Annotated in this window: 97 protein-coding genes and 1 riboswitch (1 of these 98 cut by a window edge); of the genes, 42 read left to right on the forward strand and 55 right to left on the reverse strand. The window is 69.4% G+C overall.

What is annotated here, in order from left to right; all coding sequences use genetic code 11:
* From EV655_RS11785 to EV655_RS11795, 3 genes are all read right to left on the reverse strand, one after another.
* Window positions 1-974 (reverse strand): HAMP domain-containing protein (locus EV655_RS11785; protein ID WP_132545069.1); only part of this gene is annotated, 974 nt, incomplete at its 3' end.
* A gap of 24 nt (window positions 975-998) precedes the next feature.
* A complete protein-coding gene (locus tag EV655_RS11790; RefSeq protein ID WP_132545071.1) occupies window positions 999-1,577 on the reverse strand; it encodes a hypothetical protein in 579 nt (192 codons plus the stop codon).
* Window positions 1,578-2,382: 805 nt separating this feature from the next.
* Window positions 2,383-2,943, reverse strand: coding sequence for a DUF2585 domain-containing protein (locus EV655_RS11795; RefSeq protein WP_132545073.1), 561 nt, complete (start codon window positions 2,941-2,943; stop codon window positions 2,383-2,385).
* Window positions 2,944-3,041: 98 nt separating this feature from the next.
* On the opposite strand from EV655_RS11795, the gene EV655_RS11800 reads away from it, so the two are divergent.
* The gene (locus tag EV655_RS11800) at window positions 3,042-3,992 is read left to right on the forward strand and encodes an MBL fold metallo-hydrolase (RefSeq protein WP_132545075.1); all 951 of its coding nucleotides are present in this window, start codon (window positions 3,042-3,044) and stop codon (window positions 3,990-3,992) included.
* Between the two features lie 87 nt (window positions 3,993-4,079).
* Here the strand turns inward: EV655_RS11800 and EV655_RS11805 are convergent, their stop codons facing one another.
* Genes EV655_RS11805 through pdhA form a run of 3 tightly spaced genes read right to left on the reverse strand, consistent with a single transcriptional unit; the run spans window position 4,080 to window position 7,797 of the window.
* Window positions 4,080-5,399 (reverse strand): pyruvate dehydrogenase complex dihydrolipoamide acetyltransferase, encoded by a 1,320-nt coding sequence (locus tag EV655_RS11805; RefSeq protein ID WP_132545077.1) that lies wholly within the window; start codon window positions 5,397-5,399, stop codon window positions 4,080-4,082.
* 11 nt (window positions 5,400-5,410) lie between these two features.
* Window positions 5,411-6,763, reverse strand: coding sequence for a pyruvate dehydrogenase complex E1 component subunit beta (locus tag EV655_RS11810; RefSeq protein WP_132545079.1), 1,353 nt, complete (start codon window positions 6,761-6,763; stop codon window positions 5,411-5,413).
* A gap of 11 nt (window positions 6,764-6,774) precedes the next feature.
* On the reverse strand, window positions 6,775-7,797 hold the full coding sequence (pdhA, locus tag EV655_RS11815; protein ID WP_132545081.1) for a pyruvate dehydrogenase (acetyl-transferring) E1 component subunit alpha: 1,023 nt from the start codon (window positions 7,795-7,797) through the stop codon (window positions 6,775-6,777).
* A 217-nt stretch (window positions 7,798-8,014) separates the two neighbouring features.
* Here pdhA and EV655_RS11820 point away from each other — a divergent pair, with 217 nt between their 5' ends.
* From EV655_RS11820 to EV655_RS11830, 3 genes are read left to right on the forward strand one after another with little or no spacing between them, the layout of a single operon-like run.
* Window positions 8,015-8,827: a TIGR00282 family metallophosphoesterase gene (locus EV655_RS11820; protein WP_132545083.1), complete on the forward strand. Its 813-nt coding sequence runs from the start codon at window positions 8,015-8,017 to the stop codon at window positions 8,825-8,827.
* On the forward strand, window positions 8,824-9,753 hold the full coding sequence (locus EV655_RS11825) for a DMT family transporter (RefSeq protein WP_132545085.1): 930 nt from the start codon (window positions 8,824-8,826) through the stop codon (window positions 9,751-9,753). The genes EV655_RS11820 and EV655_RS11825 overlap by 4 nt, the downstream gene beginning before the upstream one ends.
* A 19-nt stretch (window positions 9,754-9,772) precedes the next feature.
* The gene (locus tag EV655_RS11830; protein WP_132545087.1) at window positions 9,773-11,551 is read left to right on the forward strand and encodes an SLC13 family permease; all 1,779 of its coding nucleotides are present in this window, start codon (window positions 9,773-9,775) and stop codon (window positions 11,549-11,551) included.
* Window positions 11,552-11,602: 51 nt separating this feature from the next.
* On the opposite strand, the gene tyrS is transcribed toward EV655_RS11830, so the two are convergent.
* The gene (gene tyrS, locus EV655_RS11835) at window positions 11,603-12,853 is read right to left on the reverse strand and encodes a tyrosine--tRNA ligase (RefSeq protein WP_132545089.1); all 1,251 of its coding nucleotides are present in this window, start codon (window positions 12,851-12,853) and stop codon (window positions 11,603-11,605) included.
* Between the two features lie 66 nt (window positions 12,854-12,919).
* Between tyrS and EV655_RS11840 the strand changes: the two genes are divergently transcribed.
* A complete protein-coding gene (locus EV655_RS11840) occupies window positions 12,920-14,026 on the forward strand; it encodes an anhydro-N-acetylmuramic acid kinase (protein ID WP_132545091.1) in 1,107 nt (368 codons plus the stop codon).
* A 3-nt stretch (window positions 14,027-14,029) separates the two neighbouring features.
* Here the strand turns inward: EV655_RS11840 and EV655_RS11845 are convergent, their stop codons facing one another.
* Window positions 14,030-14,464, reverse strand: a complete 435-nt coding sequence (locus tag EV655_RS11845) for a cupin domain-containing protein (RefSeq protein ID WP_132545093.1) — start codon at window positions 14,462-14,464, stop codon at window positions 14,030-14,032.
* Between the two features lie 235 nt (window positions 14,465-14,699).
* Between EV655_RS11845 and EV655_RS11850 the strand changes: the two genes are divergently transcribed.
* Window positions 14,700-14,960: a hypothetical protein gene (locus tag EV655_RS11850; RefSeq protein WP_132545095.1), complete on the forward strand. Its 261-nt coding sequence runs from the start codon at window positions 14,700-14,702 to the stop codon at window positions 14,958-14,960.
* Between the two features lie 51 nt (window positions 14,961-15,011).
* Here the strand turns inward: EV655_RS11850 and eno are convergent, their stop codons facing one another.
* The 3 genes from eno to EV655_RS11865 form a co-directional block, all read right to left on the reverse strand.
* Window positions 15,012-16,286: a phosphopyruvate hydratase gene (eno, locus tag EV655_RS11855; RefSeq protein WP_132545097.1), complete on the reverse strand. Its 1,275-nt coding sequence runs from the start codon at window positions 16,284-16,286 to the stop codon at window positions 15,012-15,014.
* A 45-nt stretch (window positions 16,287-16,331) separates the two neighbouring features.
* On the reverse strand, window positions 16,332-17,207 hold the full coding sequence (locus EV655_RS11860; protein WP_132545098.1) for a DMT family transporter: 876 nt from the start codon (window positions 17,205-17,207) through the stop codon (window positions 16,332-16,334).
* Window positions 17,208-17,272: 65 nt separating this feature from the next.
* Window positions 17,273-17,686, reverse strand: a complete 414-nt coding sequence (locus EV655_RS11865) for a Fur family transcriptional regulator (RefSeq protein WP_132545100.1) — start codon at window positions 17,684-17,686, stop codon at window positions 17,273-17,275.
* 156 nt (window positions 17,687-17,842) lie between these two features.
* Between EV655_RS11865 and EV655_RS11870 the strand changes: the two genes are divergently transcribed.
* Complete coding sequence (locus EV655_RS11870; protein ID WP_132545102.1) at window positions 17,843-18,751, forward strand: DMT family transporter; 909 nt, start codon at window positions 17,843-17,845, stop codon at window positions 18,749-18,751.
* Here the strand turns inward: EV655_RS11870 and EV655_RS11875 are convergent.
* From EV655_RS11875 to mazG, 4 genes are all read right to left on the reverse strand, one after another.
* Complete coding sequence (locus tag EV655_RS11875; protein ID WP_132545104.1) at window positions 18,730-20,169, reverse strand: protein adenylyltransferase SelO; 1,440 nt, start codon at window positions 20,167-20,169, stop codon at window positions 18,730-18,732. The two genes, EV655_RS11870 and EV655_RS11875, sit on opposite strands and share 22 nt — an antisense overlap.
* A gap of 74 nt (window positions 20,170-20,243) precedes the next feature.
* Window positions 20,244-21,182 (reverse strand): nucleoside hydrolase, encoded by a 939-nt coding sequence (locus tag EV655_RS11880; RefSeq protein WP_132545106.1) that lies wholly within the window; start codon window positions 21,180-21,182, stop codon window positions 20,244-20,246.
* Between the two features lie 122 nt (window positions 21,183-21,304).
* Window positions 21,305-22,312 carry a Fe(3+) ABC transporter substrate-binding protein gene (locus EV655_RS11885; protein ID WP_132545108.1) on the reverse strand — a complete coding sequence of 336 codons (1,008 nt, stop codon included), beginning with the start codon at window positions 22,310-22,312 and terminating at the stop codon, window positions 21,305-21,307.
* Window positions 22,313-22,389: 77 nt separating this feature from the next.
* Entirely contained in the window at window positions 22,390-23,232 is an 843-nt protein-coding gene (gene mazG, locus EV655_RS11890) for a nucleoside triphosphate pyrophosphohydrolase (RefSeq protein WP_132545110.1), read from the reverse strand.
* 114 nt (window positions 23,233-23,346) lie between these two features.
* Here mazG and speB point away from each other — a divergent pair, with 114 nt between their 5' ends.
* The 5 genes from speB (at window position 23,347) to EV655_RS11915 (ending at window position 27,551) form a co-directional block, all read left to right on the forward strand.
* Window positions 23,347-24,327 carry an agmatinase gene (gene speB / locus EV655_RS11895; protein ID WP_132545112.1) on the forward strand — a complete coding sequence of 327 codons (981 nt, stop codon included), beginning with the start codon at window positions 23,347-23,349 and terminating at the stop codon, window positions 24,325-24,327.
* On the forward strand, window positions 24,324-24,794 hold the full coding sequence (locus EV655_RS11900; protein WP_132545114.1) for a DUF1499 domain-containing protein: 471 nt from the start codon (window positions 24,324-24,326) through the stop codon (window positions 24,792-24,794). The genes speB and EV655_RS11900 overlap by 4 nt, the downstream gene beginning before the upstream one ends.
* A gap of 30 nt (window positions 24,795-24,824) precedes the next feature.
* Window positions 24,825-25,877 carry a peptide chain release factor 1 gene (gene prfA / locus EV655_RS11905; RefSeq protein ID WP_132545116.1) on the forward strand — a complete coding sequence of 351 codons (1,053 nt, stop codon included), beginning with the start codon at window positions 24,825-24,827 and terminating at the stop codon, window positions 25,875-25,877.
* Window positions 25,874-26,710, forward strand: a complete 837-nt coding sequence (gene prmC, locus EV655_RS11910; RefSeq protein ID WP_132545118.1) for a peptide chain release factor N(5)-glutamine methyltransferase — start codon at window positions 25,874-25,876, stop codon at window positions 26,708-26,710. The genes prfA and prmC overlap by 4 nt, the downstream gene beginning before the upstream one ends.
* 259 nt (window positions 26,711-26,969) lie before the next feature.
* Window positions 26,970-27,551, forward strand: a complete 582-nt coding sequence (locus tag EV655_RS11915; RefSeq protein ID WP_132545120.1) for a DUF4167 domain-containing protein — start codon at window positions 26,970-26,972, stop codon at window positions 27,549-27,551.
* 67 nt (window positions 27,552-27,618) lie between these two features.
* Here EV655_RS11915 and rsmA read toward each other — a convergent pair whose 3' ends face one another.
* From rsmA to lptF, 6 genes are read right to left on the reverse strand one after another with little or no spacing between them, the layout of a single operon-like run.
* Window positions 27,619-28,458 (reverse strand): 16S rRNA (adenine(1518)-N(6)/adenine(1519)-N(6))-dimethyltransferase RsmA, encoded by an 840-nt coding sequence (rsmA, locus tag EV655_RS11920; protein WP_132545122.1) that lies wholly within the window; start codon window positions 28,456-28,458, stop codon window positions 27,619-27,621.
* Window positions 28,455-29,429 carry a 4-hydroxythreonine-4-phosphate dehydrogenase PdxA gene (gene pdxA / locus EV655_RS11925; protein ID WP_132545124.1) on the reverse strand — a complete coding sequence of 325 codons (975 nt, stop codon included), beginning with the start codon at window positions 29,427-29,429 and terminating at the stop codon, window positions 28,455-28,457. The genes rsmA and pdxA overlap by 4 nt, the downstream gene beginning before the upstream one ends.
* On the reverse strand, window positions 29,426-30,646 hold the full coding sequence (locus EV655_RS11930) for a peptidylprolyl isomerase (protein ID WP_132545126.1): 1,221 nt from the start codon (window positions 30,644-30,646) through the stop codon (window positions 29,426-29,428). The genes pdxA and EV655_RS11930 overlap by 4 nt, the downstream gene beginning before the upstream one ends.
* A gap of 26 nt (window positions 30,647-30,672) precedes the next feature.
* Entirely contained in the window at window positions 30,673-32,862 is a 2,190-nt protein-coding gene (locus EV655_RS11935; RefSeq protein WP_132545128.1) for an LPS-assembly protein LptD, read from the reverse strand.
* The gene (gene lptG, locus EV655_RS11940; RefSeq protein WP_132545130.1) at window positions 32,862-33,962 is read right to left on the reverse strand and encodes an LPS export ABC transporter permease LptG; all 1,101 of its coding nucleotides are present in this window, start codon (window positions 33,960-33,962) and stop codon (window positions 32,862-32,864) included. Before lptG ends, EV655_RS11935 begins: the two co-directional genes overlap by 1 nt.
* Window positions 33,959-35,098, reverse strand: coding sequence for an LPS export ABC transporter permease LptF (lptF, locus tag EV655_RS11945; protein WP_132545132.1), 1,140 nt, complete (start codon window positions 35,096-35,098; stop codon window positions 33,959-33,961). Before lptF ends, lptG begins: the two co-directional genes overlap by 4 nt.
* A gap of 135 nt (window positions 35,099-35,233) precedes the next feature.
* Between lptF and EV655_RS11950 the strand changes: the two genes are divergently transcribed.
* The gene (locus EV655_RS11950; RefSeq protein WP_132545134.1) at window positions 35,234-36,703 is read left to right on the forward strand and encodes a leucyl aminopeptidase; all 1,470 of its coding nucleotides are present in this window, start codon (window positions 35,234-35,236) and stop codon (window positions 36,701-36,703) included.
* A gap of 35 nt (window positions 36,704-36,738) precedes the next feature.
* Here EV655_RS11950 and rpe read toward each other — a convergent pair whose 3' ends face one another.
* The 8 genes from rpe to EV655_RS11990 all read right to left on the reverse strand — a co-directional run bounded on the left by rpe (window position 36,739) and on the right by EV655_RS11990 (window position 46,181).
* On the reverse strand, window positions 36,739-37,434 hold the full coding sequence (gene rpe, locus EV655_RS11955) for a ribulose-phosphate 3-epimerase (protein ID WP_132545136.1): 696 nt from the start codon (window positions 37,432-37,434) through the stop codon (window positions 36,739-36,741).
* Between the two features lie 61 nt (window positions 37,435-37,495).
* A complete protein-coding gene (locus EV655_RS11960) occupies window positions 37,496-38,884 on the reverse strand; it encodes a ribulose-bisphosphate carboxylase (protein ID WP_132545138.1) in 1,389 nt (462 codons plus the stop codon).
* A gap of 90 nt (window positions 38,885-38,974) precedes the next feature.
* Window positions 38,975-40,039 (reverse strand): class II fructose-bisphosphate aldolase, encoded by a 1,065-nt coding sequence (fba, locus tag EV655_RS11965; protein WP_132545140.1) that lies wholly within the window; start codon window positions 40,037-40,039, stop codon window positions 38,975-38,977.
* A 16-nt stretch (window positions 40,040-40,055) separates the two neighbouring features.
* The gene (locus EV655_RS11970) at window positions 40,056-41,264 is read right to left on the reverse strand and encodes a phosphoglycerate kinase (protein ID WP_132545142.1); all 1,209 of its coding nucleotides are present in this window, start codon (window positions 41,262-41,264) and stop codon (window positions 40,056-40,058) included.
* The gene (gene gap, locus EV655_RS11975) at window positions 41,264-42,265 is read right to left on the reverse strand and encodes a type I glyceraldehyde-3-phosphate dehydrogenase (protein ID WP_132545144.1); all 1,002 of its coding nucleotides are present in this window, start codon (window positions 42,263-42,265) and stop codon (window positions 41,264-41,266) included. The genes EV655_RS11970 and gap overlap by 1 nt, the downstream gene beginning before the upstream one ends.
* A 13-nt stretch (window positions 42,266-42,278) precedes the next feature.
* Complete coding sequence (gene tkt, locus EV655_RS11980) at window positions 42,279-44,270, reverse strand: transketolase (RefSeq protein ID WP_132545146.1); 1,992 nt, start codon at window positions 44,268-44,270, stop codon at window positions 42,279-42,281.
* Window positions 44,271-44,283: 13 nt separating this feature from the next.
* Window positions 44,284-45,156 (reverse strand): phosphoribulokinase, encoded by an 873-nt coding sequence (locus tag EV655_RS11985; protein WP_132545148.1) that lies wholly within the window; start codon window positions 45,154-45,156, stop codon window positions 44,284-44,286.
* 17 nt (window positions 45,157-45,173) lie between these two features.
* On the reverse strand, window positions 45,174-46,181 hold the full coding sequence (locus tag EV655_RS11990) for a class 1 fructose-bisphosphatase (protein WP_132545150.1): 1,008 nt from the start codon (window positions 46,179-46,181) through the stop codon (window positions 45,174-45,176).
* A 104-nt stretch (window positions 46,182-46,285) separates the two neighbouring features.
* Between EV655_RS11990 and EV655_RS11995 the strand changes: the two genes are divergently transcribed.
* The 9 genes from EV655_RS11995 (at window position 46,286) to EV655_RS12035 (ending at window position 54,652) form a co-directional block, all read left to right on the forward strand.
* Entirely contained in the window at window positions 46,286-47,206 is a 921-nt protein-coding gene (locus tag EV655_RS11995; RefSeq protein WP_132545152.1) for a LysR family transcriptional regulator, read from the forward strand.
* 90 nt (window positions 47,207-47,296) lie between these two features.
* Complete coding sequence (locus EV655_RS12000; RefSeq protein WP_132545154.1) at window positions 47,297-49,753, forward strand: heavy metal translocating P-type ATPase; 2,457 nt, start codon at window positions 47,297-47,299, stop codon at window positions 49,751-49,753.
* Window positions 49,750-50,142 (forward strand): Cu(I)-responsive transcriptional regulator, encoded by a 393-nt coding sequence (gene cueR / locus EV655_RS12005; protein WP_132545156.1) that lies wholly within the window; start codon window positions 49,750-49,752, stop codon window positions 50,140-50,142. The genes EV655_RS12000 and cueR overlap by 4 nt, the downstream gene beginning before the upstream one ends.
* Before the next feature lie 41 nt (window positions 50,143-50,183).
* A riboswitch (cobalamin riboswitch) is annotated at window positions 50,184-50,390 on the forward strand.
* Between the two features lie 173 nt (window positions 50,391-50,563).
* A complete protein-coding gene (locus tag EV655_RS12010; protein WP_132545158.1) occupies window positions 50,564-51,556 on the forward strand; it encodes a FecCD family ABC transporter permease in 993 nt (330 codons plus the stop codon).
* A complete protein-coding gene (locus EV655_RS12015; protein WP_132545160.1) occupies window positions 51,553-52,311 on the forward strand; it encodes an ABC transporter ATP-binding protein in 759 nt (252 codons plus the stop codon). Before EV655_RS12010 ends, EV655_RS12015 begins: the two co-directional genes overlap by 4 nt.
* A gap of 25 nt (window positions 52,312-52,336) precedes the next feature.
* Window positions 52,337-52,957 carry a MotA/TolQ/ExbB proton channel family protein gene (locus EV655_RS12020; RefSeq protein WP_243645066.1) on the forward strand — a complete coding sequence of 207 codons (621 nt, stop codon included), beginning with the start codon at window positions 52,337-52,339 and terminating at the stop codon, window positions 52,955-52,957.
* Window positions 52,957-53,337: an ExbD/TolR family protein gene (locus EV655_RS12025; RefSeq protein WP_132545164.1), complete on the forward strand. Its 381-nt coding sequence runs from the start codon at window positions 52,957-52,959 to the stop codon at window positions 53,335-53,337. Before EV655_RS12020 ends, EV655_RS12025 begins: the two co-directional genes overlap by 1 nt.
* 5 nt (window positions 53,338-53,342) lie before the next feature.
* Window positions 53,343-53,723 carry an ExbD/TolR family protein gene (locus tag EV655_RS12030; protein WP_132545166.1) on the forward strand — a complete coding sequence of 127 codons (381 nt, stop codon included), beginning with the start codon at window positions 53,343-53,345 and terminating at the stop codon, window positions 53,721-53,723.
* Window positions 53,720-54,652 carry an energy transducer TonB family protein gene (locus EV655_RS12035; protein ID WP_132545168.1) on the forward strand — a complete coding sequence of 311 codons (933 nt, stop codon included), beginning with the start codon at window positions 53,720-53,722 and terminating at the stop codon, window positions 54,650-54,652. Before EV655_RS12030 ends, EV655_RS12035 begins: the two co-directional genes overlap by 4 nt.
* Window positions 54,653-54,713: 61 nt before the next feature.
* On the opposite strand, the gene EV655_RS12040 is transcribed toward EV655_RS12035, so the two are convergent.
* From EV655_RS12040 to EV655_RS12065, 6 genes are all read right to left on the reverse strand, one after another.
* Window positions 54,714-54,935 (reverse strand): formate dehydrogenase subunit delta, encoded by a 222-nt coding sequence (locus EV655_RS12040; RefSeq protein ID WP_132545170.1) that lies wholly within the window; start codon window positions 54,933-54,935, stop codon window positions 54,714-54,716.
* Window positions 54,925-55,746, reverse strand: a complete 822-nt coding sequence (gene fdhD / locus EV655_RS12045) for a formate dehydrogenase accessory sulfurtransferase FdhD (protein WP_132545172.1) — start codon at window positions 55,744-55,746, stop codon at window positions 54,925-54,927. Before fdhD ends, EV655_RS12040 begins: the two co-directional genes overlap by 11 nt.
* Window positions 55,743-58,613 (reverse strand): formate dehydrogenase subunit alpha, encoded by a 2,871-nt coding sequence (gene fdhF, locus EV655_RS12050; RefSeq protein WP_132545174.1) that lies wholly within the window; start codon window positions 58,611-58,613, stop codon window positions 55,743-55,745. Before fdhF ends, fdhD begins: the two co-directional genes overlap by 4 nt.
* On the reverse strand, window positions 58,610-60,118 hold the full coding sequence (locus EV655_RS12055; protein ID WP_132545397.1) for an NADH-ubiquinone oxidoreductase-F iron-sulfur binding region domain-containing protein: 1,509 nt from the start codon (window positions 60,116-60,118) through the stop codon (window positions 58,610-58,612). The genes fdhF and EV655_RS12055 overlap by 4 nt, the downstream gene beginning before the upstream one ends.
* Before the next feature lie 2 nt (window positions 60,119-60,120).
* Window positions 60,121-60,597: a formate dehydrogenase subunit gamma gene (locus EV655_RS12060; RefSeq protein ID WP_132545176.1), complete on the reverse strand. Its 477-nt coding sequence runs from the start codon at window positions 60,595-60,597 to the stop codon at window positions 60,121-60,123.
* An 86-nt stretch (window positions 60,598-60,683) separates the two neighbouring features.
* Window positions 60,684-61,568 carry a LysR family transcriptional regulator gene (locus tag EV655_RS12065; protein ID WP_132545178.1) on the reverse strand — a complete coding sequence of 295 codons (885 nt, stop codon included), beginning with the start codon at window positions 61,566-61,568 and terminating at the stop codon, window positions 60,684-60,686.
* A gap of 287 nt (window positions 61,569-61,855) precedes the next feature.
* Between EV655_RS12065 and EV655_RS12070 the strand changes: the two genes are divergently transcribed.
* Together EV655_RS12070 and EV655_RS12075 are read left to right on the forward strand one after the other, a co-directional pair.
* A complete protein-coding gene (locus tag EV655_RS12070; RefSeq protein ID WP_243645067.1) occupies window positions 61,856-63,604 on the forward strand; it encodes a type I secretion system permease/ATPase in 1,749 nt (582 codons plus the stop codon).
* A complete protein-coding gene (locus EV655_RS12075; protein ID WP_132545182.1) occupies window positions 63,601-64,944 on the forward strand; it encodes an HlyD family type I secretion periplasmic adaptor subunit in 1,344 nt (447 codons plus the stop codon). The genes EV655_RS12070 and EV655_RS12075 overlap by 4 nt, the downstream gene beginning before the upstream one ends.
* A gap of 69 nt (window positions 64,945-65,013) precedes the next feature.
* Here the strand turns inward: EV655_RS12075 and EV655_RS12080 are convergent, their stop codons facing one another.
* From EV655_RS12080 to EV655_RS12090, 3 genes are all read right to left on the reverse strand, one after another.
* Window positions 65,014-66,057 (reverse strand): cytochrome-c peroxidase, encoded by a 1,044-nt coding sequence (locus EV655_RS12080; RefSeq protein ID WP_132545184.1) that lies wholly within the window; start codon window positions 66,055-66,057, stop codon window positions 65,014-65,016.
* A 208-nt stretch (window positions 66,058-66,265) separates the two neighbouring features.
* Window positions 66,266-66,856: a hypothetical protein gene (locus EV655_RS12085; RefSeq protein ID WP_132545186.1), complete on the reverse strand. Its 591-nt coding sequence runs from the start codon at window positions 66,854-66,856 to the stop codon at window positions 66,266-66,268.
* A 37-nt stretch (window positions 66,857-66,893) separates the two neighbouring features.
* Window positions 66,894-67,523: a hypothetical protein gene (locus EV655_RS12090; RefSeq protein WP_132545188.1), complete on the reverse strand. Its 630-nt coding sequence runs from the start codon at window positions 67,521-67,523 to the stop codon at window positions 66,894-66,896.
* Between the two features lie 230 nt (window positions 67,524-67,753).
* Here EV655_RS12090 and EV655_RS12095 point away from each other — a divergent pair, with 230 nt between their 5' ends.
* Window positions 67,754-69,214: a caspase family protein gene (locus tag EV655_RS12095; protein WP_132545190.1), complete on the forward strand. Its 1,461-nt coding sequence runs from the start codon at window positions 67,754-67,756 to the stop codon at window positions 69,212-69,214.
* Between the two features lie 175 nt (window positions 69,215-69,389).
* On the opposite strand, the gene EV655_RS12100 is transcribed toward EV655_RS12095, so the two are convergent.
* Window positions 69,390-70,055, reverse strand: a complete 666-nt coding sequence (locus tag EV655_RS12100) for an OmpA family protein (protein WP_243645068.1) — start codon at window positions 70,053-70,055, stop codon at window positions 69,390-69,392.
* Window positions 70,056-70,208: 153 nt separating this feature from the next.
* On the opposite strand from EV655_RS12100, the gene EV655_RS12105 reads away from it, so the two are divergent.
* The 4 genes from EV655_RS12105 to EV655_RS12120 all read left to right on the forward strand — a co-directional run bounded on the left by EV655_RS12105 (window position 70,209) and on the right by EV655_RS12120 (window position 76,705).
* Window positions 70,209-70,964, forward strand: a complete 756-nt coding sequence (locus EV655_RS12105) for a PP2C family protein-serine/threonine phosphatase (RefSeq protein ID WP_132545194.1) — start codon at window positions 70,209-70,211, stop codon at window positions 70,962-70,964.
* A gap of 4 nt (window positions 70,965-70,968) precedes the next feature.
* On the forward strand, window positions 70,969-71,844 hold the full coding sequence (locus tag EV655_RS12110) for a M15 family metallopeptidase (RefSeq protein ID WP_132545196.1): 876 nt from the start codon (window positions 70,969-70,971) through the stop codon (window positions 71,842-71,844).
* A complete protein-coding gene (locus EV655_RS12115) occupies window positions 71,844-74,330 on the forward strand; it encodes an ImcF-related family protein (protein ID WP_132545198.1) in 2,487 nt (828 codons plus the stop codon). The genes EV655_RS12110 and EV655_RS12115 overlap by 1 nt, the downstream gene beginning before the upstream one ends.
* 83 nt (window positions 74,331-74,413) lie before the next feature.
* A complete protein-coding gene (locus EV655_RS12120) occupies window positions 74,414-76,705 on the forward strand; it encodes a type VI secretion system Vgr family protein (RefSeq protein ID WP_132545200.1) in 2,292 nt (763 codons plus the stop codon).
* Here EV655_RS12120 and tagF read toward each other — a convergent pair.
* The 14 genes from tagF to EV655_RS12190 all read right to left on the reverse strand — a co-directional run bounded on the left by tagF (window position 76,692) and on the right by EV655_RS12190 (window position 94,755).
* Window positions 76,692-77,189, reverse strand: coding sequence for a type VI secretion system-associated protein TagF (tagF, locus tag EV655_RS12125; RefSeq protein ID WP_132545202.1), 498 nt, complete (start codon window positions 77,187-77,189; stop codon window positions 76,692-76,694). The two genes, EV655_RS12120 and tagF, sit on opposite strands and share 14 nt — an antisense overlap.
* 20 nt (window positions 77,190-77,209) lie before the next feature.
* The gene (tssM, locus tag EV655_RS12130) at window positions 77,210-80,737 is read right to left on the reverse strand and encodes a type VI secretion system membrane subunit TssM (protein WP_132545204.1); all 3,528 of its coding nucleotides are present in this window, start codon (window positions 80,735-80,737) and stop codon (window positions 77,210-77,212) included.
* A gap of 3 nt (window positions 80,738-80,740) precedes the next feature.
* Complete coding sequence (icmH, locus tag EV655_RS12135; protein ID WP_132545206.1) at window positions 80,741-82,099, reverse strand: type IVB secretion system protein IcmH/DotU; 1,359 nt, start codon at window positions 82,097-82,099, stop codon at window positions 80,741-80,743.
* A 4-nt stretch (window positions 82,100-82,103) separates the two neighbouring features.
* On the reverse strand, window positions 82,104-83,438 hold the full coding sequence (gene tssK, locus EV655_RS12140; protein ID WP_132545208.1) for a type VI secretion system baseplate subunit TssK: 1,335 nt from the start codon (window positions 83,436-83,438) through the stop codon (window positions 82,104-82,106).
* A gap of 15 nt (window positions 83,439-83,453) precedes the next feature.
* The gene (gene tssJ, locus EV655_RS12145) at window positions 83,454-83,909 is read right to left on the reverse strand and encodes a type VI secretion system lipoprotein TssJ (protein WP_132545210.1); all 456 of its coding nucleotides are present in this window, start codon (window positions 83,907-83,909) and stop codon (window positions 83,454-83,456) included.
* A gap of 4 nt (window positions 83,910-83,913) precedes the next feature.
* Window positions 83,914-85,215: a type VI secretion system-associated FHA domain protein TagH gene (tagH, locus tag EV655_RS12150; RefSeq protein WP_132545212.1), complete on the reverse strand. Its 1,302-nt coding sequence runs from the start codon at window positions 85,213-85,215 to the stop codon at window positions 83,914-83,916.
* Window positions 85,212-86,258: a type VI secretion system baseplate subunit TssG gene (tssG, locus tag EV655_RS12155; protein ID WP_132545214.1), complete on the reverse strand. Its 1,047-nt coding sequence runs from the start codon at window positions 86,256-86,258 to the stop codon at window positions 85,212-85,214. Before tssG ends, tagH begins: the two co-directional genes overlap by 4 nt.
* Window positions 86,222-88,093, reverse strand: a complete 1,872-nt coding sequence (gene tssF, locus EV655_RS12160) for a type VI secretion system baseplate subunit TssF (RefSeq protein ID WP_132545216.1) — start codon at window positions 88,091-88,093, stop codon at window positions 86,222-86,224. Before tssF ends, tssG begins: the two co-directional genes overlap by 37 nt.
* On the reverse strand, window positions 88,093-88,767 hold the full coding sequence (tssE, locus tag EV655_RS12165) for a type VI secretion system baseplate subunit TssE (RefSeq protein WP_243645069.1): 675 nt from the start codon (window positions 88,765-88,767) through the stop codon (window positions 88,093-88,095). Before tssE ends, tssF begins: the two co-directional genes overlap by 1 nt.
* Window positions 88,768-88,824: 57 nt before the next feature.
* Window positions 88,825-89,307, reverse strand: coding sequence for an Hcp family type VI secretion system effector (locus EV655_RS12170; RefSeq protein WP_132545220.1), 483 nt, complete (start codon window positions 89,305-89,307; stop codon window positions 88,825-88,827).
* Window positions 89,308-89,332: 25 nt separating this feature from the next.
* The gene (gene tssC, locus EV655_RS12175) at window positions 89,333-90,844 is read right to left on the reverse strand and encodes a type VI secretion system contractile sheath large subunit (RefSeq protein WP_132545222.1); all 1,512 of its coding nucleotides are present in this window, start codon (window positions 90,842-90,844) and stop codon (window positions 89,333-89,335) included.
* A gap of 3 nt (window positions 90,845-90,847) precedes the next feature.
* Complete coding sequence (tssB, locus tag EV655_RS12180; protein ID WP_132545224.1) at window positions 90,848-91,384, reverse strand: type VI secretion system contractile sheath small subunit; 537 nt, start codon at window positions 91,382-91,384, stop codon at window positions 90,848-90,850.
* A gap of 30 nt (window positions 91,385-91,414) precedes the next feature.
* Entirely contained in the window at window positions 91,415-92,587 is a 1,173-nt protein-coding gene (locus EV655_RS12185) for a type VI secretion system protein TssA (protein ID WP_132545226.1), read from the reverse strand.
* Between the two features lie 74 nt (window positions 92,588-92,661).
* The gene (locus EV655_RS12190) at window positions 92,662-94,755 is read right to left on the reverse strand and encodes a serine/threonine protein kinase (protein WP_132545228.1); all 2,094 of its coding nucleotides are present in this window, start codon (window positions 94,753-94,755) and stop codon (window positions 92,662-92,664) included.
* A gap of 144 nt (window positions 94,756-94,899) precedes the next feature.
* Between EV655_RS12190 and tssH the strand changes: the two genes are divergently transcribed.
* The 5 genes from tssH to EV655_RS12215 are packed head-to-tail and all read left to right on the forward strand — an operon-like array spanning window position 94,900 to window position 101,794.
* Window positions 94,900-97,653 carry a type VI secretion system ATPase TssH gene (gene tssH, locus EV655_RS12195; RefSeq protein WP_132545230.1) on the forward strand — a complete coding sequence of 918 codons (2,754 nt, stop codon included), beginning with the start codon at window positions 94,900-94,902 and terminating at the stop codon, window positions 97,651-97,653.
* A 9-nt stretch (window positions 97,654-97,662) separates the two neighbouring features.
* Complete coding sequence (locus EV655_RS12200; RefSeq protein WP_132545232.1) at window positions 97,663-98,769, forward strand: DUF2169 family type VI secretion system accessory protein; 1,107 nt, start codon at window positions 97,663-97,665, stop codon at window positions 98,767-98,769.
* Complete coding sequence (locus EV655_RS12205) at window positions 98,766-99,803, forward strand: beta-ketoacyl synthase N-terminal-like domain-containing protein (RefSeq protein ID WP_132545234.1); 1,038 nt, start codon at window positions 98,766-98,768, stop codon at window positions 99,801-99,803. Before EV655_RS12200 ends, EV655_RS12205 begins: the two co-directional genes overlap by 4 nt.
* On the forward strand, window positions 99,803-100,858 hold the full coding sequence (locus EV655_RS12210; RefSeq protein WP_207901957.1) for a DUF4150 domain-containing protein: 1,056 nt from the start codon (window positions 99,803-99,805) through the stop codon (window positions 100,856-100,858). The genes EV655_RS12205 and EV655_RS12210 overlap by 1 nt, the downstream gene beginning before the upstream one ends.
* 12 nt (window positions 100,859-100,870) lie before the next feature.
* Entirely contained in the window at window positions 100,871-101,794 is a 924-nt protein-coding gene (locus tag EV655_RS12215; RefSeq protein WP_132545238.1) for a beta propeller repeat protein, read from the forward strand.
* On the opposite strand, the gene EV655_RS12220 is transcribed toward EV655_RS12215, so the two are convergent.
* Both EV655_RS12220 and EV655_RS12225 read right to left on the reverse strand, forming a co-directional pair.
* Window positions 101,791-102,141, reverse strand: a complete 351-nt coding sequence (locus tag EV655_RS12220; protein WP_132545240.1) for a hypothetical protein — start codon at window positions 102,139-102,141, stop codon at window positions 101,791-101,793. The two genes, EV655_RS12215 and EV655_RS12220, sit on opposite strands and share 4 nt — an antisense overlap.
* Window positions 102,141-102,563, reverse strand: a complete 423-nt coding sequence (locus EV655_RS12225) for a DUF6484 domain-containing protein (RefSeq protein ID WP_132545242.1) — start codon at window positions 102,561-102,563, stop codon at window positions 102,141-102,143. The genes EV655_RS12220 and EV655_RS12225 overlap by 1 nt, the downstream gene beginning before the upstream one ends.
* A 133-nt stretch (window positions 102,564-102,696) precedes the next feature.
* Between EV655_RS12225 and EV655_RS12230 the strand changes: the two genes are divergently transcribed.
* The 8 genes from EV655_RS12230 to cybH all read left to right on the forward strand — a co-directional run.
* Window positions 102,697-104,028, forward strand: a complete 1,332-nt coding sequence (locus tag EV655_RS12230; protein ID WP_132545244.1) for a sensor histidine kinase — start codon at window positions 102,697-102,699, stop codon at window positions 104,026-104,028.
* On the forward strand, window positions 104,025-105,017 hold the full coding sequence (locus EV655_RS12235; protein ID WP_132545246.1) for an NADH-quinone oxidoreductase subunit B family protein: 993 nt from the start codon (window positions 104,025-104,027) through the stop codon (window positions 105,015-105,017). The genes EV655_RS12230 and EV655_RS12235 overlap by 4 nt, the downstream gene beginning before the upstream one ends.
* The gene (locus tag EV655_RS12240) at window positions 105,014-106,441 is read left to right on the forward strand and encodes a nickel-dependent hydrogenase large subunit (RefSeq protein WP_132545248.1); all 1,428 of its coding nucleotides are present in this window, start codon (window positions 105,014-105,016) and stop codon (window positions 106,439-106,441) included. Before EV655_RS12235 ends, EV655_RS12240 begins: the two co-directional genes overlap by 4 nt.
* Complete coding sequence (gene hypF, locus EV655_RS12245; protein ID WP_132545250.1) at window positions 106,441-108,666, forward strand: carbamoyltransferase HypF; 2,226 nt, start codon at window positions 106,441-106,443, stop codon at window positions 108,664-108,666. Before EV655_RS12240 ends, hypF begins: the two co-directional genes overlap by 1 nt.
* 219 nt (window positions 108,667-108,885) lie before the next feature.
* Window positions 108,886-109,971 carry a hydrogenase small subunit gene (locus EV655_RS12250; protein WP_132545252.1) on the forward strand — a complete coding sequence of 362 codons (1,086 nt, stop codon included), beginning with the start codon at window positions 108,886-108,888 and terminating at the stop codon, window positions 109,969-109,971.
* A gap of 3 nt (window positions 109,972-109,974) precedes the next feature.
* Window positions 109,975-111,765, forward strand: a complete 1,791-nt coding sequence (locus EV655_RS12255) for a nickel-dependent hydrogenase large subunit (RefSeq protein ID WP_132545254.1) — start codon at window positions 109,975-109,977, stop codon at window positions 111,763-111,765.
* Window positions 111,766-111,779: 14 nt separating this feature from the next.
* On the forward strand, window positions 111,780-112,361 hold the full coding sequence (locus tag EV655_RS12260; protein ID WP_132545256.1) for a HupE/UreJ family protein: 582 nt from the start codon (window positions 111,780-111,782) through the stop codon (window positions 112,359-112,361).
* Window positions 112,362-112,371: 10 nt separating this feature from the next.
* Window positions 112,372-113,092 carry the 5' portion of a Ni/Fe-hydrogenase, b-type cytochrome subunit gene (cybH, locus tag EV655_RS12265; protein WP_132545258.1) on the forward strand. It continues 65 nt past the right edge of the window, so only the first 721 of its 786 coding nucleotides appear in the window; its start codon is at window positions 112,372-112,374; the stop codon falls past the right edge of the window.

The raw sequence follows: 113,092 nt of genomic DNA on the forward strand, positions 1-113,092 counted from the left end.
GCGTGGATCTCGGTCGCGTTCTCCGCAATCGACGCCAGCATCTCGTTCAGCGTCGATACCGTCGCGTTGAAATCATGCCGCAACTGCTCGTAATCGCTTGCGAATGTCTCGTCGAGGCTGTGCGTGAGATCGCCTGCGGCGAGCGACATCAACCCGCGGCCCAGCCGTTCGACAGCATGCGCCTGTTCCGCGCGGGCCTGTTCGCGTCCGGCCTCGGCCGCCGCCGCGTCCTGCAGCCGCAGGCGCAGCGAATCGAGGCTGCGGGCGATCAGCCCGATCTCGTCGCGATTGCCGGTCATCGGGATCTCGGCGTCATAGGCGCCGTCCGCGACCTGCGCCATCGCGGTGCTGACGCGTTGCAGCGGTATGCCGATCATGCGCCGCAACAGCAGGGTCGCGATCCCGATCAGGACAAGGAAGAACACCCCGGCAATCGCCATGTCGACGGCCGAGTTCACGATGATTTCGGTCATCAACCCGTCCGACGTCCAGACAGCGCCAAGTGCCCCGACCGTCGTGCCATTGCCATAGAGAACCGGCGCGGCGAGGATCAGGTTCTTCCGGTCGATCGCGATCTCGCCGGTCTCCAGCGCGCGCCGGGCCAGATCGGCCATTGTCGCGGCATGTTCTGCGGACGCGCTGCCGGATTTCACGATCCGTTCGCCCGCGACGTTCCAGACGCCCGCCTGGACGAAATGCTCCCCCGCGCGTTCGGTGTAGAGGCCAAGCTGTTCCTCGACCGCGTCGAGCTTGGCGAACTTGAGGTGACCGGCAAGGTTCCCGGCATAGGACACCGAAACCTCGGACATGAGGTCGGCGAGATGGTCGTGAACGATCTCGTAGGCGCTGCGCGTGGAAGCGGTCAGCACCATCGCAGCAACCAGAATGGCCGTTGCCGCGACGAGGCCTGCGCCCTTGATGAAGACCGAGCCGCTGACGCGGCCCAGCCCTGTCGTTCCCGTAGAACCTTGCATCGGTCGTCTCCTGTTCCGGACGGCTTACATGAAGGCTTCGCCGTCGACGCCCACCGTCATCGCGCCGATCGGTGCGCCGCTGGCGGGGTCGGTGATCGTGAACGAGATCTGTGCCTGGTAGCGCTGGCTTGACTCGTCGAACTCGATCTCGCCGAAATGCACCGCATCCGGACCCACGACGAAGGTCATCGAGTGTTTCTCCTCGTCGCCCTGCCAGTAATCCGAGGTGACGTCGGAGGCAGCCACGTTGAGGCCCTTGGCATCCATGAGGATGATTTCCGTGATCTGGCCTCCGGTGGCCGCCATCTGCTCGCGCAGGTAGTCGGCGACGGGGCCGGTGATCACCGGCTCGATGAGCGGGGCGCTGCCGCTGCCGACCTGGGCGCGCCATGCGGTATCGAGCTCGTCGATCTTGGCTTGGTCGTAGCCGCCGTTCTGCGCGTTCCCGGCGAGGACCGCGTCGATGATGACGGGGGAGGTCGCCCAGCTGCGAACCGAGCTTTCGAGATAGGCGGCCATCTGGGTGTCGTAATCGCCGGCATTGGCGCCGGAGGCCGCGACGACGGCGAGAAGGGCTGTGAGTTTCGTAACCGAACGGACCATGGTGTACCTTTCCTTGATCGGGTCAGCGCCGCGGACCACGGGCGCAGATATCCTGAGGAGTAGGGCGAATCTCCTACCGTGGGCTTAACGGGATCGTCCCCGGCATGGCGTGACCGCGGCGCCGGGGACGGGTCAGGCGGGGAGGGGACTGCTGTCGGGGCGGGATGGCAGGGGCAGGACAGGGCGGGCGGTGCGCGTTGGAACTTCGACTCAGTACATTGGAATTAAAAAGATATCAGGGCTCGTCAGGCGTCGTCGTCAGGTGGGCTGCCAGTCCGGCAACAGCGCCGCATCGAACACGTCAGCGTCCGCCCGGGACGGCATTAACCAGTTTGGAATTCTCGTAGGGGCCGCGGCCTCGACGGCCCCCCGGTTCGCGGGATCGGGCGCGCCGCCTGATCGGGACGGACAGCCGTGCGCGTCCGGGCGCGGACGGATGGTGCCCCGCACGGCACATCGGATCGGAGGCGCCATGGCGCGACGGGCACACTGGCTGGCATCGGCGAACGATCCCGGAACCGATTTTCTGCTGGAGAACCTGCCCTATGAAGTCGTGTCGCTGGGCGCGGCGCCACCGGGCTGGACCGCGGTGATGGCACGGGGACCGGCGGTGTGGTCGGCGCTGCGCGCACCGCCGACCGAGCTTCTGGCCGAGGGCGGCGATCCGGCGCTGCTGCGGGTGGGCGACCTGATCGGATCCGGCACTGTCTCGGGGCCTGGCCGAGGGCTGCCGGGTCGGCTTTGGCGATTGCGCGGGCCGCGTGCTGCCGGCGCGTGCCGATCCGTTCGGGGCGGGGCGATGATCTCAGCCGCCGGCCTGCCAGACACGGACCGCTTCGAGCGGCCAGAGCAGCATCAGAACGTTCAGCGCGAGCCCGTCGCGGATCACGATCGCGGTCAGGATCTCGAAGCCCAGAACCAGCGCGACGCTTGCCCAGACAGGGATCACGCGCGCAAGGTAAAAGCCCGCGACCATGGCCAGCATGTCGCAAAAGGAATTCAGCACGCTGTCGCCGTAATAGTCGAGGCTGATCGTGACGGCGCGGTAGCGTTCAATGACCGTGTCGGAATTCTCGACGATCTCCCACGCGACCTCGATCAGCGTGGCAAGCGCAAGGCGCCAGCCAGGGCCGAGCCGCGGCAGGGCCAGCCCGAGCCCGGCGTAGAACAGGATGCCGTGGATCAGATGCGACGGCGTGTACCAGTCGGCGATGTGCTGGGAATTCTCGGCGCTCATCGTCTCGCCGTGCCAGAGCTTGACATGGCCGCAGGGGCAGATCGGTTCGCGCCCGGCCAGCAGCAGCCAGACGACGCCTCCGAAAAGGATGCCCGCGGTGATCCAGTATGGCAGACTGCGTTGCGTCATGGGGCAAGCGAAGCACGCGGGCGGCGTGCCGTCCAGCGGTTTGCCGGAGCCATCAGGCCGCCTGCATGGCGGCGCGAAAGACAGGGGGGATGAACGGCATGACCAGGGTATTCGCAAGCCAGGGGGATCTGGCCGAAAAGACGGTCAGTTTCACCGAGATCGGGCGGGGGATCTGGGCCTTCACCGCCGAGGGCGATCCGAATTCCGGTGTCATCATCGGCGACGATGCGGTGATGGTGATCGAGGCGCAGGCGACGCCGCGCCTGGCCGGCAAGGTCATCGCCGAGATCCGCAAGGTGACCGACAAGCCGATCACCCACCTGGTGCTGACCCATTACCACGCGGTGCGCGTGCTGGGGGCCTCGGCCTATGGCGCGCGCGAGGTCATCATGTCCGAGGCGGCGCGCGCCATGGTGGCCGAGCGCGGGCAGGAGGACTGGGCGAGCGAGTTCGCCCGCTTTCCAAGGCTCTTCGCTGGGCACGAGGCTATCCCGGGTCTGACCTGGCCCACCACCACGTTCTCCGACCGCCTGAGCGTCTGGCTGGGCCGCCGGCGGGTCGACATCCTGCATCTGGGCCGGGCGCATACGGCGGGCGATGCGGTGGTGTGGGTGCCCGATTCCGAGGTGATGTTCACCGGCGACATCGTGGAAGACCGCTCTGCCTGCTATTGCGGCGACGGGCATTTCCGCGACTGGGGGCGGACGCTGGATGCGATCGCCGCGTTCCGGCCCGTGGCCATCGGGCCGGGCCGCGGTGCGGCGCTGGCGGGCGAGGCGATGGTGAGCCGCGCCATCGAGTCCACGCGCGACTTCCTCGACAGCACCTTTCGCCCGGCGGCCCGGGTCGCGGCCCGTGGCGGCACTCTGAAAGAGGCGTGGGACGCGGTGCGCGCGGAATGTGATCCGAAATTCGCGGACTATGCGATCTACGAGCATTGCCTGCCCTTCAATGTCGCCCGTGCCCATGACGAGGCGCGCGGGATCGACACGCCCCGGATCTGGACGGCCGAGCGCGACCGCGAGATGTGGGCCGCGTTGCAGGGCTAGACTCGGGGGGACGCGCGCCGTGCGGAACGGTCCCGCGCGTGCGGGGTTTGCGCCGGCCCTCGCAGGACAGCTTGCGTCTGGACTGGCTCAGGCGAGCATGGCCATCGGGTTCTCGAGATTGTCCTTGATCGCCTGCAGAAGCTCGGCCCCGAGCGCGCCGTCGATCACGCGGTGGTCGACGCTGAGGGTCACCGACATCACCGTGGCAGCCTCGATCCCGCCCGCATCGGTGACGACGGGTTTGCGGACCCCCGCGCCGACAGCGAGGATCGCGCCGTGGGGCGGGTTGATGACCGCGTCGAAATTGTCGATGCCGAACATGCCGAGATTCGAGATCGCGAAGCTGCCGCCCTGGTAGTCCTGGGGCGCAAGCTTGCGGTCACGGGCGCGCGCGGCGAGGTCCTTCATCTCGGCCGACAAGGCCGAGAGCGTCTTGGTCTCGGCGTCCCTGAGCACCGGGGTGAACAGCCCGCCCTCGATGGCGACGGCGACGGCCACGTCCGAGGGTTTCAATTGCAGGATGCGGTCGCCCGCCCAGACCGCATTGGCGGCGGGCACCTGCTGAAGGGCCAGCGCACAGGCCTTGATGATGAAATCGTTGACGCTGAGCTTGACGCCGCGCGGTTCCAATTGCCGGTTGAGCTGCGACCGGAAGGCAAGCAGGTCGTCGATCCGGATGTCGCGGCGCAGGTAGAAATGCGGAATGGTCTGCTTGGCTTGCACCAGCCGCGCGGCGATGGTCTTGCGCATCCCGTCCAGCGCGATCTCTTCATGCGGGCGGTCGGCATAGAGCCGGGCCACGGCCTGTGCGTCGGGACCGGCGACCATGGGCGCGGGGGCGGGAGCGGCGGTCTCGGTGGCCGGAGCGGCGGCGGGTTTCGCGGCGGTTCCGGGCTCTGCGGTTTCGACATCCGCCCGGACGATCCGCCCGCGGGGGCCCGAGCCCGTGAGCCCTGCAAGGTCGATCCCCCTTTCGGCGGCGATCCGGCGCGCGAGCGGCGAGGCGAAGACGCGATCGCCCTTGTCGGTCGTCGGCGCGGGCGGGGCGGCGGCCGGTGCGGGGCCCCCGCCGGGGGCCGCCTTGCCGGCCGCGTCGGCCCCCTGGGCCTCCGGTGCCCTTGCCGTGGCGGGCGCGGGGGCCGCTGCCGCTGCATAGGCGCTCTCGCCTTCGGCGAGCAGGATCGCGATGGGGGTGTTCACCTTGACATTGTCGGTGCGGGCGGGGACGAGGATCCGGCCGATGGTGCCGTCATCCGCCGCCTCGAACTCCATCGTCGCCTTGTCGGTCTCGATCTCGGCGATCAGGTCGCCTGCGGCAACGGTGTCGCCCTCTTTCACCAGCCACTTGGCAAGCGTGCCTTCCTCCATCGTGGGGGACAGCGCGGGCATCAGGATTTCCGTGGGCATGCCTGACCTCCTCAGCGATAGGTGACGGCGCGGACAGCCTCGATGACCTCTTTGGTGGTCACCAGCGCGAGCTTTTCCAGGTTCGCCGCGTAGGGCATCGGCACGTCCTTGCCGGTGCAGTTGATCACCGGTGCATCGAGCCAGTCGAAGGCCTGTTGCATCAGCACCGCCGAGATGTGGTTGCCGATCGAGCAGACCGGGAAGCCCTCTTCGACGGTGACGCAGCGGTTGGTCTTCTTCACGCTCTCGATCACGGTGGCGGTGTCCAGCGGGCGCAGGGTGCGCAGGTCGATCACCTCGGCCTCGATCCCCTCCTTGTGCAGCGCCTCGGCGGCCTCGAGCGCATAGGTCATGCCGATGCCGAAGCTGACGATGGTCACGTCCGAACCCTCGCGCCAGATGCGGGCCTTGCCGAAGGGAACGGTGAAATCCTCCATCACCGGCACGTCGAAGGACCGGCCGTAGAGGATCTCGTTTTCCAGGAAGATCACAGGGTTGGGGTCGCGGATCGCGGTTTTCAGCAATCCCTTGGCATCGGCCGCGGAATAGGGCTGGACCACCTTGAGCCCCGGAATATGGGCGTACCACGCGGCATAGTCCTGGCTGTGCTGGGCGGCCACCCGCGCCGCCGCGCCGTTCGGCCCGCGGAACACGATCGGGCAGCCCATCTGGCCGCCGGACATGTAAAGCGTCTTGGCGGCCGAATTGACGATCTGGTCCATCGCCTGCATCGCGAAGTTGAAGGTCATGAACTCGACGACGGGGCGCAGCCCGCCGAAGGCCGCGCCCACCCCGAGCCCGGCAAAGCCGTGCTCGGTGATCGGCGTGTCGATCACCCGTTTCGCGCCGAACTCGTCCAGCAGCCCCTGGCTGATCTTGTAGGCGCCCTGGTACTCGGCCACCTCCTCGCCCATCAGGAACACGGTATCGTCGCGCCGCATCTCCTCGGCCATGGCATCGCGCAGGGCCTCGCGGACGGTGGTCGACTTCATCGCCGTGCCCTCGGGGATCTCGGGGGCGTGCCTGACCAGGTGCCCGGTCACATGCGGCTGCGCCGTGGCGGGGGCCTTGGGGGCCGGAGCGCCGGGGGCGGCGTGGACCGGGGCGGGGGTCACTTCCTCGCCCTCGGCCACCAGCACGGCGATGGGGGTGTTCACCTTGACCCCGTCGGTGCCCGCGGCCACGAGGATGCGGTCGAGGATGCCGTCATCCGCCGCCTCGAATTCCATCGTTGCCTTGTCGGTCTCGATCTCGGCCAGGATGTCACCGGCGGCGACCTTGTCGCCCTCCTTGACCAGCCACTTGGCCAGCGTGCCCTCTTCCATCGTGGGCGAGAGGGCGGGCATCAGGATTTCGGTTGCCATGTCTGTCCCCCTCAGGCGTTCTGCGGCGCCAGTTCGGCGTAGATGTCGGTGTAAAGCTCGTCCACCGCGGGTTCGGGGCTTTCCTTGGCGAACTCGGCGGCCTCGTTCACGATGTCCTTGATTTCCTTGTCGACGGCCTTCAGCTCGTCCTCGGTCGCGTGCTTGCCCTGCAGGATCAGCTCGCGCACATGCTCGATGGCGTCGCGTTCCTCGCGGATCTTCTGCACCTCCTCGCGCGAGCGGTATTTCGCGGGGTCCGACATCGAGTGGCCGCGGTAGCGGTAGGTCATCACTTCCAGGATGTAGGGGCCCTTGCCCGCACGGCAGTGGGCGACGGCCTTTTCACCAGCCGCCTTGACCGCCAGCACGTCCATCCCGTCGACCTCCTCGCCCGCGATGCCATAGGCCGCGCCGCGTTCCCAGAGGTTCGGCGATTTGGTGGACCGCTTGACCGCGGTGCCCATCGCGTACTGGTTGTTCTCGATCACGAAGATCACCGGCAGTTCCCAGAGCTGGGCCATGTTGTAGGTCTCGTAGACCTGGCCCTGGTTTGCCGCGCCATCGCCGAAATAGGCAAACGTCACGCGGCCGTTGCCGAGATACTTGTCGGCGAAGGCCAGCCCCGCCCCGATCGGAACCTGGGCGCCGACGATCCCGTGGCCGCCGTAGAAATGGCGCTCCTTCGAGAACATGTGCATCGAGCCGCCCTTGCCCTTGGAATAGCCACCCTCGCGCCCGGTCAGTTCGGCCATCACGCCCTTGGGGTCCATCCCGCAGGCCAGCATGTGGCCGTGGTCGCGATAGGAGGTGACGCGCTTGTCGCCCTCCTCGGCGGCGGCCTCAAGCCCGACCACCACCGCCTCCTGGCCGATGTAGAGATGACAGAACCCGCCGATCAGGCCCATGCCGTAAAGCTGGCCGGCCTTTTCCTCGAATCGCCGGATCAGCAGCATCTCGCGGTAAAAGCCGAGAAGTTCGTCCTTGGAAGTGTTTGATGTCGAGGCGGTTTTCGCGGATGTTCTTCGCGTGGCCATCGGGCGGCGCCTCCCCTGCGCTGCAAGTAGTTTAACGTTAAACAAAATGGTAGCAGACTGGCCGCGCCAAGGCGAGGGATTTCCCACCCCCCACCCCCGCGCCGTGCCGCAAAACGCGCTGGCCCGGGACGCCATCCCGTGATCCGGGCGGGACGTGTGCGCCCCGCCACCCGTGACGTCTTGCCCTTGGACCCGCCGCGGCCTAGGGCTGGATCCCATGAAACTCTTGTTCCTCGGAGACGTCATGGGCCGGGCCGGCCGTGACGCGGTGATCGCACGGCTGCCCGCGCTGCGGGCCGAGTGGCGGCTCGATTTCGTCGTTGTCAACGGCGAGAATGCAAGCTCGGGCGCCGGGTTGACCCCGGCCCATGCGCGGGTGCTGCTGGACGCGGGCGCGGATTGCCTGACGCTGGGCGACCATGCCTTCGACCAGAAGGACATGTTGACCTTCATCGAGCAGGAGCCGCGCATCCTGCGCCCGCTGAACTATGCCAAGGGGGCACCGGGCAAGGGTGCGCGCCTGTTCGAAGCCGCGGGCGGGCGCAAGGTCCTGGTGGCGCAGGTGCTGGGCCAGGTCTTCATGAAGCGGCCCTTCGACGATCCGTTCTCGGCGATCGAGCCGGTATTGAAGACGCACCCTCTGGGCGGTCTGGCGCAAGCCGCGATCGTCGACATGCACTGCGAGGCGACGTCGGAAAAGATGGCGATGGGCCATTTCTGCGACACCCGCGCCAGCCTTGTCGTCGGTACCCATACCCATGTGCCGACGGCGGACGCGCAGATCCTGCCGGGGGGCACCGGCTACCTGTCGGATGCGGGCATGTGCGGCGATTACGATTCGGTCATCGGCATGGACAAGGCCGAGCCGATGCGCCGCTTCATCACCGGCATGGCCAAGGCGCGCTTCAGTCCGGCGCTGGGCGAGGCAACGGTTTCCGGCGTCTATGTCGAGACCGACGACCGCACGGGCCGCGCCACGCGCATCGCCATGGTCCGCCAGGGCGGGCGGCTGGAGCAGTCGGGGCCATGATACCCCGGCCGCGCTGGCTGCCGGCCGCGACGCTCCTTCTGGTGGGGGCGGGCTGGGGGCTGACGACGCCGCTGGTCAAGCTCGCGGTCGAGGGGGGCTACCGGCCCTTCGGCATCATCTTCTGGCAGCTTGTCATCGGCGCCGCGATCCTGTGGCCGGTGCAGGCGGTGCGGCGCCAGCGCCTGCCGCTGGGCCGCCCGCATCTGCGGGTCTACGCGGCGCTTGCGGCGCTGGGCACGCTGTTTCCCAACGCGGCCACCTACCGGGCGGTCGAGCAGTTGCCCGCGGGTCTCGTGACGATCCTCCTGTCCTCGGTGCCGATGTTCGCCTTCGCCATCGCGCTGGCGCTGGGTGACGAGCGGCTTGGGCCCGGGCGGCTTGCCGGGCTTGTCCTGGGCCTGGCCGGTGTCGCGATGATCGTCGGTCCCGAGGCGGCGCTGCCCGACCGGGCGATGCTGGGCTTCGTGCTGCTGGCCCTGGTCGCGCCCCTGGTCTACGGGGTCGAGGGCAATTACATGGCGCGCGCCGTCGTGCCGGGGCTGGACCCGCTGGCGGTCGTGCTGGGTGCCTCGCTTGTCGGGCTGCCGGTTGCAGCGGGGCTTGCCCTTGTGACGGGGCAATGGATCACGCCGGCGCCGCCCTGGGGCATGGCTGATCTTGCGGTCTTCGCCTCTTCGGCGGTCGATACCACGATCTACGGGGCCTATGTCTGGCTGGTGGCCCGCGCGGGCGCGGTCTTTGCCGCGCAGGCGGCCTATCTGGTCACCGGGTTCGGCGTGCTGTGGTCGGTGGCGCTGCTGGGCGAGAGCTATTCCGGCTGGGTCTGGGCGGCCATGGGCGTGATGCTGGCGGGCCTCGCCCTGGTGCAGCCGCGCGCTGACTCCGCGCTTGTTCCGGCGGCGCCTGCCGCTAAACATGTGCGGTGACGCCGCAAAAGGGCTCTGGATGATCGCGCTTCCCCTTTCCGAAACCGGCATGGCGATCCTGTCGCTTGCCGTCGTGGCCGCGATGTTCGTTCTGTTCGTGCGCGAAAGCTATCCCGCCGAGGTGATCGCCATTGCGGGCGCCACGGTGATGCTGGTCACCGGCATCCTGCCCTACGAGGCCGCGCTTGCGGTGCTGTCGAACCCCGCGCCCTGGACCATCGCGGCGATGTTCCTGGTGATGGGGGCGCTGGTCAGGACCGGTGCGCTCGACTGGGTAACGCAGGCGGCCGAGCGCAACGTCCAGCGCAAGCCGAGGGCCGCGATCGCGGCGCTGATGGCCTTCGTGGTGGGCGCGTCCGCCTTCGTGTCGAACACGCCCGTCGTGGTGGTGATGATCCCGGTCTTCGTGCAGCTGGCCCGCAGCCTGGGGGTCTCGGCCTCCAAGCTGCTGATTCCGCTGTCCTACGGTGCGATCCTGGGGGGCACGCTGACACTGATCGGCACCTCGACCAACCTGCTGGTGGACGGTGTGGCCCGTGGCCTGGGGCTGGCGCCCTTCACCATCTTCGAGATCACGCCGCTCGCGGTCATCCTCGTCGGTTGGGGCATGCTCTATCTCTGGCTCTTCGGTCGCCGCCTCCTGCCCAACCGCGACAGCATGGCGGACCTTCTGTCCGACAAGTCGCGGATGAAGTTCTTTACCGAGGCGGTGATCCCGCCCGAAAGCAACCTCGTCGGCCGCGAGGTGCTGGGGGTGCAACTGTTCAAGCGCGAGGGCGTCCGGCTGATCGACGTGATCCGCGGCAACGAGTCGCTTCGCCGCAACCTGCAGGGCGTAAGCTTGCAGGTCGGCGACCGGGTGGTGCTGCGCACCCAGGTGACGGAACTGCTGTCGCTGCAGCGCAACAAGTCGCTCAGGCGTGTCGACCAGCTTTCGGCAGTCGAGACACAGACGGTCGAGGTGCTGATCTCGCCCGGCTGCAAGATGGTGGGCCAGCGGCTGGGCGATCTGCGGCTGAGGCGGAAATACGGGGTCTACGTGCTGGCGGCGCACCGGCGGAACCAGAATATCGGCCGCCAGCTGGACGATCTGGTGGTCAAGGTCGGCGACACGCTGCTGCTGGAGGGGGCGCCGGGCGACATCAAGCGGCTGGCCGACGAACAGGGGCTGGTCGACATCTCGCACCCCGCGGGGCGGGCCTATCGGCGGGCGCATGCGCCGATTGCCATCGTGGCGCTGTTCGGGATCGTGGGGCTTGCCGCCTTCGGCGTCGCACCGATCCTGATGCTGTCGATCCTTGCGGTCGCGGTGGTGCTGCTGACCCGCTGCATCGACGCCGAAGAGGCATTCTCCTTCGTCGACGGAAGGCTTCTGGCGCTGATCTTCTCGATGCTGGCGGTGGGGGCGGCGCTGGAAAGCTCGGGCGCGGTCCGGCTGATCGTCGAGGGCGCGGCGCCCTGGATGGCCGGTCTTCCGCCCTTCCTGATCGTCTGGGCGATCTACCTGCTGACCTCGGTCCTGACGGAACTGGTGTCGAACAACGCGGTGGCGGTGGTGGTGACGCCCATCGCGATCGGGCTGGGGCAGGCGCTGGGGGTCGATCCGCGGCCGCTGGTGGTGGCGGTGATGATCGCCGCCTCGGCCAGTTTTGCCACGCCGATCGGCTATCAGACCAACATGATGGTCTACGGCCCCGGCGGATATCGGTTCACCGATTTCCTGCGGGTGGGGATTCCGCTGAACCTGAGCGTCGGGCTGCTGGCCTCGGCGCTGATCCCGGTGTTCTGGCCGCTCTAGGGACCGGGGCGGGGGCCCGTGGGCCGCCGCCGATATCCCTGGCGCAGTCGCTCAACCCGCAAGCCGCACCAGAGCGTGGCGCTTCTTGCCGGCCGACAGCTTGAGGCCCGGCGCGATCTCGTCGGCGGTCATCAGGCGCACCTCGGACACGATCTCGTCGTTGATCCGGGCGCCGCCCTCGGCCACCAGGCGCTTGGCCTCCTTGCCCGATGCGGCGAGCCCCGCCGCCACGAAGATGGCGGTATTGGCGATCCCCTCGCCGATATCGCCCCGGCTGAGGGTCACGGTGGGCAGATCCTCGCCAACGCCGCCCTTTTCGAACACCTCGCGCGCGGTGGCCTCTGCCGCTGCCGCCGCCTCGGCGCCGTGGCAAAGGGCAGTCACCTCATTCGCCAGCACGATCTTGGCCTCGTTGATCTCGGCCCCTTCCAGCGCGCCCAGGCGGTTACATTCTTCGACCGGCAATTCGCTGAAAAGCTTGAGGAACCGCCCCACATCCGCATCCGCGCTGTTGCGCCAGAACTGCCAGAACTCGTAAGGCGAACGCATTTCGGCGTTCAGCCACACCGCGCCGCCCGCCGTCTTGCCCATCTTCGTGCCGTCTGCGGTGGTCAGCAGCGGCGAGGTCAGCCCGAACACCTCGTTGTCGAGAATACGCCGCGTCAGGTCGATGCCGTTGACAATGTTGCCCCATTGGTCCGAGCCCCCCATCTGCAACCGGCAGCCATAGCGGCGGTTCAGTTCCAGGAAGTCATAGGCCTGCAGGATCATGTAGTTGAATTCGAGAAACGACAGCGACTGTTCCCGGTCCAGCCGGGATTTCACGCTTTCGAAGGACAGCATCCGGTTGACCGAGAAATGCCGCCCGATATCGCGCAGGAACTCCAGATAGTTCAGGTCATCCAGCCATTCCGCGTTGTTCAGCATCAGCGCATCGGTCGGACCCTCGCCATAGTCGAGGTACTTGCCGAAGACCTGCTTTACCCCCGCGATGTTGGCGTCGATCTGCGCCGGCGTCAGCAGCGGGCGTTCGTCCGACCGGAACGAGGGATCGCCCACCTTGGTCGTCCCGCCGCCCATCAGCGTGATCGGCCGGTGGCCGGCCTTCTGAAGCCAGCGCAGCATCATGATGTTCAGCAGATGCCCCACATGCAGCGAGGCCGCCGTCGCGTCATAGCCGATATAGGCGGACACCACCCCCCGGCTCAGCGCCTCGTCGAGGCCCTGGTAATCGGTGCAGTCGGCCATGTAGCCGCGCTCGATCATCACGCGCAGGAAATCCGATTTCGGGTGGTAGGTCATCGCCTCTTGTCCCTGGGGGTGGTTTTGGCCAGTGATATATCGGGCAGGCCGCAGAAGGGAAAGGCCATGTTGAAACCGGGGCCGGTCCGGGCGCTGGGCACGATGTCTGGCACGTCGCTTGACGGGGTGGATGCCGCCGTTCTGGTGACCGATGGCGAAACGATCCACCGCTTCGGCGAGACCGCCTATCGCCCCTATACGGACGAGGAACGCGCGGTGCTGGCCGCCGCGTTGGGCCGCTGGCCCGGAGAGCCCGGGGTCGAGGCGGCGGCCGAGGTGGTCGAGGCCGCCCATGCCGAGGTGATGGCCCGGTTCCGCGATGTCGGGATTGCCGGCTTCCACGGCCAGACTCTGGCCCATGATCCGGGCGGGCGGGGTACGCATCAGGCGGGATCCGGCCGGGTGCTGACCGAGGTGCTGGGTTTGCCCGTCGTGTGGGATTTCCGGTCGGCCGACATCCGGCTGGGCGGGCAGGGGGCGCCGCTGGCCCCGTTCTTCCACTTTGCCTGTGCGAAATGGATCGGGGCACGGGCGCCACTGGCCTTTGTCAATCTGGGCGGGGTGGGGAACCTGACCTGGATTGATCCTGCGCGCGACCGCCCCGAGGCGCCCGGCGCGCTGCTGGCCTTCGACACCGGCCCCGCGAACGCGCCCATCGACGATCTGATGCGGGCGCGGCTTGGACAGGACTGCGACCGCGACGGGGCGCTGGCGGCCGGGGGACAGGTGGACGAGGGTGTGATCGCCGCCTTCCTCGCCCATCCGCATTTCCGGCGGATGCCGCCCAAGTCGCTTGACCGGAACGATTTTGGAACGCTCGGCGCGCAGGTCGCGGGGCTGTCCGACGCCGATGCGGCCGCCACGCTGACCGCGGCCGCGGCAGCCGCGGTTGCGGCCGGGCTGGATCATTGCCCGACGCCGCCCGGGCGGCTGCTGGTCACCGGCGGCGGGCGGCGGAATCCCGTGTTGATGGAAATGCTGGCCGCGCGCACCGGGTTGCCCGTGGACCCGGTCGAGGCCGTCGGGCTTGATGGCGACATGCTTGAGGCGCAGGCCTTCGGTTACCTGGCGGTGCGTGTTGCCCGTGGCCTGCCGACCTCCTGCCCCTCGACCACGGGGGTCGGGGCGGCGGTGGGCGGCGGGATTGTCAGCCGGCCACCGCGGGCCGGCTGAACCTCAGCCCGTCGCGCGGGGGATGTCGAACCCCTCGGGTGCCATCTCGAAGCCTTGGAAGGTGAACCCCGGGCTGACCGTGCAGCCGACCAGCGTCCAGGCCCCCAGCGGGCAGGCGGCCTGCCAGTGATGGGCAGGCACCACGATCTGCGGACGCTCGCCCCGGGCGAGGTCGGGCCCGAGACGATGGGCCATGGCCGGACCGGCGGCGGTTTCGGCGAGGCAGAGTTCCAGCGGTGCACCCGCGTGGAAATGCCAGATCTCGGCGGCATCGACCCGGTGCCAGTGGCTTTGCTGCCCCTCGGCCAGCAGATAGTAGATGGCGGTGCCCGCAGGCCGCGCACCGTCCTCGGCCGCCGCGCGCCAGGTTTCGCGATACCAGCCGCCTTCGGGATGGGGGGTCAGTCCCAGTGTCGCGATGATCTCGTCTGCGGTCATCGGTCCAGTCCAGCTATCGCGGCGCTAACTGGAAACATATCAGATCCGCCGAAAAAAAGCGCAAGTCGCCACGTTTCGGTCATCAAAAGTGACATTTGGGAGACGTAAAATGCTGCAACGCAGAGTAATCGGCCGACTCTGTTGCTGCGTCGCAGCATTTCGGGCAAGCCGCGTCTGGACAGGCGGGTGGCCCGGAATCCGTGCGGGGGCAGGGCGGCGCAAAGGGACAGCAGAGATGGACACCGAAAAAGAGCAGTCTACGGGGACGGGCGAAGCGGCAGAGATCGCACCACCCCTCAGCGCCGAGGATATCGCCTCGCGCATCCTCGGCTTCACGCGGTTCTGCATGGGGCAGGCAAGCGAGCGGCTGGAACAGGCCGCGCTCAGCCGCGGCTGGATCGACGAAGAAGGCCGTCCCACCGCGGATGGGCGCGCGCTGATCACCGCGCTCACCAGCGGGGAATGTGCCTACGGCGTCTACCGGCTGCCGGTCTGAAGGGAAGGGCGCGCCCGTCCCGGGGAAGGGCGGGCGCGTCCGGATCAACGGTCACTTCAGGATCGACCGGCCCGCATAGACCGCCGTCTCACCCAGCATTTCCTCGATCCGGATCAACTGGTTGTATTTCGCCAGCCGGTCCGAGCGCGACAGCGAGCCGGTCTTGATCTGGCCGCAGTTCGTCGCCACGGCAAGATCGGCGATGGTGGCGTCCTCGGTCTCGCCCGAGCGGTGCGACATCACGTTGGTATAGCGCGCCCGGTGCGCCATATCGACCGCCGCCAGCGTCTCGGTCAGCGTGCCGATCTGGTTGACCTTGACCAGCATCGAGTTCGCAACGCCCGCCGCGATCCCCTCGGCCAGCCGCTTCGGGTTGGTCACGAACAGGTCGTCGCCCACCAGCTGCACCTTGGCCCCCAGTGCCTCGGTCAGCAGTTTCCAGCCCTCCCAGTCGTCTTCGGCGCAGCCATCCTCGATCGAGATGATCGGGTAGTCGGCGCAGAGCTTGGCCAGGTAATCCACGTTCTCGGCGGCCGTCAGCGACAGGCCCTCGCCCGCCATCTCGTACTTTCCGCCCTTGAAATACTCGGTCGAGGCGCAGTCGAGCGCGAGGTAGATGTCCTGCCCCGGCGCATAGCCCGCCTTCTCGATGCTCTTCAGGATGAAATCCAGCGCCTCGCGGGTGGACGACAGGTTCGGCGCAAAGCCGCCCTCGTCGCCGATCCCGGTATTGTGGCCGGCCGCCGACAGCTCCTTCTTGAGCGTGTGGAATACCTCGGACCCCATGCGCACCGCGTCGCGGATATTGCCGGCGCTCACCGGCATGATCATGAATTCCTGGATGTCGATCGGGTTGTCGGCGTGCTCGCCGCCGTTGATGATGTTCATCATCGGCACCGGCAGCGTGCGCGCCGAGGTGCCGCCCACATAGCGGAACAGCGGCTGGGTGGTGAAATCGGCCGCGGCCTTGGCCACCGCCAGCGACACGCCGAGGATCGCGTTGGCGCCCAGGCGCCCCTTGTTCTCGGTCCCGTCGAGTTCAATCATTGCGGCGTCGATGGCGACCTGTTCGGTCGCATCCATGCCCACCAGTTCCTCGGCGATCTCGCCATTGACGGCGGCCACCGCCTCCAGCACGCCCTTGCCGAGGTAGCGCGCCTTGTCGCCGTCGCGCCGTTCCACCGCCTCATGCGCGCCGGTCGAGGCGCCCGAGGGCACCGCGGCCCGGCCCATCGTGCCGTCCTCGAGGATCACGTCCACCTCGACGGTGGGATTGCCCCGGCTGTCGAGGATCTCGCGGCCGATGATGTCGATGATCGTGCTCATGGACGGGCGTCCTTCCCTTGCTGCAGATGCAAACCTGCGCGCGTTCTAGCGCCGGGCGCGGGACTTGGAAAGGGCGCGTTCCCGCCACAGCGTGTAAAGTCCCGAGGCGATGATGATCGCGGCGCCCCACAGCGTCGCCGCGTCGGGCCGCTCGCCGAACGCCAGCACCCCGATCCCCAGCGCAAAGACAAGCCGGGTGTAGCGGAACGGGGTCACCACCGCGACCTCGCCCACCCGCATCGCCTCGACGATGGCGTAGTAGCCGCCGATCCCCATCACCAGCGCGCCCGCCATCAGCCCGGCCAGCGGCCCGTCCAGCGCCACCGGCCCCCGCTCCAGCGCCATCAGCAGGATCCCCAGCGGTACCAGCATCGCGAACCCGTAGGCGGACAATTGCAGCGAACTGACTGTGCGGGGCGTCGCACGCGTGGCCAGGTCGCGCAGCGCCAGCCCGAACACGCCCAGCACCGCGAACAGCGAGGCGGGCTGGAAGCCCTCCATCCCCGGCCGGATGATCAGCAGCACCCCGCCAAGGCCCACCAGGATCGCGCTCCACCGCCGCCAGCCGACCTGTGCGCCGAGGAACAGCGCCGCGCCCAGCGTCACCACCAGCGGCGTCGCCTGCAGGATCGCCGAGGCCGTGGACAGCGGCGTCAGCGCGATGGCGTAGACGAAGCCCAGCGTGCCCAGCACCTCGCCCAGGTTGCGCAGCAGGACCGGCCGGGTCAGCAGCGCCCGCGACCACAGCCGCTGCCCGCGGGCCAACGCCATGGCGCCGAAGACCAGCGCGCCGCCCGCGCCCAGCATCGCGAGGATCTGGCCGACCGGCAGCGTCGCCGCGGCGCTTTTCACGAACATGTCTTCCAGCGCGAAGGCGGCCATCGCGGCCACCATCAGCGCGATGCCGCGCAGGTTGTCCATCGGGGGAATCCGGTCGGGGGTGTCTGCCTCGCCTTACCCCGCCCGCGCGGCGCAGGGAAGGGGGCTCACCCCTTCTTGACCGGTACGCCGTAAAGCTCCAGCCGGTGGCCCTTCAGCCGATAGCCCAGCTTTGCCGCGATCCGCTCCTGCAGGGCCTCGATCTCGGGGTCGCAGAATTCGATCACCGCGCCGGAATTCATGTCGATCAGGTGGTCGTGGTGATCGCGCTCGGCATCCTCGTAGCGGGCGCGCCCGTCGCCGAACTCGTGCTTTTCCAGAAGCCCCGCCTCCTCGAACAGCTTGACCGTGCGGTAGACCGTCGCGATCGAGATCTTCGGGTCGACCGCGCTGGCGCGTGCATAGAGCGCCTCGACGTCGGGGTGGTCGTCGCTGTCGTCCAGCACCCGCGCGATCACCCGGCGCTGGTCGGTCATGCGCAGGCCCTTGGCCTCGCAGCGGGACAGGATCGTATCGGACATGGCGCCCCCTGGTTCGCGGCTTCGGTTTACCCCGTGGCCCGGCCGGATTCCAGCCCCGCCGCGTGTCCGGTCCGCGTCCGAGCGCGCCCCGATCGCGCGGCTTGACACGTCCCGCGCGGCGGCAAAGGGTGGCGCCGCCCGAACCGAGAAAGCCCAATGGAGCGCAAGGACCATATCGACGCCTTCGGCGTGGCGGCGCTGATCGCCTTTTCGGGGCTGCTGGGCTTCAACCAGGTGGTCATCAAGGTCGTGAACGAGGGGTTGCAGCCGGTGTTCTGGGCCGGATTGCGCTCGGCGGGGGCGGTGCTGGTGCTTGGCCTCTGGATGACGGCCCGCGGCCGCCCGCCCCGGATCGCGCCCGGCACGGTCTGGGCCGGTCTGCTGATCGGGGCCGTGTTCTCGGTCGAGTTCGTCTTCCTGTTCCTCGCCCTCGACCTGACGACGGTCACCCGCACCTCGGTCATCTTCTACTCGATGCCGGTCTGGCTGGCGCTGGCGGGGCATGTCCTGCTGCCGGGTGAACGGATCACGCGGCGCAAGGCGCTGGGCCTTGCACTGGCCTTTGCGGGCGTCGCCTGGGCGATCGTCGACCGCGGCGGGCCGGGCGGTCAGGCCAGCCTGGCGGGCGATCTCTGCGCGCTGGGCGCGGCGTTCGGCTGGGCGGGGATCGCACTCTGCGCCCGGGCGACGCCCCTGAACCGCGTGGCGCCCGAGATGCAGCTGTTCTGGCAGGTGACGGTGTCGGCCCCGATCCTGTTGGCGCTGTCGCCGCTGTTCGGGCCGCCGGTGCGCGAGCTTGCACCGGTTCACCTCTGGGGGCTCGGCTTCCAGATCGTGGTGATCGTCAGCTTCGGTTTTGTCTCGTGGCTCTGGCTGCTGTCGCGCTATCCGGCCTCCGGAGTGGCCAGCTTCAGCTTCCTGACCCCGGTCTTCGGGGTGGCGCTGGGCTGGGCCCTGCTGGGCGAGCATGTCGGCCCATCCGTCCTGGGCGCGCTGGTGCTGGTCGCCGCGGGGATCGTGCTGATCAACCGCCCCGCCCGCGCTCAGGTGCCGCAGAACGTCTGACGCACCTCTTCGCCGGGGGCGGGCGGGGCGCTGAAGGCGGCATGGTCCGCCGCCAGGTCGAAGGGCTGCGCGGTGATCTTCACAAGGGTTTCGAACGGTCCGAAATCGCCCTCGACCGCGGCGGCGATCGCCTGCTCGACCCGGTGATTGCGCGGGATCACGGCCGGGTTCGCCGCGCGCATCCGCTCGGCCTGGACCGAGCCCGGCACAGGTTCGCGCGCCCGCCGGTCGCGCCACGCCTCGGCCCAGGCCTCGAACCCCGCCCGGTCGCGCAGCCCGGCGCCGGGTGCGTCCTCTGCCAGCCAGCGGAAGGTGTTGGTGAAATCCGCCCGTTCGGCCGCCATCAGGTCCAGCAGACGGTGGATCAGCCCGGCATCACCGTCCTCTGCGGTGGCAAGCCCGATCTTGGGCCGGAACACCGCCAGCCAGGCCTCGCGAAACAGCCCGGGGAACTCCCCGATCGCCTCGGTCGCCCGCGCAATGGCGGTGTCCTCGTCGGCGTCGATCAGCGGCAGCAGGGTCGAGGCGAACTGCGCCAGGTTCCAGGCCGCGATATCGGCCTGGCGGGCATAGGCATAGCGTCCGTAGACGTCGATGGAACTGAACACGGTATCGGGGTGATAGCCATCCATGAAGGCACAGGGGCCATAGTCGATGGTCTCGCCCGAGATCGCGGTGTTGTCGGTGTTCATCACGCCGTGGATGAACCCCACCCCCATCCACTGCGCCACCAGCCGGGCCTGCGCAGCGATGACCCCGCGCAACAGGTCGAGCGGCCCCTCGGCCTCGGGGTAATGGCGCGCGATGGCATGCTCGGCCAGCAGCCGCAGCGCCTCGGTGTCGCGGCGGGCGGCGAAGAACTGGAAGGTGCCGACGCGGATATGGCTGGCGGCCACGCGGGTCAGGACTGCGCCGGGCAGGATCGCCTCGCGGATCACCTCCTCGCCCGTGGTCACCGCCGCCAGGGCCCGCGTGGTGGGCACGCCCAGCGCATGCATCGCCTCGGACACGACATATTCGCGCAGCACCGGCCCCAGCCAGGCCCGCCCGTCGCCCATCCGCGAGAACGCCGTGCGCCCCGCACCCTTGAGTTGCAGATCGAACCGCCGCCCGTCGGGGGCCACCACCTCGCCCAGCAGGATCGCCCGCCCGTCGCCCAGTTGCGGCACGAAGCCCCCGAACTGGTGCCCCGCATAGGCCTGCGCCAGCGGCTCGGCGCCCTCGGGCACCGCGTTTCCGGAGAGCATCCCAACAGCGGCCTCGGAGCTTAACGCGGCGGGGTCGAGCCCTAGGTCGCGGGCGAGGGTTTCGTTCAGCTTGACCAGCCGCGGGGCGCGCACCGGCACGGGGGCCTGGCGGCTGTAGAACCGGTCGGGCAGGCGGGCGTAGGAATTGTCGAAGGGCAGCGTCAGGTCCATGGCGTGGATGTAGGGCGGCAAAAGGAGTTTTCACAAAGCTGCTGGCAGAATCCTCATCAAGGATCCTGCGCGCGTCACAGCCGCGCCAGCCGCTCGGTCAGCAGCGCGAAGAAGCCCTCGGCGTCCAGATCGCCCATGAACATCGCGTTGGGCGCCTTGCCGGTCACGCCCCACCAGTCCGCGACGGTCATGCCTGCGGTGAACCGCCCCTCGGTCTCGATCTCGACATTGATGTGCCGCCCCGAGAACAGGTCCGGGCGCAGCAGCCAGGCGGTGACGCAGGGGTCGTGCAGCGGCGCGCCCGCGCTGCCATACTTGGCCTTGTCGAAGCGCTCGAAGAAATCGGTCATCTCGGCGACCGCCTGGCCCACCCGCGTACCGAGCCCCCGGAACGCCGCGTTCCGCGCTTGCGTCACCAGCGCCTTGTGCGTGACGTCGAGCGGCATCACCGTCAGCGGTACGCCCGATCCGAACACGATTTCAGCGGCTTCGGGGTCGACATGGATGTTGAACTCGGCGGCCGGGGTGATGTTGCCGACCTCGAAATAGGCCCCGCCCATCAGCACGATCCCCGCGATCCGCGGCACGATCTCGGGCGCCGTCCGCATCGCGGTCGCGATGTTCGTCAAGGGCCCCAGAGGGCAGAGCGTGACGCTTTCCGCCGGTTCGCGGCGCAGCGTCTCGACGATGAACTCGACCGCGTGGGTGTCCTGCAGGGGCATCACGGGGTCGGGCAGGGCGGGCCCGTCGAGGCCGGTCTTGCCATGGACATGCTCGGCGGTGACCAGCGTGCGTTTCAGCGGCCGGTCGCAGCCCGCAAAGACCGGCACGTCCGTCCGACCCGCCAGTTCGCAGACGATGCGCGCGTTCTTCTGGGTCAGCGCCAGCGGCACGTTGCCCGCGACCGCGGTGATGCCCAGCACGTCCAGCTCGTCGGGGCTGGCCAGCGCCAGCAGGATCGCAACCGCGTCGTCCTGGCCGGGATCGGTGTCGATGATGATCTTGCGGGGCATGGGTGTCTCCGGGCGGCAATCGGCGCGGAGACTGGCGCGGGCGCGCAGGGATGTAAAGCGCCCGCGCCGCTGCCGCGGTCCCGACCCGGACGGGGAACCGCGGCGGACGGCCTGGCGGAGGATCAGCCGTCGAAATCGACCTCTTCCATCAGGCGCAGCGCGGTGGCGCGATGCCCGGCAAGGTCCATCAGGTTCACGTTGTCCGGGGTCAGGTCGCCCCAGCTTGCGACCAGGTCCGACGCCTTGGCCCCCGGCGCGACCGGGTATTCGTTGTTCACCTCGGCATAGATTTCCTGCGCCCCGGGCGAGGCGAGGAATTCCATGAACTTCAGCGCCTCGTCGCGGTTCGGGGCGGCCCTGGTCATCGCCACGCCGGACACGTTGACATGGGTGCCGCCGCCCTCGAATTTCGGGAACAGCACGTTGACGGACTCGGCCCAGGCCTTCTGTTCCGCATCGGCCAGCATCTGGCCCATGTAATAGGTGTTGCCGAGGCTGATGTCACACTCGCCCGCCCAGATCGCCTTGACCTGCGCGCGGTCGTTGCCCTGCGGCTTGCGCGCGAGGTTGGCCTTGACCCCCTCGATCCAGGTCTTCGCAGCCGCTTCGCCGTGGTGCTCGATCACCGCCGAAACCAGCGCGAGGTTGTAGGCATGCGTGCCCGAGCGGGTGCAGATGCGGCCCTTCCATTTCGGATCGGCAAGGTCCTCGTAGGTCGTGACCTCGGCGGGATCGACGCGGTCCTTCGCGGCATAGACGATCCGCGCGCGCGTGGTCACGCCGAACCACTGGTTGCCGGGATCGCGCAGGGCGGCGGGGATGTTCTCCTGCAGCACCGCGCTGTCGACGGGCTGGGTCACGCCGGCCTCGACCGCCTCGGCCAGGCGCGAGATGTCGACGGTCAGGATGATGTCGGCGGGGCTGCGGTCGCCCTCGGCCTGCAGCCGCTCGACAAGCCCCTTGTCGAGGAAGGCGACATTGGTCTTGATGCCGGTTTCCGCGGTGAAGGCGTCCAGCAGCGGCTGGATCAGTTCGGGCTGGCGATAGGAATAGATGTTCACGTCGGCCTGGGCGGCCGGGGCCAGCGTGGCGACGGCGGCGGTCGCGAGCAATGCGGTGCGCAAGGTCATGGGGTTTTCCTGTCCGTGGGTTGCGTGTCCGGGGGAAGGAAAGCTGACAAAATCACTCGGGTCAATACACGATTCTTTCAGTCGGATATTTTGGCGGCCCGGCGCTCGGCCGCCTTCGCCGCCTCCCAGAGCGCGTCCATCTCGGCGAGGTCCGAGTCCTCGGGCCGCTTGCCGCGTGCCTCAAGAGCAGCCTCCACCGCCCTGAAACGGCGCGTGAACTTGGCGTTGGTCGCGCGCAGCGCCTCTTCGGGGTCGATGTCCAGGTGTCGGGCGAGGTTGGCGATGGCGAACAGCATGTCGCCGAATTCCTCGACCACTTCGGCGCGCGTCATCGTCGCCCGCGCTTCGGCCAGTTCCTGCGCCTCCTCGACGATCTTGTCGACCACCTGGCCGATCTCGGGCCAGTCGAATCCCACCCGCGCGGCGCGCTTCTGCAGTTTGACCGCCCGGGTCAGCGCGGGCAGGGCCAGCGCCACGTCGTCCAGCACCCCGTGCGCGGCCTTCCGCGCCCGCTCGGCCGCCTTGATCGCCTCCCAGTCGCGGGTCTGCTGTTCGGCCGACTTCTCGCGGCTTTCCTCGCCGAAGACATGCGGATGGCGCGCCACCATCTTGTCGGCGATCGCATTGGCCACGGACTCGAAGTCGAACAGCCCCGCCTCAGCCCCCATCTGGGTGTGATAGACCGTCTGCAACAGCAGATCGCCCAATTCGCCCTCCAGCTCGCCCCAGGCCTCGCGCGCGATGGCGTCGGCGACCTCGTAGGCCTCTTCGATCGTGTAGGGCGCGATGCTGGCGAAATCCTGCTCGATATCCCAGGGGCAGCCGGTTTGGGGGTCGCGCAACCGGCGCATGATCTCGATCAGCCGGGGCATGCCGCCGTGCGGGTCGTGAACCAGGGCGTCGGACTCGTCGGGGGTCATGGAAATTCTCCTGCTGGGCGCGCGCAGGGAGTTGGGCAAATGCGCGCCCGGATGTAAAGGCAGGGCTGGCAAGCGGCGCACGCAGCGGTATCGTGGCGCCCGAACGGAGGCGACATGGCACTTGAAGACGCGAAGGACCAGGTGGACACCGCGATCACGCGGCAGGGGCACCGGGGGCTGTCCTATGAAAACGCCTTTGGCGGCGTGACCTCGTTTCTCAGGCGCACGCTGACCAAGGATCTGACGGGCGTCGATCTGGCGGTGACCGGCATCCCCTTCGACCAGGCGGTGACCAACCGGCCCGGCACGCGGCTGGGGCCGCGCGCGATCCGCGAGGCCAGCGCGCTTCAGGCCTGCGACGCGCCCTATGGCTGGGGCTTCAACCCGCTGGAGGCGTTCGATATCGTCGATTACGGCGATCTGGCCTTCGATTATGCGACCGTGGCCGAGTTCCCGGCGGTGCTTCAGGCCCATGTCGCGGGCATTCTCGACGCGGGCGCCGCCTGCATCGCGCTGGGGGGCGATCATTCGATCTCGCTTCCGATCCTGCGCGCGCATGCCGCCCGCCACGGGCCGCTGGCGCTGGTCCAGTTCGACGCCCATTCCGATACCTGGGACGATGGCGGGCCGCAGCGGATCGACCATGGCACGATGTTCCGCAAGGCGGTGCGCGAGGGGCTGATCGACCCCGCGCGGTCGGTGCAGGTGGGCATCCGCACCGACAATCCCGACCCGATGGGCATCACGGTTCTGGATGCGCCCTTTGTCCATGAACATGGCCCCGCCGCGACCGTGGCCCGCATCCGTCAGGTGGTGGGCGACGCGCGCGCCTATGTCAGTTTCGACATCGACGCGCTGGACCCGGCCTTCGCGCCGGGCACCGGCACGCCGGTCTGGGGCGGGCTGACCAGCGCGCAGGCCGCGGCGATGCTGCGCGGGCTCGCGGGCCTGAACATGGTTGGCGGCGATGTTGTCGAGGTCTCGCCGCCCTTCGATCCGGCGGGCATCACCGCGGTTGCGGGGGCCCATGTCGCGGTCGAACTGATCTGTCTCTGGGGCTGGAAAAAACGTGAAGATAACGGAGCAGGCCAATGAAAATCCTCATGTATCTCGTCGTCATCCTGCTGCTCGCCTCGGCAGCGGGGGCGGTCTATTTCCGCAAGGTCGCGGACGATCCGGGCGTCTGGCATGTCGACCCGCTGACCGCCGAAAAGCCCGCCACGCCGAACGCGATCCTCGTCCGGCCCGAGGGCGGCGACCGGACCGCGCCGGCCTATGACGTGACGCCCGAGGCGCTGGCGCGCGCAATCGACGACCTTGCGCTCGCCGAGCCGCGCACCCGGCGCATCGCGGGCAGCCCGGACGAGTTGTGGATGACCTATGTCCAGCGCTCCGCGCTCTGGGGCTTTCCGGACTACATCTCGATCAAGGCCTTGCCGAAGGACGATGGCGCGACCTGGGCGGCGTTTTCGCGATCGCGCTTCGGCCAGTCCGATCTGGGCGTGAACGCCGCGCGCCTTGCCCGCTGGCAGGAGGCGCTGCGCGCCAGCCTCGGGCCTTGACCGCGCCCCGGCTTCGGGCGACAGAGCGCCATGGTTCCCATCGAAAAGCTTGACCAGATCACCCGCCGCTTCGAGTTCCTCGAAGCCAAGCTCGCCGACGGCGCGGGCGGTGATTTCGCGCAGGTCGGCCGTGAATACGCAGAACTTAAACCGGTGGTGGACCAGATCGCCGCCTACATGCACCTGCTCGACGACATCGCCGAGGCCGAGGCGATGCTGGCCGACCCCGAGATGCGCGCGCTGGCCGAAGAGGAACTGCCCGCGCTGAAGGCCCGCCTGCCCGAGGCGGAACAGGCCCTGCGCGTCGCACTTTTGCCGCGCGATGCCGCCGACGCCCGCCCCGCCATCGTCGAGATCCGCCCGGGCACCGGCGGCGAAGAGGCGGCGCTGTTCGCCGGTGACCTTCTGCGGATGTACCAGCGCTATGCCGAGGCCCGCGGCTGGAAATTCACCATTCTCGAAGAATCCCAGACGGAACTCGGCGGGATCAAGGAAGTGGTCGCCAATGTGCAGGGCGAGGGGGTCTTTGCCCGGCTGAAATACGAATCGGGCGTGCATCGCGTCCAGCGCGTGCCCGAAACGGAATCGGGCGGGCGCATCCACACTTCGGCCGCCACCGTCGCGGTGCTGCCCGAGGCCGAAGAGGTCGATATCGACATTCCCGCCACCGATATCCGCATCGACACCATGCGCGCGAGCGGGGCAGGCGGCCAGCACGTCAACACCACCGATTCGGCGGTTCGGATCACCCATATCCCCACCGGCATCGTGGTGACGAGTTCCGAGAAGTCCCAGCATCAGAACCGCGCCATCGCCATGGCGGTCCTGCGTGCGCGGCTTTACGACATGGAACGCCAGAAGGCCGCCGATGACCGTGCCGCCGCGCGCAAGTCGCAGGTCGGCTCGGGCGACCGGTCGGAACGGATCCGCACCTACAACTTTCCGCAGGGGCGGATGACGGATCACCGGATCAACCTGACGCTCTACAAACTCGATCAGGTCATGCAGGGCGATCTGGACGAGGTGATCGACGCGCTGATCGCCGACGACCAGGCCACCATGCTGGCCGAGATGGAGGCATGACCGGATCGCAGGCGCTGGCCGCGGCCGTCCGGCGCCTGGCCGATGCGGGCATACCCGACGCCCCGCGCGACGCGCGCCGCCTGCTGGCCCATGCGCTGGGGATCGACCCCGGACGCCTGACGCTGATCCTGCCCGATCCTTTGCCGCCCGAGGCGGCGCAACGCTTCGACGCCGCGCTCGCCCGGCGCGCGGCGCGCGCACCGGTCTCGCATATCACCGGCACGCGCGCGTTCTTTGGCCGCAGCTTTCGCGTGACCCCCGATGTGCTGGATCCGCGCCCCGAGACCGAGACGCTGATCGAGGCGGCGCTGGCAGCGCCGTTCGCGCGCGTGCTCGACCTGGGCACCGGGTCGGGCTGCATCCTGCTGACTCTGCTGGCCGAACGTCCCGGTGCCACGGGCATCGGCGCAGACATTTCCGAACCGGCGCTGGCGGTCGCGCGCAACAATGCGCGGGCGCTGGGCATCCCCACGGCGGATTTCGTCTGCTCCGACTGGTTCGGCGATCTGGCCGGCCGGTTCGATCTGATCCTGTCGAATCCGCCTTATATTGCCGTGGACGAGATGCCCGGCCTGGCCCCGGAACTCGCCCACGAACCGCGCCGGGCGCTGACCGACGAGGCAGACGGGCTGTCGGCCTATCGCGCCATCGCGCGCGGGGCGCCGGGGTACCTGCGGCCGGGCGGGCGGCTGATCGTCGAGATCGGGCCGACGCAGTCAGAGGCGGTCTGCGGCATCCTGGGGGCGTCCGGGCTTGAAATCATGGCTGTGCATGCCGATCTGGATGACAGGCCCCGCGCTGTCGAGGCTCGCGCCGCGGCGCCGGGAAACTAGCGGAAATGCGTGGCGCGCCGCGCGCAGCACTCGCCAAAACGCCGCAATTGGTGTATTTTCCCCTTGTCAGCGCGCAAGCGGCGTGCTTACTCAGGGCCGCGCAGGCCCGGTTACGGGCAGCGGGTTACTACCGATCGGCGTTCCCGCGCAGAACAAGCCAGACAAAGGTCGGCAGACAGGATTCGGCAACGGCTGTGCCGCCAAGGCGGTGCGGCGCCGTTCCGAAGACGCCAATACAAGGCTGGATACCAGTAATCGCATGAGACCATCCAAGTCACGTTCGCGCTCCAAGTCGAACCGTCAGCGCTCTGTCGTCAATATCGTCAACCGGGTGTTCGACAGTTCGGGTCCCGAGGGCAAGGTTCGCGGCACGCCGCAGCAGATCATCGACAAGTACAACCAGCTGGCCCGGGACGCCCATCTCGGCAACGACCGCGTTGCGGCCGAGAACTTCCAGCAGCATGCCGAGCATTACACCCGTCTTCTGGGCGAGGCCCAGCGCGAGATGGATGCCCGGCGCGATCAGCAGGAGGCGATGCAGGGCCGCGACCGTCCCCGCCAGGACGATCGTCCCGAGGGCGGCGACCAGCAGCCCCGGCGCGAATCCTTCGCTGATGAGGGCGGGGCGCAGCGCGGCAATGGCGGCGCCGAGGTCATCGACCTGGACGGCGACGACGGCGAAAGCACGCTTGTCGAGACACCGGAGGAGACCCCCCTCGGCACCGTCGCCGAAAGACCGGCCGAGACCCCCGCCGAAAAGCCGCGCCGGCCGCGCAAGCCGCGCGTGCCCAAGGCCCGCGAGGGCGGCGAGGGCGAGGCGCGGGCCCCCGCGGCCGAGTGACGATCCCTGCGGGCTGCCCTCAGGGGCGTCCGCGAGAGGCCTCCGCTCTCGGTTTGCGCCACCTTCGCTAGCTGGCCAGCACGCGGGCCAGTGCGCAGAACGCCTCGATCGACAGTTGTTCGGCCCGGTCGGTGGGCGCGATGCCAGCCATGCGCAGCCGGTCCTCGATGTCGGGGGCAAGCCCCTTCAGGCTGGCCCTCAGCATCTTGCGCCGCTGGTTGAAGGCCGCGGCGACCACCCGTTCCAGGACACCCGGATCGGCCGGAAAGCGGGGCGCGGGCAGGGCGGTCAGTTGCACCACCGCCGAGGCCACCTTGGGCGGCGGCGTGAACGCCTCGGGTGGCAGGCGCATGACGATCCGCGCCTCGCAGCGCCATTGCGCAAGGATTGCCAGCCGCCCATAGGCCTTGCCGCCCGGCTGCGCGGTGATCCGCTCGGCCACCTCGCGCTGGAACATCAGCGTCAGGCTCTGCCAGAAGGGCGGCCAGTCGGGCGGCGTCAGCCAGCGCACCAGCAATTCGGTGCCCACGTTGTAGGGCAGGTTCGCCACCACCTTGATCGGCGGCGTCAGCCGCGCCAGCGGATCGATCTCCAGCGCGTCGGCGTTCACCACCTCCAGCCGCCCGGGCCAGGCCGCGGCGATCTCGGCCAGCGGGGCCATGCAGCGCGCATCCTTCTCGACCGCCAGCACATGGCGCGCGCCCTCGGCCAGCAGACCGCGGGTCAGCCCGCCGGGCCCCGGCCCGATCTCCAGCACATCCGCGCCCGTCAGGTCCCCGGCCGACCGGGCGATCTTGGCGGTCAGGTTCAGGTCCAGCAGGAAATTCTGTCCCAGCGCCTTCTTCGCCGACAGCCCATGCGCCGCGATCACCGCGCGCAGCGGTGGCAACCCGTCGATCGTGCTCATACCCGCCGCGCCCGCGCCATGCGCCAGGCCAGCTGCAGGGCCGCGATCAGGCTGGACGGGTCGGCGCGGCCCTGGCCCGCGATATCGAACGCGGTGCCGTGATCGGGCGAGGTGCGGATGAACGGCAGGCCAAGGGTGACATTCACCCCGCCCGCGAAATCCAGCGTCTTGATCGGGATCAGCGCCTGGTCGTGATACATGCAGATGGCGGTGTCATAGCCCTTGCGCGCGGCCTCGTGGAACATCGTGTCCGCCGGCAGGGGCCCCGACAGGCGAAGCCCCTCGGCCCGCAGGCGGTCCAGCACCGGCGCGATCAGGTCGATCTCCTCGCGGCCCATGGTTCCGCCTTCGCCCGCATGGGGGTTCACCCCGGCGACTGCCAGGCGCGGCGCCTCGATCCCGAAATCGCGGATCAGCGCGGCATGGGTGATGCGGATCGTGTCTTCCAGCAAGCGCGCATCCAGCGCCGCAGGCACCCGGGCCAGCGGAATGTGGATCGTTACCGGCACGACGCGCAAGCTGTCGCAGGCCAGCATCATCACCACCCTGTCCACCCCCGCGAGATGGGCCAGGTATTCGGTATGGCCGGGATGGGGAAAGCCGGCGCCCTCCTTCAGCGCCTGCTTGCTGATCGGCGCGGTGCAGATCGCGGCGGCGCGGCCCTGCTGCACCAGGCTCACGCCGCGCGCAATCGCCTCGATCACCGCGGCAGCGTTGCGCGCCGCAGGGCGGCCCGGCACCGCCGGGTCGGGAAAGGGCAGCCGCAGCACCGGCAGCGCGGTCGCCGAGACATGCAGCGCATCCTCGGGGATGTGGATCTCGGCCCAGCGCGTGCCCTCGGGCAGGTGCCCGGGATCGCCGATCCAGAAGAACGGCAGCCGCGCCCCCAGTTCCGCCCACGCCTTGGCGGCGATCTCGGGGCCGATGCCCGCGGGCTCGCCGCAGCTCAGCGCGATCGGCAGGTCGGTCATGGTTCGCGGATGATCGCGTCGGCGCGAAGCTCGGCCAGATAGCTTTCGGCATAGCCGCCAAGCCGCTGGTTGACCAGTTGGCGGCGCACCGTCTCGCGGTCCACGGTGCCCTCGCCCAGATCGGGGGTGCGCCCGCACAGCATCAGCACGACCGCCATGTCGGGCGTCGACAACCCATAGGAAACCTCGCCCTCGTCGAGCCGGGCCAGTTCCAGCGCCACGTCCTTCGGCACCTGGGATACCGGAAGCACCTCGCGCGTCAGCCGGTCTTCGGGCAGGCCCTTGGCCACGCCATACAGATCGTCGCAGGTGTCTGCCCGGGCGCGCAGGCGCATCGCCTCGGCCAGCGAACCACCGGGGATGCGCAGGCGGGCGTATTCGACCGACACCGCCCGGGGCGAGACCGGCCCGCCCTCGCGGATCGCGCGCAGTTGGAACAGCGCCACGGCGTTCGGCAACTCCACCGGGTCCGAGACCTGGCCCGGGCCAAGCGACAGAACCCGGCTGGCCAGCGCCTGCGGCAGGTTCGACAGCGGCACCCAGCCCATCCGCCCGCCCTCGGCGCGGGTTTTCGACACGGAGTACTGCCGCGCGGCGGCGGCGAAATCGCCCTCGTCGCGGATCGAGGCGCGGATCTGCTGGGCCTGGCGCAGGGCCTCGGTGCGCAGTTGCGGACTGTCCGCGCGCAGCACGATCTCGGCCAGCAGCACCTGTGCCGCTGCCGCGGCCACCTGCGGCGACGTGACCGCCAGCGCGCGGTCGATCTCGGCCTCGGTGATCTGGGCGCGGGGTCCGAAGCGCGCGCGCACCACCTCGCGCCAGACCAGCCCCGCCTCGACGAAATCTCGGAAGGTCTCGGCCGCGACACCTGCCTGGCTGATCGCAGTCACGAACTGATCCGCCGTCAGGTTGGCGCGGGCGGCAAATTCCTCCATCCCCGCCTTGATCTGTTCGGCCTCCAGCGTGATCCCCAGCCTGCTGGCCTCGGCCACCCGCAGCCGGTCGTCGACCAGTCCCTCCAGCGCGATCTTCTCGATCTCGGGCGGGTTGCCCAGGAGCCGCAGAAAGCGGATGCGCTGTTCGACCTCGTAATTGGTGATCGTCTTGTCGTTCACGATCATCCGGGGCGCGAAGGGGCCGCCCTGCTGTGCGGCGGCCATCCCGGCCCCGATCAGCGCCAGCGCGGCCGCGGCCGCAAGGCCCATCCGTCGGATCATCCCGTTCCTCCGTCTTCTTCCTGCTCTCAGAACCGGGCGCAACGCCGCGCCAGGCCCGCCCCGTCGCCCCGCGCGCCAAAGCCCGCCAGAGACACCGTGAGGCCGAAATCCGTACTCGGCTCCACACTAGTCGACGAGGTGAACCGACGCGAGAGGGAAAGATCGACCGTGACGCATTCGTTGCGGTATTCCAGACCGATACCGGCGCGCGTGGCGTCTTCGGCGACGAAGTCGTAGCGCCAGTCGGCCTTGCCGGTCCAGTTGTCGCGGAACCGGTAGGCCGCGTCCATCACCCATTCCGACCGGTCGTCAGGGCGGTTCTCGGACGGGTTCGCCTGGGCCCAGAGCAGGTTCGAGCCAAGCTCCACCCGGTCGGAATACCAGTCGATCCGCAGATCGTTGCGGGTAAAGTCGAACCCGTCATCGAACAGCGCCCGGTTCGACAGGCTCAGGTTGCCCGGCAGGTCCAGTTCCAGCGCGGCCAGCCAGTCCGAGCTTTGCCCGTCCAGCCCTGATCCCGCGGCGAACTGGCCAAGGTTCTCTTCGCGCCAGATGCGCCCCACCGTCAGCCCCAGCGACCAGCCGGCCGGGTCATGCCGTGTCCAGCCCACGCCCAGGTTGAAGCGCAGGCCCGCCTCGCGCGCATCTTCGCCGGCAAAGCGGGTCAGCGAGAACAGGTTCGCTTCGTCGAACTCGACCAGAACGCTGTCCTCGTTGGGGATTGCGCCGTTGTCTTCGCGGCTCCAGGCGAGTTGGGCCACCGGCTCCAGCACGTGGGTCGCGCCGTCCGCGCCCGCCTTGACCAGGGGCCAGCGCAGTTCGACCGCCGCCGCGGGCGTCGTGCGGGTGCGGCTGCCCGCGAAGGCGGCATCGTCGGCGATGTGGAACCGGTCGATGTCCAGCGCCCCCTCGACGCCCAGCAGCATGCCGTTGTCCAGCACCCAGTCGCGCCGCCAGTCGATCCCGGCCGAGATACGCCCGAGGTCGAGCCCATCGCCGTAAATGTCGAAATCCGTCCCGTCCAGCGGATCGTCCGAGCGGCGGTAAAGGCCATCCGCCGACAGCGTCACCCCGGCGATCCCGCCGATGCCCGGCGGTTCCATCCGGCGACGATAGGTGACATCCCCCACGATCGACGGGATCGTGCGGTTGCTTTCGGACGCGCGCAGCGTCTCGAGATAGGCGAGGTCGGCGGTGATCAGTTCGTCCCGCCGGGCGCGCGTCAGCGACAGCCCGCTTTTCAGCCGGTCCTTGTCGGAATAGTCGTAGTCCAGCAGGTAGGCGGGGTCCGACACGGCTTCGATGCCGAAATCCAGCCGGAAATCACGCGGCAGATCGTAACCGCCGTCCGCGAACAGGTAGTAGCGCGTCTCGTCCTCGATCAGGTCATCGCGCGAGATCGCGCCCGTCGCCGCGATGTCGCCCTTGCGGAAGGCGCCGCGATAGCGCAGTTCCAGCGTCCGTGTCCGGCTGGTCGAGACATAGGGCGTGATCAGCAGGTCCTGGTGGTCGCCGAGCGTCAGGAAATAGGGGATCTTGATGCCGGTCCCCAGCTGGTTGGTGACCCGGAACTTGGGCGTCAGGAACCCGCTCGCCCGGTTCAGCGCGGGGTCGGGCACCCTCAGGCGCGGCAGGTAGAACACCGGCACGCCCATCACCTCGAGACGGGCATTGTCGAAATAGATCTGCAACTCCTGCTGATCGTGGATGATCCGACTTGCCCGGATCTGCCACAGCGGTACCTCGCTTTCGGAACAGACCCGGCAGGCCGAGGCCACGGTCTGCCCCATCCGGGTATAGCGGCCCGCGACGCGCTGGATGTCGGCGGCGGCGATCTGCAACTGTCGGTTCAGCACAAGCCGGGCCGAGCGCAGGATGCCCTCGGTCAGGTCGGGGGACAACTCGGCGCTGTCGGCCACCATCACCGTGTCCGGCCCGGTGGTCAGGGTAATCGGCCCCTCGATGCTCAGCCGGTCGCCTTGCCGGTCATAGACGACGCGGGCGGCCCTCAGCCGCGCCTCGCCGTACAGCACCTCGACATTGCCTTCGGCAACCAGTTCGTTCAACGCGCCGACGCTGACCCGGTCGGCGATCAGGGTCGCGGCCGGGGGCTTGTCCGCTGCCGTGCCCTGCGCCAGGCCCGGGCCGGACGCCAGCGCGCCCGCGGCGATCAACGCCGCGGCCAGGGCCGCAAGGGGGGCGGGGGCACGCCGCATCAGCCATCCTCCAGGTGCAGCAGAAGTCCCAGCGAAAACAGGATGCCCGCCATCGGCGGGCTCCACGCGGCCAGCGCCACCGGGATCTGCCCGTTCTCGCCCAGGACTTGCGCGAAATTTCGCAGGAAGAATAGCCCAAGCCCCAGCCCGAGCGCCAGCATCACCATCTGCCCGGTCCGACCGAAACGGGTATGCCGCATGGTGAAGCTGGCGCTCAGAAGGACCATTGCCGCCAGCACCAGCGGCATCGCCAGTTCCATCTGGAACCAGACCCGGTGGGACCGCGCCGAAAAACCCGCCTGTTCCAGCGAGGCTATGAAGGCCGGCAGGTCCCAGATCGCGATGGCCGAGGGCTGGGCAAAGCTGTCGCGGATGCGGTCCGCAGTCATGTCCGAGGGCAGAACCAGCCGCTCGGCCTCGGTGGCGGCGGCCTCGGGGTTGGGCGTGTCGCCGCCAAAGTTCCACCGCTTGGCCGTCCGCACCTCCCAGCCGCCGGGCGTCAGCGCGGCCTCGGCCGCCTCGATCCGCCAGGCGGGGCTGCCGTCCGGGCCAAAGGCCAGAAAGGTGACATCGTGGAACCGCGTGCCCCCGGCATTGGCCCGCGCCGCGCGGATCACCATCTGGCCCTCGGGGCCGCCCTCGCGCAGCCAAAGCCCCTCGGAACTGACCGAAAGCACGCTGGTCTCGCCGGTCTTGTAGCGGTCGGTGACCATCCGGTATTTCTTGGACGTGGCCGCCACGATCGGGTTCATCAGCGCGACTGCGATCCCCCCCAGCACCAGCGCCGTCAGCACCGGCGCGACAAGCGCCCGCATCGCCGACCGCCCTGACGCGCGCGTGACCACCAGTTCCGATGTGCGCGCAAGCCCGAGAAACAGCGCCACCGTCGCCAGCACCACGATCAGCGGCAGGATCTGGTAAAGCTCTCCGGGAACCTTCAGCGCCGACAGGTGCAGCGCCTCGCCCAGACCGATCGTGCCGATGTCGAAGCGGCGGATCTGGTCAACCATGTCCAGCAGCACCAGCATCACCCCGAACATCCCGAAGATCGCCAGAACCGTCAGCGTGAACTTGCGCGCGAAGTAGAGATGCAGCGTCATGCCATGCCCTCCGACGCGGCCCCGCCGCCGGTCCACCGGACGCGCCGGCGGCGTGCCGCGATCCAGATCAGCGCCGCGCCGATCGCCGCGCCCGCGAGCGGGGGCAGGTAGGTGACCGGCCAGAACGCGGCATCGCGCTGTGCGATGTCCGAGGCGGCGTTGTCCAGCAGGTTCACCACGATCAGCAACAGGATCGCCATCAGGATCTGGCGCCCCACCCCGAACCGGCTGAACCCGCCGACCAGCAGCGCGCCATAACCGATCAGCGCGCCCGCGACCGCCAGCAGCGGCTTGGCCGAGCGTGCGTGCCCCTCATACAGGAAGGCCGCGCGCGGCTCGCCGGTGGCGGCGATCAACGCCTCGGTCGGATGCAGCAGATCGGGCGTCGACAGCACTTCGAGCCGCGGCGGCCGGATCCGCGCGGGGTCGATGACCATGCCGATATCATAGGCGAAATCCTGAAACCGCGCGGCGGCCAGGCGCCGGTCCCCGGCGCGGAAGGATTGCGCCATTCCCTCGAACATCACCAGTTTCGGCCCGGTCTCGCCATCGACCAGCAGCGCGCGCCGTGCGGTGTAGGTGACCCGCCTTTCCGGGTCGCGCGCGTCCGACAGGTAGATGTCGTTCAACTCTCCCTGCGCCGTGATCTCGCGGATGTAGAAGGTGATGCCGCGGGCCGGGTGCAGGAACTGCCCCTCGACCAGGAACCGCGCGGCGATGTCGCGCGAGATCTCGTCGCTCCGCTCGTCCAGCATGGCGCGGCTGGCGGGCACAAGCACATGGGTCAGCACCGCCATCGGCAGCGCCATGATCAGCCCGAAGGCCAGCACCGGCCGCGCCAGCCGCCACGGGCTGCAGCCCAGCGCCTGCATCACCACCAGTTCGCTTTCCGAGGTCATCCGGTTGATGACGTAGACCGTCGCCGCAAAGGCTGCGATCGGCAGCACCAGGCGGATCACGTTGGGCAGCGACAGCGTGGCGAATTCCAGGAATACCAGCGCCGACTGGCCGTCGCCGATCAACTGGTCGAACAGCGACACGCCGCGGTTGACCCAGTAGACCGACACCAGCACGAGCGCGAAGAAGCCGAACAGGATCGTCAGCTGCCCAAGCAGGTATCGGTCGAATCTCGGCACATGTCCCCCCAGGACATCATCGGTCGCGTGGGGACGTTAGACCAATCGCCCGGGGGCGAAAACTGCTATCTGGCCAAGCGCGGGACGGGCCACTAGGTAGGGGGCGAAGGACAGCACAAGGAAGGACGCCGCACCATGACCACGCCCGTCGCGATCACATTCGACGAAACCGATCTCGAGGCCATCGCCGGTGCGTCCGGGCGGATCGCGGTCTTCGTCGGCGCCGATGGCAAGCTTGACCCGGCGGGGCGGCGGGTCAACCGGCTGACGAAGGGCGCGCTGGAACGGTTCACGGCGAGCGACGCCTTCGGCAAGCTGAAACCGGCCGAGGCCGCGACGCTGGCCTGGCCCGCGGGGCTGGCCGCCGAGGCGGTGGACGTGGTGCGCCTGGAAAAGCGCCCCACGCTGGACGAGGCGCGGCGCGCAGGGGCGGCGCTGGCCAAGCGGCAGGGCGCGGCCGATGTCCTGGTGCTGGCCGGATCGCACCAGCACGCGGCCGATATCGCCTTCGGCTTTGCGCTGCGCGCCTATGATTTCTCCGACCACAAGACCGGCGACAAGACCCTGCCCGGCAAGGTCAAGGTGATGGTCGCCAAGCCCGAGGCCGTCGCCGCCGAGGCCGGGCCGATGGCCGCCCGTGCCGAGGGCGTGTTCTTCACCCGCGACCTGGTGAACGAGCCCGCCAACGTGCTGACCACCGACGATTTCGCCGCCCGCCTGGCCGCGATGCATGAGCTTGGCCTCGATGTCGAGATCCTCGAGGAGGACGATCTGAAGAAACTCGGCATGCGCGCGCTGCTGGCTGTCGGGCAGGGGTCCGAAAGCCCGTCCAAGGTCGTCGTGATGCGCTGGAACGGCGGGGCGAAGGACGCCGCACCGCTCGCGCTGATCGGCAAGGGCGTGGTGTTCGACACCGGCGGCATCTCGATCAAGCCCGCGCAGGGCATGGAAGAGATGACCATGGACATGGGCGGCGCGGGCGTCGTGGCGGGTGTGATGCGCACGCTGGCCCTGCGCAAGGTCAAGGCCAACGTGGTGGGGCTGGTGGGCCTTGTCGAGAACATGCCGGACGGCCGCGCCCAGCGCCCCGGCGACATCGTGCGGTCGATGAAGGGCGACACGATCGAGGTCATCAATACCGATGCCGAGGGGCGCATGGTGCTGGCCGACGTGCTCTGGTACGCGCAGGACCGGTTCCAGCCCGCCGCCATGGTCGATCTGGCGACGCTGACCGGCGCGATCATCGTCGGGCTGGGCCATCACAATGCGGGCGTGTTCTCGAATGACGACGCCTTCTGCGCCGATTTCCTCAAGGCCGCCGCGACCGAGGGCGAGGGTGCCTGGCGCATGCCGCTGGGCGAGGCCTATGACAAGCTCATCAAGTCGCAGATCGCCGACATCAAGAACAGCGGGGGGCGGTCTGCGGGCTCGATCACCGCGGCGCAGTTCCTGCACCGCTTCGTCAAGCCCGAAACCCCCTGGATCCACCTCGACATCGCCGGTGTCGCCCGCACGCCCGAGGAAACGCCCCTTGCCCCCAAGGGGCCGACTGGCTGGGGCGTTCTGGCGCTCGACCGGCTGGTGGCCGACCGCTTCGAAGGCTAGGTCAGGCACGGGGGCGCTGGCGCCCCCGCTGTCGCTCAGGCGGCTTTTCGAGCCGCCTCGGCCGCCGCGCGGATCGCGCGGATATTCTCGCCATAGACACCCGGGTTCTGGACCGAGCCGCCCTTGAACACCGCCGAGCCCGCCACCAGGCAATCGGCGCCCGCTGCGACCACCAGTGGCGCGGTCTCGGGGGTGATGCCGCCGTCGATCTGGATATGGATCGGGCGGTCGCCGATCATCGCGCGGATCTTGCGGGTCTTGTCCACACCGGAATGGATGAATTTCTGCCCGCCAAAGCCGGGGTTCACCGTCATTACCAGCACCATGTCGCACAGGTCCAGCACATCGGCCACGGCCTCTGCGGGCGTGCCGGGGTTCAGCACGACGCCCGCCTTGACGCCCTGCGCGCGGATCGCCTGCAACGTGCGGTGGATATGCGGCCCGGCCTCGATGTGGGCGGAAATCAGGTCGGCGCCCGCCTCGGCATAGGCCTCGATATAGGGGTCCACGGGCGCGATCATCAGGTGCACGTCCATGAAGGTTTTCACATGCGGGCGGAACGCCTTGACCGCGGGCGGGCCGAAGGTGAGGTTCGGCACGAAATGTCCGTCCATCACGTCGACATGCACCCAGTCGGCGCCCTGCGCCTCGATGGCCTGGATCTCGGCCCCGAAATTCGCGAAATCGGCGGACAGGATAGAGGGGGCGATCTTGATGGAACGGTCGAACATCTTGCGTTTCCTCCCGAAGGGGTGATGGGGCGCGGCGCCTGGGGCGGCGCCGCGCGGAATTCTACTCGGCGGCCAGAACTTCGCCCAGCGCCTCGCGCCAGCCCGGATAGAACTGGTCGGCATCTTTCTGGAAACTTGCGAAGGCGCGGGCCAGTTCGCGGTGCTCCTTGGCGTAGGTCACCAGATCCACGCCGGATTTCCACGCATCATGGGCCTGGCGCAGCGACTTTGCGCCCGCGGTGCCGCCGTCGGCATGGCCGAAGGCGCCGCCGCCCGAGGTCTGGATGATGTTGGAATGGCCGAGGTTGTCGAAGAAGCCCGGCAGCCGCAGCGCGTTCATCCCGCCCGAGATGATCGGGGTGGTCGGTTTCATCCCGTACCAGTCCTGATGATAGAACGGACCCGGCGCGCTTTCCTCGGTCAGCATGTAGGCCATGATCTTGTCGCTGGCCTCGCCTTCCATCTTGCCATAGCCCATCGTGCCGGTGTGGATGCCGGACGCCCCTTGCAGGCGGGACATCTTGGACAGCACGAAGGCGGTGTAGCCGCGCATCGACTGCGGCGAGGTGACGGCGCCGTGGCCCGCGCGGTGATAGTGCAGGAACTGCTGCGGGAACTGGCGGCGCGCGGTGGTGATGGCCGCGGGGCCGGTCACGTAGCCGTCGACCAGGAAGGCGACATGGTCGGCATTCTCGCCGAAGGTTTCCAGGATGAATTCGCCGCGGGCGACCATTTCATAATGGTCGTCGGCGGTGATGTTGGCCGAGAACAGCTTGGCCTCGCCGGTTTCGTCCTGGGCGCGCTTCATCGCATCCGAGACCAGCCGCATGGTTTCCTTCAGCGGCGCGAAGACCTGATTGCCCTGGGGTTCGTCATTCTTGATGAAGTCGCCGCCCAGCCAGAATTCGTAGCAGGCGTCCGCAAAGGGCTGCGGGCGCAGGCCGAGCTTCGGCTTGATGATGGTGCCGACCACCATGCCGCCATCGGTGACGCTGCGGCCCAGCACGCGCCACATGTCGGCGATGTTCATCGAGGGGCCGTCGAACAGGCGCAGGTAGGCGGGGGGCACGTAGAAGTCGTGCATCTTGGCGTATTCGACGTCGCCCATGCCCTGGTTGTTGCCGATCGTCAGCGTCAGGAACGAGCACAGCATCGCGCGGCCGTCGATGATGTTGCGATCGAACAGTGCCACCGGGTAGGCGATCTTCATGATCTCGTTGGCCGGGTCGATCTCGTAGACCAGCGCATCGACGCCGCGGGTGAAGTCGTCGGTGGTGGACACCTCGACGTTGGTCCCGGTCGAGCTTTCGGCGGCGAAGTGGGCGGCGGTCTCCAGATAGCCGTAGCCCGCCTTGGGCCGCATGATGTAGGCGCAGAGCACGTGCTTGCCGCCCGCGATGAGATCCGTCTCATCGAGGTCGAGGCGCGCGTAGCGGTTCGACTGGTCCATGTAATATCCTCCCTGAGGGTTCGGGTTCCGTTCGGCGCGCGTTTCCATGGCAGGCGGCCCGGCCGTTTCCGGGGCCGGGCGCCCGGGGTGTCAGTTCGTCTTGGGGTCCAGGCTGCCCGAGGCATAGCGCTTGGCCATGTCGTCCATCGGGATGACCTTGATCTTGCTGGCGTTCCCGGCGGTGCCGAAGGCTTCGAGGCGCAGCTTGCAGAGGTCGCGCATGGCGTCCATCGCGGGTTTCAGGAACTTGCGCGGGTCGAATTCCTTGGGGTTCTCGGTCGCGATCTTGCGGAACTGGCCGGTCATCGCCATCCGGCAGTCGGTGTCGATGTTGACCTTGCGCACGCCCATCTTGATGCCGCGCACGATTTCCTCGACCGGCACGCCGAAGGTCTGGGGCATCGCGCCGCCATAGGAATTGATGATGTCCTGCAATTCCTGCGGCACCGACGACGAGCCGTGCATCACCAGGTGGGTGTCGGGCAGCTTCTTGTGGATCGCCTCGATCACGCTCATCGCGAGGATCTCGCCATCGGGCTTGCGGCTGAACTTGTAGGCGCCGTGCGACGTGCCGCAGGCGATGGCCAGCGCGTCGACCTTGGTCTTCTTGACGAAATCGACCGCCTGGTCGGGATCGGTCAGAAGCTGGCTGTGATCCAGCTTGCCTTCGGCGCCATGGCCGTCCTCGGCCTCGGATTCACCGGTCTCAAGGCTGCCCAGAACGCCCAGTTCGCCCTCGACCGAGGCGCCGACCCAGTGCGCCATGGTCGAGACGCGGGCGGTGATGTCGACGTTGTACTCGTAGCTGGCGGGGGTCTTGGCATCGGCTTCCAGCGAGCCGTCCATCATCACGGAGGTGAAGCCGTGCTTGACCGCGGACATGCAGGTGGCCTCGTTGTTGCCGTGGTCCTGATGCATGCAGAGCGGGATGTCGGGATAGATCATCGACAGCGCCTCGATCATCTTGGCCAGCATGATGTCGTTGGCATAGTTGCGCGCCCCGCGCGACGCCTGGATGATGACGGGCGCGTCAACGGCCTTGGCAGCCTCCATGATCGCGATGCCCTGTTCCATGTTGTTGATGTTGAAGGCCGGCACGCCATAGCCGTGCTCGGCCGCGTGATCCAGCAATTGCCGCAGGGTAATCAGCGCCATCTCAAAAAATCCTCCGTCAGGCTGCGTGTGCTTTGCGTTCCAGGGCGTCGAGGCCGGGCATCCGCCGGCCTTCCAGCCATTCGAGAAAGGCCCCACCGGCGGTGGAGACATGGGTGAAGTCATGGGCGAACCCGGTGCGGTTCAGCGCCACCAGCGTGTCGCCCCCGCCCGCGACCGACACCGCCAGCCCCGATCGCGTCAGTTCCGCCACGGTCTGGGCCAGCGCCCTTGTGCCCGCATCGAACGGCCGGGTCTCGTAGGTGCCCACGGGGCCGTTCCACAGGATCGTGCGCGCGTCGCGCAGGATCTCCTGATAGCGGGCGATGGTGTTCGGTCCGATATCCAGGATGCGCCGGTTCGCCCGAACGCCACCCAGCGGCACCGGGTAGGAATTGATCCCCGCCCGCTGGAACCCAGCGACGATGAAATCCTCGGGCGTGACGATCCGGCAGCCCGCGACCTCGGCCAGTGCCGCGATCTCGAGGATGTCCTCGGCGTATTCGGGTTCGATGAAGGACCGGCCGATGGAATAGCCGCGCGCGAACAGGAACGCGTTGGCGATGCCGCCGCCCAGCAGGATCGTGTTGATCCTGGGAACCAGCCGCTTCAGCACATTCAGCCGCGGCGCCACCGAGCCGCCGCCGATGAGCGCCACCGAAGGGTATTGCGGCTCGTCCAGCGCGCCCTCGAGCGCGGCCAGCTCCTCAAGCAGCAGGGGCCCCGCTGCCACCCGGTCGGCCGTCAGCACCGCCGCCGTGGTCGACGCATGCGCCCGGTGACAGCAGGAAAACGCGTCGTTCACGTAGATGTCGCCAAGCCGGGCAAGCTGGGCGCCGAGGCGGGGGTCGTTCAGTTCCTCGCCCCGCTCGAAGCGCAGGTTCTCGCACAGCATCACCTGCCCGGGTTCCAGCCGTTCGCTGGCGCGTTCCACGATGGGCCCGACGCAGGTGTCGTTGAACATCACCGGCCGGCCCAGCGCCTCGGCCAGTGCGGGCACCAGCCGTTCGGTCGTCAGCGCCGGTGTCAACTCGCCATTCGGCCGGCCCAGATGGCTCAGCACGACGATCCGCGCGCCTTGATCGAGCAGCGGTTTCATGCCCCGGGCAAAGCGGGCGATGCGTGTTGCATCGCCCACCCCGTCCCGGGTCAGCGGCACGTTCAGATCGGCCCGCACCGCCAGGCGCTTGCCCGCAACATCCAGCGATGTCAGGGGCGTCAGCGCCATCAGATCAGCGCCCCCATCGCCACGGCGGTGTCCGCCATGCGGTTGGAGAAGCCCCACTCGTTGTCATACCAGGTCAGGATGCGCACCATCGTGCCGTCCATCACCTTGGTCTGGTCCATGTGGAAGACCGAGGAATGGGGGTCGTGGTTGAAGTCCATGCTGACCAGCGACTCGGTGGTAAAGCCGAGGATGCCCTTCATCGGGCCCTCCGCGGCGGCCTTGATCGCGGCGTTCACCTCGTCGACCGTGGTCGCGCGCGCGGCCTCGAACACCAGGTCCACGACCGAGACGTTGGGCGTGGGTACCCGGATCGCGACGCCGTCCAGCTTGCCCTTCAACTCGGGCAGCACCAGGCCCACGGCCTTGGCCGCGCCCGTCGACGTCGGGATCATGGACAGGGCCGCCGCGCGGGCGCGGTAGAGGTCCTTGTGCATGGTGTCCAGCGTCGGCTGGTCGCCGGTATAGGAGTGGATCGTGGTCATGAAGCCGCGGGTGATGCCGATGGTGTCGTTCAGCACCTTGGCCACCGGGCTCAGGCAGTTCGTGGTGCAGGACGCGTTCGACACGACCGTGTCGGCGGCGGTCAGCGTGTCATTGTTCACGCCATAGACGATGGTCTTGTCCGCGCCATCCCCGGGCGCCGAGATCAGCACGCGCTTGGAGCCGTTTTCCAGGTGCAGCGCAGCCTTGTCGCGGGCGGTGAAGATGCCGGTGCACTCCATCGCGATGTCGACATCGCCCCAGGGCAGGTCCTTGGGGTCGCGGATGGCGGTCACCTTGATCGGGCCGCGGCCCACGTCGATGGTGTCGCCGTTCACCGTGACGGTGCCGGGAAAGCGGCCATGCACGCTGTCATAGCGCATCAGGTGCGCGTTGGTCTCGACCGGGCCGAGGTCGTTGATCGCGACCACCTCGATATCGGTGCGGCCCGATTCCACGATGGCGCGCAGCACGTTGCGGCCGATCCGGCCAAAGCCGTTGATTGCTACTTTCACAGTCATGAATGAACCCTTCCTACTTCATCAGTTTCTTGGCGGCCGCGGCCACGGCCTCGGGCGTGATGCCGAAATGGGCATAAAGCGCCTCTGCCGGTGCCGAGGCGCCGAAGCTCGACATCCCCACGAAGGCGGACTTGTCGCCCAGAAGCGGCGCCCAGCCCTGTTCGACGGCGGCCTCGACACCCACGCGGGGCGCGCTGCCCAGCACGGCGGCCTTGTAGCCCGCGTCCTGGGCGGCGAAAAGCTCGAAACAGGGGGCCGAGACGACGGCGGCCTTGATCCCCTCTTCGGCCAGAAGGTCGGCGGCCTTCATCGCGATCTCGACCTCGGAGCCGGTGGCGATCAGGGTGACGTCGCGCGCGCCCTCGGCCTCGCGCAGGACATAGGCGCCTTTGGCCACCCGGTTCTCGCTGACATGCTCGGTCCGCAGGCAGGGCAGGTTCTGCCGCGACAGCGCCATCAGCGTGGGCGTGCCGGCCGAGGTGACCGCGATCTCCCAGCACTCGGCCGTTTCCACCACGTCGGCGGGCCGCATCACGTTGACATTCGGCATGGCGCGGAAGCTGGCCAGGTGTTCCACCGGCTGGTGCGTCGGGCCATCTTCGCCCAGGCCGATCGAGTCATGCGTCATCACATAAGTCACGGGCAGGCCCATCAGGGCCGACAGCCGGATCGCGGGCCGGGCGTAGTCGGCGAACACCAGGAAGGTGCCGCCATAGGGGACAAAGCCCTTGTGCAGCGCGATCCCGTTCATCACCGCCGACATGCCGAATTCGCGGATGCCGTAATGGATGTAGCTGCCGCCGTAATTGTCCTTGCTGACCGGCGCCATTTCCTTGGTGAGCGTCAGGTTCGACCCGGTCAGGTCGGCCGAGCCGCCTGCGGTGTTGGGCAGCGTGGCGTTGACCACTTCCAGCGCCATTTCGCTGGCCTTGCGGGTTGCGACCTTGGGCTTGTCGGCCGACAGCTTCGCCTTGTAGGCGTCGATGGCACGGGCCAGCGCATCGGCATCGGGCGCCGCGATCGAGCGTTCGAAGGCGCCCGCCTTGTCCGACACGGACAGGCGCGCCTCCCAGCCCTCGCGGGCGGTCCGGCCGCGCGCGGCCACCGCGCCCCAGGCGTCGTAGACTTCCTTGGGCAGGGTGAACGCCTCGTGCGGCCAGTTCAGCGCGTCGCGGGTGGCGGCGACTTCATCGGCCCCCAGCGGCGCGCCGTGCACCTTGTGGCTGCCCGCCTTGTTGGGCGCGCCCTGGCCGATCACGGTCTTGCAGGCGATCAGCGAGGGGCGCGGATCCTTGCGCGCGGCCTCGATCGCGGCGGCGATGGCCTCGCGGTCATGGCCGTCGACCGATTGCACATGCCATTTCGCGGCGGCAAACCGCGCCAGCTGGTCGGTCGAGGTCGAAAGCTCGGTCGAGCCGTCGATGGTGATCTTGTTGTCGTCCCACAGCACGACCAGGCGGCCAAGGGCCCAGTGGCCGGCCATGTCGATCGCCTCGTGGCTGATGCCTTCCATCAGGCAGCCATCGCCCGCGATGACATAGGTGTAGTGGTCCACCAGATCGTCGCCGAAACGGGCGTTGTGCATCCGCTCGGCCAGCGCCATGCCGACCGACGTGGTGATGCCCTGACCCAGCGGGCCGGTGGTGGTCTCGATCCCGTCGGCATGGCCATATTCCGGGTGACCGGCCGTGCGATAGCCCATCTGGCGGAAGTTCTTCACCTGGTCCATGTCCATGTCGGCATAGCCGAGCATGTGGTTGATCGAGTAGATCAGCATGGACCCATGGCCCGCCGACAGCACGAACCGGTCGCGGTCGGGCCAGTTCGGGCTGGTCGGGTCGATATTGAAGAAGCGGTTGTAAAGCACCGCCGCCACGTCGGCCATGCCCATCGGCATGCCGGGATGGCCCGAGTTGGCGGCCTGCACCGCATCCATCGTCAGCACGCGGATGGCGTTGGCCATCAGCCCTTCGGCGCTGGTGTCGATCTTGGTTTGGGCGTTCATTCTCCGGCCCTCCTCAGGCGCGTTTCGATTCGGACACGAGACGTTCGATCATCGGCGTCAGGATAAGTTGCATCGCGAGGTCAAGCTTGCCGCCGGGGATCACGATCGAGTTCGCCCGGCTCATCCACGACCCCTGAATCATCGACACCAGGTACGAGAAGTCGATGCCCCGCGGGTTCTTGAAGCGGATCACCACCAGGCTTTCGTCCGCGGTGGGAATCCAGCGGGCGACCAGCGGGTTCGAGGTGTCGACCACGGGCACGCGCTGGAAGTTGATGTCGGTCTCGGTGAATTGCGGGATGATGCAGTGCACATAGGCATGCATCCGGCGCAGGATCGTATCGGTCACCGCCTCGGTGGTGTAGCCGCGCTTTTCCTTGTCGCGGTGGATCTTCTGGATCCATTCGAGGTTGATGACGGGCACCACGCCGATCTTGAGGTCGGCATGCCGGGGCAGGTTGACCTCGTCATTGACGACCGAGCCGTGCAGCCCCTCGTAGAACAGCAGGTCCGAGCCTTCCTCGAACGGCGCCCATTCGGTGAACTCGCCGGGCGGCACGCCGTATTTCTCGGCCTCGTCATTGTCGTGGACATAGTGGCGCGTGCGGCCGGTGCCGGTCGCGCCGTATTCGCGGAACACCCGCTCCAGTTCCTTCAGCTCGTTGGCCTCATAGCTGAAATGGCTGAAGCCGGTGTTGCCCGCCGCATACTGGCGGTCAAGCTCGGCCTTCATGTCCTTGCGGTTGAAGCGGTGGAACGCGTCGCCCTCGATCGACACGGCCTTCACGCCCTCGCGGCGGAAGATCTGGTCAAAGGTGTGCTTGACGGTCGAGGTGCCGGCGCCCGAAGAGCCGGTGACGGAGATGATCGGGTGTTTCTTGCTCATGGCTTTCCTCCCAGAACTCAGACGCGGAACAGGCCGCGATTGCCGAACAGGGCGTTGACTTCCTGTTCGGGCAGATCGTGATAGGCGGCGACGCGGCTGACCTTGTCGGTCGAGCCGAAGACGAAGGGCGTGCGGGCATGAAGCTCGGTCGCGCTCTTGTCGAGGATGCGGTCCTGCGCGTCGGTCGCCGACCCGCCCGCCTGCTCGATCACGAAGGCGATGGGCGCACATTCGTAGACCATGCGCAGCCGGCCCTTTTCGTAACCCTTGCGCGAGTCGGCAGGATAGAGGAACACGCCGCCCCGGCTGATGATCCGGTGCGTCTCGGCCACCAGCGAGGCCACCCAGCGCATGTTGAAGTTCTTTTCGCGCGGCCCCTCGTCACCGGCGATGCAGTCGTCGATATAGGCGCGGATCGGCTTGGACCAGTGCCGGTAGTTCGAGGCGTTGATCGCGAATTCGCGGGCTGAGGAGGGCACCATGACCGCTTCCTGGGTCAGCACGAACTGCTTGCTGTCGGGGTCCAGCAGGTATTCCTGGGTGCCCTTGCCGAAGGTGACGACCAGCATCGTCTGCGGTCCGTAGATGATGTAGCCGCCGCCGAGTTGTTCATGTGCGGGGCGCAGGAAGCTGGCATCGCCATCCTCCTTCGCCTCGAAGATCGAGAAGATCGTGCCGATCGACACGTTCACCTCGATGTTCGATGACCCGTCCAGCGGGTCGATCGCCAGCGCGAAGCGGCCCTTGGGGTCGAGTTCGACCACGCTGTCCTGTTCTTCCGAGGCGAACCAGCGCACGTCCGCCGTGGCGAGCCGGGCGGCAAAGGCCTCGTCTGCCATCACGTCCAGCGCCTTTTGCGTGTCGCCGCCGGTGTTCGCACCGACCTCGGCCCCGAGCGCACCGCCGAGCGGCCCGCGCTGGATCGTGCGGGACAGGTCGGCGCCCACCTCGCAAAGCGCGTTCATCAGCGGCTGAAGCGCGGCGGGGATATGCTGCAAATCCCGGATCGGAGTCTTGGTCTGCATGATTTTCTCCCGAATCTGGCGGCCAGATGCCGATGTCGGTTGCTAGTTGAAAACCCGCCATGTACAGAATTTAAAAACTTGTAAGCGCTATTCAGAAAAATTTAATGCCCAAGCCCGACGCCGTAACCCTCAAGCAACTCAGGGCCTTGCAGGCGGTGGCCGCGCACGGGTCGATCACCGCCGCGGCTGAGGCAATTCGCCTCACCCCGCCCGCGGTCCACAGCCAGCTTCGCCAGCTCGAGACCAATTTCAACGCCCGCCTCGTCGAACGCGGCCCCCAGGGCGGGGCGCGGCTGACCCGCCAGGGCGAGGCGGTACTGGTCGGCGCCCGCGCGGTCGAGGCCGCGCTCGATGCCTCGGCCGACCATGTCCGTTCGATCAACGAGGGCATGGAGGGGATGGTCACGCTGGGCGTGGTCGCAACGGGCAAGTATTTCGCCCCCGGCCTTGTGGTCGAACTGATGCGCGCCTTTCCCACCATCGACGTGATCCTGCGCGTTGGCAGCCGCGAATCCATCGTCAACGCGCTGGCCAGCGCCAGCGTCGACATCGCGATCATGGGCCGCCCGCCGCGCATCCCCGACGTGCAGGCGACGGTGCTGGGCGCGCATCCCCACGTGCTGATCGCCCGGCCCGACCATCCCCTTGCCGGGCAGGGGCGGCTTGCCCCCGAGGCCATCCTCGCCCAGCCCTTCATCGCCCGCGAAGAAGGGTCGGGCACGCGAATCCTGATGGAACGGTTCCTCGAACGGCTGGGGCGCGGCCGGCCCGCGCGGGTGATCGAGCTGGAAAGCAACGAGACGATGAAGCAGGCGGTGATGGCGGGGCTGGGGATCGCGCTGATCTCGCGGCACACGGTGACCGAAGAACTGCGCGCCGGCCGGTTGGCCGAGCTTGAGGCCGAGGCGCTGCCGCTGGTGCGCCAATGGTTCCTGGTGCACCGCAGCGATACCGCGCTCAGCGCCGCGGGCCGCCGCGTTCACGCCTATGTCGTCGGCCGGCAGGGGGCGTTCCTGCCCCGCTGATTCAGGCCCGCGCCGGGGGCGGGGCAGAGGTCTTGACCTTCCCGTGGCTGGAAGCCCTATCTCTGCCCCATCCACATTCGGGAGAGGCCGATGGACGCGACCGCCGCCACCACCACGACCCGGCTCAGGCTGGAGGGGCTGCACTGCGCGGGATGCGTCCGCCGGGTCGAGCGGGCGCTGGCCGCCGTGCCCGGCGTGGCGGCTGCGCGCGTCAACCTTGCCGCAACCAGCGCCGAGGTCGATCACGCCGGCCCGGTCGCGCCGCTTGTGGGTGCGGTCGAGGGCGCGGGTTTCGGCGTCACCCGTTCCGAGATCGCGCTGGCCGTCGAGGGCGCCACCTGCGCCACCTGCGTCGGCCGGATCGAGCGTGCGCTGACGGCGGTTCCCGGCGTGACAGCGGCGGCGATGAACCTCGCCTCGGGCGAGGCCCGCGCCACCGTGATCGCGGGCGCGGCCGATGCCGCCATGCTGGCCCGTGCGGTGACCGGGGCGGGCTATTCCGCGACTCTGATCACCGATGCCACCGCCCGCGATCCTGGCGCAGCCCAAGAGGCCGAGGCCCGCAGCCTGCACCGCCGCATGCTTGGCGCCGCCGCCCTGACCCTGCCGGTCTTCGTGATCGAGATGGGTGGCCATGTCATGCCCGGCCTGCGCGAGGCTCTTGCCGGTCTGGCGGGCGAACAGGCCCTGCGCGTCCTCTCCTTCGTGCTGACGACTGCCGTTCTGGCCGGCCCCGGCCGGGCCTTCTTCGCCAAGGGCGTGCCGCTTCTGGTCAAGGGCGCGCCCGACATGAACGCGCTGGTCGCGCTGGGCACGGGGGCGGCCTGGGGCTTTTCCACGGTCGCGACCTTTGCCCCCGGCCTGCTGCCGCCCGGCACTGCCCATGTCTATTTCGAGGCGGCGGCGGTGATCGTCACCCTGATCCTGCTGGGCCGCACGCTGGAAGCCCGCGCCAAGGGCCGCACCGGGGCGGCGATCCGTCACCTGATGGCGCTGCGCCCCGATACCGCCCGGGTGGTCACCGGCAGCGGCATCGAAGACCGCCCGGTCGACGCGCTGGTCCCCGGCGACCTTCTCGAGATCCGCCCGGGCGAGCGCATCCCCACCGATGGCGAGGTGGTCGAGGGTGCGGGAGTCGTCGACGAGTCGATGCTGACCGGCGAGCCGATGCCCGTGGACAAGGCGCCGGGCGAGCCCGTCACCGGGGGCACGGTGAACGGCCCGGCCGCGCTGCGCGTCCGCGCGACCAGGGTCGGCCGCGACACCGCTCTGGCCCAGATCGTCGCCATGGTCGAGGCCGCGCAGGGCGCCAAGCTGCCCGTGCAGGCGCTGGCCGACCGGGTCACCGCCGTCTTCGTGCCCGCCGTCCTGGCGGTGGCCGCCGTCACCGTGGCGCTTTGGCTGATCTTCGGCCCGACCCCGGCGCTGGGACTTGCGCTGGTGGCGGGCGTGTCGGTTCTGATCGTTGCCTGCCCCTGCGCGATGGGGCTGGCGACGCCGACCTCGGTGATGGTCGGCACGGGCCGCGCCGCCGGCATGGGCATCCTGTTCCGCAAGGGCGCCGCGTTGCAGGCGCTGTCGGGGGTGGCGACCGTCGCCTTCGACAAGACCGGCACGCTGACCGAGGGCCGGCCGTCGGTCACCGAGGTGGCCCTGGCCGCGGGCACTGACCGGGACGAGGCGCTGCGCCTTGCCGCCGCGCTCGAGGCACGCTCGGAACATCCCATCGCCCGTGCGATCCTTGCGGTCGCCCCCGGCGAGCTGCCCGCCGCCGAGGCGGTCGAGGCGCTGCCGGGCTTCGGCCTGCGCGGCCGGGTCGAGGGCGCCGCGGTCCTCGTCGGTGCGGCACGGCTGATGGAGCGCGAGGGCATCGCGCCGGGCGATCTCGCGGCGGCCGCCGACCGCTTTGCCGCCGCGGGCGCGACCCCGGTCCTTGTCGCGCGCGATGGCCGTGTCCTGGCCGTTCTGGCGCTGGCCGATCCGGTCAAGGCCACCGCGCGGGCCGCCATCGACGCGCTTCACCGGATGGGTGTGAAGACCGCGCTGATCACCGGTGACACAGAGGCCACCGCGCGCGCCGTCGCGGCCGAACTGGGCATCGAGCGGGTCAGCGCGGGCGTGCTGCCGGATGGCAAGGTCGCGGCGCTGGAGGCGTTGCGCAAGGACGGCCCGCTGGCCTTCGTGGGCGACGGGCTGAACGACGCCCCCGCGCTGGCCGCCGCCGATATCGGCATCGCGATCGGCACCGGCACCGACGTCGCGATCGAGGCGGCCGACGTGGTGCTGATGGCGGGCGATCCCCGGGCCGTGGCCGATGCGCTGCATGTCAGCCGCCGCACCATGCGCAACATCCGCCAGAACCTGTTCTGGGCCTTCGCCTACAACACCGCCCTGATCCCGGTGGCGGCGGGGCTGTTCTATCCGCTTTGGGGCATGCTGCTGTCGCCGATGCTGGCGGCCGGCGCGATGGCGGCCTCCAGCCTGTTCGTGCTGTCGAACGCGCTGCGCCTGCGGCGGCTTTCCCCCGTGACGGAGACGATGCGATGAACATAGGAGAAGTTGCCGAGCGCACCGGCCTTCCGGCCAAGACGATCCGGTACTATGAGGAGATCGGCCTGATCCGGCCTGCGCGCGGGCCGAACGGCTATCGCCGTTTCTCGGATCGGGACGCGCACAACCTGGCGTTCCTTGCCCGCGCGCGGTCGCTGGGCTTCACCATCGAGGAATGTCGCGCGCTGCTCGCGCTTTACGCCGACAAGGGCCGGGCCAGCGCCGACGTCAAGCGGATCGCGCGCGAACATCTCGATCAGGTCGATGCCAAGATCGCCGAACTGCGCGAGCTGCGTGCAACGCTTGCCGATCTCGTCCATGCCTGCGCCGGCGACGACCGGCCGGACTGCCCGATCCTGAACGGTCTTGCGGGCAAGGCGGAATAGGGCCCCGGACCTCTGGCCCTTTCCCTTTTCCTGCCGATGCGCTAGGGATGACCCACTTCGGTTCCGCCCCCGCAAGGGGCGGATGAAAAGGGAACGCGGTGCGCCCGTCCTGCGGGCAATTCCGTGGCTGCCCCCGCAACTGTAAGCGGAGAGCGCGGCTGACAGGTGCCACTGGGCGTGACGCCCCGGGAAGGCCAGCCAAGCTGAGACCCGCGAGCCAGGAGACCTGCCGAGGCAAGATCACCCTTTCCGGGCGCGGGGCGCGACCCGGAGGCGGCCAGACCGCAGAGGTGACGGAATGTGCACCGTCTGCGGCAGGCCCCTGCGCCCGCCCGGACAGATGACGATCGGGCGAGGGGACCGGGATGATGAGCGCCGGGCGAGCCGTCGAAGCCAAGTGCCGCGCGCCGGAAGGTGTGCGATGAGCTTTCGTGCGCTGACCCTCGGGCTTGCGGCGCTGGTCGCGGCGCTGTTTCTCGCCTCGCTGATGGTCGGACCCGCCGGGCTGTCGCCCCTGGAAGGTTTGTGGGCGCTGGTTGCAGGGCAGGGCGATGCCGCGGCCCTGGTGATGCGCGAGATCCGCCTGCCGCGCGCGATCCTGGCGGTGCTGGTGGGGGCAAGCCTCGGGCTGTCGGGGGCCGCGCTGCAGGGCTACCTGCGCAATCCGCTGGCCGAACCGGGGCTGATCGGCGTGTCCTCCAGCGCGGCGCTGGGGGCGGTGATCGCGCTGCAGACGGGCCTTGCGGCGGCGCATGCGCTGGCCCTGCCCGGGATGGCGCTGGGCGGTGCGCTGGTCGCCGTGCTGCTGCTGTTGCTGCTGGCGGGGCCGCGCGGCGGGGCGTTCACGCTGATCCTTGCCGGGATCGCGATTTCGGCGCTGGCGGGGGCGCTGACGGCGCTGGTCCTGAACCTCTCTCCCAACCCCTATGCGGCCTCGGACATCGTGTTCTGGATGATGGGCTCGCTGGCCGACCGGTCCTTTGCCCATGTCTGGCTTGCGCTGCCGCTGACGCTGGTGGGCTGGGCGTTGATCGCGGGGCTGGGCCGGGGGCTGGACGCGCTGACGCTGGGCGAGGACGCGGCCGAGGCGCTGGGCATCCGGCTTGTCCGCCTGCGCCTTGCGCTGGTCCTTGGCGTCGCGGCCTCGGTGGGCGCGGGGGTGGCGGTCGCGGGCGCCATCGGTTTCGTCGGGCTGATCGTGCCGCACCTGTTGCGCCCGCTGGTCGGTGCGCGGCCCGGGCGGCTCTTGCTGGCCTCGGCGCTGGGCGGTGCGGCGCTGCTGCTGGCATCGGATCTTGCGGTGCGGCTGTTCCTGCCCGGGCGCGACCTGAAACTGGGTGTGCTGACCGCCATTCTCGGCGCGCCGCTGTTCCTGCACCTGATCTACCGGACCCGGCGCGAGGTGGGCGCATGACCGGGCTTGTGCTGTCGCATCTGACCGTGCGCCGCGGACCCTGTCCGGTGGTCGACGACGTCTCGCTGGACCTGCGCGCGGGCGAATTCGTCGGGCTGATCGGGCCGAACGGCGCGGGCAAGACCACGCTGATGCGCGCCGCGCTCGGGCTTGTCCGGCACAGGGGCAGTTCAAGCCTCGAACGCATGTCGGCGGCCGAACGCGCCCGCACTGCCGCCTGGCTGCCGCAGATGCGTGAGATCGCCTGGCCGGTCAGCGTCGAGGATCTGGTGGCGCTGGGCCGCACGCCCCATCTGCGCCCCGGCCAGCGCCTGGGCGAGGCGGACCGCGCCGCGATCGGCCATGCGCTGGCGCGGATGGACCTGGCGGGCTTTGAACAGCGCCGGGCGACCCAGCTTTCGGGGGGCGAACAGGCCCGCGTCCTGATCGCCCGCGCGGTGGCGCAGGAGGCCCCCGTGCTGATCGCCGACGAACCCATCGCGGGGCTCGATCCGGCGCACCAGATCACCACGATGCGGCTGTTCGCGGGGCTTGCCGCCGAGGGGCGGCTGGTGCTGACCGCGCTGCACGATCTGGGCCTTGCCGCACGGTTCTGCACCCGGCTGGTCCTGCTGCACCGCGGGCGGCTCGAGGCCGACGGCCCGCCCCGCGAGGTGTTGAGCGAGGCGAACCTCGCACGGGTGTTCGGCCTGCGGGCCTATCTGGCCGAAACCGCGGATGGCCCCGTCGTGCAACCGGTCGAGGTGGTGGGATGAACAGGCGGCGTGCAGGAGGACGGCGATGCAGGCGCTGACGGAATTCCTTGTCCGGGGCGGCCCGGCGATATGGGCGATCGCGGCGCTGTCGGTGGCGACGCTGGCGCTGATCCTGTGGAAGCTCTGGCGCCTTGCGGCGCTTGGGGCCTTTGCCGGGCAACGCGCCGAACGCGCCGTTGCGCTCTGGCAGCAGGGCGCGCGGGACGAGGCGGCCCGGGCGGTTGAGGGCCGCGTCGGTCTGCGTGCGCGCCTTGTCCGCGCGGCGATCGGGGCGCTGGCGGCGGGATGGCCCGAGGCCCGCGCCCGCGAGGAAACCACCCGCATCGCCCGCCGCCTGCTGGCCGAGGCGCGCGAGGGGATACGGGCGCTGGAACTGATCGCCGTGATCGCGCCGCTGTTGGGGCTGCTCGGCACGGTGCTGGGCATGATCGACGCGTTCCAGGCGCTCGAGGCGTCGGGCGCGGCGGCCGATCCCGCCGATCTTGCGGGCGGCATCTGGGAGGCGCTTCTGACCACCGCGGCCGGCATGACGGTGGCGATTCCGGCGGCGATGGCGGTCACATGGTTCGACTCGATCGCCGACAGCGCCCGCGCCGACATGGAGGATCTGGCGACGCGGCTGTTCCTGGCAGGCGAGGCGGCCTGATGTTCGCCTTCGACGCCCCCCGCAGGCCGCGCCGGCCGAGCCTTACGCCGATGATCGACGTGGTCTTCCTGCTGCTCGTGTTCTTCATGCTCGCCGCACGGTTCGGCCCGCAGTCGGGGCTGGAACTGACCGCCGCCACGGGGGGCGCCGCGGCCTGGCAGGGCCCGCCCCGGCTGGTCGAGGTGGCGCCCGGCGCGCTGCGGCTGAACGGCGTCGCGATGGCGTTGCCTGCCCTTGGCGCCGAGCTGTCCCGCCTGAGCGAAACCCCCGCGGACCCGGTGCTGATCCGGCCCCGCGACGGGGCCGACCTTCAGGCCCTCGTCGATGCGATGGAGGCGCTGACGGCTTTGGGGTTCACGGGCCTCATGCTGGTGGAGTAGCGCGCATGTTCGACTTTGCCACGCCAGCGCCGCGCCCCCATGGGGAAAGCATCGTACCGATGATCAACGTGGTGTTCCTGCTGCTGATCTTCTTCCTGATGAGCGCGCGGATCGCCCCGCCCGAGCCCTTCGCGACCGCCCCGCCCGTGGCGGGGGCGGCCGATCCGGTGGCGGGCGACACGCTGTTCCTTGCGGCCGATGGCGCGCTTGCCTACGGGGCGGCCCGCGGCGAGGCCGTGTTCGCGGCGCTTGCCGGGCGCGACGGCGAAACGCCGCTGGTGATCCGTGCCGATGCCGGCGTCGAGGCGGCGGCGCTGGCGCGGCTGGCCAACCGGCTTGCGGCGGCGGGGCAGGACCGGCTGCGGCTGCAGACGGTGCCGCGATGAGACGGCTTGCCGAGCTTTCGCTCTTCCTGCCGCTTGCCGCGGGGCTGCACGCCGCGGCCTTCGGCCTGTTCTCTGGATCCGAAGGCGGGGCGGGCGGTGGCGGCAGCGAGGCGGGCGAAGGTCTCGTGACGCTGGCCGCGGCGCCGCCCGCGCTGTCGCGCCTTGCCGAGGATTGGAGCGCGCCCCCCGAGGTCGCGGCCGTCCCGCCCGAACTCGCCCGGCCAGCACCGGCCGCCCCGCCCCGGCTGCCCGCGCCCGAGGCCGGGGCCACCCGGCCGGCTGCCCCCGAAGGCCCGGTGTCGCCGCGGGCCGACTCGGCGCCGCCGGCACTGCCCCCGCCGCCCGCGATCGCACCGCCCCCCGCCACCGCCCCGCTACTTGCCGCGCCGCCCAGCCCCGACGCCCCCGTACAAGCCCGGCAAGTGTCGGACCGGCCCGCCCGCGCTCCGGGGCTGCGCGCCCCCGACCTGCCCCGCGTCGAACCGCCGCCACCCGAGCCTGCCGCGCCCCCTCCGCGTGCCGAGCGCCGTCCCGAAGCCGCACCGCCGTCGGCCCCCGCGCAGACGGCGGCGGGGTCCGCGCGCGCGTCTTCGGCAGGCGCGCCCGCCCGCGCCGCCCCCGCGCTGTCGCCTGCGGCGCTGCGCGCGCTGCGTGCCGAATGGGGCGGGCAGATCCTGGCCCGCGTCGCCCGCGCCCACCGCTACCCGCGCGGCACCCGCGCCACCGGGCGGGCGCTCGTCGACCTGGAGGTGACCCGCGAGGGGCGGGTGGTCGCGGTGCGGCTGGTGCAAGGCACCGGCGATCCCGTGCTCGACCGTGCCGCGCTGGACGCGATCCGCCGGGCCGCGCCATACCCCGCCGCGCCCGGGGGGCTTGACGCGGGAAGCTACGGGTTCACCGTCCCGCTGAAATTCGACGGGCGGCGCTGACCGCCGCGCCACGCTGCTTCTTCTTGGGAAAAATACTCGTCTGCGGCCCGGAACGGGCCGGTCACGCGGCCTCGGGCCTGCGGATCCGGCGCGCGGCGTGCGCGACCCGGGGCGACAGATCCGGGGCCCCCGCCTCTGCCAGTTCGATCAGTTGGGCGCGCATCCTGGGATCCCAGAACGCGTCGATATGGTCAGCGATCGCAGTCACCGCCGCGTCCTCGGGCTGGCGCGCGAAGGCGGTGGCGATCTGGTTGGCCATGTAGGTCAGTTTCTCAGGCGTCATGGGGAACCTCCGTCAATTCGATCCGGTCGGGATGGGTATGAATGTCAAAGCCCGCCCCCCGGGCACGGGCGATCAGGGTCAGCCCTGTCGCCTCGGCTGCGGCGACGGCGCGCGACGTGGGGGCGGAAACGGCGATCAGCACCGGCGCACGCGCCAGCACGGCCTTCTGGATCAGCTCGATCGAGACCCGCGAGGTCACCACGACCGCCCCGCCGGACGCGTCGCGCCCCGCACGCGCCAGCGCGCCGGTCAGCTTGTCCAGCGCATTGTGCCGGCCCACATCCTCGCGCGCGGCGACCAGCCCCTCGGCTTGCGTCCAGAACCCCGCGGCGTGCATCGCGCGGGTGGCATCATGCAGGGGCTGGGCGCGGGCCAGCGCCGCCATCGCCCGGCCGACATCGTCCGCGCCAAGGCGCAGCCCGCCCGGCGGTAGCGGGGGCAGGGGGCGTGCGGCTTCCCTGAGGCTGTCGATGCCGCACAGCCCGCAGCCCACCGGCCCCGCCATCGCGCGGCGGCGCACCATCAGCCGCGCGCCAAGGCCCGGGGCAAGCCACATGCGCATCTCGATGCCCTCGGGATGGTCGACCCGCTCGATCCGCCCGATCTGGCCGGGCGCCTCGACGATCCCTTCGGACAGCGAGAAGCCGAGGGCGAAATCCTCCAGATCGGTGGGGCTGGCCAGCATCACGGCGTGCGTCGTGCCGTCATAGGACAGCGCGACCGGCACCTCTTCGGGCAGGTGGTGGCCCACCCGTTCCGGCCCATCCGGCCCGATGGCCAGCGCCGTGGTTCTGACCGCGCCGCCGGTCATTCCGCCGCCGGCAGGATGCGCCGGGCGGCGCGCGCCCGCTCGGAATAGGTCTTCTGCCACTCGGACGGTCCGTTGGACAAGGCCACCTGAACCGCCGTCACCTTGTATTCCGGGCAGTTCGTCGCCCAGTCGGAGAAGTCCGAGGTAACGACGTTCGCCTGCGTCTCGGGGTGGTGGAAGGTGGTGTAGACCACGCCCGGGCTGACCCGATCCGACAGCGTGGCGCGCAAGGTCGTCTCGCCCGAGCGCGAGGCGAGCCGCACCCAGTCGCCCTCGGCAATGCCGCGGGTCTCGGCATCGTGGGGGTGGATCTCCAGCCTGTCCTCGTCGTGCCAGATCGAGTTCTGCGTCCGCCGCGTCTGGGCGCCGACGTTGTATTGCGACAGGATGCGCCCTGTGGTCAGCAACAGCGGGTAGCGCGGGCCGGTGCGTTCGTCGGTCGGCACGTAGTCGGTGACGACGAACAGCCCCTTGCCGCGCACGAAGCCGCCCTCGTGCATCACCGGCGTACCCGTGGGCGCGGCGTCGTTGCAGGGCCACTGCACCGACCCCTCGCGATCGAGCAGCCCGTAGGACACCCCCGCGAAGGTCGGCGTGGTTGCGGCGATCTCGGCCATGATCTCGGACGGATGGGCATAGGACCAACCCGCGCCCATGGCGTTCGCCAGATGCTGCGTCACCTCCCAGTCGGCGAACCCGTTCAGGGGCGCCATCACCCGGCGGACGCGGTTGATCCGGCGCTCGGCATTGGTGAAGGTGCCGTCCTTTTCCAGGAAGGTCGAGCCCGGCAGGAACACATGCGCGTAGTTCGCGGTCTCGTTCAGGAACAGGTCGTGCACGACCACGCACTCCATCGCCGCCAGCCCCGAGGCCACGTGTTTGGTGTCGGGGTCCGATTGCAGGATGTCCTCGCCCTGGATGTAGATGCCCTTGAACGTGCCGTGGACGGCCGCGTCCAGCATGTTGGGGATCCTGAGGCCCGGCTCGTCCGAGATCGTGACGTTCCACAGCTTTTCGTACATGCCCCGCACCTCGGCGTCATGGACATGGCGGTAGCCCGGCAATTCGTGCGGGAAGCTGCCCATGTCGCAGGACCCCTGCACGTTGTTCTGGCCGCGGAGCGGGTTCACGCCCACGCCCGGACGCCCGATATTGCCGGTCGCCATGGCGAGGTTCGCGATGGCCATGACGGTGGTCGAGCCCTGCGAATGTTCGGTCACGCCCAGCCCGTAATAGATCGCGGCGTTGCCGCCGGTGGCGTAAAGCCGGGCGGCCTTGCGGACCTCCTCGGCCGGAACCCCGGTCAGCGCCTCGGTCGCCTCGGGGCTGTGGCGGTCTTCGGCCACGAACCCGGCCCAGTCCTGATAGGCGTCCATCTCGCAGCGCTCGCGGATGAAATCGTCATCCGTCAGCCCCTCGGTCACGATCACATGCGCCATCGCGGTCAGCAGCGCCACGTTGGTGCCGGGGCGCAGGGGCAGGTGATGGGCGGCGCGCACATGCGGGCCCCGCACCAGGTCGATGCGGCGGGGATCGGCCACGATCAGCTGCGCGCCTTGCCGGAGCCGTTTCTTGAGGCGGCTGGCGAAGACCGGGTGCCCGTCGGTCGGGTTCGCGCCGATAATGAGCACCACATCGGCGTGCTCGACGCTGTCGAAATCCTGCGTGCCGGCCGAGGTGCCGAGCGTGGTCTTGAGGCCATAACCCGTGGGCGAATGGCAGACGCGGGCGCAGGTATCGACGTTGTTGTTGCCGAAGACCTGGCGGATCAGCTTCTGCACGAGGAAGGTTTCCTCGTTGGTGCAGCGCGACGAGGTGATGCCGCCGATGGCGCGCACCCCGTGCTTTTCCTGGATGCCGCGGAACTTCCTGGCGGTGAACTCGAACGCCTCCTCCCAGGTGACCTCGCGCCAGGGGTCGTGGATCGAGTCGCGGATCATCGGGTTGAGGATGCGGTCGGGGTGCGTCGCGTAGCCATAGGCGAAGCGGCCCTTGACGCAGGAATGCCCGCGGTTCGCCTTGCCGTCCTTCGACGGCACCATGCGCACCAGCTGGTCGCCCTTCATCTCGGCGCGGAAATTGCAGCCGACCCCGCAATAGGCGCAGGTCGTGACCACCGCGCGGTCGGGCGTGCCCATCTCGATGACGGATTTCTCCTGCAGGGTGGCGGTCGGGCAGGCCTGCACGCAGGCCCCGCAGCTGACGCAGTCGGAGGACAGGAAATCGCTGGCGCCGGTCGAGATCCGCGCCTCGAAGCCGCGCCCCTCGACGGTCAGCGCAAACGTGCCCTGCACCTCTTCGCAGGCCCGGACGCAACGATAGCAGGCGATGCATTTCGCGGGATCGTAGGTGAAATAGGGGTTGGACGCGTCCTTTTCGATGTAGCGCGGGTTCGCCTCGCCGTTCTGGCGCGTCTCGAAATGGTTGGCGCCAGGGGTATAGCGCACGTCGCGCAGGCCCACGGCGCCCGCCATGTCCTGCAACTGGCAGTCGCCGTTCGCCGAGCAGGTCAGGCAGTCGAGCGGGTGGTCCGAGATGTAAAGCTCCATCACGCCGCGGCGCATCCGGGCGATCTTGGGCGTCTGGGTGTGGACCTTCATGCCGGGGGCGACCGGCGTGGTGCAGGAGGCGGGCGTGCCGCGGCGGCCCTCGATTTCCACCAGGCACAGCCGGCACGATCCGATCGGTTCCACGCTGTCGGTGGCGCAGAGCTTGGGGATCTCGATCCCCAGCTCGGCGGCGGCGCGCATCACCGATGTGCCCTCGGGCACCGTCACCTCGAACCCGTCGATGGTCAGCGTCACGGTCCTGTCGGACCGGCGGGCGGGGGTGCCGAAATCGGCATCAGGCAGGATGAAGTCCTTCATTCTGCAGCCTCTTTCCTTGCCATGAAATCCTCGGGGAAGTGTTTCAGCGCGCTTTCGACGGGGTAGGGCGTGAAGCCCCCCAGCGCGCAGAGCGAGCCATCGCGCATCGTCTCGCAGAGGTCGGCCAGGATCGCGGGCGCCGCCGGGTCGCCCGCGCGGATGCGGTCGATGGTCTCCATGCCGCGGACCGCGCCGATCCGGCAGGGCGTGCAGGTGCCGCAGCTTTCGACGGCGCAGAACTCCATCGCGAAACGCGCCATCGCGCCCATGTCGGCGGTGTCATCAAAGACCACGATCCCCGCATGCCCGATCAGCCCGCCTGCGGCATCACATTCCTCGTAGCCGAGGGCCGTGTCGAACATGTGCGCGGGGAAATAGGCGCCCAGCGGGCCGCCGATCTGGACGGCCTTGACCGGGCGGCCCGAGGCGGTGCCGCCGCAGACGCCCTCGACCAGCTCACCGATGGTCATGCCGAAGGCGGCCTCGAACAGCCCGCCATGCTTGACGTTGCCCGCGACCTGCAGCGGCACCGTTCCCAGCGAGCGGCCCAAGCCGAAGGATTTGTAATGCGCCGCGCCCTCGGCCAGGATCACCGGCACCGAGGCGAGGCTGATCACGTTGTTGATGACCGTGGGCCGGCCCAGGAAGCCCTTGTGCGCGGGCAGGGGCGGCTTGGCCCGCACCACGCCGCGCTTGCCTTCCATCGAGTTCAGCAGCGCGGTTTCCTCGCCGCAGACATAGGATCCTGCGCCGACGCGCAGCTCGATGTCGAAGCCCTCGCCCAGCAGGTCGCCTTCGCGCACCACGTCAAGAGCGACGCCGAAGGTTCTGATCGCATGGGGATATTCCGAACGACAGTAGACGAAGCCCTTACTCGCGCCGACCGCCAGCCCGGCGATCGCCATGCCCTCGATCAGGCAGAACGGATCGCCTTCCATCAGCATCCGGTCGGCAAAGGTGCCGCTGTCGCCCTCGTCGGCATTGCAGACGATGTATTTCTGCGGCCCCTCGGCCTCCAGCACGGTCTTCCACTTGATCCCGGTAGGAAAGCCCGCGCCGCCACGGCCGCGCAGGCCGGATTCGGTGACTTCGGCCACGATGTCGGCCGGCGCCATGCCGCGCGCCCGCTCCAGCCCGCGCATCCCGCCATGGGCGCGGTAGGCGTCGAGATCCAGCGGGTCGATCACCCCGCAGCGGGCGAAGGTCAGCCGGGTCTGGCGGGCGAAGAACGGGATGGCCTCGACCGGCCCCAGCGCCTTGGGGTGGTCCCCGGAATCGCTTTCGAACAGGGGTTTTACGTCCGAAACCTCAAGTGGGCCGAAGCCGTGGCGCACGCCGTCGCGCTCGATTTCCAGCAGCGGTTCCAGCCAGACCATCCCGCGCGAGCCGGTGCGCACCAGCCGCAATTCGATCGCGCGCGCTGCCGCCTCGGCCGCAATCGCGCGCGCCACCTCGTCGGCGCCCAGCGCCAGCGCCGCGGCATCCTTGGACAGGTACAGGGTCAGGCTCATCCCACCACCTCGCGCGCCATCCGCTCCAGCCGTTCGGCGGTCGCGCGGGCGACCGGCGTCTCGTCCACCAGCGCCGCGGGGCCACAGGCGCACAGGCCAAGGCAATAGACCGGTTCCAGCGTCACCGCCCCGTCCCCGGTCGTGCCGTGCCAGTCCACACCCAGCCGCGCGCGCAGGTCCTCGCCCAGCGCCGCCGCGCCCACGGCCTGACAGGCCTCGGCGCGGCAGACCTTGAGAACGCGGCGCCCGGCGGGTTCGGTGCGGAAGTCGGGATAGAAGCTGACCACCCCGTGAATCTCGGCCACGCTGAGGTCCAGCTCCTCGGCAATCAGCGCCAAAGCCTCGCGCGGGATATGGCCAAGCGCATGCTGCACCTCGTGCAGGACCGGCAGAAGCGGTCCATCGAGATGGGCATGGGCGGCGGCAATCTCGCGGACCCGAACGGTATCGCTCGGGGTCTCCTCCCTGATCATCGCATGCTCCCCTTCTGCATGCGACAGTGTGCCAAAAGGATACCGCTCAGATCAATGCCGCGGATTCGTCGCCCGATAGAAAATTTCTATCGAAACTCCGCCCGTCGGGCGGCATCCAGCAGGGCGGCGAGGACGGGTGTGTGGGGTTCGCGATGCGGCGCGACAAGGCCCACCTTGTGCGCGGCGCTGGGCTTGGTCAGCGGCACTGCCGCCAGCCCGCCGCCGTCGAGAAACGGCCCCGCGCTGCGCCGGGGCAGGACCGTGGCCCAGCCGCCCGACTGGACATGGGCGATCAGCGTGATGACCGAATTGGATTCCAGCCGCGGGCTGGCGGCCGCCCCCGCCTCGGCCATGTGGCGGTCGACGATCCGGCGGTTCTGCATGTCGGGGGTCAGCAGGCAGAGCATCAGGCCCGCGGCCTCGGCCCAGGTCATCGACTTGCGCGCGGCAAGCGGGCTGTCGGCGCGGATCACGAGGTTGTAGTGCTCGTCATAGAGCGGCAGCGTGGTGACCCGGCCCAGCGGTTCGTTCTCGAGATAGGTGAGGCCGGCGTCGATCTGCAGGTCGTCCAGCATCTGCAGGATTTCGACCGAAGTCCGCGACAGCACCGTGACACGGATGTTCGGGTGGCGCGCGGTCAGCGGCTCGGTCAGCGCGCTGACGGCGGCCAGCGCGGTCGGGATCACCGCAATCCTGAGGTTGCCCGACAGCCCCTGCTTGACCGCGCGCATCTCTTCGCGCAGCGTCCGGGCGTCGGCCACGATGATCCGGGCGCGTTCCAGCACCCGTGCGCCCTCGGGCGTCAGCCCGCCAAAGCGCGAGCCGCGCCAGACCAGCATCACGCCGAATTGTTCCTCAAGCTGCTTGATCGCGGCCGAAAGCGTGGGCTGGGTCACCCCGCAGGCCTCGGCGGCACGGCCGAAATGCCGTTCGCGCGCGAGCGCGATGAACATCTCGAGCTTGTCGATCATTGACAATTCCTCCGGATTCGCAGGATTGCACTGCGCAGCATGCGGGGGCAACGGCGTTTCGCCGCCCCGAAATCGCGAGTTCCGGCCGAGCCTGCATGGAACGCTTGAATTTCGCCGCGGAAAACGTTTTGTGTTGCGCCACCGGGGCGCACAGGGGCGGCGTGCCCGGTTTGCGCCCCCGGCGACCCCGAAACAAGGATGCAAATGACCCGCCCGATCGGAATGCAGCGCCCCAGCGCGCCCGTTGGCCGACGCCGGATGGTCCGCCATTTCGGGAGGCTGGTCCTTTGAACCGTGACAGCGCCGAGACCGAGTTCACGCTCGCCCGTGCGAAAAGCGGCGGCCTGTTCTGGGCGGTACTCTTGTTCAGCGTCTTTACCAACCTGCTGATGCTGACCGGTCCGCTGTTCATGCTGCAGGTCTATGACCGGGTGCTGGGCTCGCGCTCGGAAGAGACGCTGGTTGCGCTGTTCTTCCTGGTGGCGGCGCTTTACCTTTTCTACTGGCTGCTCGAATTCGCCCGCGGCCGGGTCATGGCGCGGATCGGGGCGCGGCTGCAGGTCGTGTTCGGCCGGCGCGTGTTTACCGCGGCGATCGAGCGGACGGCGCTGCGGGGCGGGCAGGGGCCCGGAGCCACCGCGCTGCAGGATCTCGATGCGGTGCGCAACCTGTTCGGCTCGCCGGTGCTGCTGGCCTTTTTCGATCTGCCCTGGACGCCGTTCTTCCTGGCGGCCATCTTTCTCTTCCACCCGCTGCTGGGCTGGATGGCGGCTGCGGGTGGCGCGCTGCTGATCGTGTTGACGCTGATCAACCGCGTCGTGACGCGCAAGGGTCTGGACGGGTCGAGCCGGCTGTCCTACGCGGCCCAGCGTCTGGCGCGGCAGGCCGAGGAAGGCGGCGCGCTGGTCTGGGCGCAGGGCATGGCGCCGGTGATGGCCGAACGCTGGGCGCGGCTGCAGGACGAGGCCAGCCAGCGCGGTCTTGGCGCCAATGACAGAACGGGTACTTTTTCGTCTTTTTCCAAGGCGTTCCGGTTCTTTCTTCAATCGGCCATGCTGGCGCTGGGGGCCTGGCTCGTGCTGCGGCAGGAACTGACCCCGGGGGCGATGATCGCGGGGTCTATCATGCTGGGCCGCGCGCTTGCCCCGGTCGAGCAGGTGCTGGGCCAGTGGCCGTCGATCCAGCGCGCGCGGACGGGCTGGCGCAATCTGGGCGAGTTCCTGAAATCTGTTCCGGCCCGGAAACGCCCGACCGACCTGCCCGAGCCGGCGGCGCGGCTGTCGGTGAATGGCGTCGCGCTGCGCACCACGGCCGGTGCGCCGCCGATCCTGTTCGGGATCAGCTTCGAGGTCTGTCCGGGCGAGGCGCTGGGCGTGATCGGCAAGAGCGGCGCGGGCAAGACCAGCCTCGCGCGGCTGATCCAGGGCCTGGTGGCCCCGAGCGCGGGCGAGGTGCGGCTGGACGGGGCCACGCTTGACCAGTATGGCCCCGAGAGGCTGGGCCGCCATATCGGCTGTCTGCCGCAGGATGTGCGGTTCTTCGACGGCAGCGTGGCCGAGAACATCGCGCACATGTCGCTGGAACCCGACGCGGCGCGGGTGGTCGCGGCGGCCAAACTGGCCCGGGTGCACGAGATCGTGTTGCGGCTGCCCAAGGGCTATGACACGCCGCTGGTCGAGGGCGACGGTCTGTTGTCCGGCGGCCAGAGGCAGCGGCTGGCCCTCGCGCGCGCCCTCTATCACGACCCGGTGCTCCTGGTCCTCGACGAGCCCAACTCGGCGCTCGACGCCGATGGGTCCGAGGCGCTGAACGCGGTCGTTTCGGACATGAAGAAGGCGGGGAAATCGGTGATCATCATGACCCACCGGCCGTCGGCCATCGCGGTCTGCGACCGGCTTCTGGTGATCGACAACGGTCAGCAGAAGGCGCTGGGCCCGCGGGACGAGATCGTGCGGACGCTGATGAAGAACGCGGGCGAGGTGCAGCGCAGCATCGGTTCGGTGCGTGGCACGGCCGTACAGGGGGCGGGCGGATGACGGGGCCGTTCCGGCATGGCGGCGGGGCCCCGGCGGGCGCGCCGAACGGCAAGTTGCCCGGGGCGGGACTGCCGCTTGCAATCGGGGGGCTGGCGATCCTGCTGCTGGTCGGCGGACTTGGGGTCTGGTCCGTTGCGACCAGTATTGCCGGGGCCGTGGTCGCGACGGGAACCGTCAAGGTCGAGAACGAGCGCCAGGTCATCCAGCACCCCGATGGCGGGGTGGTGGGCGAGATCTTCGCCAAGGATGGCGACCGCGTGGCCGCGGGCGATGTCGTGCTGCAACTCGACGGTACTTTCCTGCGCTCGGAACTGGCGATCGTGGAACGCCAACTGCTTGAGATCGCGGTCCGGAAGAGCCGGCTGATCGCCGAGCGTGACCAGGCCGAGGCGCTGGAGATCGGCGAAGTCACGGGATTCGAGCATCTCGATCCGGACTGGATCAAGGGGCAGATCGAGGGGCAGAAGAGCCTGTTTGCCGCCCGTCGCGTCGCCCTGGCCCAGGAACTGGAACAGATCGAGGAGCAGAAGATCCAGATCGACAACCAGATCGAGGGCAGCCAGGCCCAGATCACGGCCCTGGAAAAGCAGCTTGGGCTGGTCGAACGCGAACTGGTCGACAAGCAGACGCTTTTCGCCCAGAACCTTGTTCCCGTCGGGCAGGTCCTGGCGCTGCAGCGTGACGAGGCGGGGCTTGAAGGCGATATCGGGCGGCTGACCTCGCAGGTCGCCGAAAGCCGGGCGCGCATCTCGGAACTTGCCGTGCAGGCGCTGCGCCTCGTCGACAGCCGCCGCGAAGAGGCGATCACCCAGCTGCGCGACCTGCAATACAGCGAGATCGAACTGGAAGAACGCCGCCTCAGCCTGATCGAGCGTCTGTCGCGGCTGGACGTGCGCAGCCCGGTCGACGGCGTGGTGTTCGGCTCGTCGGTCTTCGCGGTGCGCGCGGTGGTTCAGGCCGCCGAGCCGATGATGTATGTCGTCCCGGGCGGCCTGCCGTTGCTGGTATCGGCGCGGATCGAGACGACCGATATCGACCAGGTCTTTCCCGGCCAGCCCGTGTCGCTGCGGCTGACCACCTATGACAGCCGCACCACGCCCGAGATACCGGGCGAGGTGATCCGCGTCTCGGCCGATGCGCTGCAGGACGACGCGACGCAGCAGACATTCTACGAGGCGGTGATCCTGCCCGATACCAGCGTGCTCGCCGAACTTCCGGGGGTGGAACTGCTGCCAGGCCTGCCGGTCGAGGCATTTCTCAAAACCCGCGACCGCACGCCCCTGTCCTATCTGATCCGCCCGATCGCGGTCTATTTCGATCGCGCCTTCCGCGAGGAATAGGAAAAGCCCACCGCGAAACGAAGCGGGGCCGGCCAAGGCGGCCGGCCCCGGTTTGACCCGCCGAAGGGCTCAGTTCGGGACCACCTCTGCGGTCGGGCGCGGCGTGTTTGCCGTTTCCGCCGGCAGGGTGGGCAGCGTGACCTCTGGCACTTCGCCGGTCAGGCTTTCGAGGAAGGCCACGATCTTGACGGCCTCTTCGTCGCTGACCTCTTCACCCAATTGCGCGACGCCCATCACCTGCACCGCGACCTTCAGATCCCAGACCTTGCCCGAGTGGAAATAGGGCGCGGTGACTGCGATGTTGCGCAGCGGCGCGGCGCGGAAGACGTATTCGTCCATCGCTGTCTCGGTCACGGTGAACCGTCCCTTGTCGCCCTCGGGGAGGATGTCGGCGCCGGGCTTCTCGACCAGCCCGAACGGGTAATAGCCGTTGCCGCCGAGGTTCACGCCGTTGTGGCAGGTCGCGCACCCCTTGTCGACGAAGAGCTGCAGACCCTCTTTCTGCACGTCGGTCAGCGCCATGTCGTCGCCGTTCAGGAACGCGTCGAAGGGCGCGGGGGTGATCAGCGTGGCCTCGAACGCCTCGATCGCGCGGGCCATGTTGTCAAAGCTCACCGGCTCGGCCTCGCCCGGGAAGGCGTCCGCGAACCAGTCCTTGTAGGCCTGCATCGAGTTCAGCGTCGCCACGACGTTGTCGGGCGTGTTCGCCATCTCGACACCCGCCTGCACCGGCCCCTTGGCCTGCGCCTTGAGGTCTTCGGCGCGGCCGTCCCAGAACTGGGCGATGTTGAGGACCGCGTTGAACACGGTGGGCGAGTTGCGCGGCCCCTTCTGCCAGCCATGGCCGACCGAGGTTTCCATGTTGTCGTCGCCGCCGGTGGTCAGGTTGTGGCAGGAATAGCAGGAGAACACGCCCGAGGCCGAGAGGCGCGGGTCGAAGAACAACGCCTTCCCGAGGTCGATCTTTTCGGGGGTGACGCGATTGTCCGCCATTTGCGGGATGGTCGAGGGCAGGGGCTCGAAATAGTCGAGTGCCATGTCCCGAAGTTCCGATGCCGCGGCCGGAACGGCCATCGCTGTCGTCAGGAGTGCAGTTGCGAGAAGACGTGTCATGGCTTTCACCGCTTTCTTCAAAATTCACGCGTCTTGGCTAAATTAGAATAAGTCCAAGCCACGGCCTTGACCTGGATCAAGGCAGATCAAAAATCCGTGTCCCGGATTCATCTTTGTGCGTCATGTAACGATCTGAGGGCGAAGGATTTTCTGCCAAGTGCCTGAAATAAAAAGAGCTTGCGACAGTTTGTCCAGGCAGCCCAGGGCCTCAGATCGAGCGCATCAGCACCTTGGCCGACCCCACCGCCGCGGCGATCCGCTGGTAGTGGATCATCCGCCGTGCCGATCCCTCGACCGCGCGCAAAAGCTCGGTCTCGGCCTCTTGCAGCAGCGCGGCCGCGCGGTCGCCAAGCGGGCCGAGCGCGTCGCGGCGGACCGGCGTCAGCGCGCGCGGCGAGAGGGTGTCGCCCACCCGCACCCGGCCCCGCGGCAAGGCGGGGTCGGCATTTGCCTCGGCCAGGCGGCGCAGGTCGCGCGCGGTGCGGCCGATGATCCTGCCGGCGGCATCATAGTCCCCGCCGGGCATGTCGCGCGCCACCCGGTCGAGCGCCGCGGCAAGGCAGTCGATCGTGTATTCCCGCTGGGCGATCCGCCCGCAGAAATCGCGCGCCGCCTCGATCTGGCGGACGATCCGGTCGGTCGTCGCCGCGGTCGCGGTCGTCCGGGTCACCCCGGGGATGCCGACCGCCGGCATCTGGGGCAGCGGTGCGGCCGCCAGCACCGGCCCGGGCTGGGGCGCAAGCACCAGTGCCGTCAGCGCCACCGTGGCGAGGGCTTTTTGGACTACCGTGCCGTGCATCCGTTTTCTCCTCTTGTCGCCTGCCCGTTTCCCGGTCTCACAGGGAGCGCAGCAGCACCTTGGACGAGCCCGCCGCCGCCGCAATCCTGCGATAATGCACCATGCGCCGCTCGGACGATTCGGCCGAGCGCAGCAACTGTGTCTCGGCCTCACGCAGGATCAGGGCGGCCTCCCGGTTCAGTCCGTCCACGGCATCGCTGCGCACCGGCGCGAGCGGCACGGTGGTATCGCCCGATGGCCGCCGCAGCCGGATGCGCGGAAGGCCGGGGGCGCGGTTCTCCGCTGCCAGTGCACCAAGCGCGCGCGCGGTGTTCGCGATGATCTGTTTCGCGGGAGCGTAGTCGCCGTGCGGCATCTTGGCGGCAATCCGCGCGAACTCCTCGGACAGGCAGTCGATCACGTATTCCTTCCGGGGCATGCTGGCGCAGATCGCGCGTGCCTCGGACAGGTCACGCACGATGAGGTCCGTCACGGTCCGGCTGACCACACCACGCGGGCCGGACTCCGGTACCGGATAGAAGTCTGGCGTCACCAGGGCCGATCCGTTGTTGTCCGTGGGCCCTTGTCGCTGGCCTTGCCCGGTCGACTGGGCGAGGGCGGAGAATGGGGGGACAAGGCTGATTGCCAGACCCAGCAAAAGCGCGGCGGCAAGGGACGATAGGGCCATTCAATCTCCTCGGCTTCGGGCGCGCGGGGGCGGACACAGGACCGCCGGCGCAGAGTCTGGCCGGACTCTGACCGTCCAGGTTCCGCCGGACCGACCCGGCCACTCCGCTGGACAGATCGTAACCGGCCGTGATCTTAACACAATCCGATTGTTCGCCCGGTCTTCGCTCCGGTTCAGTCCCGAGCCGGTTTCGGATAGCATGGGGTGACCATGGTTGGCCGGGGGCCCTGATGCGAAATTTCCTTCTCGCTTGTCTGATCGCCGTCTTGTCTCCTGCCGCCCACGCGGCAGAGCGGGTCGCGCTGGTCATCGGGGTGGCCGATTACGCGACCATCGCGCCGCTGCGCAACACCGTGAACGACGCGGCGGCGCTGGCGCGGATGTTGCGGCAGATCGGCTTCGAGGTGACCACGATGCTCGACCCCGCAGGCGCCGACCTGCGCGCCACGCTGGACGATTTCGCCTTCGAGGCCGAAACCGCGGACCTGGCGCTTGTCTATTTCGCGGGTCACGGGGTCGAGGTGCAGGGCGAGAACTTCCTGATCCCGGCCGACGCGGCGGTGCGCTCGAACCGCGATATCCAGGCGCAGGCCGTGTCGCTCGACGACCTGCTGCGCGCGGTCGACCGGGCGCGGAAGATGCGGATCGTGATCCTCGATTCCTGCCGCGACAACCCGTTCGGGGACCTGATCGACCTCAGCGCGCCGATCGGCGGCGGGCAGGCGGGGCTTGCGCCGCCCGCGCCCGAGCGGGGTACGCTGGTCGCCTTTGCGGCGCGTGACGGACAGGTTGCGCTGGACGGAGAGGACGAGAACAGCCCCTTCGCGCTGGCGCTGATCGACCGGATGGCGCAGCCGGGGCTGGAAATCTCGCTGATGTTCCGGCAGGTCCGCGACCTGGTGCTGGAGCGGACGGCCAACCGGCAGGAGCCGCATACCTACGGGTCGCTGTCGGGCGAGCCCTTTTACCTTGCCGGTCCCGGAGAGGCTGACGAACGGGTGCGTGACGAGGACCGCCGCATCGCCTGGGCAAGCCTGCGCCCCGACCAGGAGCTGCAACTCGCCGCGCTGGCCGAAGAGGGGGATACCCGCTCGATCCTCGGGCTGGCCTACATGCGGCTGAACCCGGACGCGGACAGGTTCGATCCGGCCGCGGCGGCGCGCCTGCTGAGCCGGGCGGCCGAGGCGGGGTCGCCCGAGGCGCAGTTCGAACTGGCCAAGCTGTACGAGGCCGGGCTGGGGGTGGCGCAGGACGAGGCCCGCGCGCTGGCGCTGTACCGGCAGGCGGCGGACCAGGAATTCGCGGATGCGCTGAACGATCTTGCCTTCATGCACTACCAGGGCGGGCTCGGGCTGCCGCGCGACCCCGGGCGCGCGCTGGCCTATTTCGAGCGCGCCGCAGCCCAGCGCCATCCCCAGGCGATGTTCAACTACGCCGCGCTGATCGATGACGGGCTGGTGGCGGGCAAGGGGCCGCAGGAGGCGGCGGGCTATCTTTTCGGCGCGCTGCGTTCGGGCAGCGAGGACGTGCTGGACATCCTCAGCGAACGGCCGACCATGTTCAAGCCCGAGACGCGCCGGGCATTGCAGGCGCTGCTCAGCGAGCATGAATTCTACGGCGGTGCCATCGACGGGGAGTTCGGGCCGGGGACGCAGCGCGGCCTGCGCGCGGCGTATGGATTGGCGGAATAGCGGCGGAAGGGGGGCGCCCTGGCGGCTGCCAGGGCGCCTGGCCGGGGGCTCTGCCCCCGGACCCCCGGAGTATTTCGGCCAAGAAGAAGGAGGGGCGGGCGCAGGGGGGGGCTGCCCTATGCCGCGGGCGATGGCGGTGCTTGTCACTGGTGGAGGGGAACCGCGCGGGGTGGGGTCAGCTCAGGGCCTGGAATTCCACCCGGCGGTTTTCGCCCGCGCGCGGATCCTCGGCATTGTAGAGGAAGCGTTCTCCCATGCCGATCGCTTCGAGCCGGGCGGGGTCGATTCCGCATTCGGTGACGAAATAGCGTTGCACCTCTTCGGCGCGCAGGATCGACAGCCGCTCGTTATAGGCGTCGCTGCCCGAGGCGTCGGTATGGCCGACGACGCGGAAGCGGGCGATGTCGCTGGCCTTCATCACCCGGCAGAGTTGTTCCAGCCGCGGCTTCTGGTCGGGCGAGAGCGCGGCCGAGTCGAAGGCGAATTCGACCCGGACATTGACCTGAAGCTCGGGTGCGAGCTGGCCGAAGACGACCGGGGTTGGCGCCGATGCCGGGGCAAGCGGCTGCAGACCGCTGGCAGCCCCGACCGTCACGCCTTCGCCGCCCTCGGGCGGTGCGTTGGCGGGCGCCCCGGCGGCGGCGGCCTCGGTGGGACCCCGGGCGTCCTCGACGGTGATCAGCGTCAGGCCGCGGGTGCGGCCCATGCCGCTTTCCTCGGCCTTGCGGAAGGCGTCGCGCTGGGTCTCGAAGAGCTGCAGCAACTCGCCGTCGCTGAGATCCTGCGCCGCGGCGGGAAGTGCCGTCAGCCCCATGGTGAGGCCGAGGGCCAGTCCAAGCATCCTGTGCATCGTTACCCCCCGAGAATTTCTTTCAGTTGTATTTCATTCTACGGTATCCTGCCGCCCTGTTCAATTCGCGACCAGAACGGGGACCGGCATGGCTGACGGGACACTGCGGCGCGGACCGCGCCTTGCCCCGGGCCGGGCGGCACGATGACGGGGCCGGCGACCCGTGTGCCGGTGCCGGGGCTGGACATGCCCCGGCCGGTTGGGGACGGGCTGACCCATCGCGGCCGGGTGCGAGAGCGCAACGAGGACGCGATCCTGACCGATCCCGACGGAGAGCTTTGGGCGGTGGCCGACGGGATGGGCGGCCATCAGGCGGGCGATGTCGCCTCGGACATGGTGATCGACGCGCTGGCGGGCCTGCCGGACGATGCGGCGCCGGTGGCGGGGCTGATCGGGCGGCTGGCGCAGGCGAATACCGACGTCGCCGCGCGCGCGGGCGCGGCCGGGCGCGGCCAGATGGGAGCCACCGTTGTCGCCGCGATGATCCGCAACGCGGTCGCGCATCTGGTCTGGGCCGGCGACAGCCGTGCCTATCTGCTGCGGGCCGGGCATCTGCGCCTGCTGACCCGCGATCATACCGTCGTGCAGGATCTGGTCGACCAGGGCGCGCTTGGGCCGCACGAAGCCGAGACGCATCCCGAATCCCACGTTGTGACCCGCGCGGTCGGCATGGGGCCGGGGTTCGAGGCCGAAAGCCTTTCGGTGCCGGTGGTGCCGGGCGACCGGCTGCTGTTGTGCAGCGACGGGCTGCCGCGCTGCCTGTCGCAGCAGGAGATCGCGGGGCTGTTGCGCCGCGCCGCGTCGCCCGCCGAGGCCTGCCGCGCGCTGGTCGCGGCGGCGCTGGACGCGGGTGCGCCCGACAACGTGTCGGTGATTGTCGTCGATCTGGTGGAGGGTTGATCCGTTGCGGGAAGGGGCGCTGATCGGGCCGATCATCATCGCCATCGGCCTTGTGACGGCGGCGGTCAGCTTTGCGGTGGTGGGCGCGCTTTTGCAAAGCGCCGATCCCGCGACCGCGCTGCGGCTGTCCCGCGCCGAGGAACGATTGGCCGTGGCTGAGGCCGGGATCGCCCGCCATGCAAGCGAGCTGCGCGAGGCGCGGGCCGATCTGGCGCGGCTTCGGGACGAGATGTCGCTGATGGCGGGCCGCGCCCCCATGCCCGGCCCCGAGGCGCCCGCCTTCGATCCGGGCGCTCCTGCTCCCTCGCATGACGACGTGCCGCCCGAGACCGAGGAACTGACCGAGGTGATGCGGCTGGCACGGGCGCGCTTCAACACCGGGATCACCCAGCCCAACAACCGGGCGATGCTGGATCTGCTGGGCAACCCGCGCGACAGCTATTCCCAGGCCTGCCAGGCGGTCACCAATCCGCGGATCAAGTCGCTGCTGGAAACCCGCCAGATCGGGCCGATCAAGGTCACGATGATCCGGCCCGCGCTCGACTCGCTTGAACGCATCCTTGCCCGGCTGGAAAGAAGCGACCCGGACATCCATGCCAAGCTGGGCACCGCCGGGGCGCTGTGCGCGCGCAACATCCGCGGGTCCAGCACGTCGATCTCGAACCACAGCTGGGGCACCGCGATCGACCTGACGCTCGAGGGGATGCTGGACGCCTTTGCCGATGGCGGCACGCAGTTCGGCCTGCTGATCCTTGCGGAATATTTCAACGACGAGGGCTGGTACTGGGGCGCCACCTATGGCCGCGAGGATTCGATGCATTTCGAGGTGGGGGTCGAGACGCTGAAGCGCTGGATGGACGAAGGGCAACTGGGCGGCTGATGGCAGGGTGGCGCGGTCAGGCGCGGACGGTGTTGCCCGGGGGTGGTCCCCGCGGGCCGGACGATCCGGGGCGGTTCCCGCGGCTGGCCGCGCCGGTGCTGGGGTTTCTCGACGGCATGGCGGTGCGCGCGGGGCGCGAGGCCGATCTGCTGGCCGAGGCGCGCGCGCGGCTCGACCGGTTCGAGGCGGCGGCGCAGGCCGAGGGCGTGCGGGCAGAAGCGGTGCGGCCCGCGCGCTATGCGCTGGCCATGCTGATCGACCAGAAGGCGCGCAGCCTGCCGGGGCTGTCGGTGCGGCGCTGGTCGGCGCTGGCGGCGCGGTCCCTGTTCGACGGCCGGGACATTTCGGCCGACCGGGTGCGGGGGTTTCGCGAGACGGCACTGGCCGAGGGGCCGGATTATGCCGATCTGGCGCGGTTCCTGGGCGACCTGCTGGACCGGGCCGAGGCCGAGCGGCGTGGCGGACGGCGGCGCCGGCGGTCGGCCTGGCCCTTGTGGGCGGGCGGGGGGGCGGTGGCGCTGGTGCTGGCGCTTGCCGCCTATGCGGTGGCTCTGGAATGGCGGTTCCAGGCACGGCTTGGGGCGCAGTTCGCCGAAGAGGCGCTGGTGATCGGCCTCGACCGGCCCGCGATCGGCACCGATCTGGGGGCGCGGCTGGACCGGCTGGCGGCTGCGGTCGGCCGGGTCGAGGCCGCCACAGCGGCGGCGCCGCTTGGCGGTCGGCTGGCGGTCGGCCCGTTCGACGCGGCAGGCCGGGCGCGGGCGGAATATGCAGGTGCCGTTGCGCATCATCTGCCCGGCGCGATGGCGGCCGCCGTGGCCGAGGTGCTGGCGACCGAGGGCGATGGCCTTGCGCTGTACGACACGCTCCGGGCGTGGTCGATCCTGACGGGCGAGGCGGCGTGGAGCACGGCCTATCTGGCGGGCTGGATCGGCGCGCTGGGGGCGGACGATCCGGCGCTGGCCGCGCTGGTGCCGCATGTCGCCGCCCTGCCGGGCCCGCCTGGCACCTTGCCCGCGCAGGATGCCGAGCTTCTGGCCCAGGCCCGCGGCTTTGCCCGCGAGGCGGGTGAGCCCGAGCGCGCCTGGCTGGAGCTTCGCCGGTCCGAAGGGGCCGCGGCGCTTGCCCCCTGGCGCGGCGACCGCGCCGTGCCGGGGCTGGCGGATGTGGTGCTGCGCCGCTCGGGCCGGGCGATGGATGCGCCGCTGCCGGGCGTGTTCACCGCCGCGGGCTGGGACTGGGCGCGAGATTATGGCGCGGGTCTTGCGGTGCAGACCGCGCGGGCGGTGGCGCCCGACCTGCTGGGGACCGTCCCGCCCCAGGTGAACGACGCCCCCGACAAGGTGATGGACGTCCTGCATGACGAGACACTGGCCCATTGGCGGGACTATCTTGCCGACCTGCGCGTGCGGCCCTTCGGCGACCGCGACGCCTCGGTGCGGATCTCGGGGCTGCTGGCCGCGCCCAACTCGCCGCTGACGCGGCTCTTGCGCGAGGTCTGGGCGCAGGCGGGGGGCGCCGACCGGCGCCGCGGCCATGACCGGCAGTTGCGGCTGGCCACCGTGTTCGGGCCGACCATCCAGTATGTCGAGGCCGGCAAGATGGCCGAGATCGCGGCGCTGTTCGCATCGCTCAACGTCGCGCTGGGGGCGATGGGCGAGGGCGACGAGGCCGCGGCCGAGCGGCTGATGAGCGTGCAGGACCGCGCCGCCTCGGTCGAGGCGCTGAAGACCGCGCCGCTGGTGGTGGTGCAGATCGTCGAGGATGTGCTGGCGCAGACCTCGGCTGCGCATGCCGACATCCTGACCAACCCGGTGACGCGGCGCTGGCAGGCCGCGGTGCTGCCGCTGTGCAAGCGGACGGTCGAGGGGCGTTATCCCTTTGCCGAGGGCGCCCCGGCCGACACGGCCGATTTCGCGGAACTGTTCGGGCCGGGCGGGGCGTTGCAGGGATTCTATGCTGGCACGCTGGCGCCCTATCTCGACACCTCGGCGCGGCCCTGGCGATGGAAGCCCGAGGCGCGGCTTGCCGGGCTTTCGCCGGACAGCGCGGCGTTCTTCGAACGCGCACTGACCGCGGCGGGCGGTTTCTTCGGGGCCGACGGCGGGTTCGGCGCGGCGATGACGCTGGCGACGCTGGCCGAGCGGGGACAGGCGGTGATGGCGGTCGGCGGGCAGGGCGTGCCGCTGTCCGCCGCGGCGGCGGCCGAACGGCTGGCCTGGCCCGGGCCGGTGCCGCAACAGGGCGCCGAGGTCAGCTTTCGCGGCGAGGCGGGCGCCTTGACGCTGGCCGAGCCCGGGCCCTGGGGTCTCTTGCAACTGCTCGACGGCGTGCGGGTGCGCCGCCGCGACGAGGGGCGGCGCTTCCTCGTCGATTTCCGTACCGCAACGGGCCGCATCTTTGTCGAGATCAGCTTCGAGGCGGCGCTGAACCCGCTGTCGGCGCGCCCGCTGTTGCAGGGCCTGGCCTGCCCGACGACCCTCTGACGCCTGCGGCGTGGAAAACCCGCGCAGCGGGCCGCGGCCGCGCTATACTGGCCGCGACGGGCCGCCAGAGGGGGACAGGCATCATGTTCGAGGATCGCCATTTCGCCGTTCGGACGCCGCTGGACGAGGACGTGCTGCGCTTTGCCTATCTCGAGGGGCAGGACGAGATCTCGGCCCCGTTCCTCTACCGCGTGGGCCTGGTCAGCCCTGACCTGGAGGTCGATCCCGCCGACCTTCTGGGCCAGCCGATCGGCGCGCGGGTCGGCGGGCTGGGCGAAGACCCGCGCTGGTTTCACGGTCTGGCCGCCGAGTTCCGGATGGACCGGCTGAAGGACGGTTTCGCGTTCTACGAGGTCGTGCTTCGGCCCTGGCTGTGGTTTCTGGGCAATCGTACCGACAACCGCATCTTCCAGAACATGAGCACCATCGACATCGTCGAGGAGGTGTTCGGGGCCTACCCGTCCGCAGCCTATGAAAAGCGCCTTCAGGGCAGCTATGCGCCGCGGGAATATTGCGTGCAATATGGCGAGAGCGATCTCGATTTCGTCCAGCGCCTGCTGGAGGACGAGGGCATCTTCTACTTCTTCGAGCACGACATCGAAGGGCACCGGTTGATCCTGACCGATGCCCCCGCCCGGCTGGTCGCGGCGGGTGATCTGGACGAGGTTGTGTTCGAGCCCGATGCCTTCGTGACCTTTCGCGATGGCGACTACATCACCCGCTGGCAACCCTGCACCACGGTGGTGACGGGGAAATATGTCCAGACCGACTACGATTTCGAAAAGCCCTCTGCCGATCTGGCCACCCGGGCCGACGACCCGCGCGGCCACGAGATGGACGATGGCGAGCGGTATCACTACCCGGGCGGCTATGTTCAGGTGTCCGCGGGGGATGCGCGCAGCCGCATCCGGCTGGAAGAGGTGCAGGCCCCCGCCCGCCGGGCCGAGGCGGTGACCACCGCGCCCGCGCTGCTGTCCGGGGCGAAATTCCGCCTGACGGGGTTCCCGCGCGAGGCCGAGAACGCGGAATACATGATCCTGCGGGCCAGCTACACGCTGCGCGAGGAACAGTATCGCAGCGGCCCGGGCGCCGACCGCCTGCCGCAGGGCTATGAGGCGAAGCTTGTGCTGGCGCCGACCGCGCTGCCCTTCCGCCCCGAGCGGCGCACAAGGTGGCCGGTGATGAAGGGGCCGCAGACCGCGACGGTCGTGGGGCCCGCGGGGGCCGAGATCTTCACCGACAAGTATTCTCGGGTGAAGGTGCAGTTCCATTGGGATCGGCTGGGCGGGCGCGACGAGAATTCATCCTGTTTCGTGCGGGTCAGTACCGCCTGGGCGGGCGCGGGCTGGGGCTTCATCCAGATCCCGCGCATCGGCCAGGAGGTGATCGTCGACTTCCTGGAGGGCGATCCGGATCGCCCGCTGATCACGGGCCGGGTCTACAATGCCGGGCAGATGCCGCCCTACGGCTTGCCTGGCAACGAGACCCAGTCGGGCTGGAAGTCGATGTCCTCGCCCGGCGGTGGCGGCTGGAACGAGTTGCGTTTCGAGGACAAGAAGGGGTCCGAAGAGGTCTGGTTTCAGGCCGAGAAGGATCACAACGAACTGGTCAAGAACAACGAGACGCGGACCATCGGTAACGACTGGGTCGAGGATGTGGGCCATGATGCGACGCAAAGCGTGGGCCATGACCGCACGGAATCGGTGGGCAACGACAAGTCCACGACCGTGGGCAACAACCGCGCCGTCAAGATCGGCGTCAACGACGACGAGATCGTGGGGTCGAACCGCAGCCTGACGGTGGGGGTGGACGAAAAGATCGCGGTCGGGTCGAACTCGTCCGAGACGATCGGGGTCAATCACAGCCAGTCGGTCGGGTCGAACCAGTCGGTCAGCGTCGGCGCCTCGCGCGACGACAGCGTGGGGGCCAGCGAAACCCGGACGGTCGGCTCGGACCAGAGCCAGACGGTCGGTGCCAGCCGGTCGGTCAGCGTGGGCGCCGACCAGTCGCACCAGGTGGGCGCGGCGGACAATTGGGCGGTGGGGGCCGCCCGCTCGACCCAGATCGCCAAGACCGACACGACCCGGGTGGGGACGGACCAGTCCATCGACGTGGGTGGCGCGCGGGCGCTGAAGGTGGGCAAGAGTTCCACCACCGACGTGGCTCAGAACATGGCGGTGAAGGTCGGCAAGAACCTTGTTCTGGAGGCGGGGGACTCGATCGTGCTCAAGGTCGGCAAGGCGGCGATCTCGATGAAGAAGGACGGCACGATCAGCATCGAGGGCAAGGACATCACCACCAAGGGTTCGGGCAAGATCACCGTCAAGGCGACCGGCGATGTGACGATCAAGGGCAGCAAGATCAACCAGAACTGACCGGGCCGAACAACCGGGCCAGCGCGGTCTCGGTGGGCTCGTCCGCCGGGCTGGGCCGGTCCCTGGCCCAAAGGCCGGGTTCGGCGGGGCCGGGCGCCGGGGCGGGCAGGGCGGCGAGTGCGGCGATCAGCGCGTCAGCGGCCAGCGTGCCGTTCGCGGCGCCGCATGCCGCGGGCAGGGCGGCGTCGCACCATGCATCGGCCGCCGCGCGCCCCAGCCCGGGCAGGTGACAGCAGGCCAGCGGAAAGGCCCTCCCCGTGCGGTCGGCCGAGGGCAGGATCAGTGCGCTCAGACTCGTCCCGTTCAGGATCAGCGTGGCCCGCAGGCCGCCGTCGGGCCATGTCTCGGGCGCCTGGGCACGCTGCGCGAGGTGGGCGGTCAGCCAGCGGTCGAGCGGCGCGCGCAGTCCGGACGGCAACCCGCGCGCGACGAAATCGCCCAGGGCGGGCACCTTGCCGAACAGCGCGGAGCCGGGGTCGGGCATGGCGCGTGCCCCGCCCGCGCCTAGAAGCCGTCCGGGCAGGAGAAGCCGCCGAACAACCCAAGGTCAAAGGGATTGTCGACGCTGCCCGCACGCAGGTCGAACCGCGCCGAAAAACCGCCGCGCGACAGCGACAGGCGGAACAGCTCGGGCAGCTCGGTCGGCTGCATGCTGTTCTTGCGCAGCAGCCGCAGGAAGGCCCAGGCGCCGATCTCCGAGGTGATGATCTCGGGCGAGCCATCCACCGGCGTGAAGGACAACGACACCAGGTTGGTGCCGTCCGGCCCCGGCCAGGTCATCGGCATCGGCCGAGCGGCCGCGTTGAAATAGGCCAGCACCTGCCCGTCCACGTTCAGCGTGACGCGCGAGGCGTTCGAGGACAGATCCTTCGGCTCCAGCGTGAAGGCGATCACCGGGCCCGCGCCGCCCGGGAACAGCCCGTCGCGGATCGCGCGGGCCTTTTCGAAGGGCACCAGCCGGTCATCGGTCAGCCCGAAATCGGCCCGCCAGCGCCAGGGCCGCACGGTGGTGTCGATATAGGCGGCAAGATGGGTGTTGGTAAAGCCGTCGATCAGCCCCCCCGGCCCGAACAGCCGGGCGAAATCGGCGATGTTGACGTCGATCCGGCTGGCGGTGTCGAACGGATAGCGCCCGGCGATGGCCGACCGGCAGAAGGGCAGCACATCCGCCCGCCAGCGCGCGTTGAGCTGGGCAAGGACCGCGTCGCGGGTGACACTGATCGCGTCGCCCGCGATCCCGGCGATCCAGTCGTCCACCGGGTCGGGCAGGATCGCGGCCTCGTTGGCGATGGCGCCGGTCAGTTGCGGCAGGCCGCCGCGGGCCAGCAGCGCGGCCTCGGGGTCGGGGCTGGCGGCGACGGTCTGCAACTCGTTCGAAAGCGCGGTCAGCGCGGCCACGGCCGGGTCCAGCGTCGGCGGCTGGCCCTCGATTTCCTCGATCGTGCCGCGGATCGGGGCAAAATGGTCGGCGACGGGGGTACCGGGGGGCGGCGCGGCGGGGCCGGTCACCTCGGACACGGCCTTGACGGCCTTGCCCGCGAGCCGCCCGACCTTGCCCAGCGTCTTTTGCGCGACGCGGGCCGCGCCCGCGGGCACGCCGCCGGCGCCATTCTCGGTGCGGTCCAGATGGGTCTCGGCCACCACCGCGCGCAACAGCCGCTTCAGCGCGCTGTCGGCGCTGGACAGATCCTTGAGGTTCGCCCGCGCCACCGCAAGATCGGTGATCGGCGAAAGCCGCACGTCGCGCAGGAACCCGTCCCAGGCGGCGATGTAGTCCTCGTAGTAGAGCTTGAGGATGTCGGCCTCCAGCGTGCCGACCGAGGCCTCGGCGCTTTCCGGGCAGCCGCCCGCGAAGACCGCGCGGTCCAGTGCGGCCTGCGCCGCGGCCTCGGGCACCAGTGGCAGTACCGTCTCGTGAAAGCCCTGGAAGGTGAAGGCGCCGGGCAGCCCCACCCGCAGCGTCCGTTCCGACAGCCGGGTAAAGACCCGCGCGCCGTTGGGGCCGGCGTATTCGGCGGGGATCCAGTCCGGCAGGGCGGCCACCTCGGGCGCATCCAGCAGCGCGCGATAGGCGCGGGTGGCCAGCGGTATGGTGCAGACGCTGTCAAGCGCGGCGTTCACCAGCGCCGGGTCGGGGTCGATCCGGTCCTCTTCGGAGGACATCCGGGCGATGGCGTCAAGCTGGTAGGACAGTGCCTCGGCGGTCGGGAAGGGATCGGCTGGCGCCTCTTCGGGCAGCGCCTCGCGCCACCAGAGCGCGGCGAAGTCGGCGTTGTAGGGCGCAAGCCCGGTCATCATCTGGTAGACCTTGAGCGCGCCCAGCATGTAGTCCGGGTCGCGCACCTTCTTCCACATCGTCGCTTCGAGCAGCGCGACCATCCGCGGTTCCAGGATGTTGCGCAGCGCGTGTTCATAGGCCATCCGCTGCGCCCGGTCGAGTTCGGCCGTCGCGGTCGGGCCAAGCGCGGTCAGCACGCCGCGGCCCACCCGCGTTTCGGCGTCCGCCACCTCGGCCACGGCGTCGAGCGCAAGGTCGAGGTCCAGAGGGTCGGTCGGGGCCTGCCGGGCGGCCACATTCGCCAGCCGGGATTGCAGCAGCGTCAGTTGGCGTTCCTGATCGGCGATCCCGCCCGAATAGCGCAGGTAGGAGAACAGGAACAGCGTTGCCGCCAGCACCGTGATGAACCCGGCCCCTGCCAGCGTGCCACGGAAGATCCAGGCGCGGCGTTCCTCGGCCCGGGGATCGAAGGTGCCAAGCCCCGCCTCGGGGAAGATCAGCCGGGCGAGCAGGTCGTGCAGGAAATACGACCGCGTCTCGCGATGGGCGCGGGGCTCGGGCCGGGCGGCGGGCAGGCCGAAGCGGGCGGCAAGCCCACCCACCAGCAGGTCCACGGGGCTGCCCTCTTGCGTCGCCGACGTGAAGTAGAAGCCGCGCAGCCACGCGCTGTCCTCGTAACGGCTTTCGCCGAAGACGGTGTCGATCAGCACCTTCATCGGTCCGGTCAGCGCCTCGACCTGCGCGGGAAAGCGGAATACCTCGCCGCGTGCGGCCAGCGGCCGGTCCTCGGCCATGCGCGGAACGACGCGTTCCTCCAGTTCCGCCGCCAGCGCGGTCATCTCGCGCGCGACCGTCACCCCGTCGACGCGCGCCTCGGTGCCCAGCGTCGCGCCCCAGACCTGTTCGCGCCCGCGGGTCGACAGATCGGCGAAGAACGCCTCGAAGCCCGGCACGAGGTCGGCCTTGGTGATCATCAGATAGACCGGCAGCCGCATCTGCAGCCGTTCGTAAAGCTCGGCCAGGCGCTTGCGGATCTCGCGGCCATGGACGCGCAGCCCGGCCTCGTCGCCGGTCAGTTCCAGGATCGAGATCGCGACGACGACGCCGTTCAGCGCGCGGCGCCCGCGGTGGCGTTTCAGCAGGTCGAGAAACCCGCGCCACTCGGCGGCATCGGTCTCGGGGTCGCTGGCCTGTTCGGTATAGCGGCCAGCCGTGTCGATCAGCACCGCGTCCTCGGTGAAGAACCAGTCGCAATTGCGCGTGCCGCCCATGCCGCGCAGATCGTCGCCAAGGTCGATGGGGAAATGCAGGCCCGACTGGCGCAGGGCGGTGGTCTTGCCGGTGCCCGGCGGGCCGATGATGACATACCACGGCATGTCGCGCAGGAACTTGCGACCGCCCAGCTTGGACCGCTTCATCTGGGTCAGCACGCCCTGGAATTTCTCGCTGACCTCGGCAAGGTTCTCCTCGCCCGGCGCAGGCGGAGGGGCCTCTTTCGGCTGGGCCAGTTCGGTGACGAAGACGCGGTTGGCGCGGGCCGCGCGCATCTGCCGGATCAGTTGCGAGACAAGCCAGGCAATGACGATCAGCCCGATCACGACGATCCGGGTCAATTGCCCGGCCAGCGGCGCGGCCTCGCCCACCCGGATCAGCGGGCCGAACAGCCAGATCAGCGCGCACAGCAGCGCCAGGCCCAGCAGGGTCCAGAACAGCCGCGAGATCAGGAAGCCGAGGATCGCCTTGAGCATGCCCATGCCTCAGACCTTCTTCTCGATGTAGATTTCCACCCGCCGGTTCCGGGCCCGGCCCTCGGTGGTGGTGTTGTCGCCGATGGGCTGGGTTGCGGCACGGCCTTCGGAGGCGACGATCCCGGCCGGCACCCCCAGCGCGATCAGCAGATCCGCGATGGTGCGTGCGCGGGCTTCGGACAGGCCCTGGTTCGAGGCGAAGGGATTCGCGCGCTGGACCGGCACGCTGTCGGTATGGCCCACGACGCGGACGCCGCCGATGACCTCGAGATTGTCGGCGATCACCTTTGCCACCGACGCGATGAGCGGTGCGTAGACATCGTTGATGTCGGCCTTGGCCGAGCGGAACAGCTCCGGGTTCGAGGATTGCACGGCCAGCACGGCCAGCGAGACGTCCTCGCGCCCCGTCAATGCCGCGACGGTGCCGGGCGGCGCGGCCTCGGCGAAAAGCGGCAAAAGCTCGATCACCACGGGTTCGGCGATCAGCGGCGGGGGCTCGGGTGGCGCCTCGGTCTCGCGCACGGGGCGGAAGATGCCCGCGCGCTCGGCCGGTGGCAGGACGCTTGCCAGCGTGAACAACTGCTCGCCCCGCGTGGACAGCCGCATGGAAAGCCCGGCATAGATCACCGTGATCGCCGCCAGCGTCACCAGCGCGATCGACCACAGCGGCACGCGGAAGCGCGGCGCCTCGTCGGTGGCGGCCACCCCCTGCCAGTGCGGCGACAGGGCCCGGTCCTCGGCGTCGGGCCGGCGCAGCGCGCGCGCCATCGCGCCCCGCATCTGCGCCAGCGCCCCTTCGCCCGCGGTGCCGGTGACGCGGTGCTTGCCGCGAAACCCGAGGCCAAGGCAAAGATAGGCCAGTTCCAGCATGTCGGGGTCGCGCTCGGAATAGCGCAGCAGATCCTCGGCCCGGTCGAAGAACTTGGTGCCTGCGTCGACATCGCCCGACAGCGAGACCACCAGCGGTTCGCGCGGCCAGTCGGAATGACCGCCCCAGGGGGTGTTCAGCGCGATGTCATCCAGCAGCGCCGCCACGAACCACGCCCCCTGGTCGGCGCGGGTCAGCGGCACGCCGTCGCCCACCGCCGCGTCGCGGGCATAGATCAGGTTGTCCAGAAGGCGGGCGCGCAGGGTTTCCGGGTTCTCGGGCGCCAGCGCACGTTCCAGTTCCGGCGCAAGGCCCAGCAGCGCGGCAAAGGCATTCACCAGCGGGTTGCCGGAGGCGCGGGCCTGCCGCACGCGGGGGGCGGGCTCGCCCGGGGTGCCGGGGCGGGCGGCCTGCGTTGCGCCGTTGCGTTGCTGGCGCGCGGGGCGGATGCGGGTGCGGCCCGCGTCGTCGCCCAGTCCGAAGGGATCGTCCCGTGTCATCGCCTCACCTGCTGACCGCGTAGCAGTCGATTTCCGGTTCGCTTGCCAGGTCGCCCGACACCCCGATCACGAAGCCCGCGGCATCGGTCAGTTGCGCCCAGTGCTCGGAATTCCGGTCCAGTTCCAGGCACAGCCGGTCGCCGTCATAGGGGATTTCGCGCGGCTGGGAATGAAGCGGCTTCAGCGGAATGCCCGGCAGCCGCGATTTCCAGAGGGTGTCGAACTCGTCGGCCGCGCCCACCGTCGCCTGGTTGACGAAGATCTGCCTGAGCTTCTCGTCGGACATCTGCGAGCCGACGCGCACCACGATCCGGGAATTGGTCACAAGATCCGGGCTGCCCAGCCGCACCGTCCAGACATTCTTGGAATGTTTGCGCACCTCGAGCGGGCGCGAGCGGGTTTCGACATGCCGAAGCGACAGCATCAGCGACCGCAATGTATCCGCCAGCGCCTCGAACGCGGGCTGGGGGTCCATGTGGTCATAGGGCGGCAGGGCACTCAGCGAGCGCGAGTTCGAGCCGAAGGTCGCCATCCGCCCCGCCAGACCGGCGAGTTCCAGGTAGACTTCGGATGGGTGGAACAGATCCTGCGCCAGCATGTGCGCGATCCGGGGGCGCGCGGTGTTGGCCAGTTCCAGGATCAGCAGGTTCTCGACCGAGGCGCCGCTGCCGGCCATCAGCACCTTGCCATGGGCCTCGGAAATGCGTTCCAGCCCTGTCGCGACCTCCTGGGCAAAGCGCGCATACCAGGGCGCGGCGGCGGTCACCAGCGACGGCGGCAGGTGGCCGTCCACCACCGCCACCGCGCCATCGGCCTTCAGCCCGTCGATCCGGCAGACGGGCAGGGTGGTGAACCCCGCCTCTTCCTGCCCGGGCAGCAGAAGGCGGGGTTGCAGATGGGCGACCTCGATCTCCTCGGGCTCGGCCCCTTTGAGGACGGTGTCGCGGATCTGCACGAGCGCGCCGCGATAGCGCGCGCCCGCGGGGTCGGCATGGTGGGGCTCGATTGTGGCCGTGCCGCTGGTTTCCAGCGGCACGGCGATGCGCACCAGCCCGGCCGGCGTGTCGGCGGCCACCGGAACCGGTTCGGGCGCGGGCATCGTGCCGGGCAGGGAAAACGGCGTGCCGTCGGGCAGGATCCCGTCGGCCGCCTCGATCGCGACGCGGCCCGCGTCCAGCGCCGCCTGGTCGAGCACCAACCGCCGGAACCCCCAGTTCTGGTGCGGCGCGGCGCCCATCGCGCCGCGCACCAGCGCCTCGACCCAGCGGTCCTGCTGCTGGAAATGCTGGGTCCGAAGGAACAGCCCCTCCGACCAGACGACCCTGTTTCTCTCGCCCATGCCCCGTTCCGTTCCTCAGGCCGATGTCAGGCTGATGCCGCCCGGCCCCACCTTGACGATGATCCCGGCATTGCCCTTGGCGGGCGCCCCGGTCTTGGCGCGGAACACCTTGCCGCCCGGGTCGCGATAGCCCGCCACGACGCCGATCACCGCCGTCCCGGTTTCCAGCCCGATCACCTTGGACGCCGATGCGCCCGGGGTCAGCACGATCTGGTCGGCCTTGACCAGATCGCCGCCCAGCGCGCCTTGCGGGTTCTGCAACGCGTAGAAATCCGCGCCGTCAAAGGCCGCCGACCCCCGCAGTTGCAGGATCGTCAGCGTCAGCGGCCGGTCGGCCCCGTCCGGCCCCGGGTTCATCCCCGCCGCGCCCTGGGCGCTGACCGTCAGCGCCCCCGGTCCCGGGTTGCAGCCCGCCAGCAGCAGCACCGCGCCGGTGCCCGCCAGCATGACACGTCTGTCGATCTGGGTCATGGTCTCATCTCCCCTTTCCTTGCTCGTAGGCTTCGCGGAAATCCGCGCCGACCTCGCCGAGAAAGCGGTCCTCGGCGGCCTTCGCGATCTCGGCATAATGGTCCTGGTAAAGCTGCCAGAGCTTGGCCCCGCGCCCGCCCGCAAGCAAGGTCTGCAAGAGCCCCTCGTCCTCCAGTTCCTTCTCGATCCGGGCCGGGTCAAAGCGGTCGATCATCTGGCGCAGCGCGGCCTGCACCGCGATCCAGGTGCGCATCTGGTGATCGGCAAGGTCGCGGTAGGATGCGGCGATGGCGGCGTCGGGCCGCAGGTAGCCCTGGCCGCGCCCGGTCACCAGCGCCTCGACGCCCTCGCGCGGAGTGGCGAGGAATTTCAACGGGTTGACGTCGGCCGCGCCGATCACCGTCTGGGCCACACGCACGTTCTGCTTTTCCTGGGACCGCGCGCGCAGAAGCTGCATCAGCCCCTCGGTCAGCGCGCGAAACCGGGCGCCCAGCGCCTCCATCTCGGCCTCCGGATCCGTGCAGCCGGGGGGCGGCGCGATCCCGAGTCCGCGGAAGAAGGCCGCGCGCAGCGCGTCGTCGGAAACCGGGGGCGGCGCGGCGGGCGCTGCCGAATGGTCGGGTTGCGTGTCCCGCGCGCCGATGCCCCAGTCCAAGCCTTCGGTGGCGTGCGGTTCCGTGCGGTGGGCGGGTTCTGGCCGGGCGGGTTCGGGCCGTGTGTCGAAATAGCCGCCGGCCGGGGCGGGGGGCTCTGCCGTGGGCGCGCTCCGGCGCGGTGCGGCAGGGTCCAGCGTGAACGGGTCGTCGAACCGGAAGCCCGGCCCCTTTTCCTCGGGCGCGGGCTCGGTGAAATCGCCCGATCGCATCGCGCCGCGGAACCGGGGGGGCAGGTCGGCGGGCCGTTCGGGCGGGGGCTCGTAGGGCGGTGCCTCGCCGAAGTCGAATTCGAACGCGCCCTTTGCGCGGGGCGGGCCGGGCTCGGGCCGGGACTGCGCGCCCAGGTCCACCCGCACCACGTAATCCCCCAGCCTCAGTCGCATCCCGTCCTCCAGCGTGACGCTGTTGCCCGCCCCCAGGGGACGGTCGGCGCCATCGACGAACAGCCCGCCCGACGAGGTGTCGGTCGCGGTGAAGCGGCCGCCCTCGCCATGGATCATGCAGTGCTGGCGCGAAACGAAACGGTCGGGATCGTCGATCTGCCAGTCGGCGGTGGCATCGCGGCCGATGCTGAGTTCGCCCGCCTCCAGGCGGCGGCGCGTCTCGGCCTGCGGGGTGGGGGCGTGTTCGAGGACGAGGGTCAGGGTCATGCGGCCTCCCTCCTGCGCGGGGCGGTGATCCGGGGCAGGCGCAGATCGTCCGCGTCACCCCGCGCCCGGGGGCCCAGCCACGCGGTCCGGCCCAGCCGGGCGGCGCCCAGTTGCGCCGCTGGCACCTCGTCGGCGGCCAGCACCAGCCGCAGATCCGCGTCGATCCCGTGGCCCAGCGCGAAGAGCGTCGCGCGCCGCAGCGCGTCCTGCGCCGCACCGTCGGCCATGATCGCCTCATAGCGGGCGCGGTCCACGGGGCCGACCACGATCTCGACGCGGGCATGGCGCGAAAAGCTGCGCGCGCCGACCACGGCTCCGGTGCCAAGCCCCGCATGGGCAAGGCCAAGCCGGGTCTGAAGCCGCGCGGGAATGTCCGTCCAGACCCCCACGAATTCGCGCAGCCCGACCGGCGCCCCGATCACGTCCGACAGGAACCGCGTCAGCCGCTCGACCCCGCGCACCTGGCCCGCGAGCGATGTGCCGTGCCGCAGCGCCATCCGGTCGCCGGTCGGCCCGTCCGCCGTCACGCCCGGCAGGCCGAGCCCCGCGAGACAGCGCATCAGCGCCCCGGTCCGCCCGCCGGTGCCATGGGCGATCTGCACCTCGGGGCGGGTCTCGGCCCAGGCGCGCCAGTAAAGCGCGATCATCCGGTGTTGCAGGACGTTGCAGAAATCGAGGAACGCGGTGTCCGAGCTTGCCCCCGCATGGTCGCCCGCGAACCAGCGGTTCGACAGCCGCGCCATCACCCAGCGCGTCAGGTGCAAGGGCATCGGCCCTTCGGGGCCCAGCAGGCCCAGCACGTTCACGTCGACCCGGGGCGGCCCGTCCCCGGTCATCCGCTCGACATCGCGCGTGGCGAAACCCAGGCGCAGGTTCTGGCCCAGCCGCACCGGCTCGTGCTCGGGTCCGCCCGCCTGGCCGAACCGTTGCGCGTCGGTTTCCAGAAGACGCAACAGCTGAAAGAACCCGGTCTCGGCCGGGTCCAGTCCCGCGGGCAGCCCCCCGGTCAGATCGGGGCGCGGTGGCCGGGCGTCATCGGCCATGTCACCTCCTCCTGGCGTTGGCTCAGCCGCGTGCGGGTGCGCACGAAGGAATTGACCGCAGCATAGCGGCCGAACAGTCGGTTCAGAAGCGCGCCGAGCAGCAGCGAGGACGCGCCCGACAGCAGGGTTTCGTCCACCTCCAGCACGATCTCGGTGCCATGGCCGAAGCAGGTGGGCCCGGGCAGTTCCAGCCGTTCCATCACCGGGGCGGACGTCACCCGCCGGATCGAGCGGGCATGGCGGGCCAGCGCGGGATCGCCCCGGTCGGCATAGAGGTCGAGCATGGCGCGCAGCGGTTCCGCATCGGCGCCCTGTTCGGCCAGCGACAGGTGGTCAAGTGACAGTTGCGCGATCCAGCGCCAGGTCAGCGCGTCCAGATCGCGGGTGCCGCCGGTGCCCTGGGGCAGGCTGGCCGCCAGCGAGGGGCGCGGGCGGCGGATCGCCCCCAGCAGCGTGACCCCTGCCACCGGATCGCCGGTTTCCAGCGTCAGCGTGGGGCTGTCATCAAGGATCGGCAGGTCGCGATTGGTGACAAGCGCGCGGATGTCGAGGCGGCGCGCCAGTGTTGCAGGATCCGTCCCCGGCGGGTGCGAAAGCGAAAGGAACAGGTCGTCGCCGGGATAGCTGGTGCGGGTCTGCCCGCGGCGGATCTCGTCCTCGCCGGGGCGGCGGCGGCGGCGTTCGGTGGCATAGACCTGGCCCGTGGCGCCGCGGTTCTGCTCGACCGCGTAAAGCGGCATGATCCGCGCGCCCGGCCCCTCGCGGTCGGCATCCTCGACGCGCAGGATGCGGTAGATCTCGAAATCCCGCGGCCGGGTGCGGTCGGCATGGACGACATGGGCCGCGCGCCGCGGGTCGATCTCGACGATGTTGCATTCCTTCTCGAACAGGTTGACCAGCGGGGCGGCGAACAGCCGGAAATCCTCGGGGCCGATCCCCGAAAGCTCGGGCCGCGCGGCATCCAGCAGGATCACGATCTCGACCGCGCCGCCGGTTTCGCGTAGCGCCGGGCTCAGCCCGTCGAGCCGGGCGAAATGGAACCGCTCGGGCATCAGGAAATACTCGCGGACCAGCCGGTACCCCTCGAAGGCGGGGCGGACGCGCGGCAAGATCGCCTCGGCATCGGGAATACCGACCATCCCCGGCGCGACGATCTCTCGGAAGGCGCCGCCTGCGGGGCGGGCCAGCACCCTGCGGCCCCAGCCGAAGATCGCGTCGAACAGCACCCCGCCATTGCCACGCCCGCCAAGGAAGAGGTCGAGCCGGTCGAGGGCAAGCGCGGCCAGCGGGGTCGGCCCCGAAGGCTCCAGCACCAGCCGCACTCCTGCCTCGGCGCCCCGGGCCGCCGTGCCCGACAGCCCCGCCGCCCTCAGCGCGCCCACGTCCTGCAGATAGCCCGCCGCCGCGATCCGCACGGGCCACAGCATCACGTCCTGCGCGGTGGCATAGGTCGCCCGCGTCGACAGCCCCTCGCGCAGCCCGGCCACCAGCCGCGTGCCGCGCCTGACCAGGTGGCCGCCCGCCATGCCGTCGACCTGGGGGCCGGGGCGCAGCACCGCCATGCCCATCGCGGGCGCTGGCGCGGCGAGGTCGGGATACAGCGCGTCCAGCAGGTTACGCACATGGCGGCTGGCCTCGGCATCGACCTTCAGCCGGGTCCGCGCGGCGAGGAAGGCCACGCCTTCGAGCAGCCGTTCGACATAAGGATCGGGGCAGGGGACGGAATCGAGCGCGAGGTTGCGCGCGACGGTGGGATGGAGCGCCGCAAACTCGGCCGCCAGCCCGCGGATATGGGTCAGTTCCTCTTCGTAATAGGTGAGAAACGCCCGGTCCATCACAGCACCTCGACCGTCGTGAGGGCCTGCCCGTTGTCGAGGTCGATCGTCGTGGACAGCCGCAGCCGTTCCGGCACGGGCGCGACCATCAGCACCCCGTCGATATCGACACGCAGCCCTGTCTTCTGCCCGGTGCGCACCTGCACCCTGACGCTGTCGCGCCTGAGCCTCGGTTCGAACACCTGCAACAGCGTCCGCAACTCGCGCGCCAGCGCCTCGTTGTCGAAATCGCTGCCGGTATGCCCGGCAAAGGCGGGAACGCCGAAATTGACGACCGAGGCGCGGATCTCGGGGAAATCCGCCAGCAGGTCGCCGGGGCTGTCCTGGTGTGCCTGCTCGCGCTCGGTCAGCAGGAAGCGGGCCTCCAGCCGCTCGATGTTGAACAGCGCCTCGATATCGCGGCGCACCGCCTCGCGCAGGACATCCGCGGTCACCACGATGCCCCGTTCCTCCAGCCGCCGGCGCCGGGCAAGGCCGTCGGCCAGTTGCATCAGTTGCTTGCGGCTGGGCGCGTCCAGCCCGGGTTCACGCTCGATCGCGCGCGCCCCGCCAGAGGCCAGCGCCTGCACCCGGTCCGCCCCAAGTGCCTGGGCCAGACCGGCGGCCAGCGCGTCGGTCTCGGCGACAAGCCCCGGCAGGTCGTCGCGCAGCCGGTCCCAGAGGGAGGGCTGCACGAGCTCGCTTCTGGCGCTGGGGCCCGGGTCAGCCATCATCGGTGCCCTTCAGCCGCGTCACCGGCCCGCGGCGATGTCGTATTCGATCTCGTGCTCGTCGCCCGCCGAATGATCCTCGGCCTGGATGATGTACTTGACCTTGATCTTCTCGGCGGCGAGCCCGATCACCTCGCTGATCGCCTTGGTGGCCTCGTATTCGCCGACGATCTCGTATTTCGAGATGGTGGTGTTGGACAGGGTGATCTGCAGGTAATCGAGATGCGCGTCGCCCGAATCCTTGCGGAACATGATGACGATCTCGTCGAAGGACTTGCCCTGCATGCAGGCCAGCGCAAGGTAGGGCGACGAGGCATCGTACCATTTGCTGACATAGATCGGGTTGATCTGTGCCCGCCCGCGGGTTCGTCCCGACCCGACCTGAGCGTGGGATTCCTGCTCCATCAGCCAGTTGACATCGTAAAGGTCGATCTCGTCCTCATGCTCGGCGCTTTTCGACTCGCCGGCGATGTCCGGCACTTTCATGTAGGCATTCAGTGTCATCGTCTCTCTCCCCGGGTTTCAGAACTCAGCTCTTGACAGAGGGCAGCTCGGAGACGAGGCGCAAACTCGCGTTGATGCCCTCGAGCTGATAGTGGGGGCGCAGGTAGAACCGGGCGGTGTAATAGCCCGGACGCCCCTCGACGCTGTCCACCTGGACCTCGGCCATGGCCAGAGGCCGCTTGGCCTTGGCGGCGTCGTCCGCCATGGCCGGGTTGGCAAGAACGTAGCGGTTGATCCATTCGGACAGCCACACCTGCATGTCCGAGCGTTCCTTGAACGTGCCCACCTTGTCGCGCGCGATCGCCTTGAGGTAATGGGCAAAGCGGCAGACCGGCAGCAGGTAGGGCAGGTTGGCCGACAGCCGCTCGTTCGCCTGGGCGGCGGGATCCACCAGCCGTCCCGCCCGGGCCTCGTCGTCCTGCAGGGTGTGCGCGCCGATGAAGGCCGCCACGTCGGTATTCTTGCGGTGCAGGATCGGCATCAGGCCCAGCTTGGCCAGTTCCGCCTCGCGCCGGTCGTCGATGGCGATCTCGGTGGGGCATTTCATCGCCACCGAGCCGTCGTCGGTGGGGAAGGTGTGGACCGGCAGGTTGATGACCGTGCCACCTGATTCCACGCCGCGGATCTGCGACCCCCAGCCATACATCTTGTGGCTGCGGTTGATGTTTACCCCCATCGCGAAGGCGGCGTTCATCCAGACGTAGTTCTCGTGGTCGCCGTTGATCTGCTCTTCGAAGGCAAAGCCCTTTACCGGCACGGTCTCGGCGCCATAGGGCAGGCGGGCCAGAACTCGCGGCATGGTCAGGCCGATATAGCGGGCGTCCTCGGACTCCCGCAGGCTCTGCCAGCTTGCGTAATCGGGTGAAGAGACGATCTGCGACAGATCCTGCGGGTTCGGCAGTTCCTGCCAGCTTTCCATCCGGAACAGTTGCGGCGCCGCCGCCGCGATGAAGGGCGCGTGCGCCGAGGCGGCAATGCCCGAGAGGTTGCGCAACAGCGCCACGTCCTTCGGCTTGTGCGAGAACTCGTAGGCGCCGATGATCGCCCCGAAGGGTTCGCCGCCGAACATCGAGTATTCCTCGGTATAGAGTTTCTTGAAGACCGGGGACTGGTCCCACATCTGGCCTTCGTAATCCTCCAGCACGTCGGCCAGTTCGTCCTTCTTGATGTTCAGGACGCGGATCTTGAGCTTCTGGTCGGTCTCGGTGTTGTTCACCAGGTAATGCAGGCCCCGCCACGTGCCCTCGATCTGGCGCAGCTCGGGGCAGTGCATCACCTCGTTCATCTGTGCGGTCAGCAGGCTGTCGATGCCCGCGATCAGCGACTTGATCGACTTGACCGCATTGCCCGAGATCGTGGCGGTGCCCGCCTTCTCGGTCGCGGCAAGGGCAAGGTTCGAGACCAGCGCCTTGAGCTTGTCGGCCTCGGTTTCCTTGATCCGGAAATCCTTTTCCAGCAGCGCCGAGAACTCTCCCAGATCCAGGGCCTCGGCTTCGGCGGCCGTGCCGCCCGCCTTCTGTTCCTGTGCGTCGGCCATCGCTCAGCTCTCCTCGTCCTTGGCGGCCTTCATGGCCTGTTCGGCGGCCTGCGCGAGCAGGGGCTCGTTCTGGAGAAGCTGCGCGATGCGCTTCTCGGCATCGATCTTGCCGTCCATGTAGCCAAGCAGTTCCTCGAGCTGCTTGCGCATCTTGAGCAGTTCGGCCAGCGGCGGGACCTGTTCGGCCACCTTGTCGGGGGCGAAATCGCCCATGCTGGTAAAGGTCAGATCGACGAACATCTCCTCGTCGGCCTCGGCGCCCTCCTTGCCGGGCAGCCGGTTCGGCACGCGGGCCTTCACCCGGGGGGCCAGCGCCTCCATGAACTTGTTGAACCGGCCCGCATCGGTTTCGACAAAGGCGCGGTCGTTCACCGATTTCCTGGCCTCGGACGTCTCCGACGCCCCGGCAAGGTCAGCCATCACGCCCATGACGAAGGGCAGTTCGATGGTTGTCGGGCTGCCGTAATGCTCGACATCGTAGGCGATCTGCACCCTTGGGGCGCGGTTGCGCTCGATGACCTTCTGCTTGCTGTCTGCCATGTCGTGACCCCTGTTCTGCCGTGTCCTCGATTACTTCTTGCCGTTCTCCGGCACCCCGGCCATTGCGCGGAAATCCTTGACCCCGCCCGGTGCGACCTCTTCCATCAATTCCATGAAATCCATCGGCACCATGCGCCTCAGGCGCCGGGCGAGATGGGGAATGGGGCTCGACGGTTCGGTGCGTTCGTAAAAGGCGATGATGAGGTCGAGCGCCCGCTCGACATCCTCGCGGGAATTGACCTGCGCGCCGTTGATGCTGCCGCGGGTGGACGGCGGTGCGGTGGTCGCGGCAGCCTGACCGTCCGGGGGGATGGCGTTCTGCGGGGCGGGGTCGGGCTGGCCGGTCTCGGCGGCGGCATGGGCGGCCGCGGCGGACAGCGTGGCGCCCACGCGGTCGAGGAAGCGGGCAAGCTCGACGAAGCGCAGCGCCTCGCCGGGGCCGAGCCCCAGACGTTCGTTGACCGCCGCGGCCAGCGCGTCCAGCGCCGCCCGCGCGGCCGTGCGGCTGTGGGACAGCGCGGCGAAGGTATCCGGGTTCTCGGCCGCCATCGCCCGCGTCGCCGCCTCGACCCGGCCCCGCCGTGCCGCATGCGCCTCGAGCACCTGCGCCTGTTCCTTCTGGCCCAGGCCCGACGGCCCCTCGCGCAGCACGTCATTGTCAGACAGCGTTCCCGCTGCCAGGTCGGCCCCCGTGATCGTGCCCATGCCCCGCGCGTCGATCACCGCGTTCATCTGGAGATCGCCCAACAGCCCGTTGCCGTCGTTTTCCAGTTGCATCAGCGCGTTGATCCGCCGCAGCCCCGCCTCGCGCGGGGTGGGCGTGTCACGCAACTCGGGGTGGATCGTATCCCAGAAGGCGGCCAGGTTGCCGGCGATCAGTTCCAGACCCCGGGTAAAGCCGGCATAGCCCAGGTAGCCCTTGTCGCGGTCGATCCCGCCCTCGTTCGCAAGCGCTCGCGCGACGATCACAAGCAGCCGCAGATCACGCCCCGATCTGGCCAGATCGGCTGCCTCGGACAACACATCGGCCCAGTCGACCGCCGCGACGGGATTGGGCACAGCGCCCGGCGTCTCGGTGCGAGACTCGCGCGCGGCGGGTTCGATCAGCCGCTCGATCGCCTGGAACCGCGGGTCGTTTCTCAGTTCGGTTCCCGACGGATTGTCCCCGTCAAGCGGGGCGAGAAACACGTCCAGATTGACCAACGCCCCTGTCCTTCATGTCGAATGACAGGGGAATCATTTCAGATGGTTTCGATTCTTGCAACGATCGTGAGCAGTTATTGACGCGCGTCAATGATCCGCGAGGCCACGCCCAGCACCTGGTCCTCGCGCCCTTCCAGCGTTTCGGCCAGCGCCTCGGCGACCGAGGTCACGCTTTCGTCGCGGGGGCGGCGCATGTCGAAAAGGGGCGTCTTCGACAGGATCGCGATGATCTCGGACTTGCCGAAATCGCCGTCCGTGATGCGGAAGGCAAGCCTGCCGGGGTCGGCTCGGAACTCCTCGACCGAGTGCAGCACCCGCACCCGCCTGAGGCCTCCCTCGACGCGGCCGACCTCGGTCAGGGCATGCTCGGTATGGTTGATCTGGGGCAGGACGTGAAAGACCTTGCCGGTGTTGTCGACCACCATCACCCAGAGCCAGCCCTGGGTCAGGCTGGCGGGGGCCAGCACCTCGGCCACCGGGTTTTCGCCCACCCGGTAGATGCCGGTCAGGTTCGCCTCGCCGGTCTCGCCCTGGCCCAGCCAGATCGACAGCGTGCCGCCGCCGGGATGGGGCAGCACCGCGCGGATCGCGCAGAGGTCGCGGTTCAGCGTCCGCGTCTCGACCTGCACCTGGCGGTCGCCGATCAGCGGCACCAGCGCGGCCTCGATCGCGGGCTTGTCGGCTTGGGCGGCGATGTCGCCGGTGACGACGATGGTGGCGCCCATCGGGTAGGTCGCATCCGAGGGCGTCTGCTGCGTGAGCGGCCCGCAGGTGGCCCGCCGGTCCAGCACCGCCTGCACCTGTGCCGCGTCCAGCCGTTCCGGGCCTGCGGCGATGGCGGCGGAAAGCGTGATGCCGCTGGTCGCGGACCATGCGTCGATCCGCGCCCGGACCGCATCGCGCGCGGCGCTGTCCGGGGCAAGCCCCGTGACCTCGCCCGACGATCCGGCCAGCGACATCTCCCACCGGTCGAGCGGCGCGAGTTCGGCCATCAGCGCGGCGGCCTGCGCCGCCCAGTCCGCGCGCGGCAACCCCGTGGCCAGCGTCAGCGCGGCCTCGGCGGGGGCTGTGCCCGCGGCCTCGGCATAGGCGGCAGCCAGCGCCGTGGCGGCGGCTTCGTCGGGCGCGTTCCCGACCAGCCGCCCCGGCGCGTCCGGGCCATGCGATGCGGCCAGCCGGTAGGGTGCGGCGACCGGCAACGGTTCCGGGAACAGCCCGTCGAACAGCCCCAGCATCCAGGCCGCGACCCCCGCCACCACGGCCAGCGCGGGCAGGGCAAGCCAGGCGCCCCGCCGCCCGCGCCGGCCGCTTGGCGCGGTCTCGGTCACGCCGGTCCGGGGTTTCAGCGCCGCCTCGATCCGGGCAACCACCGCGGCCGCGTCGGCGGGCCGGTCGGCCAGTTCCGGCGCGGTCAGCGCGTCGATCAGCCCCTTGAGCGGTTCGGGCACGCCCTCGGTATCCAGCCGCTGCTGCTTGCGCCGCACGATCTCGCCCGGCGTGTTGCCAAGGAACGGCACCTCGCCGCGCCAGGCGGCCAGCAGCGAGGCGCCCAGCGCGTAGAGGTCCGACCGCGGCTCGGCATGGCCCTCGACCTGCTCGGGGGCGGCGTATTCGTATTTGCCCGCGAACTGGTTGCCGACGATCGTGCGCGCGCCCGCCGCGGTGTCCTTGGCGATGCCGAAATCGATGATCGTGGCCTTCTCGGGGGCGCCGCCGCGCAGGATGATGTTGTCGGGCGACAGGTCCCGGTGCACCACGCCGCGCGCATGGGTGGCCACCAGCCCGCTGGCCACCCGGTGCGCGATCACCATCAGGTCGTGGGCATCCATCCGCCGGGCCAGCATCTCGTCATTCATCGACGGCCCGTCGATATAGTCCATCACCAGGAAGACATGCCCCTGGTCCGAGCGCGAACATTCGGTATAGCGCACCACCGCGTCATGCTGGATGTTGCGCATCTCTTCCTCGCGCTTCATCAGCTCGACGTAGTCGGCATTGCCCGAGAACTGCGCCGACAGCGCCTTGATCGCCACCTCGCGGCCCGAGATCTGGTTGCGGGCCAGGTAGACCTCGCCCGTGCCGCCGCGGCCCAGCACGCCCTCGATGTCGTAGGTGTTGTTCAGCACCTGTCCCCGGTGGAAGATGTCCGAGGGCAACGGGTCCTTCATCGGCGGGCTCCGGTCTGCACGCGCGGGGCGAAAAATCTTGTCGCCACGGCGGGTTTCGGGCGTAGACTAGCACGGGCGACGGGCGGCCGGAACCGATATGGACCGCCCGCGCGCCGACCGGCAGGATGTCAGGGGGAGGCAGCCATGGCCCAGAGAGGCAGCCAGGAAACCATCAAGCGCAAGGAGTTGGTGGGCAAGCTCAACCCCGTCTGCCTCAAGGCCTTTTCGGCCGCGGCGCAGGCGGCCAAGGCGCGGGGCAACCCGTATGTCGAGCTTGTCCATTTCGTGCACGAACTGGCCCATTCCCCCCGGTCGGATTTCGAGATCCTGCTGAAATCGGCAGGCGTGGATTTCGCCCGGCTGGACGCCGACATCACCCGCGCGATCGACACGCTGCCGCACGGGGCAAGCGCGGTCGAGGAATTTTCCGATCACATCTTTCGCGCGATCCAGGAGGCGTGGAGCCTGGGCCAGCTGGAATATGGCGACGAGACGGTGCGCTCGGCCTACCTGCTGCTGGCGGGGCTTGCCACACCGGTCGTCGAGGCGTTGCTTTTCAAGATCAGCCTCGAATTCGACAAGATCGACCCGCGCGACATGGGCGGGCAACTGGATGCGCTGCTGCCCGACTCGGTCGAGGGGATGGGCGCGGGGCCGGAACCGGCGGTGGCCAGGAAACCCGCGCCCGGCGGGCAATCGGCGCTGGCGCAGTTTTCGACCAACCTGACCGAACGGGCCAAGGCGGGCCGGATCGACCCGGTGGTCGGCCGCGACATGGAGATCCGCCAGATCATCGACATCCTGATGCGGCGGCGCCAGAACAACCCGATCCTGACCGGCGAGGCGGGCGTGGGCAAGACCGCGGTGGTCGAGGGCTTCGCCCAGCGGCTGGCCAAGGGCGATGTGCCGCCCAGCCTGAAGGGCGTGCAACTGCACCTGCTGGACGTGGGGCTGATGAAGGCCGGGGCCTCGGTGAAGGGCGAGTTCGAGAAGCGCCTGCGCGCCGTGATCGAGGAGGTCCACAGTTCCGACGTGCCGGTGATCCTGTTCATCGACGAGGCGCATACGCTGATCGGGGCGGGCGGCGCGGCGGGCACGGGCGATGCGGCGAACCTGCTGAAGCCGCCGCTGGCGCGCGGCGAGTTGCGCACGGTCGCGGCCACCACATGGTCGGAATACAAGCAGTACATCGAGCCCGACCCCGCCTTTACCCGCCGGTTCCAGGTGGTCAACGTGGCCGAACCCTCGGAAGAGGCGGCGGTGCGGATGTGCCGGGGTATCGCGGGCGTGCTGGAGCGCCACCACAAGGTCGAGATCCTGGACGAGGCGCTGGAGGCCAGCGTGCAGCTGTCGCATCGCTACATCCCGGCCCGGCAGTTGCCCGACAAGGCGATCAGCCTGCTGGATACCGCCTGCGCGCGGGTCGCCGTCTCGCAGCACGCCACGCCCGCCGCGGTCGAGGATATCGACCGCCGCCTTGCGGCACTCAGGATCGAACAGGGCATCGCCGAGCGCGAGGCCGCGATCGGCATCGACACCGAGAAACGGATGAAAGGCATCCTGGCCGCGCTGGACCAGGCCGAGGCGGATTTCGCCGCCGCGAACGCGAGGTGGGAGGCGGAAAAGGCACTGGTCGACGAGGTGCTGGACCTGCGCGCCGAGTTGCGGGGCGGGGGGGCTGCGCTGGACGAGACCGGCGCGGTGGGGCACATGGCCCCAGAGCCAGCGGACCCTGAAGCCAAGGCAGACCCCGCCGCGGCGCCGGACGAGGCCGACGCCCCCCCGCCGCCCGCGATTACCGAGGCGGAGCGGGCGGAAAAGCTGGCGGCGCTGAAGGCGAAGATGGCGGAACTGGCCGAGGCGCAGGGCGAGACCCCGCTGATCCTGCCGTCCGTCGACCGCAACGCGGTGGCCAGCGTGGTGCAGGACTGGACCGGTATTCCCACCGGACGGATGGTGGCCAGCCAGACCGAACGCGCGATCCACCTGCCCGAGATCCTCGGTCAGCGGGTGGTGGGACAGGATCACGCGATGGCGATGATCTCGAACCGCATCCAGACTGCGTTCGCGGGGCTGGCGGCGCCGGAGAAACCCATCGGGGTGTTCCTGCTCTGCGGCCCGTCGGGCGTGGGCAAGACCGAGACCGCGCTGGCGCTGGCGGATGCGCTTTACGGGGGCGAACAGAACCTGCTGTCCTTCAACATGAGCGAGTTCCAGGAGGCGCACACGGTCTCGACGCTGAAGGGCGCGCCGCCGGGCTATGTCGGCTACGGCAAGGGCGGCGTGCTGACCGAGGCGGTGCGGCGCCGGCCCTATTCGGTGGTGCTGTTCGACGAGGTGGAAAAGGCCCATGCCGATATCCACGAGGTGTTCTTCCAGGTCTTCGACAAGGGCATGATGGACGACAGCGAGGGGCGGCGGATCGACTTCAAGAACACGCTGATCCTGCTGACGTCGAACGTCGGCACCGACGAGATCATGGCGATGACCGAGGACGGCAAGGTGCATGCCGATCTGGACGAACTGACCGCCGCGCTGCGCGCGCCGCTCTTGCGCGTCTTTCCGCCCGCGCTGCTGGGCCGGGTGGTCACGATCCCCTATTACCCGCTCAGCGACGCGGCGCTGGAACTGATCGCGGGGTTCAAGCTGAAATCCATCGCCAAGCGGCTGCGCAAGGGCCATGAGGCGGAACTGGTGATCGGCGAGGGGACGATGGACCTGATCAAGGCGCGCTGCATCGAGATCGAGTCGGGCGGGCGGATGATCGACGCGATCCTGACCAACACGCTCTTGCCCGAGCTCAGCCGCCAGATCCTGAACCGCACGCTGGACGGGTCCACGCTGACGCGCGTGACGGTGACGGGGGGGGAGGGCGGCTTCGCCTACGCCTTCGACTGAGGCCCGGCCATGGAGATCTTCAACCAGACCCGGTTCGTTCCTGCCTTTACCCAGGGCATGGACAAGACGGGGCGGGACTATCTGGTTCTGGTGGTCAAGGGCACGTTCGCCTTCCCCGACGCGGGCGACACGCCCGCCGTGGCAGCCGAGCAGCGCGCGCTGGTGATGGCCGACGAATATACCGGCGCGCCGGGGTTTTCCGCGCCGCTGTGGGAAACCGATTTCGCCTTTCGCAAGCCGCGCTGCGACGTGATCGTGAACGGTGCGGCCCACGCTCCGGGCGGCCGGCCGGTGCAGGGGCTGCGCGTCGGGATCCGGGTGGGGGCGTGGTCCAAGACGCTGGACGTGATCGGGGCGCGGGAATGGCGCGTGGTCGGGCCGGTGGTCACCGCGACCGAGCCGCATCCCTTTACGAAGATGCAGTTTACCTATGACACGGCCTTCGGCGGCCCCGACCGCACCGCCCCCGACGATCCCGCGCCCGCGGTTTATGGGCCGAACCCGGTGGGGCTGGGCTGGGGACAGGTGAAAAACCAGTCGCGGCTGTCCGGCCAGCCCCTGCCCAATACCCAGGTCCCCGACGAGCCCGTGACATCGCCCTATGGCAACTACCGCCCGATGGCGCTTGGGCCCATCGGGCGGGGCTGGCCCGAGCGGCTGAAACACGCGGGCACCTATGACCAGCGTTGGCAGGATGAGGTGTTTCCCTTCCTGCCCGCCGATTTCGACGAGCGGTATTTCCAGTGCGCGCCCGAGGACCAGCAGATCGACCCGCCCGCGCCGGGGGGGCCGGTGATCCTGGGCCACCTGACGCCAAAGGGCCGCGAGGCGTTCCGCCTGCCGCCCGAGACCGCGCTGCCGGTCACCCTGTTTCGCGCCCGCGAGATCGCGGCGGAACGCACGCTGCTGCCCGACACGCTGCTCTTCGATTGCGAGGCGCGGGTGCTGATGATGGTCTGGCGCATCTCGGTCCCGATCCGGCGGATCATCACCGAGTTCACCCATGCCTGGGTCGGCCCGCCCACCGACGCGATGCGCCGCGCCCGGGCCGAGGGGCGGCGTTATGTCCGGGCGGTGGCCACCGCCGCGGCGGAACCGGCGGAGGACGAGGCATGAACACGCCGCTTGGCATCCTCGCCGCGGGCATGGTGACGGCGGTGGGGCTGGATGCACCGTCGGCCTGCGCGGCGCTGCGCGGCAGGCTTGACGGGTTCTGCGAGACGCGGTTCCTGGGGCCGGACGGCGAGTGGCAGATCGGGGCGCCGGTGCCCCTGCCGCGCAACTGGATCGGCGAGAAGCGGCTGGCCCATCTGGCCGCGGGCGCCATCGCGGAACTGTTCGAGGCGGTGCCCGGGGCGGCGGGGCGGGCGGCCCTGATCCTGTGCCTGCCCGAGGAGGACCGCCCCGGCCGGCCGGTGCGCGATGCCGCCGCGCTGGCCGCCCGGATCGCCGCGATCGTCGAGATCCCGCCCCGCACGCGCACCCAGATCGTCGCCCATGGCCGCCCCTCGGGACTTGTCGCGCTGCGCCAGGCGCGCCGGATGCTGGCCGAGGGCGCGGCCGAGTACGTGGTGGTGGCGGGCGTCGACAGCTACCTGACCGCCCCCGCGATCGCCCGTTACCTGGCCGACAACCGGCTGCTGACCCCCGACAATGCCAATGGCTTCCTGCCGGGCGAGGCGGCGGCGGCGATCCTGTGCGCCGCGGACGGAGAGGCGGCCCTGTCGCTTGCCGGGCTTGGCCTCGCGCGCGAGGCGGCGTTCCTCTACAACCGGCAGGGCGAGGACGGTCTGGACGTGCCGCTTCGGGGCGACGGGATGACCGCGGCCTATGCCCAGGCGCTGGGCGAGGCGGGGGTGACCCTGGCGGGGGTCGAGTATCGCATCGCCGACCTGATCGGCGAGCAATACTGGTTCAGGCAGACGGCGCTGGCCGCGCTGCGCCTCGAACGCGGCCGCACCGAATTCCAGGATCTGTGGAGCCCGGCCGAAAGCCTGGGCAATATCGGTGCCGCGGTGGTGCCTCTGATGGTGGGCATGGCGCTGACGGCCGCGCGCAAGGGCTATTCCGGCGGCAGCCCCGTGCTGATCGAGGCCTCGGCCGATGACGGGGCCTGCGGTGCGGCGGTGTTCCACGAAGGGGCGGCCTGATGGGCGATGTCTTTGCCAACGGGCTGGAAATCTCGGGCAAGGCGGTGCAGGCGCAGACCATCGCGGCCTTCCCCGATGTCTGCATGACGCCGCCCGAGAACCCCGCCACCCCGCCGGGGGTTCCGGTGCCCTATCCCAATTTCGCGATGGCGGGCGACACCGAAAAGGGCACCTCGACCGTCAAGATCAAGGGCAAGATCGTCAACCTCAAGAACAAGTCGGACATGTCGCGGACATCCGGCGACGAGGCGGGCTGCGCCGCGAAGAAGGGCGTCGTCAGTTCCAAGAACATGGGCAAGTCCTACTTCAACGCCTGGTCCGCCAACGTGAAATTCGAGGGCGAGCCGGTGGTGCGCATGTCGGACCTGACCACCAACAACCACGCCTCGCCGGTGGGCAACGCGCCGCCCTGGCCGCATATCGCCAAGCTGAACGTGGGGCTGGGCGACTGCGAAAAGGTCTTTGCCGAACTTGATGGCCACCGGCACGCGGACAGTCCCTGCGATTTTTCCACCACGGGGCGGAATTCGGAACATACCGCGCGGGCCTCGGCCTTCATGCGGAGCCGTTCCGCCGGCACGGGGTGCAGCCAGTGGCCGGCCTACGATCCCGCGGATGCGCCCTGCATCTGCATGAACACCAAGCGCGTGAACAAGAAGGCGTCGGAACGCTCGCGCAAGGGCATGCCGCACGACCGCAAGACGAAGAAGATCGACAACCTGCTTGACCAGGCGCGCGCGGGCTGCAAGGGGCCAAGCGGCAGCGTGTCCTGCAAGAAGGCGTGCACGGTCCCGACGACCGGCGATCTGGTCAAGACGTCCTCGGATGCGACCGTGAACGAACATTCCCGGACGAAACGGAAATCCAAGGAGGAGAAGAAGAGCGCCTCGGAATGTCTCGAACTCATCAACCTGGCCTATCTTGCAGGTGTCGAGGACAGCGACAGCGAGGAGGAGGCCAAGAAGAAGGTCGAGGCCGTCAAGCAGAAACCGATCTGCACCAAGGCTGTCTGCAAGGCCCCCAAGGCCCGGCAGTGCCATACCTGCGGCGTGTGATGGAGGTCAGACATGGACTATCTGCCAGAGGTTCTTGCGGGCGAAGAGCCCTATTGCGAGATCACGAAAGCGTTCAGTTTCTCGCGCGATGCGGTCTTTCTGCTGATCGAGGCGCGCTCGGACGAAGGCGAGCAGGCGGCGTCGGCGCTTCTGAAGGTCACCCTGTCGGCCGATCCGACCTACGAGGTCCTGCATGAATTCGACAGCGGTGCGCTGGACTACCATGCGGCAAGCCCCGATCTGCATTATGTTCTGGCCAGCGGCGGATATCTTCACGAACTCAGGGGCGGCACCCTCACGGTCCATCCCTTTGCCGCCGAGGCTTTCCTCGATAATCTTGCGCCGCTCGGGGACGGAACGATCGCCGTGTTCGGCGAGGGCGGGCTGATGTTCCGGTTCAGCGGGGGCACCTATACCCGGATTCCCGTGGACACCGAGGAAGACCTGCACGCCCTGCATGCCCCGACGGCCGGAACCGGCTATGTCGGGGGCGATTACGGAACGCTTCTGCGGTTCGATGGCGCGTCGCTGTCGCCGGTCGATCTCGGCACCAACGTCTTCATCCGGGCCTTGCATCTCAAGGCCGACGGAACCCTGCTTGTCGGCGGCGCGGACGGCGAGGCCTATGTGCTTAGGGACGAGGAACTGCTGACGGTCGAGGGGGCCGAGGCGGATTTCTATTCGGTCACGGTCTTCAAGGGGGTCGAGTACTGGGGCGACGACGATTACGGGATATACACTCGCGACGGTCTGGCCTTCGCCCCCAGGTTCAACACGGGCTATGCGTTCGACATGACCGCCACCGACGATCTGCTGACGATCAATGCCGGGTACTGGGTCTATGTTTTCGATGGATCGGACTGGCTGCAACTGCAGGTCAATGCGGACATGGAAACGCTGATCGAGCGTGTCCCGCTGGACTTCGAACCCCTCTAGCCTGCGGGGGGCGGCAGCGTCGCGTCGAGAAAGGCCCGCACCTTCGCAAGGTCGAGATCACGGATCCGCATCCCCGCCGCGCCCGGTTGCAGCATCCGCAGCACGAACAATTCACCCGCCTCGGGATATTCGGCATAGAGTTCCTCGGCGATCCGCAGCCCGTCCGCACCTGCCACCCGCAGCCCGTCGAGATGCGCCTCGAGCCGTTCCACGAGTCGGCCAAGGCGGTCTGCGTCCATCTCCTCGTTCGCCGCCGGGTCGCGCATATGCGCATCGTAAAGGGTCCAGAGGAACGCCGCCTGTTCGGCATGCTGGCGGACGATGGTTTCCAGCACCAGGGCGGGCATCAGTTCAGGTTCACCGATCCGCCGCGGATCCGGTTCGTGGCCGAGGCATGGCTGGTCAGGTAGGTGCCGCGGATCGTGATGCGCCCGTCCTTCAGCATCACGATCGACGCCTTGCCCACCCGCAATTCCAGACGGTCGCTGGCGGTCACCCGAACCGTCTCGCCGTCGCGGATCACCAGCGGCGGGCGGTCCTGGCGGGGCGGTTCCACCAGCTTGCCGACGATCAGCGGCCGGTCGCGGCGGCCTTCCTCGAACAACAGCGCCACTTCGGCGCCCACGTCATCGCCTGTCAGCGCGGCCAGCGATCGGGCGGGGATCGCGTGGTCCCGGGGGTTGCCGGCGAACACCACCAGCGGCGCGCCCGCCTCGAACCCGAGGATCACGCCGAGCACGACGCCGTCGATCTGGTCGGTGCTGGTCATCGGGCCTGTCCCCCTCATGCAACGGGATCGCCACCAACATTCTTCCACAGAAGCGGAGCCGCGCCAAGCGGCCCGCGCCGAACCGATTGGCAGCCCGCCGTGCGGACGGTATCCTGCGCGCGAAGGAGCGACGATGGCCAAGCAAGTCTCTCAGGGGATCCCCACCGCGGCGGGCGAGTTTTCCGATTCCGTCTGGGCCGAGGTGCTGGCGGCGGTCGACCGGACCTATGCCGATCTCGTCGTCCACCAGGAGCGGCTGGAACAGAAGAACGCCGAGTTGGAGACGCTGCGCTCGTTCCTTGCCTCGATCCTTGCCTCGGTATCGGACGTTCTGATCGTGGTGGCACGCGATGGCCGGGTCGAGGAGGTCTCGGCGTCGTTCCCCGCCGCCGGGTGTGCGCCGCGCGAAACCTGCACCGGCCGCCCGGTCGCAGCACTGTTCTGCGCTGGGGATCGCGCCCGCCTGGCCGAGGCGATGGCCCGGGTCGCGCTGAACCGCAGCCCCGAGACGATCGAGGCCACGCTTGCCACCCCCGGCGACGGCACGCCGCTGGAACTGTCGATCAGCGCACGGATGGACGACCGCGGCCGGATCACCGGACATGTGCTGACCGGCCGCCCGGTGGGCGAGTTGCGCCGCGCCTATGCCGAACTGGAACAGAGCCATGACGAGCTGAAGGCCGCGCAGGCCCTGCTGGTGCGCAACGAAAAGCTGGCCTCGCTGGGCCGGCTGCTGGCGGGTGTAGCGCACGAATTGAACAACCCGATCAGCTTCGTCTATGCGAACGCCCACGCATTGGAACGCTATGCCGCCAAGTTCGAGACCTATTTCGAGCGCGTGCAGGCCGGTGCCAGCCGCGAAGAGCTGATCCGGCTGCGCGAGGAGTTGCGGCTGGACCGCGAGATCGGCAACCTGCGCGAGGCGGTCGCGGGCGCGCGCGACGGGGCCGAACGGGTGCGCGACATCGTCGAGGATTTGCGGCGGCTCTCGGCCGAGGGCACCGGCGAGATGGTCGCGTTCGATCTGGTCGAGACGGCGACGGTGGCGGCAAGCTGGGTGATGCGCGGCACCGGGCGCGAGGTCGGTCTGGCCTTCACCGGCCTGCCCGGCGTCATGGTCCGCGGCCGTCCGGGCCATGTCCAGCAGGTGGTGATGAACCTCGTGCAGAACGCGCTGGACGCGGTCGCAGGCCAGCCGGGCGCACGGATCGGGGTGGCGACGCGGATCGAGGACGGGCGGGCCGTGCTGGCGGTGTCCGACAACGGGCCGGGCGTGCCGGACGAGTTGCGCCAGGCGATCTTCGATCCGTTCTTCACCACCAAGGCGGTGGGCAAGGGCACCGGCCTTGGCCTCGCCATCAGCCACAAGATCGCCGAGGAACATGGCGGTGCGCTGCGGCTCTGCCCGGCCGAGGGCGGCGCGTGCTTCTGCTTCGACCTGCCGCTGGCCGAGGCGGGCGGATGAACGTCCTCTGGCTTCAGGCCTCGGGTTGCGGCGGCTGCACCATGTCGCTGCTCTGCGCCGAGGATCCGAACATCCTGGACCTGCTGGCGGATGCGGGGATCGCGCTCCTGTGGCACCCTGCGCTGTCGGCCGAGACCGGCGCCGAGCTGCGCGCGCTGCTCGACCGGATCGCCGCGGGCGAGGTCGCGCTGGACGTCCTGTGTGTCGAGGGGGCGATCGCGCGGGGGCCGCGGGGGACGGGGCGGTTCCAGATGCTGTCGGGCACCGGCCGGTCGATGCTGGACTGGGTGCGGACCCTCGCGCCGCTGGCCGATCACGTGGTCGCGGTGGGGTCCTGCGCGGCCTTCGGCGGCGTGACGAGCGCCGGCGGCAACCCGTCCGATGCGGCGGGGCTGCACTACGAGGGCGCGCACCGGGGCGGCATCCTGCCGCCCGAGTTCCGCGGCCGGGCCGGATTGCCGGTGGTCAACGTGGCGGGTTGCCCGACGCATCCGGACTGGGTCAGCGAGACGCTGATGCTGCTGGCCGCCGGCGCGCTGGGACCGGACGATCTGGATGCGCTGGCCCGGCCCCGCTTCTATGCCGAGCACCTGGTGCACCATGGCTGTCCCAAGAACGAGTTCTACGAATACAAGGCCTCCGCCACGCATCTGTGCGAGATGGGCTGCATGATGGAGCATCTGGGCTGCGTCGGCACGCAGGCGGTGGGTGACTGCAACATCCGGCCCTGGAACGGGCAGGGCAGTTGCACCCGGGCGGGATACCCCTGCATTTCCTGCACCGCGCCCGAGTTCGAGGAACCCCGCCACGCCTTTACCGAAACGCCCAAGGTCGCGGGCATCCCCGTCGGCCTGCCCTCGGACATGCCCAAGGCGTGGTTCATGGCGCTGGCCTCGCTGTCGAAGGCCGCGACGCCCGTGCGGCTGTCGCGCAATGCGGTCGCGGACCGGGTCGAGGTTCTGCCCTCGCCGAGAAAGCCGCGCGGATGACCGGCACGCGACTGATCGTCGGCCCCTTCAACCGGGTGGAGGGCGATCTGGAGGTGCATCTGGACGTGGCCGATGGTGCCGTGCGCTCGGCCCGCGTCAATGCGCCTCTCTATCGCGGGTTCGAACGGATGCTGTTGGGCCGCCCGCCCTCGGACGCGTTGACGCTGACGCCGCGGATCTGCGGCATCTGCTCGATCAGCCAGTCGGCAGCGGCGGCGCGGGCGCTGGCCGCCGCCGGGGGGCATGTGCCCGCCCCGCAGGGGGAACGGGTGGCGGCGCTGATCCACGCCATCGAGAATGTCTCGGATCACCTGACCCATTTCACCCTGTTCTTCATGCCCGATTTCGCGCGGTCTTGTTACGCGGGGCGGTCCTGGCACGCCCGGGCGGTCGACCGCTTTGCCGCGATGGAAGGGGCTGCGGCGCGGCAGGCGATCGAGGCGCGCGCGGCCCTGATGCACATCCTCGGGCTGATGGCGGGCAAGTGGCCGCATACGCTGGCGATCCAGCCCGGCGGTGTGACGCGTGCGCCCGGTCCGCGCGACAAGGTGCGGATCGCGGCCAGCCTCGCCGCCTTTCGCCGCTATCTCGAGGATGTGGTGTTCGGCGGGCCGCTTGAGGCGTTTGCCGCACTGTCCACGCGCGAGGCGCTGATGGATTGGGAAACGGGCGATGCGGGTCTGTTCCTGCGGATCGCCGCCGATCTGGACCTTGACGCGCTGGGGCGTGGGGAGGGGCGCTACCTGTCCTTCGGCGCCTATCCGCTGGCGGGCGGCCACGCCTTTGCCCCCGGTCTCTGGCGCTGCGGCGCGCGCTATCCGCTGGACCTGTCGGGCCTTGTCGAGGATGTCTCGCATGCCTGGATGCTGGGCGGCCCGGCGCATCCGGGGGAGGGCCAGACGCTGCCCGACGAGGACATGCGCGAGGCCGCCTATTCCTGGTGCAAGGCGCCCCGGCTGAACGGCGAGAGCTACGAGACCGGGGCGCTGGCCCGGCAGGTGATCGACGGCCATCCGCTGGCGCGCGATCTGGCGGGGGGCGGGGTGCTGGCGCGGGTGGCCGGGCGGCTGCTGGAACTGGCCCGGACGCAGGGCCTGATGGAGGATCTTTCCCGCGGAATCGAGCCGGCCGCCCGCTTCATGGACCCCGCCCCCGAGGTGCGCGAGGGCGCGGGCGCGGGGCTGGTCGAGGCGGCGCGTGGTGCGCTGGGCCATTGGCTGCGTGTCGAAAAGGGCCGGATCGCCGGCTACCAGATCGTGGCGCCCACGACCTGGAATTTCAGCCCGCGCGACGCGGCGGGCCAGCCCGGGCCGCTGGAGGCGGCTCTCGTCGGCGCCCCCGTTGCCCAAGGCGACGAGACGCCTGTCACGGTCCAGCACATCGTGCGCAGCTTTGACCCCTGCATGGTCTGCACGGTGCATTGATGCAGGGCCGCCAGATCCGCGTGCGCGGGCAGGTGCAGGGCGTCGGGTTCCGCCCCTTCGTCTGGCAGATCGCCCGTGACTACGGTGTCCGCGGCGAGGTGTTCAACGACGGCGAGGGCGTGCTGATCCGCGCGGCGGGTGGCGATCTTGACGCGTTCCAGGCGGCGCTGTCGGCGCGGGCGCCCCTGCTGGCCAGGGTGGATGCGGTCGAGGCCGTGCCGATCCGCTTTGCCACCGCCCCGGATGCCTTCGTGATCGCCCCCAGCGCGGCCGGATCGGCCGGGACCGGTGTCACGCCCGACGCCGCGACCTGCGCCGATTGCCTCGCCGAAATCCGCAGCCCCGGGCGACGGCAGGGCTATGGCTTCACCAACTGCACCCATTGCGGGCCGCGCTTTACCATCCTGAACCGGCTGCCCTATGACCGCGCTCAGACTACGATGGCGGCCTTTCCCATCTGTCCCGCCTGCCGGGCAGAGTACGAGACCCCGTCGGATCGCAGGTTCCACGCCCAGCCCGTTGCCTGCCCGGCCTGCGGGCCGCGCCTCTGGCTGGAGCAAGGCAGCCACGAGGTGCCGGGCGATCCGATCACAGGCGCGGCGCGGGTGCTGGCCGCGGGGGGGGTCGTCGCGATCAAGGCGCTGGGGGGCTTTCACCTGGCCTGCGACGCGGGCAATGCCGCCGCCGTGAACCTGCTGCGCGCCCGCAAGCGCCGCCCGGCAAAACCCTTTGCAGTCATGTCGCGCGAGGACAGGCTGGGTGCCTTCTGTGCGCCGATGCCGGACGATCTCGTGCTGCTGCGTGATCCCGCCGCGCCGGTGGTGCTGGTGCAGGGCACCGGCGCGCTGCCCGAGACCGTCGCCCCCGGCATGGCCTGCCTCGGCGTGATGCTGCCCGCCACGCCGGTCCACCACCTGCTGATGGATGCGGTGCCGGGGCCGCTGGTGATGACCTCGGGAAATCTGTCCGGGGAGCCGCAGGCCATCGGTAACGACGAGGCCCGCGCGACGCTTTCCGCCTTTGCCGACGCCTTCCTGATGCATGACCGCGAGATCGCCCGGCGGTTGGATGACAGCGTGGAACGCGCCGCCCCGCGCATGGTGATCCGCCGCGCGCGGGGGCGGGTGCCGGGCACGCTGCCCCTGCCGCCGGGGTTCGGGGACGCGCCGCAGGTGCTGGCCGTTGGGGGGCAGATGAAATCCGCGATCTGCCTGCTGAAGGGCGGGCAGGCGCTGCTGTCGCACCACCTGGGCGAGCTGGACGAGGCGCTGACCTGGGAGGAGTTCCTGAAGGCCATCGCCGATTATTCGGCTCTTTTCGATCACCGTCCCGCGCTGGTGGCCTGCGATGCGCATCCGGGCTATCGCGCCACGCAGCACGCGCATGCCATGGGCCTGCCCGTCGAGGAGGTGCACCACCACCACGCCCATCTGGCCGCGTGCCTGGCCGAAAACCTCTGGCCGCTGGACGGCGGGCCGGTGGCGGGGATCGTGCTGGACGGCACAGGGCTTGGCATGGACGGCACGATCTGGGGCGGCGAACTGTTGCTGGGCGATTACAGCGGGATGCAGCGGATCGCGCATCTGACGCCTGCGCCGCTGGTCGGCGGCGACATGGCGGCGCGCGAGCCCTGGCGCAACCTGCTGGTGCGGCTGGATCAGGCGGGGTTGGGCGATCTTGCGGACCGGCTGTTCACCCCTCTGCCGCGCGCCGCCCTGCGCGCCGCCGCCCGCGCGGGGCTGAACGCCCCCGCCTGCACCTCGGCCGGGCGGCTGTTCGACGCGGTGGCCGCCGCGCTGGGCCTTTGCGCCAACCGCCAAACCTATGAAGGCGAGGCGGCGATGCGGCTGGAGGCGCTGGCCGAGGGCGTGACCGCCGCGCCCTATCCCTTTGCCGGGCTCGACCCTGCGCCGATGTTTCACGCGCTGGACGCCGATCTGGCCGCGGGCTCGCCCCCCGGCGTGATCTCGGCCCGGTTCCATGCCGGGCTCGCGCATGCCTTTGCCGCCCCCGCCCGCGCGCTGGTGGAGGGTGGCCGCGCGCGGGCCGTGGCGCTGTCGGGCGGCTGCTTTCAGAACGCGCGGCTGCTGGCCGAGATGCTGGCGGCGCTGGATGGCGTGCCGGTCCTGACCCACCGCGAAACACCCGCCAATGACGGGGGGCTGGCGCTGGGGCAGGCGGTGGTCGCCGCGGCGCGGCACCTGAGCGGGGCGGAAAGCGGCTGACCGGCGGCGGGTGGCTGTGGCAGCCCGATAACCGGCGGGGCAGAGTCACCATATGCAGGATCGACCCGCAGACTACTGATTAAAATCGCATTTCCCCGTTTTTCGGCGGCGCGCCCTTTTCCTTTGCGCCGCCCCGCCCGCCCCTGCTTGCATACGCTGGGATACTGACGGTCCGCGCGTGCCCGGCGTGCGCCCGGACCAAGGCAAGGGAGGACGGACTTGGCCGAGATCGAAACCTTCTACGAGGTCATGCGGCGGCAGGGGATCACCCGGCGCAGCTTCATGAAATACTGCTCGCTGACGGCGTCGGCGCTGGGCCTTGGCCCCGCCTTCGTGCCGAAGATCGCCCATGCGATGGAGACCAAGCCGCGCACGCCGGTGATCTGGGTCAACGGGCTGGAATGCACCTGTTGCAGCGAGAGCTTCATCCGCGGCGCGCACCCGCTCGCCAAGGACGTGGTGCTGTCGATGATCTCGCTCGACTATTCGCACACGCTGATGGCGGCGGCGGGCCACGCGGCCGAGGCGGCGCTGGAAGAGACGATCCAGAAATACAAGGGCAACTACATCCTTGCCGTCGAGGGCAACCCGCCGCTGAACGAGGACGGGATGTTCTGCATCGTCGGCGGCAAGCCCTTCGTGGAACAGCTTCGCCACGCGGCGAAGGACGCCAAGGCCATCATCAGCTGGGGCGCCTGCGCCAGCTATGGCTGCGTGCAGGCCGCCGCACCCAACCCGACCCGCGCGACGCCGGTGCACAAGGTCATCACCGACAAGCCGATCATCAAGGTGCCCGGCTGCCCGCCCATCGCCGAGGTGATGACCGGCGTCATCACCTACATGCTGACCTTCGACCGGCTGCCGGAACTCGACCGGCAGGGCCGGCCCGCGATGTTCTATTCCCAGCGCATCCACGACAAGTGCTATCGCCGCCCGCATTTCGACGCCGGCCAGTTCGTCGAGCAATGGGACGACGAGTATGCGCGCAAGGGCTATTGCCTTTACAAGATGGGCTGCAAGGGCCCGACCACCTACAACGCCTGTTCCACCGTGCGCTGGAACGAGGGCGTCAGCTTCCCGATCCAGTCGGGCCACGGCTGCATCGGCTGTTCCGAGGACGGGTTCTGGGACCAGGGCGGGTTCTACGACCGGCTGACCACCATCAAGCAGTTCGGGGTCGAGGCGACCGCCGACCAGATGGGCTTTGCCGCCGCGGGCGTGGTGGGCGCGGGCATCGCCGCCCATGTCGCCGCCAGCGCGCTGAAGCGCGCCCAGAAGAAGACCCAGGACAAAGAGGAGGTCTGATCCATGACCGTGACACCCAACGGCTTCGACCTCGACAATACCGGCCGCCGCATCGTGGTGGACCCGGTGACCCGGATCGAGGGACACATGCGCTGCGAGGTCAACGTCGACGACCAGGGCGTGATCCGCAACGCGGTCTCCACCGGCACCATGTGGCGGGGGCTCGAGGTGATCCTGAAGGGCCGCGACCCGCGCGACGCCTGGGCCTTCACCGAACGCATCTGCGGCGTCTGCACCGGGACCCACGCGCTGACCTCGGTGCGCGCGGTCGAGGATGCGCTGGGGATCACCATCCCCGACAACGCCAATTCCATCCGCAACATCATGCAGCTGAACCTGCAGGTGCATGACCACATCGTGCATTTCTACCACCTGCACGCACTGGATTGGGTGAACCCTGTCAATGCCTTGCGGGCCGATCCGAAGGCGACCAGCGAATTGCAGCAGGCGGTCAGCCCCAGCCACCCGCTGTCGTCCCCGGGCTATTTCCGCGACGTGCAGAACCGGCTGAAGCAGTTCGTGGAATCGGGGCAACTGGGGCTGTTCAAGAACGGCTACTGGGACAACCCGGCCTATCTGCTGCCGCCCGAGGCCGACCTGATGGCCACGACCCACTACCTCGAGGCGCTGGACCTGCAAAAGGATCTGGTGAAGATCCACACGATCTTCGGCGGCAAGAACCCGCATCCGAACTGGTTGGTGGGCGGCGTGCCCTGTCCGATCAACATCGACGGCACGGGCGCGGTGGGCGCGATCAACATGGAGCGGCTGAACCTGGTCAGCTCTATCATCGACATGTGCACGACCTTCGTGAACAACGTCTACATCCCCGACCTGATCGCCATCGGCGGGTTCTACAAGTCCTGGCTTTACGGCGGCGGGCTGTCGGGCCAGTCGGTGCTGGCCTATGGCGACATCCCCGAGAACCCCAACGACTTTTCGGCGGAGCAGTTGCACCTGCCCCGCGGCGCCATCATCAACGGCAACCTCGACGAGGTGCAGGATGTCGACGTGCGCGACCCCGAACAGATCCAGGAATTCGTGGACCATTCCTGGTATTCCTACGGCGAGCCGGGCAAGGGCCTGCATCCCTGGGACGGCGTGACCGAGCCGAAATACGAGCTTGGCCCCAATGCCAAGGGCACGCGCACCCATATCGAGGCGGTGGACGAGGCCGCGAAATACAGCTGGATCAAGGCGCCGCGGTGGAAGGGTCACGCGATGGAGGTGGGCCCGCTCGCCCGCTACATCGTCGGCTATGCCAAGGGCCACGAGGACATCAAGAACCAGGTCGAGGGGCTGCTGCGCACGATGGACCTGCCGGTGACGGCGCTGTTCTCGACGCTGGGGCGTACGGCTGCCCGCGCGCTGGAGGCCGAATACTGCACCCGGTTGCAAAAGCATTTCTTCGACAAGCTGATCGCCAATTGCCGGAACGGCGACACGGCGACGGCCAATGTCGAGAAGTGGGAGCCGAAGACCTGGCCGAAAGAGGCCAAGGGCGTGGGCATGACCGAGGCCCCGCGCGGGGCGCTGGGCCATTGGGTCCACATCAAGGATGCCCGCATCGAGAACTATCAATGCGTCGTGCCCACCACCTGGAACGGGTCGCCCCGCGATGCCGCGGGCAATATCGGCGCCTTCGAGGCGGCGCTGATGAACACGAGGATGGAGCGGCCCGACGAGCCGGTCGAGATCCTGCGCACGCTGCACAGCTTCGATCCGTGTCTGGCCTGTTCCACCCATGTCATGTCGCCCGACGGTCAGGAACTGACCCGGGTCAAGGTCCGCTGAGGGAGGGCGCACCGATGAAACGACTGATCCTTGCCGCGGCGCTGGCCGCAACTGCCGCCCCCGCGCTGGCCCATACCGGGCACGGGGGCACGTCGGGGCTGGTGCACGGGATGGCACACCCGATCCTGGGTGCCGACCACCTGCTGGCGATGCTGGCGGTGGGCCTGTGGTCGGGCTTCGTGCTGTCGCGTCACGTCTGGGCCGGGGCCGCGGCCTTCATGGGGGCGATGGTGCTGGGCGCGGGGCTGTCGTGGTCGGGCGTGCCGATCCCGCATGTCGAGGCGCTGATCGCGGCCTCGGTCGTGGTGTTCGGCGCGTTGACGGTGTTCGCCCATGCCGGGCAGTCGCGCGCGCTGACCGCCGTCTCGCTGGCGGCCATCGCCGGGTTTGGCGCCTGCCACGGCCATGCCCATGCGACCGAGGCGACGGGGCAGGCCGCGGCCTATCTGGCGGGGTTCCTGATCTCGACGGGCGCGCTGCACCTGGTCGGCATCGCGCTGGCGCGCGCCGTGGCGCGCGCGCGAACGGCGGGCGCGGTGCGCCGGGTCGCGGGGGCGGCCATCGCCGCCTCGGGCGCGTGGCTGGTGACGGGCTGAGGGCGGGGCGATGACCGAAACCCGCACCAATATCCACATTCCCAACCCCGCGGCGCCCACCCCGCTGGAGGCCGCGCGGCTGACCGGCGGCGCGCGCCCCGAGGACATCGAGAGCCTTCGCCTTCAGGCCGCCGTCTATGTCTACGAGGTGCCGGTGCGGCTGTGGCACTGGGTCAACGCCGCGGCGATCACCGTGCTGATCGTGACCGGCTATCTCATCGCCTCGCCGCCGCCCACGATGGAGATCGCCGAGGCCACCGACCAGTTCGTCTTCGGCTATGTCCGCTTTGCCCATTTCGCGGCGGGGATGGTGCTGACGGTGGCCTTCTTCGGTCGTATCTACTGGGCCTTCGTCGGCAACCGCCACGCCCGGCAGCTGTTCTATGTGCCGTTCTGGCGGGCACGCTGGTGGAAGGAGCTGATTTTCGAGGCGCGCTGGTATGCCTTCCTCGAACGGGAGCCGAAGAAATACATCGGCCACAACCCGCTGGCGCATCTGGCGATGTTTACCTTCATCACGCTGGGAATGACCTTCATGATCGTCACCGGCTTTGCGCTTTATGCCGAGGGCGCGGGGCAGGGTTCGGTCTATGACCGGGCGTTCGGCTGGGTGCTGGGGCTTGCCGGCAATTCCCAGCGGCTGCACACGCTGCATCACCTGGGCATGTGGGCGATTACGATCTTCGCCATCGTCCACATCTACGCCGCGATCCGCGAGGACATCATGTCCC

The sequence above is a fragment of the Rhodovulum euryhalinum genome, assembly GCF_004342445.1.
GTDB lineage: Bacteria > Pseudomonadota > Alphaproteobacteria > Rhodobacterales > Rhodobacteraceae > Rhodovulum > Rhodovulum euryhalinum.

What these genes read in the sequence shown, in the direction of transcription:
- prfA (WP_132545116.1), top strand. Translation starts at nt 24,825, where the DNA reads ATGGTTCCCATCGAAAAGCTTGACCAGATCACCCGCCGCTTCGAGTTC.
- tagF (WP_132545202.1), bottom strand. Translation starts at nt 77,189, where the DNA reads ATGCCCGACCCCGGCTCCGCGCTGTTCGGCAAGGTGCCCGCCCTGGGC.
- EV655_RS12210 (WP_207901957.1), top strand. Translation starts at nt 99,803, where the DNA reads ATGGGCGATGTCTTTGCCAACGGGCTGGAAATCTCGGGCAAGGCGGTG.
- EV655_RS11825 (WP_132545085.1), top strand. Translation starts at nt 8,824, where the DNA reads ATGATACCCCGGCCGCGCTGGCTGCCGGCCGCGACGCTCCTTCTGGTG.
- EV655_RS12095 (WP_132545190.1), top strand. Translation starts at nt 67,754, where the DNA reads ATGCGAAATTTCCTTCTCGCTTGTCTGATCGCCGTCTTGTCTCCTGCC.
- lptG (WP_132545130.1), bottom strand. Translation starts at nt 33,962, where the DNA reads ATGACGCTGCATCTCTACTTCGCGCGCAAGTTCACGCTGACGGTTCTG.
- EV655_RS11995 (WP_132545152.1), top strand. Translation starts at nt 46,286, where the DNA reads ATGCCCAAGCCCGACGCCGTAACCCTCAAGCAACTCAGGGCCTTGCAG.
- EV655_RS12065 (WP_132545178.1), bottom strand. Translation starts at nt 61,568, where the DNA reads ATGATCGACAAGCTCGAGATGTTCATCGCGCTCGCGCGCGAACGGCAT.
- EV655_RS12030 (WP_132545166.1), top strand. Translation starts at nt 53,343, where the DNA reads ATGTTCGACTTTGCCACGCCAGCGCCGCGCCCCCATGGGGAAAGCATC.
- EV655_RS12230 (WP_132545244.1), top strand. Translation starts at nt 102,697, where the DNA reads ATGGCCAAGCAAGTCTCTCAGGGGATCCCCACCGCGGCGGGCGAGTTT.
- tssJ (WP_132545210.1), bottom strand. Translation starts at nt 83,909, where the DNA reads ATGACCCAGATCGACAGACGTGTCATGCTGGCGGGCACCGGCGCGGTG.
- EV655_RS12215 (WP_132545238.1), top strand. Translation starts at nt 100,871, where the DNA reads ATGGACTATCTGCCAGAGGTTCTTGCGGGCGAAGAGCCCTATTGCGAG.
- EV655_RS12220 (WP_132545240.1), bottom strand. Translation starts at nt 102,141, where the DNA reads ATGCCCGCCCTGGTGCTGGAAACCATCGTCCGCCAGCATGCCGAACAG.
- cueR (WP_132545156.1), top strand. Translation starts at nt 49,750, where the DNA reads ATGAACATAGGAGAAGTTGCCGAGCGCACCGGCCTTCCGGCCAAGACG.
- EV655_RS12035 (WP_132545168.1), top strand. Translation starts at nt 53,720, where the DNA reads ATGAGACGGCTTGCCGAGCTTTCGCTCTTCCTGCCGCTTGCCGCGGGG.
- EV655_RS11820 (WP_132545083.1), top strand. Translation starts at nt 8,015, where the DNA reads ATGAAACTCTTGTTCCTCGGAGACGTCATGGGCCGGGCCGGCCGTGAC.
- EV655_RS12190 (WP_132545228.1), bottom strand. Translation starts at nt 94,755, where the DNA reads ATGAAGGACCCGTTGCCCTCGGACATCTTCCACCGGGGACAGGTGCTG.
- EV655_RS12235 (WP_132545246.1), top strand. Translation starts at nt 104,025, where the DNA reads ATGAACGTCCTCTGGCTTCAGGCCTCGGGTTGCGGCGGCTGCACCATG.
- EV655_RS11870 (WP_132545102.1), top strand. Translation starts at nt 17,843, where the DNA reads ATGGAGCGCAAGGACCATATCGACGCCTTCGGCGTGGCGGCGCTGATC.
- eno (WP_132545097.1), bottom strand. Translation starts at nt 16,286, where the DNA reads ATGAGCACGATCATCGACATCATCGGCCGCGAGATCCTCGACAGCCGG.
- EV655_RS11810 (WP_132545079.1), bottom strand. Translation starts at nt 6,763, where the DNA reads ATGGCAACCGAAATCCTGATGCCCGCCCTCTCGCCCACGATGGAAGAG.
- rpe (WP_132545136.1), bottom strand. Translation starts at nt 37,434, where the DNA reads ATGTTCGACCGTTCCATCAAGATCGCCCCCTCTATCCTGTCCGCCGAT.
- tagH (WP_132545212.1), bottom strand. Translation starts at nt 85,215, where the DNA reads ATGACCCTGACCCTCGTCCTCGAACACGCCCCCACCCCGCAGGCCGAG.
- gap (WP_132545144.1), bottom strand. Translation starts at nt 42,265, where the DNA reads ATGACTGTGAAAGTAGCAATCAACGGCTTTGGCCGGATCGGCCGCAAC.
- tssB (WP_132545224.1), bottom strand. Translation starts at nt 91,384, where the DNA reads ATGGCAGACAGCAAGCAGAAGGTCATCGAGCGCAACCGCGCCCCAAGG.
- EV655_RS12075 (WP_132545182.1), top strand. Translation starts at nt 63,601, where the DNA reads ATGACGGGGCCGTTCCGGCATGGCGGCGGGGCCCCGGCGGGCGCGCCG.
- EV655_RS11915 (WP_132545120.1), top strand. Translation starts at nt 26,970, where the DNA reads ATGAGACCATCCAAGTCACGTTCGCGCTCCAAGTCGAACCGTCAGCGC.
- EV655_RS11900 (WP_132545114.1), top strand. Translation starts at nt 24,324, where the DNA reads ATGAAAATCCTCATGTATCTCGTCGTCATCCTGCTGCTCGCCTCGGCA.
- EV655_RS12000 (WP_132545154.1), top strand. Translation starts at nt 47,297, where the DNA reads ATGGACGCGACCGCCGCCACCACCACGACCCGGCTCAGGCTGGAGGGG.
- EV655_RS11840 (WP_132545091.1), top strand. Translation starts at nt 12,920, where the DNA reads ATGTTGAAACCGGGGCCGGTCCGGGCGCTGGGCACGATGTCTGGCACG.
- prmC (WP_132545118.1), top strand. Translation starts at nt 25,874, where the DNA reads ATGACCGGATCGCAGGCGCTGGCCGCGGCCGTCCGGCGCCTGGCCGAT.
- EV655_RS12260 (WP_132545256.1), top strand. Translation starts at nt 111,780, where the DNA reads ATGAAACGACTGATCCTTGCCGCGGCGCTGGCCGCAACTGCCGCCCCC.
- fdhD (WP_132545172.1), bottom strand. Translation starts at nt 55,746, where the DNA reads ATGACCGGCGGCGCGGTCAGAACCACGGCGCTGGCCATCGGGCCGGAT.
- EV655_RS12240 (WP_132545248.1), top strand. Translation starts at nt 105,014, where the DNA reads ATGACCGGCACGCGACTGATCGTCGGCCCCTTCAACCGGGTGGAGGGC.
- tssM (WP_132545204.1), bottom strand. Translation starts at nt 80,737, where the DNA reads ATGGGCATGCTCAAGGCGATCCTCGGCTTCCTGATCTCGCGGCTGTTC.
- EV655_RS12060 (WP_132545176.1), bottom strand. Translation starts at nt 60,597, where the DNA reads ATGATCAGGGAGGAGACCCCGAGCGATACCGTTCGGGTCCGCGAGATT.
- EV655_RS11795 (WP_132545073.1), bottom strand. Translation starts at nt 2,943, where the DNA reads ATGACGCAACGCAGTCTGCCATACTGGATCACCGCGGGCATCCTTTTC.
- EV655_RS12200 (WP_132545232.1), top strand. Translation starts at nt 97,663, where the DNA reads ATGGAGATCTTCAACCAGACCCGGTTCGTTCCTGCCTTTACCCAGGGC.
- EV655_RS11805 (WP_132545077.1), bottom strand. Translation starts at nt 5,399, where the DNA reads ATGCCCACGGAAATCCTGATGCCCGCGCTGTCCCCCACGATGGAGGAA.
- EV655_RS11970 (WP_132545142.1), bottom strand. Translation starts at nt 41,264, where the DNA reads ATGGCGCTGACGCCCCTGACATCGCTGGATGTTGCGGGCAAGCGCCTG.
- EV655_RS11930 (WP_132545126.1), bottom strand. Translation starts at nt 30,646, where the DNA reads ATGATCCGACGGATGGGCCTTGCGGCCGCGGCCGCGCTGGCGCTGATC.
- EV655_RS11850 (WP_132545095.1), top strand. Translation starts at nt 14,700, where the DNA reads ATGGACACCGAAAAAGAGCAGTCTACGGGGACGGGCGAAGCGGCAGAG.
- speB (WP_132545112.1), top strand. Translation starts at nt 23,347, where the DNA reads ATGGCACTTGAAGACGCGAAGGACCAGGTGGACACCGCGATCACGCGG.
- EV655_RS12100 (WP_243645068.1), bottom strand. Translation starts at nt 70,055, where the DNA reads ATGCTTGGACTGGCCCTCGGCCTCACCATGGGGCTGACGGCACTTCCC.
- EV655_RS12255 (WP_132545254.1), top strand. Translation starts at nt 109,975, where the DNA reads ATGACCGTGACACCCAACGGCTTCGACCTCGACAATACCGGCCGCCGC.
- EV655_RS11960 (WP_132545138.1), bottom strand. Translation starts at nt 38,884, where the DNA reads ATGGACCAGTCGAACCGCTACGCGCGCCTCGACCTCGATGAGACGGAT.
- fdhF (WP_132545174.1), bottom strand. Translation starts at nt 58,613, where the DNA reads ATGAAGGACTTCATCCTGCCTGATGCCGATTTCGGCACCCCCGCCCGC.
- EV655_RS11875 (WP_132545104.1), bottom strand. Translation starts at nt 20,169, where the DNA reads ATGGACCTGACGCTGCCCTTCGACAATTCCTACGCCCGCCTGCCCGAC.
- EV655_RS11830 (WP_132545087.1), top strand. Translation starts at nt 9,773, where the DNA reads ATGATCGCGCTTCCCCTTTCCGAAACCGGCATGGCGATCCTGTCGCTT.
- EV655_RS11950 (WP_132545134.1), top strand. Translation starts at nt 35,234, where the DNA reads ATGACCACGCCCGTCGCGATCACATTCGACGAAACCGATCTCGAGGCC.
- tssF (WP_132545216.1), bottom strand. Translation starts at nt 88,093, where the DNA reads ATGGACCGGGCGTTTCTCACCTATTACGAAGAGGAACTGACCCATATC.
- EV655_RS12025 (WP_132545164.1), top strand. Translation starts at nt 52,957, where the DNA reads ATGTTCGCCTTCGACGCCCCCCGCAGGCCGCGCCGGCCGAGCCTTACG.
- EV655_RS11865 (WP_132545100.1), bottom strand. Translation starts at nt 17,686, where the DNA reads ATGTCCGATACGATCCTGTCCCGCTGCGAGGCCAAGGGCCTGCGCATG.
- EV655_RS12225 (WP_132545242.1), bottom strand. Translation starts at nt 102,563, where the DNA reads ATGACCAGCACCGACCAGATCGACGGCGTCGTGCTCGGCGTGATCCTC.
- EV655_RS12170 (WP_132545220.1), bottom strand. Translation starts at nt 89,307, where the DNA reads ATGACACTGAATGCCTACATGAAAGTGCCGGACATCGCCGGCGAGTCG.
- EV655_RS11885 (WP_132545108.1), bottom strand. Translation starts at nt 22,312, where the DNA reads ATGACCTTGCGCACCGCATTGCTCGCGACCGCCGCCGTCGCCACGCTG.
- EV655_RS11800 (WP_132545075.1), top strand. Translation starts at nt 3,042, where the DNA reads ATGACCAGGGTATTCGCAAGCCAGGGGGATCTGGCCGAAAAGACGGTC.
- EV655_RS12085 (WP_132545186.1), bottom strand. Translation starts at nt 66,856, where the DNA reads ATGCACGGCACGGTAGTCCAAAAAGCCCTCGCCACGGTGGCGCTGACG.
- mazG (WP_132545110.1), bottom strand. Translation starts at nt 23,232, where the DNA reads ATGACCCCCGACGAGTCCGACGCCCTGGTTCACGACCCGCACGGCGGC.
- EV655_RS12120 (WP_132545200.1), top strand. Translation starts at nt 74,414, where the DNA reads ATGTTCGAGGATCGCCATTTCGCCGTTCGGACGCCGCTGGACGAGGAC.
- tyrS (WP_132545089.1), bottom strand. Translation starts at nt 12,853, where the DNA reads ATGACCTACCACCCGAAATCGGATTTCCTGCGCGTGATGATCGAGCGC.
- EV655_RS12015 (WP_132545160.1), top strand. Translation starts at nt 51,553, where the DNA reads ATGACCGGGCTTGTGCTGTCGCATCTGACCGTGCGCCGCGGACCCTGT.
- icmH (WP_132545206.1), bottom strand. Translation starts at nt 82,099, where the DNA reads ATGACACGGGACGATCCCTTCGGACTGGGCGACGACGCGGGCCGCACC.
- EV655_RS11990 (WP_132545150.1), bottom strand. Translation starts at nt 46,181, where the DNA reads ATGCAGACCAAGACTCCGATCCGGGATTTGCAGCATATCCCCGCCGCG.
- tssK (WP_132545208.1), bottom strand. Translation starts at nt 83,438, where the DNA reads ATGGGCGAGAGAAACAGGGTCGTCTGGTCGGAGGGGCTGTTCCTTCGG.
- EV655_RS12020 (WP_243645066.1), top strand. Translation starts at nt 52,337, where the DNA reads ATGCAGGCGCTGACGGAATTCCTTGTCCGGGGCGGCCCGGCGATATGG.
- tssG (WP_132545214.1), bottom strand. Translation starts at nt 86,258, where the DNA reads ATGGCCGATGACGCCCGGCCACCGCGCCCCGATCTGACCGGGGGGCTG.
- EV655_RS11985 (WP_132545148.1), bottom strand. Translation starts at nt 45,156, where the DNA reads ATGAGCAAGAAACACCCGATCATCTCCGTCACCGGCTCTTCGGGCGCC.
- EV655_RS12105 (WP_132545194.1), top strand. Translation starts at nt 70,209, where the DNA reads ATGACGGGGCCGGCGACCCGTGTGCCGGTGCCGGGGCTGGACATGCCC.
- EV655_RS12010 (WP_132545158.1), top strand. Translation starts at nt 50,564, where the DNA reads ATGAGCTTTCGTGCGCTGACCCTCGGGCTTGCGGCGCTGGTCGCGGCG.
- EV655_RS12115 (WP_132545198.1), top strand. Translation starts at nt 71,844, where the DNA reads ATGGCAGGGTGGCGCGGTCAGGCGCGGACGGTGTTGCCCGGGGGTGGT.
- EV655_RS12040 (WP_132545170.1), bottom strand. Translation starts at nt 54,935, where the DNA reads ATGACGCCTGAGAAACTGACCTACATGGCCAACCAGATCGCCACCGCC.
- EV655_RS12080 (WP_132545184.1), bottom strand. Translation starts at nt 66,057, where the DNA reads ATGACACGTCTTCTCGCAACTGCACTCCTGACGACAGCGATGGCCGTT.
- tkt (WP_132545146.1), bottom strand. Translation starts at nt 44,270, where the DNA reads ATGAACGCCCAAACCAAGATCGACACCAGCGCCGAAGGGCTGATGGCC.
- EV655_RS11845 (WP_132545093.1), bottom strand. Translation starts at nt 14,464, where the DNA reads ATGACCGCAGACGAGATCATCGCGACACTGGGACTGACCCCCCATCCC.
- hypF (WP_132545250.1), top strand. Translation starts at nt 106,441, where the DNA reads ATGCAGGGCCGCCAGATCCGCGTGCGCGGGCAGGTGCAGGGCGTCGGG.
- EV655_RS11880 (WP_132545106.1), bottom strand. Translation starts at nt 21,182, where the DNA reads ATGCCCCGCAAGATCATCATCGACACCGATCCCGGCCAGGACGACGCG.
- tssC (WP_132545222.1), bottom strand. Translation starts at nt 90,844, where the DNA reads ATGGCCGACGCACAGGAACAGAAGGCGGGCGGCACGGCCGCCGAAGCC.
- rsmA (WP_132545122.1), bottom strand. Translation starts at nt 28,458, where the DNA reads ATGAGCACGATCGACGGGTTGCCACCGCTGCGCGCGGTGATCGCGGCG.
- fba (WP_132545140.1), bottom strand. Translation starts at nt 40,039, where the DNA reads ATGGCGCTGATTACCCTGCGGCAATTGCTGGATCACGCGGCCGAGCAC.
- pdhA (WP_132545081.1), bottom strand. Translation starts at nt 7,797, where the DNA reads ATGGCCACGCGAAGAACATCCGCGAAAACCGCCTCGACATCAAACACT.
- EV655_RS11935 (WP_132545128.1), bottom strand. Translation starts at nt 32,862, where the DNA reads ATGCGGCGTGCCCCCGCCCCCCTTGCGGCCCTGGCCGCGGCGTTGATC.
- pdxA (WP_132545124.1), bottom strand. Translation starts at nt 29,429, where the DNA reads ATGACCGACCTGCCGATCGCGCTGAGCTGCGGCGAGCCCGCGGGCATC.
- EV655_RS11790 (WP_132545071.1), bottom strand. Translation starts at nt 1,577, where the DNA reads ATGGTCCGTTCGGTTACGAAACTCACAGCCCTTCTCGCCGTCGTCGCG.
- EV655_RS12205 (WP_132545234.1), top strand. Translation starts at nt 98,766, where the DNA reads ATGAACACGCCGCTTGGCATCCTCGCCGCGGGCATGGTGACGGCGGTG.
- EV655_RS11860 (WP_132545098.1), bottom strand. Translation starts at nt 17,207, where the DNA reads ATGGACAACCTGCGCGGCATCGCGCTGATGGTGGCCGCGATGGCCGCC.
- tssH (WP_132545230.1), top strand. Translation starts at nt 94,900, where the DNA reads ATGGCCCAGAGAGGCAGCCAGGAAACCATCAAGCGCAAGGAGTTGGTG.
- EV655_RS12090 (WP_132545188.1), bottom strand. Translation starts at nt 67,523, where the DNA reads ATGGCCCTATCGTCCCTTGCCGCCGCGCTTTTGCTGGGTCTGGCAATC.